Annotated in this window: 85 protein-coding genes and 1 tRNA gene (1 of these 86 running past the window's edge); 35 read left to right on the plus strand and 51 right to left on the minus strand. The window is 47.3% G+C overall.

The window, feature by feature from the left end:
- Positions 1-595: 595 nt before the first annotated feature.
- From H7F15_RS13845 to H7F15_RS13860, 4 genes are read right to left on the minus strand one after another with little or no spacing between them, the layout of a single operon-like run.
- The gene (locus tag H7F15_RS13845; RefSeq protein ID WP_185197590.1) at positions 596-1,879 is read right to left on the minus strand and encodes an adenylosuccinate synthase; all 1,284 of its coding nucleotides are present in this window, start codon (positions 1,877-1,879) and stop codon (positions 596-598) included.
- Between the two features lie 7 nt (positions 1,880-1,886).
- The gene (locus H7F15_RS13850) at positions 1,887-2,237 is read right to left on the minus strand and encodes an STAS domain-containing protein (protein ID WP_185197591.1); all 351 of its coding nucleotides are present in this window, start codon (positions 2,235-2,237) and stop codon (positions 1,887-1,889) included.
- Positions 2,215-2,709, minus strand: a complete 495-nt coding sequence (locus tag H7F15_RS13855; RefSeq protein WP_185197592.1) for a Fur family transcriptional regulator — start codon at positions 2,707-2,709, stop codon at positions 2,215-2,217. Before H7F15_RS13855 ends, H7F15_RS13850 begins: the two co-directional genes overlap by 23 nt.
- A gap of 29 nt (positions 2,710-2,738) precedes the next feature.
- Positions 2,739-4,925, minus strand: a complete 2,187-nt coding sequence (locus H7F15_RS13860) for a bifunctional (p)ppGpp synthetase/guanosine-3',5'-bis(diphosphate) 3'-pyrophosphohydrolase (protein WP_185197593.1) — start codon at positions 4,923-4,925, stop codon at positions 2,739-2,741.
- A gap of 252 nt (positions 4,926-5,177) precedes the next feature.
- On the opposite strand from H7F15_RS13860, the gene H7F15_RS13865 reads away from it, so the two are divergent.
- The 4 genes from H7F15_RS13865 (at position 5,178) to clpX (ending at position 9,033) form a co-directional block, all read left to right on the plus strand.
- A tRNA-Leu gene (locus H7F15_RS13865) sits at positions 5,178-5,259 on the plus strand.
- An 80-nt stretch (positions 5,260-5,339) separates the two neighbouring features.
- Positions 5,340-6,662, plus strand: coding sequence for a trigger factor (tig, locus tag H7F15_RS13870; RefSeq protein ID WP_185197594.1), 1,323 nt, complete (start codon positions 5,340-5,342; stop codon positions 6,660-6,662).
- Between the two features lie 96 nt (positions 6,663-6,758).
- Positions 6,759-7,457, plus strand: coding sequence for a ClpP family protease (locus H7F15_RS13875; RefSeq protein ID WP_255481263.1), 699 nt, complete (start codon positions 6,759-6,761; stop codon positions 7,455-7,457).
- A 352-nt stretch (positions 7,458-7,809) separates the two neighbouring features.
- Positions 7,810-9,033: an ATP-dependent Clp protease ATP-binding subunit ClpX gene (gene clpX / locus H7F15_RS13880; protein ID WP_185197595.1), complete on the plus strand. Its 1,224-nt coding sequence runs from the start codon at positions 7,810-7,812 to the stop codon at positions 9,031-9,033.
- A 495-nt stretch (positions 9,034-9,528) separates the two neighbouring features.
- On the opposite strand, the gene purE is transcribed toward clpX, so the two are convergent.
- Together purE and H7F15_RS13890 are read right to left on the minus strand one after the other, a co-directional pair.
- On the minus strand, positions 9,529-10,056 hold the full coding sequence (gene purE, locus H7F15_RS13885) for a 5-(carboxyamino)imidazole ribonucleotide mutase (RefSeq protein WP_185197596.1): 528 nt from the start codon (positions 10,054-10,056) through the stop codon (positions 9,529-9,531).
- A 3-nt stretch (positions 10,057-10,059) separates the two neighbouring features.
- Positions 10,060-11,190, minus strand: a complete 1,131-nt coding sequence (locus H7F15_RS13890) for a 5-(carboxyamino)imidazole ribonucleotide synthase (RefSeq protein ID WP_185197597.1) — start codon at positions 11,188-11,190, stop codon at positions 10,060-10,062.
- Between the two features lie 156 nt (positions 11,191-11,346).
- On the opposite strand from H7F15_RS13890, the gene H7F15_RS13895 reads away from it, so the two are divergent.
- From H7F15_RS13895 to hemE, 3 genes are all read left to right on the plus strand, one after another.
- Positions 11,347-11,970, plus strand: a complete 624-nt coding sequence (locus tag H7F15_RS13895; RefSeq protein WP_185197598.1) for a MarC family NAAT transporter — start codon at positions 11,347-11,349, stop codon at positions 11,968-11,970.
- Positions 11,971-11,994: 24 nt separating this feature from the next.
- Positions 11,995-12,828, plus strand: a complete 834-nt coding sequence (locus H7F15_RS13900; protein WP_185197599.1) for a hypothetical protein — start codon at positions 11,995-11,997, stop codon at positions 12,826-12,828.
- Positions 12,829-12,957: 129 nt separating this feature from the next.
- Positions 12,958-13,995, plus strand: coding sequence for a uroporphyrinogen decarboxylase (hemE, locus tag H7F15_RS13905; RefSeq protein ID WP_185197600.1), 1,038 nt, complete (start codon positions 12,958-12,960; stop codon positions 13,993-13,995).
- Between the two features lie 149 nt (positions 13,996-14,144).
- Here the strand turns inward: hemE and H7F15_RS13910 are convergent, their stop codons facing one another.
- The 7 genes from H7F15_RS13910 to H7F15_RS13940 form a co-directional block, all read right to left on the minus strand.
- Positions 14,145-15,944 (minus strand): TrkH family potassium uptake protein, encoded by a 1,800-nt coding sequence (locus H7F15_RS13910; protein ID WP_185197601.1) that lies wholly within the window; start codon positions 15,942-15,944, stop codon positions 14,145-14,147.
- 33 nt (positions 15,945-15,977) lie between these two features.
- Positions 15,978-17,777, minus strand: coding sequence for a TrkH family potassium uptake protein (locus tag H7F15_RS13915; protein WP_185197602.1), 1,800 nt, complete (start codon positions 17,775-17,777; stop codon positions 15,978-15,980).
- Positions 17,758-18,777, minus strand: a complete 1,020-nt coding sequence (locus H7F15_RS13920) for a bifunctional heptose 7-phosphate kinase/heptose 1-phosphate adenyltransferase (RefSeq protein ID WP_185197603.1) — start codon at positions 18,775-18,777, stop codon at positions 17,758-17,760. Before H7F15_RS13920 ends, H7F15_RS13915 begins: the two co-directional genes overlap by 20 nt.
- A complete protein-coding gene (locus tag H7F15_RS13925; protein WP_185197604.1) occupies positions 18,777-19,991 on the minus strand; it encodes a pyridoxal phosphate-dependent aminotransferase in 1,215 nt (404 codons plus the stop codon). Before H7F15_RS13925 ends, H7F15_RS13920 begins: the two co-directional genes overlap by 1 nt.
- A 1,124-nt stretch (positions 19,992-21,115) precedes the next feature.
- On the minus strand, positions 21,116-21,730 hold the full coding sequence (recR, locus tag H7F15_RS13930; RefSeq protein ID WP_185197605.1) for a recombination mediator RecR: 615 nt from the start codon (positions 21,728-21,730) through the stop codon (positions 21,116-21,118).
- Between the two features lie 9 nt (positions 21,731-21,739).
- The gene (locus H7F15_RS13935; protein WP_185197606.1) at positions 21,740-22,021 is read right to left on the minus strand and encodes an ATP-dependent Clp protease adaptor ClpS; all 282 of its coding nucleotides are present in this window, start codon (positions 22,019-22,021) and stop codon (positions 21,740-21,742) included.
- Between the two features lie 9 nt (positions 22,022-22,030).
- Positions 22,031-22,177, minus strand: coding sequence for a hypothetical protein (locus H7F15_RS13940; protein WP_185197607.1), 147 nt, complete (start codon positions 22,175-22,177; stop codon positions 22,031-22,033).
- Positions 22,178-22,304: 127 nt separating this feature from the next.
- Here H7F15_RS13940 and H7F15_RS13945 point away from each other — a divergent pair, with 127 nt between their 5' ends.
- Positions 22,305-24,437 carry a S9 family peptidase gene (locus H7F15_RS13945; protein ID WP_255481254.1) on the plus strand — a complete coding sequence of 711 codons (2,133 nt, stop codon included), beginning with the start codon at positions 22,305-22,307 and terminating at the stop codon, positions 24,435-24,437.
- A 141-nt stretch (positions 24,438-24,578) separates the two neighbouring features.
- On the opposite strand, the gene H7F15_RS13950 is transcribed toward H7F15_RS13945, so the two are convergent.
- Entirely contained in the window at positions 24,579-25,844 is a 1,266-nt protein-coding gene (locus H7F15_RS13950) for a thioredoxin fold domain-containing protein (RefSeq protein WP_185197609.1), read from the minus strand.
- Between the two features lie 324 nt (positions 25,845-26,168).
- On the opposite strand from H7F15_RS13950, the gene H7F15_RS13955 reads away from it, so the two are divergent.
- A complete protein-coding gene (locus H7F15_RS13955; RefSeq protein WP_185197610.1) occupies positions 26,169-26,711 on the plus strand; it encodes a hypothetical protein in 543 nt (180 codons plus the stop codon).
- Positions 26,712-27,000: 289 nt separating this feature from the next.
- Positions 27,001-27,171 carry a hypothetical protein gene (locus H7F15_RS13960; protein ID WP_185197611.1) on the plus strand — a complete coding sequence of 57 codons (171 nt, stop codon included), beginning with the start codon at positions 27,001-27,003 and terminating at the stop codon, positions 27,169-27,171.
- A 481-nt stretch (positions 27,172-27,652) separates the two neighbouring features.
- Here H7F15_RS13960 and H7F15_RS13965 read toward each other — a convergent pair whose 3' ends face one another.
- The 4 genes from H7F15_RS13965 to H7F15_RS13980 form a co-directional block, all read right to left on the minus strand.
- On the minus strand, positions 27,653-28,414 hold the full coding sequence (locus H7F15_RS13965) for a DUF6503 family protein (protein WP_185197612.1): 762 nt from the start codon (positions 28,412-28,414) through the stop codon (positions 27,653-27,655).
- A 118-nt stretch (positions 28,415-28,532) separates the two neighbouring features.
- Positions 28,533-29,192 carry a YceI family protein gene (locus H7F15_RS13970; RefSeq protein ID WP_185197613.1) on the minus strand — a complete coding sequence of 220 codons (660 nt, stop codon included), beginning with the start codon at positions 29,190-29,192 and terminating at the stop codon, positions 28,533-28,535.
- A 35-nt stretch (positions 29,193-29,227) separates the two neighbouring features.
- Positions 29,228-29,680: a MarR family winged helix-turn-helix transcriptional regulator gene (locus tag H7F15_RS13975; RefSeq protein WP_185197614.1), complete on the minus strand. Its 453-nt coding sequence runs from the start codon at positions 29,678-29,680 to the stop codon at positions 29,228-29,230.
- A 621-nt stretch (positions 29,681-30,301) separates the two neighbouring features.
- Positions 30,302-31,291, minus strand: a complete 990-nt coding sequence (locus H7F15_RS13980) for an enolase C-terminal domain-like protein (protein WP_185197615.1) — start codon at positions 31,289-31,291, stop codon at positions 30,302-30,304.
- Between the two features lie 258 nt (positions 31,292-31,549).
- Between H7F15_RS13980 and H7F15_RS13985 the strand changes: the two genes are divergently transcribed.
- The 7 genes from H7F15_RS13985 (at position 31,550) to H7F15_RS14015 (ending at position 39,657) form a co-directional block, all read left to right on the plus strand.
- Positions 31,550-32,992: a dicarboxylate/amino acid:cation symporter gene (locus H7F15_RS13985; RefSeq protein WP_185197616.1), complete on the plus strand. Its 1,443-nt coding sequence runs from the start codon at positions 31,550-31,552 to the stop codon at positions 32,990-32,992.
- Positions 32,993-33,191: 199 nt separating this feature from the next.
- Positions 33,192-34,547, plus strand: a complete 1,356-nt coding sequence (locus tag H7F15_RS13990) for a pitrilysin family protein (RefSeq protein ID WP_185197617.1) — start codon at positions 33,192-33,194, stop codon at positions 34,545-34,547.
- 33 nt (positions 34,548-34,580) lie between these two features.
- The gene (locus H7F15_RS13995; RefSeq protein WP_185197618.1) at positions 34,581-36,215 is read left to right on the plus strand and encodes a pitrilysin family protein; all 1,635 of its coding nucleotides are present in this window, start codon (positions 34,581-34,583) and stop codon (positions 36,213-36,215) included.
- A 156-nt stretch (positions 36,216-36,371) separates the two neighbouring features.
- Positions 36,372-37,106: a carboxypeptidase-like regulatory domain-containing protein gene (locus tag H7F15_RS14000; protein ID WP_185197619.1), complete on the plus strand. Its 735-nt coding sequence runs from the start codon at positions 36,372-36,374 to the stop codon at positions 37,104-37,106.
- A 57-nt stretch (positions 37,107-37,163) separates the two neighbouring features.
- Positions 37,164-37,931 (plus strand): carboxypeptidase-like regulatory domain-containing protein, encoded by a 768-nt coding sequence (locus H7F15_RS14005; RefSeq protein ID WP_185197620.1) that lies wholly within the window; start codon positions 37,164-37,166, stop codon positions 37,929-37,931.
- Between the two features lie 203 nt (positions 37,932-38,134).
- Positions 38,135-39,130 carry a c-type cytochrome gene (locus H7F15_RS14010; RefSeq protein ID WP_185197621.1) on the plus strand — a complete coding sequence of 332 codons (996 nt, stop codon included), beginning with the start codon at positions 38,135-38,137 and terminating at the stop codon, positions 39,128-39,130.
- A 122-nt stretch (positions 39,131-39,252) separates the two neighbouring features.
- Positions 39,253-39,657 carry a hypothetical protein gene (locus H7F15_RS14015; protein ID WP_185197622.1) on the plus strand — a complete coding sequence of 135 codons (405 nt, stop codon included), beginning with the start codon at positions 39,253-39,255 and terminating at the stop codon, positions 39,655-39,657.
- A gap of 25 nt (positions 39,658-39,682) precedes the next feature.
- Here H7F15_RS14015 and H7F15_RS14020 read toward each other — a convergent pair whose 3' ends face one another.
- From H7F15_RS14020 to H7F15_RS14040, 5 genes are all read right to left on the minus strand, one after another.
- Complete coding sequence (locus H7F15_RS14020; RefSeq protein ID WP_185197623.1) at positions 39,683-40,231, minus strand: GNAT family N-acetyltransferase; 549 nt, start codon at positions 40,229-40,231, stop codon at positions 39,683-39,685.
- A gap of 45 nt (positions 40,232-40,276) precedes the next feature.
- Positions 40,277-40,834 (minus strand): sugar O-acetyltransferase, encoded by a 558-nt coding sequence (locus tag H7F15_RS14025; RefSeq protein WP_185197624.1) that lies wholly within the window; start codon positions 40,832-40,834, stop codon positions 40,277-40,279.
- 23 nt (positions 40,835-40,857) lie between these two features.
- Entirely contained in the window at positions 40,858-41,952 is a 1,095-nt protein-coding gene (locus tag H7F15_RS14030) for a Fic family protein (RefSeq protein WP_185197625.1), read from the minus strand.
- A gap of 213 nt (positions 41,953-42,165) precedes the next feature.
- Positions 42,166-42,960 carry a hypothetical protein gene (locus H7F15_RS14035; protein WP_185197626.1) on the minus strand — a complete coding sequence of 265 codons (795 nt, stop codon included), beginning with the start codon at positions 42,958-42,960 and terminating at the stop codon, positions 42,166-42,168.
- A 106-nt stretch (positions 42,961-43,066) separates the two neighbouring features.
- Positions 43,067-43,303 carry a maltose acetyltransferase domain-containing protein gene (locus tag H7F15_RS14040; RefSeq protein ID WP_185197627.1) on the minus strand — a complete coding sequence of 79 codons (237 nt, stop codon included), beginning with the start codon at positions 43,301-43,303 and terminating at the stop codon, positions 43,067-43,069.
- A gap of 181 nt (positions 43,304-43,484) precedes the next feature.
- Here H7F15_RS14040 and H7F15_RS14045 point away from each other — a divergent pair, with 181 nt between their 5' ends.
- Together H7F15_RS14045 and H7F15_RS14050 are read left to right on the plus strand one after the other, a co-directional pair.
- Positions 43,485-44,021 (plus strand): DUF2975 domain-containing protein, encoded by a 537-nt coding sequence (locus H7F15_RS14045; protein ID WP_185197628.1) that lies wholly within the window; start codon positions 43,485-43,487, stop codon positions 44,019-44,021.
- 3 nt (positions 44,022-44,024) lie between these two features.
- A complete protein-coding gene (locus tag H7F15_RS14050) occupies positions 44,025-44,231 on the plus strand; it encodes a helix-turn-helix transcriptional regulator (protein WP_185197629.1) in 207 nt (68 codons plus the stop codon).
- A 42-nt stretch (positions 44,232-44,273) separates the two neighbouring features.
- Here H7F15_RS14050 and H7F15_RS14055 read toward each other — a convergent pair whose 3' ends face one another.
- Complete coding sequence (locus H7F15_RS14055; protein ID WP_255481255.1) at positions 44,274-44,990, minus strand: pseudouridylate synthase; 717 nt, start codon at positions 44,988-44,990, stop codon at positions 44,274-44,276.
- A gap of 530 nt (positions 44,991-45,520) precedes the next feature.
- Between H7F15_RS14055 and H7F15_RS14060 the strand changes: the two genes are divergently transcribed.
- Positions 45,521-46,618: a type I restriction endonuclease gene (locus tag H7F15_RS14060; RefSeq protein ID WP_185197630.1), complete on the plus strand. Its 1,098-nt coding sequence runs from the start codon at positions 45,521-45,523 to the stop codon at positions 46,616-46,618.
- Positions 46,619-46,703: 85 nt separating this feature from the next.
- Here the strand turns inward: H7F15_RS14060 and lpxB are convergent, their stop codons facing one another.
- The 4 genes from lpxB to H7F15_RS14080 form a co-directional block, all read right to left on the minus strand.
- On the minus strand, positions 46,704-47,816 hold the full coding sequence (gene lpxB / locus H7F15_RS14065; protein ID WP_185197631.1) for a lipid-A-disaccharide synthase: 1,113 nt from the start codon (positions 47,814-47,816) through the stop codon (positions 46,704-46,706).
- A gap of 208 nt (positions 47,817-48,024) precedes the next feature.
- Positions 48,025-48,441 carry a 6-carboxytetrahydropterin synthase gene (locus H7F15_RS14070; protein ID WP_163914987.1) on the minus strand — a complete coding sequence of 139 codons (417 nt, stop codon included), beginning with the start codon at positions 48,439-48,441 and terminating at the stop codon, positions 48,025-48,027.
- The gene (locus H7F15_RS14075; RefSeq protein WP_185197632.1) at positions 48,442-49,449 is read right to left on the minus strand and encodes an iron ABC transporter permease; all 1,008 of its coding nucleotides are present in this window, start codon (positions 49,447-49,449) and stop codon (positions 48,442-48,444) included.
- The gene (locus tag H7F15_RS14080) at positions 49,446-50,402 is read right to left on the minus strand and encodes an ABC transporter substrate-binding protein (protein ID WP_255481256.1); all 957 of its coding nucleotides are present in this window, start codon (positions 50,400-50,402) and stop codon (positions 49,446-49,448) included. Before H7F15_RS14080 ends, H7F15_RS14075 begins: the two co-directional genes overlap by 4 nt.
- A gap of 22 nt (positions 50,403-50,424) precedes the next feature.
- Between H7F15_RS14080 and rfaD the strand changes: the two genes are divergently transcribed.
- Positions 50,425-51,390: an ADP-glyceromanno-heptose 6-epimerase gene (gene rfaD / locus H7F15_RS14085; RefSeq protein ID WP_185197633.1), complete on the plus strand. Its 966-nt coding sequence runs from the start codon at positions 50,425-50,427 to the stop codon at positions 51,388-51,390.
- 448 nt (positions 51,391-51,838) lie between these two features.
- The gene (locus H7F15_RS14090) at positions 51,839-52,297 is read left to right on the plus strand and encodes a YciI family protein (RefSeq protein ID WP_185197634.1); all 459 of its coding nucleotides are present in this window, start codon (positions 51,839-51,841) and stop codon (positions 52,295-52,297) included.
- A gap of 128 nt (positions 52,298-52,425) precedes the next feature.
- On the opposite strand, the gene H7F15_RS14095 is transcribed toward H7F15_RS14090, so the two are convergent.
- The 18 genes from H7F15_RS14095 to H7F15_RS14180 form a co-directional block, all read right to left on the minus strand.
- Positions 52,426-55,968 (minus strand): hypothetical protein, encoded by a 3,543-nt coding sequence (locus H7F15_RS14095; RefSeq protein ID WP_185197635.1) that lies wholly within the window; start codon positions 55,966-55,968, stop codon positions 52,426-52,428.
- Positions 55,904-59,608 carry a HAMP domain-containing sensor histidine kinase gene (locus tag H7F15_RS14100; protein WP_255481257.1) on the minus strand — a complete coding sequence of 1,235 codons (3,705 nt, stop codon included), beginning with the start codon at positions 59,606-59,608 and terminating at the stop codon, positions 55,904-55,906. The genes H7F15_RS14095 and H7F15_RS14100 overlap by 65 nt, the downstream gene beginning before the upstream one ends.
- A gap of 273 nt (positions 59,609-59,881) precedes the next feature.
- Entirely contained in the window at positions 59,882-60,163 is a 282-nt protein-coding gene (locus tag H7F15_RS14105; protein WP_185197636.1) for a hypothetical protein, read from the minus strand.
- A gap of 31 nt (positions 60,164-60,194) precedes the next feature.
- Positions 60,195-60,752, minus strand: a complete 558-nt coding sequence (locus H7F15_RS14110; protein ID WP_185197637.1) for a DUF420 domain-containing protein — start codon at positions 60,750-60,752, stop codon at positions 60,195-60,197.
- Complete coding sequence (locus H7F15_RS14115; RefSeq protein ID WP_185197638.1) at positions 60,730-61,398, minus strand: SCO family protein; 669 nt, start codon at positions 61,396-61,398, stop codon at positions 60,730-60,732. The genes H7F15_RS14110 and H7F15_RS14115 overlap by 23 nt, the downstream gene beginning before the upstream one ends.
- Positions 61,399-61,409: 11 nt before the next feature.
- Positions 61,410-61,751, minus strand: a complete 342-nt coding sequence (locus tag H7F15_RS14120; protein ID WP_185197639.1) for a cytochrome C oxidase subunit IV family protein — start codon at positions 61,749-61,751, stop codon at positions 61,410-61,412.
- 60 nt (positions 61,752-61,811) lie between these two features.
- Positions 61,812-62,558 (minus strand): cytochrome c oxidase subunit 3, encoded by a 747-nt coding sequence (locus tag H7F15_RS14125; RefSeq protein WP_185197640.1) that lies wholly within the window; start codon positions 62,556-62,558, stop codon positions 61,812-61,814.
- Positions 62,559-62,578: 20 nt separating this feature from the next.
- Positions 62,579-63,157 (minus strand): cytochrome c oxidase subunit 3, encoded by a 579-nt coding sequence (locus tag H7F15_RS14130; protein WP_185197641.1) that lies wholly within the window; start codon positions 63,155-63,157, stop codon positions 62,579-62,581.
- 2 nt (positions 63,158-63,159) lie between these two features.
- Complete coding sequence (gene cyoE, locus H7F15_RS14135; RefSeq protein WP_185197642.1) at positions 63,160-64,062, minus strand: heme o synthase; 903 nt, start codon at positions 64,060-64,062, stop codon at positions 63,160-63,162.
- A 2-nt stretch (positions 64,063-64,064) separates the two neighbouring features.
- Positions 64,065-65,138 (minus strand): heme A synthase, encoded by a 1,074-nt coding sequence (locus H7F15_RS14140; protein ID WP_185197643.1) that lies wholly within the window; start codon positions 65,136-65,138, stop codon positions 64,065-64,067.
- A 6-nt stretch (positions 65,139-65,144) separates the two neighbouring features.
- Entirely contained in the window at positions 65,145-66,974 is a 1,830-nt protein-coding gene (locus H7F15_RS14145) for a cbb3-type cytochrome c oxidase subunit I (RefSeq protein ID WP_185197644.1), read from the minus strand.
- Positions 66,975-67,009: 35 nt separating this feature from the next.
- Complete coding sequence (locus tag H7F15_RS14150) at positions 67,010-68,068, minus strand: cytochrome c oxidase subunit II (protein WP_185197645.1); 1,059 nt, start codon at positions 68,066-68,068, stop codon at positions 67,010-67,012.
- Positions 68,069-68,093: 25 nt separating this feature from the next.
- Positions 68,094-69,347: a quinol:cytochrome C oxidoreductase gene (locus tag H7F15_RS14155; RefSeq protein ID WP_185197646.1), complete on the minus strand. Its 1,254-nt coding sequence runs from the start codon at positions 69,345-69,347 to the stop codon at positions 68,094-68,096.
- A 26-nt stretch (positions 69,348-69,373) separates the two neighbouring features.
- Positions 69,374-70,015, minus strand: a complete 642-nt coding sequence (locus tag H7F15_RS14160; protein ID WP_185197647.1) for a cytochrome c — start codon at positions 70,013-70,015, stop codon at positions 69,374-69,376.
- Positions 70,015-70,539 carry a DUF3341 domain-containing protein gene (locus H7F15_RS14165; protein WP_185197648.1) on the minus strand — a complete coding sequence of 175 codons (525 nt, stop codon included), beginning with the start codon at positions 70,537-70,539 and terminating at the stop codon, positions 70,015-70,017. Before H7F15_RS14165 ends, H7F15_RS14160 begins: the two co-directional genes overlap by 1 nt.
- Positions 70,532-71,968: an NrfD/PsrC family molybdoenzyme membrane anchor subunit gene (nrfD, locus tag H7F15_RS14170; protein ID WP_185197649.1), complete on the minus strand. Its 1,437-nt coding sequence runs from the start codon at positions 71,966-71,968 to the stop codon at positions 70,532-70,534. The genes H7F15_RS14165 and nrfD overlap by 8 nt, the downstream gene beginning before the upstream one ends.
- A 20-nt stretch (positions 71,969-71,988) precedes the next feature.
- On the minus strand, positions 71,989-74,985 hold the full coding sequence (locus H7F15_RS14175) for a TAT-variant-translocated molybdopterin oxidoreductase (protein ID WP_185197650.1): 2,997 nt from the start codon (positions 74,983-74,985) through the stop codon (positions 71,989-71,991).
- Between the two features lie 42 nt (positions 74,986-75,027).
- A complete protein-coding gene (locus H7F15_RS14180; protein ID WP_255481258.1) occupies positions 75,028-76,353 on the minus strand; it encodes a c-type cytochrome in 1,326 nt (441 codons plus the stop codon).
- Positions 76,354-76,842: 489 nt separating this feature from the next.
- Between H7F15_RS14180 and rpsF the strand changes: the two genes are divergently transcribed.
- The 5 genes from rpsF to H7F15_RS14205 all read left to right on the plus strand — a co-directional run bounded on the left by rpsF (position 76,843) and on the right by H7F15_RS14205 (position 81,125).
- Complete coding sequence (gene rpsF / locus H7F15_RS14185; RefSeq protein ID WP_163915235.1) at positions 76,843-77,208, plus strand: 30S ribosomal protein S6; 366 nt, start codon at positions 76,843-76,845, stop codon at positions 77,206-77,208.
- Complete coding sequence (rpsR, locus tag H7F15_RS14190) at positions 77,208-77,459, plus strand: 30S ribosomal protein S18 (protein WP_007652662.1); 252 nt, start codon at positions 77,208-77,210, stop codon at positions 77,457-77,459. Before rpsF ends, rpsR begins: the two co-directional genes overlap by 1 nt.
- Before the next feature lie 14 nt (positions 77,460-77,473).
- Complete coding sequence (gene rplI, locus H7F15_RS14195; protein ID WP_185197651.1) at positions 77,474-77,917, plus strand: 50S ribosomal protein L9; 444 nt, start codon at positions 77,474-77,476, stop codon at positions 77,915-77,917.
- A gap of 112 nt (positions 77,918-78,029) precedes the next feature.
- On the plus strand, positions 78,030-79,013 hold the full coding sequence (locus H7F15_RS14200) for a GSCFA domain-containing protein (protein ID WP_185197652.1): 984 nt from the start codon (positions 78,030-78,032) through the stop codon (positions 79,011-79,013).
- Between the two features lie 54 nt (positions 79,014-79,067).
- The gene (locus H7F15_RS14205; RefSeq protein ID WP_185197653.1) at positions 79,068-81,125 is read left to right on the plus strand and encodes a thioredoxin domain-containing protein; all 2,058 of its coding nucleotides are present in this window, start codon (positions 79,068-79,070) and stop codon (positions 81,123-81,125) included.
- Here H7F15_RS14205 and H7F15_RS14210 read toward each other — a convergent pair whose 3' ends face one another.
- Positions 81,126-81,518 (minus strand): hypothetical protein, encoded by a 393-nt coding sequence (locus H7F15_RS14210; RefSeq protein WP_185197654.1) that lies wholly within the window; start codon positions 81,516-81,518, stop codon positions 81,126-81,128. It abuts the gene before it with no gap.
- Positions 81,519-81,715: 197 nt separating this feature from the next.
- Here H7F15_RS14210 and priA point away from each other — a divergent pair, with 197 nt between their 5' ends.
- Complete coding sequence (priA, locus tag H7F15_RS14215) at positions 81,716-84,247, plus strand: primosomal protein N' (protein WP_185197655.1); 2,532 nt, start codon at positions 81,716-81,718, stop codon at positions 84,245-84,247.
- A 209-nt stretch (positions 84,248-84,456) separates the two neighbouring features.
- On the opposite strand, the gene H7F15_RS14220 is transcribed toward priA, so the two are convergent.
- Positions 84,457-84,630 (minus strand): hypothetical protein, encoded by a 174-nt coding sequence (locus tag H7F15_RS14220; RefSeq protein ID WP_185197656.1) that lies wholly within the window; start codon positions 84,628-84,630, stop codon positions 84,457-84,459.
- Between the two features lie 161 nt (positions 84,631-84,791).
- Positions 84,792-87,350, minus strand: coding sequence for a M14 family metallopeptidase (locus H7F15_RS14225; protein ID WP_185197657.1), 2,559 nt, complete (start codon positions 87,348-87,350; stop codon positions 84,792-84,794).
- Between the two features lie 131 nt (positions 87,351-87,481).
- Here H7F15_RS14225 and H7F15_RS14230 point away from each other — a divergent pair, with 131 nt between their 5' ends.
- On the plus strand, positions 87,482-88,171 hold the full coding sequence (locus H7F15_RS14230) for a TIGR02117 family protein (protein ID WP_185197658.1): 690 nt from the start codon (positions 87,482-87,484) through the stop codon (positions 88,169-88,171).
- 165 nt (positions 88,172-88,336) lie between these two features.
- Here the strand turns inward: H7F15_RS14230 and H7F15_RS14235 are convergent, their stop codons facing one another.
- Positions 88,337-96,316: a T9SS type A sorting domain-containing protein gene (locus H7F15_RS14235; RefSeq protein WP_185197659.1), complete on the minus strand. Its 7,980-nt coding sequence runs from the start codon at positions 96,314-96,316 to the stop codon at positions 88,337-88,339.
- Between the two features lie 808 nt (positions 96,317-97,124).
- Between H7F15_RS14235 and H7F15_RS14240 the strand changes: the two genes are divergently transcribed.
- The 6 genes from H7F15_RS14240 to H7F15_RS14265 all read left to right on the plus strand — a co-directional run bounded on the left by H7F15_RS14240 (position 97,125) and on the right by H7F15_RS14265 (position 113,665).
- Positions 97,125-99,698 (plus strand): M14 metallopeptidase family protein, encoded by a 2,574-nt coding sequence (locus H7F15_RS14240; protein WP_185197660.1) that lies wholly within the window; start codon positions 97,125-97,127, stop codon positions 99,696-99,698.
- Between the two features lie 416 nt (positions 99,699-100,114).
- Positions 100,115-109,474: a gliding motility-associated C-terminal domain-containing protein gene (locus tag H7F15_RS14245; protein ID WP_185197661.1), complete on the plus strand. Its 9,360-nt coding sequence runs from the start codon at positions 100,115-100,117 to the stop codon at positions 109,472-109,474.
- A gap of 8 nt (positions 109,475-109,482) precedes the next feature.
- Positions 109,483-110,487: a type IX secretion system membrane protein PorP/SprF gene (locus tag H7F15_RS14250; protein WP_185197662.1), complete on the plus strand. Its 1,005-nt coding sequence runs from the start codon at positions 109,483-109,485 to the stop codon at positions 110,485-110,487.
- Positions 110,488-111,399: 912 nt separating this feature from the next.
- Complete coding sequence (locus H7F15_RS14255) at positions 111,400-111,936, plus strand: hypothetical protein (protein WP_185197663.1); 537 nt, start codon at positions 111,400-111,402, stop codon at positions 111,934-111,936.
- 18 nt (positions 111,937-111,954) lie between these two features.
- Positions 111,955-112,362 (plus strand): DUF2721 domain-containing protein, encoded by a 408-nt coding sequence (locus H7F15_RS14260; protein ID WP_185197664.1) that lies wholly within the window; start codon positions 111,955-111,957, stop codon positions 112,360-112,362.
- A gap of 85 nt (positions 112,363-112,447) precedes the next feature.
- Entirely contained in the window at positions 112,448-113,665 is a 1,218-nt protein-coding gene (locus H7F15_RS14265; protein ID WP_185197665.1) for an S-adenosylmethionine:tRNA ribosyltransferase-isomerase, read from the plus strand.
- Positions 113,666-114,086: 421 nt separating this feature from the next.
- On the opposite strand, the gene H7F15_RS14270 is transcribed toward H7F15_RS14265, so the two are convergent.
- Positions 114,087-115,343, minus strand: partial view of a M20/M25/M40 family metallo-hydrolase gene (locus H7F15_RS14270; protein ID WP_185197666.1) — the 3' portion only. It continues 144 nt past the right edge of the window; 1,257 of the gene's 1,401 nt are visible here — the last part of the coding sequence; its start codon lies beyond the right edge, outside the window; its stop codon occupies positions 114,087-114,089.

The raw sequence follows: 115,343 nt of genomic DNA on the forward strand, positions 1-115,343 counted from the left end.
ACTTGCAATACCTTTTCAAAAATCTTTTTTTTCTTTTTTCAAGGCCACTGTCGGCGTGTTTCCACCTTCCACAAAGCCCTGAACTGCTTCCGGCTCACTGCTTGAACCGGGTTGCAAAGGTAACACCCTTCAAGGGATGTTTGCAAGCATTTGCAAAAAAGAAATCAGAAAGTTTTTTTTTGGGGAAGATTCGGTTGCTAAAGTGTAGCTACGCTTGCGCCTGAGGGGTTTACACCCATTCGGCTCGACTCTTCTCCTCTCTCACTTTCCTTGCCCTTCCTGCTGAACGGGGAGGCAAAAGTAGGAAGTTTTTCCCTTCCCGCAAGCTCCCGGCCCAAAGTTTTCACCTGACAGAAGCTAAATGACTGAAAACCTGTGGCAAAATTTTACAGCCTGCGTTACCTTTACTTTTAAACCGGCATAATTCAACAGGATACAGCCGTTTCCGAACCTTCGCGCCTGCTCGGTTGGCTTGGCGCAGAGTGGTAACAGTTCAACATTAGGCTATAGTTCCATATGAGATGAACTTTCTTTAAAACCATAAAGGCCCCAGGCTTTATGATGCCTGGGGCCATTATCTATAGTTGATCGTAACTTATACTTTCTCTGCTTCTCTCTTTAATGTGCTCTTTCTATCCGGGCCAACTGAAACTATAGTTATTGGCGCATGCAGATGAGACTCTATAAAGGAAAGGTAATTTTTAAAGGCTTCCGGCAGCTCATCTACCAAATCAATTTTGTTCAGGTCCACTCTCCAGCCTGGCAATTCTTCATAAACCGGTTCCAGTTCTCCTGCTTCCAACGAATGCGGCAACTGGTCGGTAATGTCACCATTAGGCAATCTATAGTGTGTGCAGACTTTTATAGTGTCAAAATCTGTCAGTACATCGGCCTTCATCATATTCAGCTGTGTTACCCCGTTCAGCATAATGCTGTATTTAAGAGTTGGCAAGTCTACCCAGCCGCAACGGCGCGGACGACCTGTTGTTGAGCCAAACTCGCGACCCGCCTGACGAATGGCTTCCCCTTCTTCATTTAATAATTCTGTCGGAAATGGGCCACTGCCTACGCGTGTGCAGTATGCTTTAAAGATACCGTATACTTCACCGATGTATTTCGGAGCAACACCTAAACCTGTACATGCACCAGCTACCATAGTTGTGGAAGAGGTTACGAACGGATATGTTCCGAAATCAATATCCAGCAAAGAGCCTTGTGCGCCTTCGGCCAGTATGCGCTTGCCACTTTGCAGTGCTTCGTTTATCAGATATTCTGTATCGGCCAACTTCAGGGTACGCAGGTATTCAAGGGCAGCAAAGAATTGTTGTTCCTGTTCTGCAATCTCAAGCGTCTGACCATAGAATTCCACCATTTTGCGGTGGCGGTCTACCAGTTTATTATAACGGTCCTTAAAATCAGGAGCCAGTATATCGCCCACGCGCAAACCAACACGGCCAATTTTATCCTGGTATGTAGGGCCTATTCCTTTAAGGGTTGATCCGATCTTGCCGCTCCCCAGCGCTTCTTCCGAAACTCTGTCTAATACCTTATGCGATGGCAGTATAAGCGCCGCCTTTTTGGAGATGAATAGGTTTTTAGCAGCGTCTACGCCACGGTCCTGCAGTTTCTGCATCTCAATCTGGAACACGATCGGGTCGAGCACTACGCCGTTGCCAATAACATTCTGGATATGCGGATGAAAGATACCAGACGGGATCTGGTGCAGTACATGCTTTGTACCTTCAAACTCTAATGTATGTCCTGCATTCGGACCACCCTGGAAACGGGCTACCATGTCATAGGTCGGTGCTAGTACGTCAACGATTTTGCCTTTGCCTTCGTCGCCCCACTGCAGACCTAATAAAATATCAACTGCCATTTAAGTGTTAGTAAATTGATTCCTTTAAGAATTGGGCTGCGTAGTCATCGTTCTCGGCTATAGTAAAAATAGCGTTGAGCTTGGTAACGATGAGCAGCTTGCGGATGTGATCGGATGGTTTGATGAGCACGAGCTCGCCACCCCGGTTCCTGAACTTGGTAAGCAACGACACCAGCACGCCCATACCACTGCTATCCATAAATCTGACATTAGAGAGATCTACAGCGCAAAGCAGCACCTTGCCATCCTGCAGGCCATCTACCTCTTCAATCATCTGCAGCGTGTCGGTGCCGGCTACCAGGTCGCCCTGAAGCCTTACAAACAGCAGATCATCTTTAAGTTCGGTCCTGTACTTCATGTGCTTGCTCCTGTGTCAGTTTTTTAGTGCGGCAATCGCCACAAACACCATATAGGTTCAGAGAATGATGCAAGATATGAAAATTTAACAGTTCGCCCACCATAGTTTGGATCTGATGCACTCTTGGGTCGCAAAACTCAACCACTTTATGGCATTCGGTACAGATCACGTGGTCGTGCTGGCGGTAGCCATACGATTTTTCGTACTGCGCCAGGTTACGGCCAAACTGGTGCTTGCTTACCAGGTCGTTCTCTACCAGCAGGTCCAGGGTATTGTAAACAGTAGCCCGGCTTACCTGGTAGTTCTTGTTTTTCATACTTATATAGAGCGACTCCACATCAAAATGGCCATCGCGGGAATATATCTCTTCCAGGATAGCATAGCGCTCCGGCGTTTTGCGCAGCCCTTTGCTTTCGAGGTAAGCGGTAAATATCTTTTTTACTTCTTCAAATTTTACAGGATCTAATGCCATGTCGTCTGTTTTATAGTTTGGCCTGTGCCTTAATCAAAACGCTCAACGGTTAGTATACCGTTCACTTTGCCCATCCGCTGTATCAGTTTATCCAGGTGGCCGGTGTCGTTCACGAACACCATAATGTTCCCTTCAAATATACCATCGTGCGAGTCTATAGTTATAGAGCGCATATTTACGCGTAAGCTGTTAGAGATAATGCGGGTAAGGTCGTTTACCAAACCAACTCTGTCGGTACCTTTTATGCGGATACCTGCCAGAAACGCCAGCTCTTTCTGCTCTGTCCATTTGGCGCGAACGATACGGTTGCCATAGTTCGACATCAGTTCGATGGCGCGCAGGCAGTTGGTGCGGTGTATCTCAATATCTTCGTCGCCGGTCTCAAAGCCGAACACATCATCGCCGGGGATAGGGTTACAGCATGAGGCCAGCCTATAGTTCATGTTGGAGGTTTTCTCTCCTATCACCAGCATATCCGAGTTCACGCCACGTATCTTCTGCACCTCCCTGTCAAAGCTTTTCGGATCTAAGGTAGAGCTGCCTTTCTCGGCGGCGGCTGTAAAGATCACCTCTTTTATATTCTTCGGGTCGATGTGCCCCATCGCAATCCTATAGTGCAGGTCCTGCACCGACGGCACATTAAAGAAGGCCATCAGTTTGTTTAGGTTTGTCTGATTATCGGATATCTTCAGCTGCGAAAGTCTTTTATCCAGCAGTACCTTGCCTTGCTCGGTTTTATGTTTGCGTTCTTCGCGCAGGGCTTCTTTTATGCGGGCCCTTGCCTTGGAGGTAACAGCATAGTTCAGCCATTCCTCATTAGGCTTCTGCTTCTGCGAGGTCAGGATCTCTACCTGGTCGCCGTTGTATAACCTATAGCTGAGCGGAACCAGCTTCTGGTTTACCTTGGCGCCCAGGCAATGCAACCCGATCTGGCTGTGTATCTCAAAGGCAAAATCCAGGGCAGTGGCTTTGTCCGGCAGTATGATCAGTTCGCCCTTCGGCGTAAATACAAACACTTCCTCCACAAAAAGGTTTTTGCGGAACTCGTCCATAAACTCGAGGGCATTGCCGGTGTTGTTTTCCAGCATATCGCGCACTTTGTTTATCCACTGCTCCAGACCCGATTCGTTGCCAGCACCGTCCTTATACTTCCAGTGGGCCGCGTATCCGCGCTCGGCAATATCATCCATGCGCTGGGTACGTATCTGCACCTCTACCCACTGCCCCGATTTACTCATTACAGTTGTATGTAACGATTCGTAGCCGTTGGCTTTAGGCGTATTTACCCAGTCGCGCAGGCGGTCAGGATTGGGCTGGTAAAAGTCTGTTATAATAGAGTATACCTGCCAGCAGGCGGCTTTCTCACTCTCCAAAGGAACGTCCAGGATAATGCGGATGGCAAACAGGTCGTATACTTCTTCGAACGTGATGTTCTGCTTCTTTATCTTTTTAAGGATAGAGTAGATCGATTTCGGGCGGCCCTTAATGGTAAACTTAAAGCCATGCTTGCGCAGCTCCTCTTCAATCGGGGCTATAAAATCCTTTATAAACTTACTGCGCGCACTACGCGTCTGGCGTATCTTATTCGAGATATCCTTATAGGTAGCCGTGTCAGTGTACTTTAAGTATAAGTCTTCCAGCTCCGATTTGATAGCATACAAACCCAGGCGGTGAGCCAGCGGCGCATACAGGTACATGGTTTCGGAAGCGATCTTGAGCTGCTTGTGGCGCGGCATGCTGTCCAGGGTACGCATGTTGTGCAGGCGGTCGGCCAGCTTTATCAGGATCACCCTTACGTCGTCGCTCAGGGTCAGCAGCATTTTACGGAAGTTCTCGGCCTGCTGCGAAGTACCGTAATCAAACACACCGGAGATCTTGGTCAGTCCTTCTATAATACGCGCCACACTTGGCCCGAAGTCGCGCTCCACATCTTCGATCTCCATTTCGGTGTCTTCCACCACATCGTGCAGCAGGGCGGCAATTATAGATGTAGTGCCCAGGCCAATTTCCTCCACTGCAATCTGGGCCACCGCTATCGGGTGATAGATATAAGGCTCGCCGGATTTACGACGCATGTCCTTATGCGCCTCCACCGATGTATAAAAGGCTTTCTTTATGATCTTGGCATCGTTATCCCTTAAAAAAGGCTTGGCGTGCCGAAGTAATCTTCTGTAAAGTCGTAAGATCTCTTTGCGTTCTGCTTCCGGATCGATCATATCACTTGTAGGGTCTCAAAAAAAGCGGATAACCGCATTATACTGGCTGCCAAAGGATTAGCTATAGTTATAAAACTATGGTAGCCATACTAAGTTTCAAATATACAGGATAAATAACTGCATTCAATAGCCTGTGTTAAAAGCACCTGCGGCATTGGCCCGAAAAAATATTAAGTTTTTTTTGATGCAGCTATTGCAATTAAAAATCTGAGTCGTAATTTTGCATCACTATTACAAACAAGCACACATTATGCGGATGTGGCGAAATTGGTAGACGCACTAGACTTAGGATCTAGCGCTGCGAGGCATGGGGGTTCGAGTCCCTCCATCCGCACAACAAAACAATGAACCCTCAACAGCGATGTTGGGGGTTTGTTATTACTGGATGTATCAAAACTAAAAAATTTTATAGCCTTGAATATTACATTAAACCAAACCGACAGCACGAACGCGCAACTGAAGGTGGTACTGGAAGAAGCAGATTACGCTTCTAAAGTTGACCAGCAGGTAAAAGAATTCAGCAAGAAAGCCCAGATCAAAGGTTTCAGACCGGGTAAGGTGCCTGCCGGACTTGTTAAAAAAATGTACGGCAAGAGCATTCTGGTAGAGCAGATCAACAAACTGCTGCAGGAAGAGATCTCTAAATACATTAAAGAAAATGATGTAAAACTGCTGGGCGAACCACTTCCGGAGCCAAGCCAGGCTGACATTGACTGGGATAACCAGAAAGAGTTTGAATTTACCTACGCTGTAGGTTTACTGCCGGATTTCAACCTTCCGCTGGATAAGAGCGTAGACGGGTACGCTGTTGAACTGGATCAGAAAACGGTTGACGAAGCGTACGAGAACATCAAGCGCCAGTTCGGTAAAACCACTAACCCGGAAACATCGGAAGAAGGCGACTTTATTTATGGCGACCTGAAGCAGGTAGACGGCGAATTTGAGTCGAAGACCCTGATCCCGACCAACCGTGTAGTAGCTGGTAAAGAGCAGTTTGTAGGTGTTAAAGCTGGTGATGTTATCAAATTCGATATCCGTAAGGCGTTCGGAGATGACAATGCTGCCCTTGCCCACGTAACCGGCCTGAGCAAAGAAGTAACTGCTGACCTGAACGGTGAGTTTGAGTTTACAGTAGAGAAGATCAACCGCACAGAAGAAGCTGAGCTAAACCAGGAACTGTTCGACAAACTGTTTGGTAAAGACGAAGTTAAGACAGAAGAAGAGTTTGATGCCAAGATCCGTGAGACGATCAAGGAGAACTATGACCGTGAAGCTGATAACCTGCTGAACCGCAACATCATCGACACACTGGTTGATAATGTAGCTGTTGACATCCCGGCTGATTTCTTTAAGCGTTGGTTACAGGTAACAAACGAAGGCCGCTTAACTACAGAGCAGATCGAGGAGAACTTTGACAAGTATACCAAAGAGCTGAAGTGGTCTATGATCAAGAACAAGGTTGTAGAGGAGAACGAGCTGAAAGTAACGAACGATGAAGTTGTAAGCAGCACGAAGGAGAAGATGATGGCCCAGTTCAACATGCCGGAAATTCCTGAAGAACTGGCTGAAAGCATGAACAACTATGCACAGCAGTATCTGCAGCAGGACAACGGCCGTAACTACATTAACGAGTACGAGCAACTGCTGGCCGAGAAGGTGCTCGCTAAACTAAAAGAAAAGATGACTGTTGTAGAGAAAACAATCTCTGCAGAGGACTTCAGAAACTTATCGTTCTAACTATAGCGCGATATAAATAAGTATATTATCAAAAAAGTCCTTTAGTTTTTAAAGGACTTTTTTATTTTTGACAAAACCGTAACCTAAACAACTATGATGTTTAACAAAGACGAGTTCCGCAAATTCGCTGTAAAAGGCCAGGGCCTGAGCGGCCTGGGCGTAGACCAATATATTCACCACATAGAGGGCAGAGCCATGCACAACATTGAAAGCATGACCCGCTCTGTAATCGAAGAACGCCCTACCAACTTCCGTGAGATCGACGTATTCTCACGCCTGATCATGGACCGCATTATTTTCTTAGGCACGCAGGTAGATGATTTTATCGCCAATATCATCACTGCACAGTTACTGTTCCTGGAGTCGGCGGATGCGAAGAAGGATATCCTGCTGTACATTAACTCACCGGGTGGCTCGGTGTATGCCGGCCTTGGTATTTACGATACCATGCAGTATGTAAACCCTGATGTAGCTACGATCTGTACAGGTCTGGCGGCAAGTATGGGCGCTGTGTTGCTGGCTGGTGGTGCTAAAGACAAGCGCTCTGCCCTGCCTCACTCCCGCATCATGATTCACCAGCCAATGGGTGGCGCACAAGGCCAGGCAACCGATATCGAGATCACAGCCCGCGAAATCCTGAAACTGAAGAAGGAACTATACGAGATCCTGGCGCAGCACTCAGGCAAATCGTACCAGGACATTTACGACAACTCGGAGCGTGACTACTGGATGCGTGCCGAAGAAGCAAAAGAGTTTGGCCTGATCGACGAAGTACTGACACGCAAGAAACAGTAACCTTTTTCAGGTAACTATAGATATAAACCCACTCCGGCTTCGGGGTGGGTTTGTCTTTTTACACCGGTTTGCAAGGGGTTTGCTTACTTAGCGGCCGGGCTATAGCTAAATAGTGAAAGAATACGCAAATATTTATCAACAGGTGGTTGTGGATACCTGTTGAATGTATTCACCTAATTATCAGGCACTTAATTAAAAATAGCGGAATATAAATAATTTAATTCTAAGGGCATTTTTGAGTGTTTTTTTCAGAGAGCCTCAAATATTTTATGTTTTAATAAACTTCCAATTTTGTACCTTTGTTTTGAGCGTGGTATAAAACGCTCCTTATTCCCTGTACCAAACAATACTTATGGCTGAGATTACGTGCTCATTTTGCGGCAAAAACAAGAAAGATGTATCGGTGATGATCTCCGGTATAAACGCGCATATCTGCGACCGATGCATTGGGCAGGCCCAACAGATCCTGAACGAAGAGAACAAGATCAGAGCCAGCAGCCGCAGCCCTAAGTTTAACCTGATGAAGCCACGCGAGATGAAGGAGTACCTTGATCAGTTTGTGGTTGGCCAGGATGAAGCAAAGAAGGTAATGTCGGTGGCGGTGTATAACCACTACAAACGCCTGATGCAGCACAGCGACAACGAGGATGTGGTGATCGAGAAATCGAACATTATCATGGTTGGCGAAACCGGTACAGGTAAAACGTACCTGGCCCGCATGATGGCTGGTATTCTGCAGGTGCCGTTCTGTATTGCCGATGCTACGGTACTGACCGAAGCCGGTTATGTAGGTGAAGACGTAGAAAGCATACTTACCCGTTTGTTGCAGGCCGCCGACTATAATGTAGAAGCAGCCGAACGCGGCATCGTTTATATTGATGAGATCGATAAGATTGCCCGTAAGAGCGATAACCCATCTATTACCCGCGATGTGAGCGGCGAAGGTGTACAGCAGGCCTTACTTAAGTTACTGGAAGGTACTGTAGTAAACGTGCCACCACAAGGCGGACGCAAGCACCCGGAACAGAAAATGATCACGGTAAATACAGAGAACATCCTGTTCATTTGCGGAGGTGCCTTTGTAGGTATCGACAGACTGATCAAGAACCGTTTGAATACCCGCCCAATTGGTTTCTCTAAATCGAAGCAGGACGATAACGAAGAAGGTGAAAACTTCCTGCGTTATTTATCTGCCCAGGACCTGAAGAACTTTGGTCTGATACCAGAACTGATCGGTCGTTTACCAGTACTGACGCACCTGAACCCGCTGGATAAGGAAACGCTGAGACTGATTCTGCTGGAGCCTAAGAACTCTATTGTAAAACAATACAAGCGCCTGTTCGAGATGGAGAACATCAACCTGACGTTTGATGAAAGTGCATTGGATTACATCGTTGAGAAAGCTTCGGAATACAAGTTGGGTGCCCGTGGTCTGCGTTCTATCTGCGAAGGTATTATGACAGACGCCATGTTTGATCTGCCATCGGAAGAAGGAACCAAAGAACTGGTAATTACCGGTGATTATGCCCGTGAGAAGTTCGAGAAATCAAGCTTAAAGCAATTGAAAGTGGCGTAAATTCTACTTACCTATAGTATCAAAAAAATCCCCGGTAGTTAACCTGCCGGGGATTTTTGTTTTGTTTTATAACTATAGTTTCTAACTATAACTTGGTGCCCTGTGCCCTCGCTCGCGTCCCGCGTGTGTGAGGTACAAGCGGACTCTGGCCGCGTCTATAGATTGCTATAGTTGAAACCTGCTAAACTATAGTTATGCATCAGCGTGGCGGGGCGCCATATGATAGCTCACACTCGCGAGACACGAGCGAGAGCGGCAACACTACCGCTCTTTCGGACATCCTTGTCCGAAAGCACTCTGTCAGGGACATCCTTGTCCCCGTGTTGCGCGTAACGCGGACAAAGAAGTCCGGAGCAGCACATATATATTCCTGCTGGCGTGGATCTGCGATCCGTGACTTACTATAATAGTGGATCTGCGATCCACTGGGCGGGACGCCCAACTATAGTTCATCACGAGCGTGGACGCTCGCGCCATAGTCTGACAAACTATAGTTTAATCCAGGTCTCTGTCGCCGCGCTTCAGTTCTTCTACCGAGCGCATTACTTTATCTTTCAGACCAGACTTATACTTCTCCAGTTTGTCCGCTACGGCGGCGTTGGTTGTGCCGATAATCTGTGCGGCCAATATACCTGCGTTCAAGGCACCATCCAAAGCAACAGTAGCAACAGGTACGCCACCCGGCATCTGAAGAATTGATAGTACAGAATCCCAGCCATCAATAGAGTTGCTTGACTTTACCGGCACGCCAATTACCGGCAGTGTCGTTAGCGATGCCACCATGCCTGGTAAGTGTGCAGCGCCACCAGCTCCGGCAATAATCACTTTCAAGCCTTTCTTGCGGGCCTGCTCGGCATACTCGAACATACGATGCGGTGTGCGGTGCGCCGAAACTATAGTTAGTTCGTAAGGCACGCCCAGCGTTTCCAGAATTTCTGCGGCGGCATCCATTACTCTAAGGTCAGACTGGCTGCCCATGATGATGCCCACTAAGGGTTGTGTATGTGTTGTTGCTTCGGCCATAGTTTATGCTTTTACTTTAATTACGTTTCTGATTTGCTCGGCACGCTGCTGCGCTTCTTCTATAGTTTGTCCCAGTACGGTAATGTGTCCCATTTTGCGGGCTGGTCGGGTAAACTTCTTTCCATACAGGTGAATGTAAACTCCTGGCACGGCCAGAGCCTCTTGTAAACCTTCGTATTTAGCTTCGCCATCAAAGCCCGGTTCGCCCAGCAGGTTCAGCATAACAGCTGCGCTTTGTATTTCCGTTGAGCCCAGTGGTAGGTTCAGGATAGCACGTAGGTGTTGCTCGTATTGCGAGGTATAGTTAGCTTTTATAGTATGGTGGCCGCTGTTGTGCGGACGAGGCGCCACTTCGTTTACAAGGATCAAACCGTCTTTTGTCAGGAACAATTCCACAGCCAGTATACCTACCATGTCAAATGCTTCGATTACGCGTGTGGCAATTTCGATGGCGTGGCGTTGTAGCTTGTACGCTACATTTGCCGGTGCGAAAAGCGAATCTACCAGGTTATGCTCCGGGTGGAAGCTCAACTCCACCACCGGAAAAGCAGTTACTTCGCCGTTGGCATTGCGGGCAACTATAACCGATATCTCCTTCTCAAAATCTACCAGTTTTTCCAGCACGCTTGGCTCCTCGAACGCTTTCCCGAAATCTGCTTCTGAAGTTAAACGGCTCACTCCTCTCCCATCGTAGCCCTCGCGACGCAACTTCTGGAAGGCAGGCAAAAAGTTAGTGTTCTGCTCCAGCTCCGTTTTATCTTTCAACACTATAAAGTCGGAAGTCGGGATGTTGTGCTGGCGATAGAACTCTTTCTGCAGGCCTTTATCCTGTATGGTTCTTATCGTTTTGGCATCCGGATAAACTTTCACGCCTTCCTGCTCCAGTCTTTCCAGGGCATCTGCGTTTACGTGCTCAATTTCGATCGTTACAATATCGCACTGCCTGCCAAACTCATATACCGTATCAAAATCGCGGAAGCTACCTACAAAAAACTCGTTGCAGATGTCTTTGCAGGGGGCGTTCTCGTCGGGGTCCAGCACGAGGGTATAGATGTTAAAATCGAGCCCGGCCTGCATCAGCATGCGGCCTAATTGTCCGCCGCCAAGTATACCAAGCTTTACTTCTCCTTTCATAGATGGGTGTTTTGGGTGATCGTTTCTCAAAATTAAGGATTATAGTTAAACCTACCTGCCCTAACTATAGTATTATGCCCCTGTTGTTACATATACTTTGATTTATATACGTAATCCTTTATATTGTTAGCTTACTTTTTCTGAACTATACCTTCAATGGAAATCATCCTTGCCACTTTTTCTGCCTTATTTTCTGTCGTTAACCCCTTTGGCGCCATGCCCGTGTTCCTGACCCTGACCCAGGACGACACCCCGGCACAACGTAACCAGCAGGCCCTGAAAGCCTGTTTATACATGGTCGGTATTCTGGCAGTTTTCTTTCTGGCGGGGCAGTACGTGCTTAACTTTTTCGGTATCCGCATCCACGACCTGCGCATTGCCGGTGGATTAATGATTATGCGTGCAGGCTTTGAGTTACTTAGCCCGGGCGCCAGCAAAAAGAAAATATCTCCGGAAGTAGTTGAAGAAGGGCAGCATAAAGAAGACATTTCGTTCACGCCACTGGCCATGCCCATGCTTTCGGGCCCCGGTGCCATTGCGGTAAGTATTGCCATGTATACCACTTCGCTTTCTTACCTGGATATGGGCCTGATCCTGATCGCTATTGTGTTACTCGCAGCAGTTTCTTACATCATCCTGCGCTTCTCGCACCAGCTTACGCGCTACATGGGCAAATCCGGTTTGTCGGCACTTTCCCGCATCATGGGCTTTATAGTACTTTCCATCGGGGTAAACTTTATAGTTTCGGCAATCTATGCGCTGTTCTTTACGGGGCGGTAAGTGATATTGATGACCTCCATACGTATGCATAAAAACAGGATTTTCAGGCTTGGCATGCTGCTCCTTGTTTTCTGGTTAGCTTCATGTAAAAATGGAGATGCTACTAAATCAGATATAGTTTTGGAGGGAGTTACCGCAGAGGATAGTCAAAGATTTGAAAAATCTTCTGTAAAAGAATTTTCATGGCAGGAAGGGCTATGTGATTATACAGGGTATTACCAATCTGATAAATACTCTGAAAAGCAGATTGATGATACTTACTTCTTGGTATTTGGATACAATAGTGTTACTTCTTCTGATGTTGACGCCACATTAGATAGCCCTGCTAACTATACTGTTGCTTACATTGATAGCTCATTGAAGAAACTTGAGAGCAACTATAGTGAAGCAATCAAAAAGATACAAAGCTTAGAGGTTGTTCCAACTCCATTCTGGCAGGAACATAAAGAATTAACTGTCCTGCAACTCAGAGAACTATGCCAGTTAGAAAAGCTTACGTTAGAAGCACATTTAAACCCAAAATTGCTTGCAGGCACAACTTACTCAGAGAATTGTAAAGATTATGTTAATGCGTTAACCTCCGAAGACACAACAGTACTTCTTGCCACCTGGAGAAAACTAACTGACTATAACAAATCTAAAAACGGCTACCCGGAAATGGTTGAACGCAAATATCAGGAACAGTTAAAGTCTGCCGACAAGTTACTTCTTGCCCGCATTGATTTGATGACTTATGGCTGGTGGAATTGTGCAAACCGACAAAGAAAGTATGTTAAGGGTTTTAACCAGGAAGGGCGAATGACCAGAGAGTTTGAAAAGTTGTTTGATCGTGTAGCAGAATCGAACTGCGAAGAATAACAGCAAAGGCTATAGTTAACTATAGTTCTCCCATACTAAACCACACTTTATAAAACCAAGTAAACACTCCTATAGTTTGGTGATATCGATCACCTTCACATAGTCGGCAAATTAGCTTATCTTTGCGCCATGCAATTGAAGAACGACCTGCTTATTAGAGCTGCCAAAGGAGAACCTGTTGAGCGCACACCGGTATGGCTGATGCGCCAGGCCGGCAGAATTTTACCTGAATACAGAGCCGTACGCGAAAGCCTGAGCGGTTTTAAAGAACTTGTAGAAACTCCTGAGTTTGCTGCCGAAGTAACGATACAACCGGTTGATATACTGGATGTGGACGCGGCCATCATCTTCTCTGATATATTGGTAGTGCCGGAAGCAATGGGCTGCACCTACGAAATGGTAGAAAAGCGCGGACCGTGGTTCCCGAACACCATAAGAACTGAAGCAGACCTTAAAAAGCTTCGTGTAGCCGACCCGCACGAGCACCTGCATTATGTACTGGATGCCATTAAGGTTACCAAAAAAGCATTGAACGGCCGTGTGCCGCTGATCGGTTTTGCCGGAGCTCCCTGGACCATTCTGGCTTACATGGTAGAAGGCAGTGGCTCTAAAACGTTCTCGCATGCGCGTGGCATGTTGTATACCAACCCACAGTTGGCGCACCAGCTGCTCCGCATGATCACGGACACAACTATAGCTTACCTTAAAGCACAGGTAGAGGCAGGCGCAAACCTGATCCAAATCTTCGATTCGTGGGCTGGTATCCTTACACCGGCGCATTACCGCGAATTCTCATTGCCATATATCAGCGAGATCTGTAATGCTATCCGCAATGTGCCGGTAACGGTGTTTGCCAAAGGCGCTTTCTTTGCCTTAGAAGATTTCGCTAAACTAAACTGCGAAACAATCGGTCTGGACTGGAACATGGAGATCGCTAAATCCAGAGCGCAGATCGGCCCGAACAAGACCCTGCAGGGCAACATGGACCCATGCCTGCTGTACAGCCCGTTCGAAACGATCCAGTCAGAAACTATCAAAATGCTGAAGGAGTTCGGACCGCAGCGCCACATTGCCAACTTAGGCCACGGCGTGTACCCGGATACTGACCCTGAGAAAGTAAAATGCTTCGTACAGACCGTAAAAGAATACGGACAGTTTAGAAGTTAGAGAGTTTGGGAGTTTAAGAGTTTAGAAATTAAACCTGACATGAAATTCTTTCACGGATAAAACTATAAAGGCCTGCAAATTTTGCAGGCCTTTATAGTTTTTGCTCTCCAACTTTTTAACTTCCCAACTTTTTAACTTTCTAACTTCTTCTATCCTATCGGCAGTTGGGTTGCCGGGTACTTGTAGGCGGTTGTGGTGGCGCGTGTGCTCAGGGCGAGTGCCAGTGTCAGGGTTCCTACCCTGCCTATGTACATTGATAGGATCAGCACAATTTTACCTACATCCGACAGGCCGGCAGTTATACCCGTACTTAAACCCACCGTGGCAAAAGCCGAAACCTGTTCTATAGCCAGCCGGATAATATCGTATTGCGGATCGGAAATGGTAAGTATAAACAGAAAGGCCATATTCAGCAGCGCTGCAAAGGCAAACACGGTAAATGCTTTATATGCAACTGAATAGGGTACTGTGCGCCGCCCTATCTCGATATCCTTCTTGTTCCGGATAGTAGCCGACATCGCCAGCAGGATCACAACAAATGTAGTGGTCTTGATACCGCCCCCCGTTGAACCCGGCGACGCCCCGATAAACATCAGGAAAATGAACATAAAAAGTGTGGGCGTAGCAAGCTGCGAAATGTCCACACTGTTATACCCTGCCGTACGGGTAGTTACCGACTGGAAAAAAGATGTTATCAGCGCCTCGGCAAAACTTAAACCTGCCAGGGTACCATTATATTCCAGGAAAAAGAAACCCACCATACCCAGCAGGATCAGCGCAGCCGAAGTATAGATGGTGATCCGTGACAGGAGCTTCCAGTTGCGCCAGGGTGTTGCCATACGTGTGCGCATCGCCTTCGGAGAAAGCACATCCAGGATAGTGGGGAAGCCGATACCGCCAAATATGATGAGGAACGCAATGACCAGATGCAGGATATAGGAAAAGCGCACCGGTTCGGTATACAAACTGGCCGGGTACAACGAAAAGCCTGCATTACAGAACGCCGAAACCGAGTGGAAGATAGAGTAGAATATTTTGCTGCCCAGGCTGGTAAATTTCACGTCGGTGCCCCAGGTCATAAAAACGATCACTGCCCCGATGCCTTCTATCAGGAAGGTCAGGTAAACCAGTTTGCGCAGAAGGCCTTTGGATGAGAAGAGGGATTCGCCGTCCAGCAGCTCGTGTATGGCTACGTGTTGTCTTATACCAATGCCCCGGCGCATCATCGAAGCAAAAAAAGTAGCAAAAGTAAGGATGCCAAGCCCTCCCATCTGCACCAGTAACAACAGCACCACCTGCCCCGAAAACGTGAAGTACGTGCCCGGATCTACCACGGCCAGACCGGTTACACAGGCAGCACTGGTAGCCATAAACAAGGCATCCAGAAAAGGCATGTTGCCCGGCACATTTATCATCTTCGGCATCATAAACAACCCGGCACCCACAAAGATCAGGACCACAAAGCTGAGTATGAACGCCACGGAGGGCTTTATCTGCATCGCCCGGATGTGAATGCGCGTTTCCAGGAGCTCGACGGTAAGCAGCACCAGCATATACAACGACACTACCACCCTGTAAAGCTCCACCGACAACGGAATGTCGATGCTCTCGAAGAAATTGTAAACAACAGGCGTGTTAAAGATATAGGTACCTACCTGGTTAACCAGTATGATGAGCATAAGCAGCCCTTCGAACCAGGTGCGCTTCAGAAACTTTTTCCGCTCGAAGGTATACAGAATGCGGAGCAGGTAGATGAAAACAAAAACAGCTAAAATAGCATCTATCGCTATGAACAGAAATTTTATAGTTTCCGGCTTTTCCGCAATACCGTGGGCATAGATCAGCAGACCTACCGAAAGGATGGAGAGCAGGTACGTTGTGCGTCGCATCAGGGTGTAAGCCCCGCGTTTGGTATCGTAAAGCGCTCTGTTTAGTTTTTCTGTATTCATGTAGTGCTATGCTCGCTACCGTATAGTTTGGTTTTAGCCAATGGCCAGGTGAGTACTTGGGTATTTATAAGCTGTTGTGTAAGCTCTTGTACTGATGGCAAGTGCCAGCGTTAAGGTCCCTACCCTGCCTATGTACATCGACAGGATCAGAACACCTTTCCCTACATCAGACATACCGGCGGTTATGCCTGTACTTAAACCTACCGTAGCAAATGCCGATACCTGCTCAAAAGCCAGCCTTAAAATATCAAACTGTGGGTCTGAAATAGAAAGAATGATCAGGAAAAAGACATTGAACACAACGGCAAAGGTAAAAACGGCAAACGCTTTATACGAAACCGCAGGCGGTATAGTACGCCGGCTTATTTCGATGTTCTTTTGTCCACGTATAGTTGCCCACACTGTAAGAATGATCACTGTAAAGGTAGTGGTTTTGATACCGCCACCCATCGACCCCGGCGAAGCACCGATAAACATCAGGATCATCATGATCAGTAAGGCCGGGACAGATACAGCCGACATATCGACGGTATGGAAGCCCGCAGAACGCGTAGTTACCGACTGAAAAAAGGAAGTGACCAGGGTTTCGGTGAAGTTGAGGCCGGTAAGGGTATTAAAAAACTCCAGCGCAAAGAACGTAACAGTGCCAAAAGCCAGCAAAGCCGCCGACGTATACACTGTTACCCGGGTAAGCATTTTCCAGTTGCGCCACGGGGCATGCAGCCGGGCTCGCAGGGCCGATGGCGAAAACAGGTCGATCATGACCGGGAAACCGATGCCTCCAAAAATAACCAGCACTGCTATAGTTAAATGCAGAATATAGGCATCGCGCAGCACATCGGTATAAAGCCCTTCCGGGTAAAGCGAGAAACCGGCATTACAGAACCCCGACACGGCATGAAAGATCGAATAAAAGATCTTTGTCCCTAAATCCGTAAAAACCGCATCCCGGCTCCAGGTCATGAATATGATTACTGTACCGACCGCTTCAATAAAAAGGGTCATGATGATGAGCTTCCTGAGCAGGCCGCGCGTAAACGACAAGGACTCGCTTTCCATGATCTCGTACATGGCCACGTGGTGGCGGATACCAATACCGGCACGCATCAGCATAGCAAAGAAGGTGGCAAAGGTCATAACTCCCAACCCGCCCAGCTGCACCAGTACCAGCAACACCACCTGCCCCGAAAACGAAAGGTAAGTTCCGGGATCTATCACGGCCAGGCCTGTAATGCAGGAGGCACTCGTTGCCATGAAAAGGGCATCAATAAACCGCATGCCGCCCGGCACCACCGACATTTTGGGCAGCATAAACAGCGCTGTGCCAATAGCTATGAGGGCAATAAAGCTAAGCAGGAACGTAACAGCAGGCTTTATCTGCAGCGCTTTGAGGTGTACCTTGGTTTCGAGCAGCTCAATTACAAGCAGCATGAGCATGTACAACGACACCAGCGCCCGGTAAATCTCTACCGAAAGAGGTATACCAATGCTGCCGAAGATGTTGTAAACGATAGGAAAGTCGAGCAGGTAGGTACAGACCTGGTTTACAAAGATAATGGCCATCAGGGTGCCCTCGAACCAGGTGCGCCGCAGAAACTTTACCCGCTCAAAGGTATACAGGATGCGCAGCAGGTAAATGAGCACAAAAATGGCCAGGATACCATCTATAGTATAATACAGATAGCTTAGCGTAACAGGATCTTTTACGACACCATGCGCATACACCAGCAAACCCACCGACAGGATGGTGAGCACATACGTGGTGCGCCGCATCAGGGCATAGGCCCTTAGTTTACTGTCATATAAAAATCTGTTAAGCTGTTCGCTGTTCATGCGCTTCAAATAACCTGATCTGGGTAGCCTCCTGCAACAGGCGTTGCTTATCTACGGGAACCACCCCTACCTGTTCGCAAACCAGCCCGCCGCCCAGGTTGCTCAGCCCGGCCAGAAACTGTACCGATGTGCGCAGCGCCATACACAAAGCCGCTATACTTATGACCGTATCGCCGGCACCAGAAACATCGGAAATAGAACGGCGGTGGGCTTCCATGTAAGTTTTATGGCTGCCGTTTGCAATAAATATGCCGCGCTCCGAAAGCGTCACCAATACCTGTTCTGTCTGCAGGCGTTTCTGTAGTTCCTTTACTGCTTCTTCAAACGCGTGCAGGTTCTCGTCGGCAAAGTCAACCTTCAGGCCTTCTTTCAGCTCTTTCAGGTTTGGCTTGAACAGGGTGCACCCCACAAAGCTAAGGAAGTTCTTCTTTTTAGGATCGACAACGGTAGGAATATTGTGCTCATTGGCCAGTTGGATAAACCGCCTGATGTTGGCCTCAGAGAACACGCCTTTGTCGTAATCTTCCAGCACCACAACATCCGCCGCATCCAGCAATTTTATGTAACGCTCTTCCAGGTGCTGGTTATCATAAGCGGTCAGTTCGGTCTCTATCTCTGCATCAATGCGCAGCAACTGCTGGGCACTGGCAATAATGCGGTGTTTTATAGTTGTAACCCGCTCAGGGCTCTGCACAATCCCTTCCGTCGACAGTCCTTTTTCTTCAAGCAGGCGCAGAAAATCGCCGCCATCCTTGTCGTCTCCTATTACAGAGCAGAGCAGTGGCGTAGCGCCAAGGGCCTGCACATTTAGGGCCACGTTGGCAGCACCGCCCAGGCGTTTCTCGCGTTTTACAACGTTAACTATAGGCACAGGTGCTTCCGGCGAGATGCGCGTCGATTTTCCCCACAAGTAGGAGTCTATCATCACGTCGCCAACTATAAGTACGGTCAGCCCATTAAAGGCTGTAAAAATATCTTCTAAACTATGGATGTGGTTCATTACTGAAGTTTAGCCAGGCTAAGTTTGATGCGGCGCAGGGCCTCGGTCAGTTTTTCGTCGGAGGTGGCATACGAGAAACGAACGCAGTTCGGTGCCCCGAACGCTTCGCCACTTACCACAGCTACCAACGCATCGGTCAGTAAAAACATGCACAGGTCCAGCGCGTTCTGTATGGTGTTGCCCTCGTAGCTCATGCCAAAATAATGGCTTACATCCGGGAAAATATAAAATGCTCCTTCCGGCACATTGGTTTTAAAGCCCGGGATGTCGTTCATCAGTTCCAGCACCAGGTTACGGCGACGCAGGTAAGCTTCCCGCATCTCCAGGGCTGCTTCCTTGCCACCTTGCAGGGCCGCGTAAGCTGCTTTCTGGGCAATGGAGCAGGTACCGGACGTGATCTGGCTCTGCATTTTTTCGCAGGCGGCGGCAATGGTCTTGTGGGCTGCAATATAGCCTACACGCCAGCCCGTCATGGCGTAGCCTTTCGAGAAGCCGTTTACCGTCACAACACGGTCCTTTATAAAGTCGAAGCCGGCCATGCTGGCGTGCTGTCCTTCAAAGTTGATGTACTCGTAAATCTCGTCGGCAATGACATGAATCTGCGGATATTTCTCCAGCACTTTTGCCAGTGCAAGCAACTCTTCTTCGGTAAACACGGAACCCGTCGGGTTGCATGGCGAAGAATACATGATCAGTTTAGTATTGGAAGTAATGGCTGCTTCGAGCTGTGCTGGCGTAACTTTAAAATCGTTTTCCAGTTTGCCCATTACCTGCACCGGCGTGCCCTCTGCCAGCTTCACTATCTCTTCATACGACACCCAGTAAGGTGAAAAAATGATCACTTCATCGCCGGGGTTAACCAGGCACATTACCGCATTGGCAATGCTTTGTTTGGCACCGGTCGAGACCACAATGTTTTCCGGCTTATAGTCCAGGTTGTTGTCGCGCTTAAATTTATCGGCAATGGCCTGGCGTAGTTCCGGGTACCCGGGCACAGGCGTGTAAAAAGTAAATCCGTCGTCGATAGCCTTTTTGGCGGCATCCTTTATGTATTGCGGCGTCTGAAAATCAGGTTCTCCAAAGCTCAGGCTTATTACATCGTGGCCCTGCGCAGCCAGCTCACGGGCTTTTTTTGCCATCGCTATCGTCTGGGGCTCGGCAAGAGCCGTTATTCTATCGGACAGAATGTTGCTTACTTTATCAATGTGCTGCATCTACTTGTCGTTTAAAAGGCCAAAGGTACTTATTCTGTTACACACTTTCCAGAAAGCACGGCTGTAATATGCGGGTACCTCCTGGTTAGCCAGGTAAATTGCCAAATTGTTCTGAACGAAGAAAGAGATCGGTTATAAAATCCGGATTTATAGGTTGGTTGCAGGTGGAATGACTGGATTTTGGTTTAATGGGTATGGTCCTGTAGTTACCTCACCCCAACCCTCTCCTAAGAACAGGAGAGGGAGATTGTTCTGTTGCTATAGTTTGAACTATAGTTAGCATATATGTATCCTATCCCAACCCTCTTGTCTGAATCAGGATTTTCTGGATTACCGGCTTTGTCTATAGTTAGAACAGCTATAGTTACTTTTACTCTTTCGCTGGCGCGGGTTTGCAACCCGTGCCTACCTATAGGGTTGAATTTGTAACTCAACTGACCCGGCAGAGACAGGAAATTCGATGTCTTTAGCTATAGTTCTACATTTACGAGACAATAGACCCCTGCCCCTCTCAAGAGGGGAATTGCTACTGTTGCTATAGTTTGGTTTATAGTTTTATAGTTTGTGTGGTCCAACCACCCCTGCCCCTCCTTATCCAAGGAGGGGAGCTCTGACATTGCTATAGTTTAAGCTATAGTTTTATAGCTCAGACCACGAGCAGGACAGGTCGCGACCTGTCCCTACAGAATTACATCCACGAGAAAACCGATCTGCCACAGCCAAGATCAAGGAAAGTAACTATAGTTTAAGTAGAAGCTATCGAATATGATTTCAGTCTTTGGGTTGAGCGCCTTTGACTTGTTGCAGTGCCGCAGGCAATCCGAGGTACGAGGATAGCAAGAAGGCAGCAGCGCGATGCCCGAAGACGGGGCCTCCCGGCCCCAGAGGGAGCCAAGTAAACTATAGAACAGTAGGTGATTAGAGCTCCCAGGATTAGAAGCAACTATAGAAAGAAGGCTTGGTTCAGATAGTAGGAAAAGCAAACTATAGGACATATAAGATTTCTCGACTACGCTCGAAATGACAATAGAGAAGCTAAAAGTTTTGCTTTCAACAATTGGAAGACAAACAAAAAAAGGGTCGCAACTATAGCTGCGACCCTTTTCCAAAAGGTAATTTAACTCTTAAGCCCTGCCGTAAGCAGTGCGCTCTACAATACTTCTGCCTAAGGTAATCTCATCCGCATACTCCAACTCGCCTCCAACCGGAATACCGCGGGCAATAGATGTGATCTTCAGGTTCTGGTGGTCGCGTAGCTTGCGTGTCAGGTAAAAAGCAGTGGTATCGCCTTCCATGGTCGGGCTGATCGCCATTAACACTTCTTTAACCTCTGTGTTTGGCAGCAGGCGCTCCAGCAAACTGTCGATGTGCAGATCCGATGGGCCTACACCTTCGAGCGGCGAAATAACACCACCCAACACATGGTACAGGCCTTTGTACTGGGCCGTATTTTCAATGGCAATCACATCCCGTATGTCGCTTACCACACACAGCAAGCTGCGGTCGCGAAGCGGGTTGCTGCAAATGCCACACACTTCAGTATCGGAGATGTTATGGCACTGCTTGCAATGTTTTACTTCGGTGCGCATTTTCACCAGGGCTTCGGCCAGCGAGAACGTGTCTTCTGACTCATTCTTAAGCAGGTGTAACGCTAAGCGAAGGGCCGTTTTTTTTCCTACACCGGGCAGCTTGGCCAGCTCTTCCACGGCATTTTCTATCAGCTTCGACGGAAACTCCATTTAACCTCCTTACTGAATATCCGCAGAAAGTGATTTCTGGTGCAGCGCGGTGCACATGCCTTCCAACTCCTCGTAAGACCCCATTTTAACCGTACACTTGCCTTTGTAGTGGATCAGCAGCGTACATTGTTCTGCCTGCTCCGCCGTGTGGCCGCATACTTTAATCAGGGTCTCGATCACGTGGTCGAAGGTATTAACGTCATCATTAAAAACGATCAGCTGGCGCAGGTCGGTATTCTCTTCCAGCACCGCAACATCTTCCTGATGTAAAATTTCTCTCTCCGTATTCATAGCACAAAATTACGAACTAAACAGCACTTTATAAAGCAGCCGGGCAACTATAAATCGCTCTTTTGCTGCTGCATAAAGTATAGTTTTTAACAATCCGGAGCGGCTTATAATTCCTGTAAAACCAATTACCTGAACTATAGTTTTTGTACCTTGCACCGCATATCAGGCGCTATTTTTGCTCTTTAAACAGATTACTGCAATCTTGCAGCTAATTACTCTTTTAACAACCAACCAATCAACTCTGATGATCTTTTCTAACCGATTAAAAGGGCTGGCTTTTACTATGCTTTTGGCTGTAGCAACGTTGCAGGCACAGGCACAGGACAAAATGCTGACCATGGAAGATGCCATTATTAACCCGGCACTTCAACCCGAAAACCTGCGCCAGCTGAACTGGGTAGCGGGTTCCGACGACTTTACTTTTGTAAAAGACAACGCTTTGGTTCGTGGCAACGCGAAATCCACGAAGCACAATACCATACTTACCGTTGATAAGCTGAGTGCGGCCATACAAGCGGCAGGCGGTAAAGAAGTAAAAAGCTTCCCGGCAGTGCAGTGGAAAGATGCCAATACTCTTGTTCTGAACCTGCAGGGCAAGATCTTTAACTATAACCTGAAAGATGGGAAAGCAACTATAGTTACTACATATGCTGCCGATGCCGAGAACGCAGAACTGGACCCAACCAAACAGCGCATCGCTTACACCAAAGGCAACAACCTGTATGTGTCTGCCCCGGGCGCTGCTGATGTGGCTGTTACGAATGAAAAGAATGAAGGGATAGTTAACGGACAGGCGGCGCACCGCTCTGAGTTCGGTATCAGTAAAGGCACTTTCTGGTCGCCGACTGGTAAGCATCTGGCGTTCTACCGCATGGACCAGACCATGGTTACTGATTACCCGCTGGTTGATGTGGCCCCACTTCCAGCTAAATTAAATAACATTAAATACCCGATGGCAGGCGGCAAAAGCCACCATGTAACAGTGGGTGTTTACAACACGGCTACGAAGCAAACTACTTTCCTGAAAACCGGTGAACCGGCTGAGCAATACCTGACCAACATTACCTGGAGCCCGGACGAAAAGCACATTTACATTGCCGTAGTTAACCGCGACCAGAACCACATGAAACTGAACCAGTACGATGCTGCTACCGGTGATTTTGTGAAGACACTGCTGGAAGAAAAACATGCCAAGTATGTGGAGCCTGAAAAGGGCCTGTACTTTGTGCCTGGCAAACCAAACCAGTTTGTAAGAGTAAGCGAGCGCACCGGCTATGATCATTTATACCTGTATGATACCAACGGCAAAGAGATCAGAACCCTGACCAAAGGCGACTGGATGATCACCGATGTGCTTGGTTTCAGTAAGGATGGCAAAAAATTATACTATAGTTCTACTGCCGAAAGCCCGCTGGAGCGCCATTTTTATAGTGTAGACCTTAACAATGGTAAAAACACGCGTCTGTCTCAGGGTAGCGGTACGCACAGCGCCAAACTTAGCCCGAACGGCAACTACATCATCGATACCTATAGCAGCCAGGTAACACCACGTAAGATCTGGGTAGTGAATACAAAAGATGGCAAAGTAGCGCAAACACTGCTTACTTCTAAAAACCCTGTGGCCGATTATGCACTTGGTGAAGTAACTATCTTCCCGATCAAGGCTGACGATGGCACCGACCTGTATACCCGCATGATCACGCCTCCGAATTTTGATAAGAACAAGAAATACCCGGTGGTGGTGTATGTGTATGGTGGTCCGCATTTGCAGTTGGTAACCAACAGCTGGATGGGTGGCGCGAACCTTTGGATGCAGTTAATGGCCCAGAAAGGCTATATCGTTTTCACCTTAGACCCACGTGGAACATCAGCCCGCGGACTGGAATTTGAACAGGCTACTTTCCGCCAGTTAGGCACCGTAGAAATGGCCGACCAGCTGCGTGGCGTAGAGTATTTAAAATCGTTGCCTTATGTAGATGCCAGCCGCATGGGTATCCATGGCTGGAGCTTCGGTGGTTTTATGACCACTACCATGATGCTGAAGTCGCCTGAGACCTTCAAAGTTGGCGTGGCCGGCGGTCCGGTTATCGACTGGAACTACTACGAAGTGATGTACACTGAGCGTTATATGGATTCTCCGGAGCAAAACCCGGAAGGCTACAAAAATGCCAACCTGCTGAACCACGTAAAGAACCTGAAAGGCAAACTGCTGATGATTCACGGCACGGTGGATGATGTAGTAGTGTGGCAACACAGCTTAGCGTTCCTGAAAAAGGCCGTGGACGAAGGCGTGTTACTCGATTACTTCGTGTATCCGGGCCATCCACACAACGTGATCGGGAAAGACCGCGTGCACCTGATGCGAAAAGTAACGCAGTACCTGGATGATAACCTGAAAGCTACTCCACAACAATAACAACTATAAAACAGGCGCTGATGATCTCAGCGCCTGTTTTGTTTCTTAATTGCAACAGCGAAGCTTTTGTATATAAGATGATCAACAGTGAGGCCGTATTGCTAATGGTAGTGCCTAACTATAGTAGTGCCAATAGTAAAATTACCATGTCTTTTCCCCGGCTTTCATCTTCTCAATGATTTCTTCTAAAAACTGGCCTTCAGCTCCTGCAAGCTCGATTGTATGGCTCATTACTTTTATTGCTTCTTCAGTCTTGCCTATCTTGTACAATAAATTGGCATAAGTATACAAATATTTGGGGTTGCCTTTTTCTTTTTGTGTAGCTAACTCCGCCGCCCATTCCAATGCCGTTTTCAGATTTTCCTTATCATCACTAAAAAGGAATAGCTTGTTAGCATGGCTATCGAGTTGTGGGTTGTCAATCTTGTTTTTAACAGACAAAATATAGTTGGTGTATTCGGTCCAGTTTTGGGTCCACTGGAAGTACATTGGCTTGGCAGTCATTATAATTTTATCCTTCAGATCCGGAAACTGCTTTGTCAGCATTCCATCTACTTCATTCCAGTCAACTTGCTCATTAACTATACCGGTATAAGCTACCATGCCACCACCATAGTCCTTCTTTCTCCCATCTACCCTGAGTTTAGGGAGAACAAGTTCATCAAAAATTACCGTTGTAGTAATTTGCTCACTCACTCCTTCCCCAAGCACTGCATTAGCTTTTGCTGAATGGCTTCTCAGGACAGCGAAGCCAGGATCTGTTATCTTTTGCGTGGAGACTGCAATAAGTTTAAGATTCTCTGCACTGGTTAAATCCTTTTGCGTTTTCAGGTAGGCATTTGCAGCTATAGGAATGAGTTCTCTGTCATTCATCAGTTGTGCGGACTTTAATAATTCTGAAAGAAAAGCCGGGTCTTCCACTCCTTTCATAAAATCCCACTTCTGCTTCTGATATCCACTAAGGGCCAGTTCTGACTTCGAGATAAATACTGCCGCAGTAGGAGAAGCTCCGTTTACCCTGTGTACGAGCTCACCCTGCGGATTGAAAAACAGGTAAACAGGATAACTGTCGACGTTATAGGTCCTAACTATAGCCTGCGCATCTTTGTACCACTTTTTTACGTCCTCACTATCTTTCTTCGTAGTATCTGCCTGAACTTTAACACTTACAAAATAGGTGTTAAAAAAATCGCCGACTTCTTTTTTAGGAAAAATATCCCTATCCATTTGTTTGCAAGGCCCACACCAGGTTGTAAATACATCTACAAAAATGTACTTGTTTTCCTTCTTCGCTTTCTTCTGAACCTGTTCCCAACTAAGGCCCTGCTCAAATTTAATGCCTTCTACATTTTGTGCCTGCGCCCCACCTATCATAAAGAGCAGCGCAATTAAAAGTTTGATTTTCATGATCCAGTTTGTTTTGATGAACTATCTTATTGCAAAAACTATAGACGCTGGTCGCCTATAAGTAGAGCGTATTACCAAAAAGTAGGCAGGTAACTCAGTGAGCGGATACAGAAAGCAGATCAACTACGAGTATATCGTAATACTACGAAATATTCGTACATATTCAACCTTTACACCGCAAAATAATTTTGGTTGGATCAGGACTTTTGCTTTGCGTTACTTTGGAGTAGGCTACCACTGTTTACTCCTGGTATTGCAACAACTATAGATTCACTTAAAACGCTGAATTACGTACCTTTGCAGCACCAATACAACTATAGTTTTATGCCTGCACCATCTGCATCCTTCAAGAAAGCCATCAAACAACTCTCAGATAAAGACAAGGAAGCCCTTTTACTGAAAGCAGTGCGCCGCGATGCCGAGCTGTATGACATGTTTTCGTACGAACTGGGCGAACTGACGCTGGAGGAACTGCAGGAACAAAGTCAGGACGTGATACATGAGTTGTTGCTGAATGCGACCGGCCGCAGCCTGACCAAAGCCTTAGCCAAAGCACTGCGCAAAGCTGTAAAAGAGATTGCCCGGTTCAAGCGCATCACCAAGGATAAGAAAGCCGAAGTAGAGCTACACCTGTATACCCTGGACATTATTTTCCGGAACTATACCGGCCAGTTCGACAGCTACTACAAGGTTTTCTATACTTCTACAGCGCGTTTGCTACTCAAAACCATCCAGCTCATCCGCAAAAACCTGCACGAAGATTACCACCTGGAATACAAAGACACTATAGACGATTACCTGCTTCAGATCCGGTACCGAAACAAACCGCTGCCTGTGGAATTGCCTTCGGAGTTTGAAGTGGAGTAATTTGTCTGAATCTTTAAATAGGGCCCCTACCCCAAGGATTTACAGGATTCGAGGATTTAAGGATTGTCTGCTATAGTTGGTAGCTATAGTTTGATGCTTGCCCACTAACCCACCCCTACCCCTCCCTAGAGGGGAATTTTGGCTATAGCTATAAGTGGTTTTCACAGTTCTATAGTTAAGGTTGGTCCAACCACCCCTAACCCCTCCTTATCTAAGGCGGGGAATTTTCTGATACTGCTCTGTTGATAGCTATAGTTTTATAGTTGCTGCTTTAACACCCCTGTGAGCTGTGCTCGCAAGTTTCGAACTCTCGTTCTCACTTGTCCTCAAGGGGACAGTCTGCGTCTTTGCTATAGTTTACAACTATAGTTCTATAGTTACAGACCATGAGCAGGTAGGCGCAGCCTGCCCCCAGAAACTACAGCCACGAGAAAAACAGATCTGTCCTAACCAAGAATGAAAAAGGAAACTATAGCCAGATCATAACCTATCGAGCTTGTTATCAGTCTTTGGGTTGAGCGCCTTGTAGATTTCCGGTGCCTGTAGGGCATTGCGACGTCAGGAGCAAAGGAAATATACACCGCGCGATGCCCGAAGACGGGGCCTCCCGGCCCAGGAGGGAGCCAATTTAACTATAGGACTGTAGGCTTATAGAGTTCCCAGGGTTGGAGGAAACTATAATACAGTGGCTTGTGTCGGATAGTAGGCAAAGTAAATTATAGAAGGTTAGCTCTTGAGCAAAAACTATAGTCTAAGATAGATTTCTCGCTGCACTCGAAATGACAATAGTTACTATAGAACAAATAAGATGTCTCACAGCTACGCTGGCTCTTTTCTACTCACATCTCAAGAATGCTCGACATGATAAGGCAGAAATTTAGATTTTAGGATAAAATCTAAATCAATACAACACATCCATAGTAAACCCTGGTTCAGGAGATTTACTCCGGCAACTCCCTTACTTCTATCTCTTCCAGATTTATATCCGAAACTTTCTTCAGGTTGCCGGCCTCAAAAGCTGTATCGTAATTTTCGATGTTAAGGCCTTTTTCTTCTGAAGTATAGTTGATATAGTCCTGGAAACGGATGCCGCTGATCGTGCGGGGGTTTATGGCTTCGCGGAAGCGGGTGCCTAAACTGCCGTCGTCCTCTTTATAGTTATAGGCCAGGTAATCCATGGTGTGGTGTTGCTTGTGGAACCAGTACACGTACTCGTCTTCGTGGTCCTGGCCGCCGCCTTCCTGGGCAAAGGTTACTTTAATTTTATAGTAAGGCTCTCCCTTTATAGTTACCTCACCCAAATACGCTTTCTGCACGGCCGCATCGTTTAAAAAATAAGGCAGCAGCGCAAAGTATATCACGGAGTTTACCGAGTTGCTGAAGGCCTGCTTCCGCTCTTCGGGTAACTCCACTTCCTTGTTGTCTATAGTTCGGGTAAAGCCGCTGTTGCGCAGCACATCGTGCACATGCTGGCCCGTGGTGTCGGTAAAGGTGCGGCTGTACACAAAGGCGCCGTTATCGCGGAGCGAGCGGTAGAGTTTGTCGCGGAGCCGGAACTGGATGATGCTTTTATCGAATCTTTTACCGCCGTGTGCTTCAATGGCTTTGTCAACTATCTGCTGTGCCGAAGGTGCTTCTGGTTCGCAGCCGGACAATAGCATCAGGAGAGCAACTATAGGTAAGAAAAAATAAAGTGCGCGCATTAATTATAATCCTTGGTTTATATCAAAGGTAACAAACTATAGCTTAGCCCGAAAGAAAACCGCCCCGACACTACAAGGAGCGCCGGGGCGGAATCAAAACCTTAATTATCTACTCCAATTACTGCTTTGCAGTTACATTGAATGATACAGTGAAATCATCCATGATAACGTTATCACCCAGATTATCGAAGAAGCTCTTAGAGCCATACTTCACATCGTACTGAGAACGGTCTACTGTAACATCAGCCTTAGCTGTTACCACACCATTTTTAGTTGTGATAGTAGCCGGGAACTGTACTGGCTTGGTAATGCCTTTGATCGTTAACAGACCATTTACTTTATAGTTTGGCTTACCGGCAGCAGCTTTTGCGATCGGGGCAAGCGACTTGATTTCGAAAGTAGCGGTAGGGTGTTTCTCCACGCCAAAGAAATCGTCAGACTTCAGGTGGCCTACCAGTTTGCCGTTGTACTCAGCGTCTTTAATATCTTCTACAGTGATAGAGTTCATGTCGATCACGAACTTACCGCCAGTTACTTTGTTTTTGTCTACAGTAAGGTTACCGCTCTTCAGGGCAATAGCGCCATAGTGCTCACCACCAATTTTCTTACCGTTCCATTTTACTTCGCTCTTCTCGATTACAGCGTTGTAAACACGGCCTTTAGCAGGAGCTGCTACTTCAGTAGTGGCTACAGCATTTTCAGTTTTGGTTGTATTACCAGCGTAAGCCGTCATCATCAGGGCACCGGCAAGTGAGGCAAGAATTGCTACTTTTTTCATTTTAATTTATGGTTATGTATTGGTTACTATTTTAATTAATCTCTGATTTTATCCAGCATCCGGTTAAGCTCCCGGGTTTCATCTTCTGTCAGGTTATAGATGCCGCCGCTTTTGTTGTCGTTATCCAGGGCATCGAGCTGTTTCAGCAGGTCAAGGCCTTTCTCGGTTATCAGCACATCCACGGTGCGGCGGTCGTTGGGACATTGTTTGCGGGTTACCAGCTCTTTTGCTTCCAGCTTATCCACGATCCGCGATGCGTTAGAGGTCTTATCCAGCATGCGCTCTATCAGCAGGCTAACGGTAGCCGGCTTCGGGTATTGCCCACGCAGAATGCGAAGCACATTGAACTGTGGCGATGTAATGCCAAACGGTTTTAACATACTGCCATGTTCCTGCTGCAGAAAATTAGAAGTATAAAGCAAATTGATGTATGCCTTATGATACTCGTTTCTGAATGCTGTCTGCTTTATTTCTTCTTCTATCTTCATCGTTGATATGAATGATGATGCAAATATATGTACATACATTTAATGTACAAACACAATACACGTTTTTTTTCAGATTAGTTTCAAGAAAACCTAAATTTTCAGAAAAAAACAGCTCAGGCAACTATAGAAGCCGGTTTTTGAAAGGATGTTTTATTATTCATGGAAGACTGGTATGCAAAGTTAAGCGATTCCAGCATCGGGCCTTACATAGGTTATGGGAGATTTGACCGGAAGCAAACTATAGTTTCGGAGCTATAGTTGGGAAGCTATAGTTTATGAGATGCCTTTGCTATAGTTGTGTCTGTAGTGCAGTTACAACTATAGTTGCTATAGTTTGGCCTGGTTAGTTTAGGATTCTACAGTTAATCTTAGATCATTATCTGTTCAGGATTCCGGGCTATAGTTGGCGCAGTGTTGATGAGTAACTTCAGAGCCATTTTAAACTATAGTTATCCGATAGAACTATAGTTCAGACTATAGGTGCAGGTCTTTTGTCCCATGTCAAAAAATCCTTTGTCAAAAATTCAGGGCGTGCCGGCAAGCCGTCGGGTTCTCTTTTTCAGGGAGCAGTAGACAGCTAACAATTCAACAATTTAACTATCAACAATTTAACAATTCAACTTACTTCAGGTACAGAATTCCCTGCTCTTCGCGTACCAGCTTAAAAGGCTCATCGTCCAGGATCAGGAAGCCATCGAGGTCGGCAAAGTCGAAGGCGGCGCTAAGCTGCATGGCGCACCAAATGCCCAGGCTGGTCTCCACCATGCACCCGATCATCGCCATCAGGCCATGTTTGCGCACTTCCTGCAACAGGCGCACGGCATTTAAGTAGCCACCGGCTTTCATCAGCTTTATGTTCACCCCATGAAATTCCTGCTTCAGCATCGAAAAATCCGCATCATCGGTCACAGATTCGTCGGCCACCAACGGAATCGGGCTGAGCGGTTTAAGATGGGCGTAGGCGGCGGCTTCGGAGGCGGGCATAGGCTGCTCTATAAACAAGACCCGTTGCCTGTCGATCGTCTGCAGAAAGCGTAATAGCTCGTCGGGGTCTTTCCAGCTTTCGTTTCCATCCAGCACCACGGGTTTCTCTACCACGTCCAGCACTTCCTGCAGCAGCTCGGCGCCCTGCTCGCTGTTCACTTTTAGCTTTAAACACGGAAAACGCTGCAGGTTATGCTTTTTTATAAACCCGCGCACCTGCCCCACTTCCATGATCGGCAACGAAAAGCAGGTAGCCTGCTGGTGCGGCAAAGGCTGGCCCAATAGCTGGTGTACCGGTACCTGTTTTACCTGGCAGTAGTAGTGCAGGTAGGCGGCTTCCACGGCAAAGCGCAAGGCATTCACGGGCGGGTGCTCGGTAAGCAGCTGCAGCAGCTCCTCCATCGATTTTACACTGGCCAGCCCCGCCATCAGCAATACCTGGTACTGTTGCAGCAGCAGGTCCGGGGTCTCGCCGTAACGAATGTTGGGTGCCGCCTCTCCAAAACCACTATAGGTTCCGTCCGAGACCTGTACCAGGAAGTTCAGTTTCTCGTCGCTGGCATTGCGGGCTATGCGCCAGGTATATTTCAGTTTCAGGTGCAGGGCCTCGATGCGCCAGGTTAGCATATAGCAGAATAATAAGTTTGGATTAGCTGAGGCTAAATATACTGATAAGGCACAACATAAGATGCACCGCCTTAAGGGTTAATGACACTATAAAATTGAGTTTATACTATAACTGTCTTTGGCGTTGCGCTTGATCTGGTTATATTTGCTTAGTTTTAACAGGTGGGTTTATGAGCGTTTACTACGTTATGGGCTGCTTATTACTTACTTAACATCCGGCAACCTGCCGCTGGCGGGTGCTATACTTCACTCATCTTTATGAAGAAATTATCTTTTATTCCTGTAGCTGCGCTGTTAAGTATCACGATAGCAGCTATCCTCACCGTGTTGCAGTACTATAACGTCATTAACCTTCCGGGCGAGGTGCTGATGGCTGTGCGCTGGACCTGTATCGGCTTTTTGCTGGCGTACGGTATCCGGAAAAAGTCACTTACCACCTGGATCCTGATCAGTATGGTTCTGGGTATTGAGATCGGTTACGATTTCCCGGAATTTGCAACCAACCTCAACGTACTCAGCAAGGTCTTCCTGAAGCTGATAAAAACAATTATTGCACCGCTTATTTTTGCCACGCTGGTGGTGGGTATTGCCGGCCACTCTAACCTGAAACAGGTAGGCAGCATGGGCTGGAAAGCGCTGGTTTACTTCGAGGTTGTTACAACTATAGCCCTGTTCATCGGTTTGGCAGCTATCAACATCAGCAAGGCCGGCGAAGGCGTTGACATGAACCTGGCGGAAGTAAATGAAGACATTACGGCCCCGGCCAAACAAACCGCTTCAGATATCATTCTGCACGTTTTCCCAGAGAACATTGCCAAATCCGTAGCCGAAGGGCAGGTATTGCAGATCGTGGTATTCAGTGTGCTGTTTGCCATTGGCCTGGCCATGGTAACCGAGAAAAAGCGCAAGCCAATGCTCGATTTCTGCGAGAGCTTGTCTGAAACTATGTTCAAGTTCACGAACATCATCATGTACTTTGCACCGGTTGGTGTGGGTTCGGCTATCGCTTATACGGTTGGCCACATGGGGCTTGGTATCCTTGTAAACCTGTTCCATTTGCTGGCAACCTTGTATGTGGCGCTGCTTGCCTTTGTGTTGCTGGTGTTATTGCCAATAGCCTTGATCGCCCGTGTTCCTATCATCCGCTTCCTGAAGGCTATCTCCGGCCCGGTGTCTATCGCGTTTGCTACTACCAGCTCCGAGGCTGCCCTGCCACGCGCCATGGAAGAAATGGAAAAACTGGGTGTGCCGCGTAAGATCGTAGCCTTTGTAATGCCGACCGGCTATAGTTTTAACCTTGATGGAACAACCCTGTACTTATCGCTGGCTGCAGTGTTTGTGGCGCAGGCCGCTGGTATTCCGCTTAGCTGGGAACAACAGTTGGTGATGGTGTTTACCCTGATGCTGACCAGTAAAGGCGTGGCCGGCGTACCGAGAGCGTCACTGGTTATCTTATTAGGTACAGTGGCCTCGTTTGATCTTCCGGTATGGCCTGTATTTGCCATTTTAGGGATAGATGAACTGATGGACATGGCCCGTACTTCCATTAATGTAACCGGTAACTGTCTTGCTACTGCCGTAGTTGCCCGCTGGGAAGGCGAGCTGGATATTCAGCCGGAAACTGGTATAATAGCCACTACTAACCCTGAGCTGGCAGACGAACTACCTGCCACAGAAGAAAAGCCAAAAGAACTGGTCTAACTATAGTTCAGAAAATTGCAGAAGCCCCGCCCACAACAGGCGGGGCTTTTTTATGTAGCCGGTCAGCGATAAAACCCGATAGTTGATAGATATAAAAGCGCTTTATAGCCAGTGTTTTGGGCAAAAAAAGCTAAACCGCTATATTTAAACGTAGTATTACCGTACGTACTTACACGATAACACACTAAACCTATAAAACATGAGAAACAAGATAGTAGCGCTGCTGCTGCTCGTGCTATGCACCATTTCGGCGGTGATAGCGCAAACCCAGCAAAGCAGTAAAATTCTGCCCTACCCTATCCACCAGAAAAAGCTTGACAATGGCCTGAACGTAGTAACCGTACCTTACAACAGCCCGGGCATTGCCGCTTTTTATATTGTAGTAAGAGCCGGCTCGCGTGAGGAAGTAGAGAAAGGCAAAACCGGCTTTGCGCACTTTTTTGAGCACATGATGTTCCGGGGAACCGACAAGTACAGCACCGAAGCCTACGGCGACATTATGAAGGAAATGGGCGCTGCCGCCAACGCCAACACCAGCATCGACCGCACCCTGTACCACATGACCGGCAACGCCGACATGCTTGACAAAATGTTCGAGATCGAAGCAGACCGTTTCCAGAACCTGAAATACAGCGTGCACGACTTTAAAACCGAAGCCGGCGCCGTGAAGGGCGAGTATACCAAGAACTCAGCCAGCCCCTACCAGCAACTATACGAAAAACTGGTTAGCACTGCCTTTACCAAGCACACCTACGCGCACACCACCATGGGCTTTTTTGAAGACGTGGTAGACATGCCTAACCAGTACGACTACTCGCTTACCTTCTTCGATCGCTTTTACCGCCCCGAATACACTACCATACTGGTTGTAGGCGATGTAACGCCGGATAAAGTAAACAACCTGGCGCAGCAATATTTTGGCAACTGGAAACGCGGCAACTATAAGCCTGATATTGCAACAGAGCCAAAGCAAACACAAACGCGCTATGCACACGTGCAGCAGCAGGGTTTCCCGCCATATTTAACGCTGGCATTTAAAGGGCCTGCTTTCTCTGATAACAGTAAAGACCTGCCGGCGCTGAGCATCCTGTCCAATATTCTGTTCTCGCAAAACTCAGACCTGTACCGCAAACTGGTAGTGCAGGAACAAAAGGCCCGCTTTATTGGCGGTGGTCCGCAATACTCCCGCGACCCAAACCTTGTTTCTTACTCGGCCTCTGTGGTAAATGCCAACGACATGCAGTATGTAAAAGACGAGATGATGCGCGTGCTGAACGAGGCGAAAACCAAACCGATAGATGCCCAGAAGATTGCGGATACCAAATCGCGCATCAAGTATAGCTTTGCCATGAGCATGGACAGCCCCGATGCCATCGCCAACTCACTCTCGCAGTACATCTGGCTGACCGGCAACCCGGAAGCACTCAACAACATGTATGCGGTGTTCGACACTGTTACGGCCAAAGACCTGATGGATGTAGCCAAAAAGTACTTTACACCAACCACACTCACGGTAGGCACCATTGCCCCGTCGGAGAAATCGCCTGTAAAGTAATTTTATAGTTAACCAGACTTAGAAAGAGAAAAGATGAAAAAAATAGCTGCATATATACTGCCTGTTGCCCTGCTGGCTGCCTCCTGCACCAAACAGCCGCAGGCATCCCAGCAAACCACCGATACAACCACAACCACTGAAACAGCTCCTGTAGCCTTTGATGCCAACACCGCTTTTGGTCCGGGCAAAGTGGTAGAGTTACAGAACCCGCAGTCGAACAAGGTCATCATTAAACTGATGTTCAAGAACGGCTCTATGGCGGATCCGAAAGGCAAGGAAGGCTTAACCTATGCCACAGCTCAGATGATTGCCAATTCCGGTACCCAAGACATGACCGTCACCCAGATCCGTGAAAAAATATATCCATGGGCAGCTGGTTATGGTGCGAGCACTGATAAGGAAGTAACTACTTTTACTTTTATGGTGCACCGCGATTTCCTGAACGATTTTTACCCGATCGTGCGTGGCCTCATGCTGCAGCCTGCTTTTGCTGAAGACGATTTTAAACGTGTAAAATCGAACCAGCAGAACTTTGTAGACCAGGTGATCCGGGCTTCATCAGACGAAGAATACAGCAAAAAGGCATTGGAAGACCTGTTGTTTAGAGGTACCAATTACCAGCACATGGTAGAAGGCACATCTGCCAGCGTACCGAACATTACCCTGGAGGACGTGAAGAAGCATTGGCGCAACATGTTTACCCGCAACAACCTGATGATAGGCGTAGCTGGCAACTATAGCGCTGACTTCCTGAACAAGCTGAAAGCCGACATGGCGCAGTTATCGGATGTGAAACCAACTATACCACTGGCCGGTCAGCCAAACAAGCCGAATGGTGTGCAGGTAGAGATCATTCAGAAAAGTGATGCCTTAGGCTCCGCTATATTTACAGGTACGCCGATGCCTATAACGCGCTCTGCCGATGATTTTGCTGCCCTGATGGTAGCCAACTCGTTTCTGGGGGAGCACCGCAAGAGCTATGGTAAACTATACGACAAGATCCGGACAACCCGCTCCATGAACTATGGCGACTATTCATACATTGAGTGGTACGACCAGGGCGGAAGCTTCCAGTTGCCAAACCCGGGTGTGCCGCGTACATCCAACTACTTTGCCCTCTGGATCCGTCCGGTACAAATTGCGGAAGGTTTGAAGCAGCAGTATGCCGAACTGAAAGACATTAACGTTGGTCATGCCCATTTTGCCCTGCGCCTGGCCATGCGCGAAGTAGATAACCTGATCAAGAATGGCATGACGGAGCAGGAGTTTGAGCTCACACGCAAGTTTCTGAGATCATACATGAAACTATACGCCCAGACCGAAGAGAAACAACTTGGCTTTATGATGGACTCACGCTTTTATGGTCGCGAAGATTACCTGAAAGAGATGGACCAGTTACTGGCTAACCTGACCGTAGAGCAAGTGAACGATGCCGTGAAAAAGTACTGGGATGTGCAGAACATGTACGTAACCATAGTTACCGACGACAGCGAAGCCGAGCCGCTGAAGCAGGCACTGCTCAACAACACGCCGTCGCCGATGAGCTACTCGAACCTGGTAAAAGAAGGCTTGCCAAAAGAAGTACTGGCCGAAGACGACATCATCGCCAACTATACACTGAATGTGAAAGACGTAAAGATTGTAGACAGCAAGGATACCTTTAAATAAAACTATAGTTTATAGTTACGGAAGCCGGAGTCCTGATCTGCAGGGCTCCGGCTTTTTTTGGCACAGTTTTAGATATAAGACAGAAGCTATATATTTTATACAAAATCTTTAATTCTATACATCTACAGTTCAGACCACCATTAATTTCCATAGCACATGAAACAGACTTATACCCTTCTTTTACTGCTTGTTACGCTGCTAACAGCATGCTCCGACCCGGAAGATCAACCGCCAGTATTGCGCGGTACCGTTAGCGGAAAAGTGAACGTTTACAACGAATATAACGAGCCCGAGCCGGCGGAAGGCGTAACGGTGCAGGCGCTGGTTGGTAACACCACCCTGGAAGCCAGTGTTGACGAAAACGGCAATTATACGATAACAAATGTGCCGTATGGCCAGTGGACCTACCTGATCTCGAAACCCGGTTTTAAGCAGCATTATAAAAAGGACTTTAATCTTTCCGAGGAGAAGGCAACGCTGGATTTCTCTATATCGCGGGCGCCATCTTTTTACGTAGACCGGGCCGAATTTTATGTACACAACGATGACCAGATACGCGCCAATGTGTTGCTCAGCGAAGCGGTGCCTGCCGGGAAAGAGTTTACGCTGGTTACCTATGTTGGCAAAACAGCCAATGTCTCTTACGAAGATTATCTGTTTAACAGCATTGCAGGCTTTACATCTACCGGCGAAGAAAATGTGCAGTTGCTTCCTTCTATTTCAGTAGATGACCTGAAAACCAACTATGGCTTTACGTCGGGAGACACGATTTATTTTATGGTTTACCCCGGCGCTGCCCGGCTGTATGGTTACTGGGAGGGCAAAGAATATAAAGTGGAGGCTGGCCTGAACCCCTCGCTGGCCGTTACTTTCACGCTTACCTTACCTTAACAGCTTTTACAGTTACAACATCTCATCAGCATACAGGCATTATAATCTGATTAACCTATGAACTCATTTTTAAGAGCTGCGGCTATAGTTGCGGCAACTATAGCAGGCCTTATCCTAAGCAGCTGCGAGCGCGAACCTGGCTCAGGCCCTAATGCCGAGGGCATAAACGGCGGCGTAAAAGTATACAACGTGTATGGCGAAGAACAGGACCCTTCAGGCATAACCGTTACCATGGAGCAAACAGGCAAAACCACCCTTACCGACCACGAAGGCGGCTATGTATTCCCTTACCTGGAGTCAGGCACCTATAGTTTTAAATTTACCAAAGACGGTTTTCCTGCTACTTACGTACGCGATGTGGAGCATAAGCGCACCAAACATTTCTCAACACCGGCTCCCGTGGCCAGAGTTATAGAACACTCCACCTATTATGTGACCGAGGCCAGCGTTACTGTAAACACCGAAACACAGGGAGGCCCGTATTTTATACTGAAAGGAAAACTGAACAAGCCGGTACCCGCCGGAAAAGAGATACGCCTGAAACTTTACCTTGACGACGAAGAAACGGTCTCGCTCTCAAACTTTGTACACTTTTTTCCTTACAGGGTAACCGGCCAGGAGTTTGAGCTATACTATCCCTACTTTGCCAGCCTGACCAGCAACGGCGAAATGAAACGGGGCGACCGTGTATACATGGTTTTCTTTACCGATGCCATGGTAGAAGACAACTGCACCGGAGAGTACCTGAAACCAGATTGCACGAACAGCACTTCCATAAACACCACCAACCCTATTGTGCTAAACGAAGTGATCCCGCAACTATAGTTTGACCAGCTTTTTTGAAAATTATTGAAAGCCGCAGCTAAACGCCTGCGGTTTTTTTATTTGTGTCTACCAGTTCGGGAGCAACATTTACTAAGTAATATAGAACTTTCGGTATACTATAGTTGCAACATTCATATTTTATACTGAAATTTCACAATTAACTAATACTATAGTTCTATCAATCACCATCATCACCGCACACTATGAGAAAGTTTTTCAGAATTGCCGGCTATGTTGTAGTAGCCATACTGGCAGTTATAGCAGCCGGCGTAATTTACATGCAGTACGCCTTCCCTAACGTAGATGCTGCTCCTACTATTACCGTAAAAGCCACTCCTGCTTTGGTAGAGCGCGGCGAGTACCTGGCCAACCACGTAGCTGTTTGCGTCGACTGCCACTCCCAGCGCGACTGGTCTCGTTTTGCTGGTCCTGTAACACCGGGTACCGAAGGCAAAGGCGGCGACCGCTTCGACCATTCCATGGGGTTTCCGGGCGTATTTTATGCCAGAAACATCACCCCTGATAAAGAGACCGGCATTGGCAACTGGACCGACGGCGAAATTTACCGCGCCATTACAGCCGGCGTAAACAAAGATGGTGACCCGCTTTTCCCGGTAATGCCTTATAAATCGTTCAGCCAGATGCAGGAGCAGGATGTGTACGCCATTATTGCCTACCTGCGCACGCTGCACCCGATCCGGAATGAGATACCTGCTTCTGATGCCGATTTCCCAATGAACCTGATCCTGCGCACTATGCCGGCAACGCCTGCCAATAAGATAAACACGGTGGCCGAAGACCAGCTATCGAGAGGAAAATACCTGGTAACCATTGCCTCCTGCAACGACTGCCACACCCCTGCCGAAAAAGGTACTCCCATAGCGGGCAAAGAACTGGCCGGTGGTTTTGAGTTTAAGCTGCCTTCGGGCACACTGCGCTCCACTAATATTACCCCGGATAAAGAAACCGGCATTGGTAACTGGACCGAACAGGCATTTGTGAACCGCTTTAAGCAGCACCTTGACCCTGCTGTTGCCAACCGGAAACTTGGCCCGAACGACTTTAACACCATTATGCCCTGGGCCATGTATGCCGGCATGAAAGAAGAAGACCTGCGCGCCATTTACCAGTACCTGCGTACCATAGAGCCTAAAAAGAACAAAGTAGAGCGCTTTACACCCGCTCCTGCAAAATCATAACTAAACTATAGCCTTACCCCTATCTGCGGAAAGAGCCTTTTGTTGCTACAAAGGGCTCTTTTTTTTAAATTTATAGTAGACTTAAAATTGGCTGGATGCTATGCCCGCAAATACCCGGACTTATGAAGAAAGCGCTGACAACTATAGTTCTTGTTTTACTACTTGCCCTAAGCTCTAACGCGCAGGCTCCAACCCACGAGCTGCATACCTTTGTAAAGCGATTTGAGTACTTTCTGAAAACCAACACCGCAAAACTGAGCTTGTCGGCTACAGACTCTGCCAATACCATGCCGGTGCCAATGCCAAACGCCCTCGATGCAACCAAAACACGCGTAACAGACCCGAGCACTGGCCTCTGGGTTTACCCCAACATGGGCAAGGTATACGACCCCGAAACCGGCTACTACATTGCCTATGAAGGGCAGTATTACTATCAGTACAAAGCAGATACAGCTTCCGCGAAGATCTACAAAGGAAAAACAGAGATTGAAATAAAAAGGCTGAAGCAGGACGCAGCCAGGCAATGACCCAACTATAGTTCGGACCAATGCGCTATAGTTTACCTGCCTGAAATTGTTCGTAAGCCTCTCGGGTAAGCTGCCAGCGGTTTACTTCCTGTTCAAAATTTATAGTTCCGGGTATAGTTGTGTGCCGCTTTACAAACTCGAAACCTGTTTTAGCCAGTGTTTTATTCGGAGCAGGGTTAAGTGCATAAGGCTCGCAGTAAAGCGTTTTGAGCTGCAGGTTTTCGAAATAGAATGGTAGCGATTTTTTAATCAGTTCGGTTCCAGCGCCTCTTTGCCGGAGCGCCGGTTGCCACAAATGCAGGTGCATGTACGCCGCCTCACCGAACTCGATCCTGTTCACGTTGCTGTGCCCTACCGGCCTGTCATTTTCCAGCCAGATCAGCGCATAGCTCATCCGTTCGTTCACTGGCAAGCCCAGTTGCTGTGTAAGCATGGCAGTCAGGTCTCCGCGTGAAGGTACTTTGGCCAGGTCCACGCCCATACCAACTAGGAAATCAGGTTCAGAGGTCAGCCAGTAATCGGCGATGAGAGGAATGTCTTCAGATTGAAGTTCGCGTACGCTGAGTTGCTGCATAATGCTATAGTTGTCGGCTATAGTTAAGGTAACTATAATTCCGGGTTAATCCAGCTCGCGGATTACTTTACACGGATTTCCGGCAGCAAACACACCGGCCGGAATATCTTTGGCAACCACACTTCCGGCACCTATTACGCTTCTGTCGCCGATGGTTACGCCGGGACAAATCACTACACTGCCGCCTATCCAGACGTCTTCGCCTATCGTTATGGGTTTGGCAGATTCCAGTCCGGTGGCGCGTTCTTTATAATTTAGTGGGTGCGTAGCAGTATAGATCTGCACATTCGGTCCGAAAAGTGTGCGGCTGCCTATAGTTACCGGCATTACATCCAGCACTACGCAGTTAAAGTTAAAAAACACCTTGTCGCCAACTATAATATTGTAGCCATAATCGCAGTAGAAAGGTGGTTGCAGCCACAGGCCTTCGCCGGCGTTGGGTATCAGCTCTTTTAAAATGCGGCTTCGCTCAATGGGGTAATCTTCGCGGGAGTTGTTGAGCTGTTGCAGCAGCAGCCTTGCCTTTATCCGCTCTTCTGATAGTTGTGGGTCGAGCGCATCGTACAACTCACCCGTTAGCATTTTCTCTTTTTCAGTTTGCATGAGGTATTGTACGTGGGATTAGGTTATAGTTGCACTTTAGTTTCAAGCACAGCCATCAATCGCTGGTTCAAGTATAGTTTTTCCTTCCCTACTTTAGTTGATTTCAAAAAGCCTTCTGTTTCGAGTGCTATGAGATAATTCCCTACTGTTTTTGGTGTACCCATATTTGCATCAATTAGAAACTGACGCTTGGTATACGGCAATCTGAACAATATTTCAATTAGCTCTTTTGAATACACTTTCGGGAGTTTTTCTTTGATCTCATCTGCTGTATCCTTCATTACATTTATAATACTTTCTAATTTGTGTAAACCACTTGTTGCGGTTTTCTCAATCATATCCAGCATGTACATTATCCACCCTTCCCAGTCGTGTTCTTCAGTTACAGCTCTTAACCGCTCATAATAATCAACTTTGTGCTGTATTATATATTCACTTAAGAATAATGCAGGTACATGTAATAGGTTTGTCAACTTGAGATACAGCAGCAGTAAAATTCTTCCAGTACGCCCGTTGCCATCTATAAACGGGTGTATGGCCTCAAACTGGTAATGCATAAGCGCCATTTTGATCAGCGGATCTAAAGAGCTGTCCTCATTAATGAACAGCTCCAGATTCGTGAGCTTTTCCCGAATAATATCTTCACCGGCTGGTGGGGTATAAATTATCTCGCCTTTTGCATTAGACAGTGTAGTACCTGGCGTTGACCGAATACTCGATGTGTTCTGCTTTATACATTGCATAATCTCAATGCACAGGTTAGTTGTAATAAAGGGCCGTGACTCTAGTTTCTTAAATCCATACCACAAGGCATCCTTATAACCTATTACTTCTTTGGCTGCGGCATTTTCATATTTCAGATCAGCAACTACCGCTTTATAAAGATCATCATTGGTGGTTATAATATTCTCTATCTCAGAGCTCGCCTTTGCTTCTTGTAGGTGAATTGTATCTAAAAACAGCGTAGGATTGGGCAAGTTGATAATTGCTCCATCTAGCTGAGCGAGTGCTCTGCTGGCGGTTATTGTTTTCCGTAAGACCTCTTTTGTTTCCAACTCTATTTGTGGTGGTAACAGAGGCAAATCATTGTAAGGTTTGTGTCTGTTAAACTGTGGCATATAAGAGTAGCATTTATACTCACGACAAATACAAAGGTAAATATATGTAAATTTTACCCTTATTCACAATTCAGGTGTAATTGTTACACTCTAAGTCAGAAACACAGCTACAGATAATTATTGAGTACGTCGTACAACTATATAGAACTAGCTTTCTAAGAAAATACCTATTTGCGTGCACCTGTCTCTACATATCATAGCAATAAAAACGCACTACTTTTTAGCTTTGATAAACCTCTCTTTATTAGCCTCCCAATAGGTCCTAATTTTACTTATAGTTTGTGCTGATGTTCTAGGATTAAAATAACCAGCTTCATATTGAGTATTAAAATAAAATGAGAAGGTTAGCATCTTTGAATAATCCTTTTCTATATTTAACCCTACTGTTTTTAAACCCACATATTTAGGGAAGCCCCTGCTTACAAGTCGTCTCATTTGATTATCTAATGAAACGATTGCTAAATGATCGAAAAGAACATCTACAGCTTCTCTTTCATCTAGAGGTACCTTGCTAGCATTTTCACCTACTCCTCCTGTAATATACCTTTGCTTTATCTTTTCATTTTCATTCAATGGTTCTGGCATGCAAATATGTATAAGCCCTACTAATGGAAAACCATCATTTATTAGTCCATAAACCTGCTCTTCCCCTATAGAGTTCGCATTTCTCTTAGGATTTCTTCTTGTTGGTCTAACTACTTTAACTTCTATAGCACACGATCTTTCAAAGAATACTTTTTCACCTGAAAATGGTATTATAATAATGTCAAAATCGCCCGGTTTAGTTGTCTTATCAAAACCAAGACTTTCTCTCAAAAGGTGTTTACCAATAAAAAATCCTTTGTACTTATTATATTCATGGTCTCCTACAGGCTGATAAATTAGATTTGAAAAAAGATTATAATTGATTTTATCCTCATGCCCCTCAACAATAAGAGAGTCTATGAGCTCCCTTTCATCAATGTAGGTTTTGATATAATTAAACTCAGGAATTTTCTCAGCTTCCATAGATATATAATGTGCTTATATTCAAGATCATTAATTCACAACTAGCTTTTGGATACCATTTATCAATTAATAAAACAGAGGTAATTATTTTATCTATCCATTAAACTCAGAGGACTATATTAAGTCCCTTGCCATTAAATATAAAAATACTATGCAGACTATAAGCCTTAGCCAGTGTTAGGTAAGGCTCTCTTAAAATGCGGGCACGTTCGATGGGGTAATCTTCGCGGGAGTTGTTGAGTTGTTGTAGGAGCAGCCTTGCCTTCGTTCGCTCTTCTGAAAGTTGTGGGTCGAGTGCATCGTACAACTCACCGGCCAGCATTTTCTGTTTTTCGGTTTTCATCGGGTGTTAATTAGTTTATAGTTAACAACTATAGTATGCAGGTAAATACTCTACTCACTGGCTTAGGTTATGTTGATGTTTAAATCAAATTTTAGATAGTTTGCCATAAATCAAATAATATTTATTGTTTATCAATAAATATTATTTATACTTAGAACATAAACTATAAAACCCGACAACTATGGAAAAGCATACCAAAACCCAGACGCAGACGATCCTGACTATCATGCACGTACTGGCTTGGATTGTGTTTATAGGCCTACTGATAAAAACAGGCGCGCTGCTTTTTACCTACATACTGAGCTACTTCAAACCCATTGCTGCACAAAATTTATATAAGGGCCTGAACTTGTATGACCTTCGCCAGTCGAGTTTCTACAACTATAGTTTACATTATTCATTTATAGTTGCTTTGTCTGCTATGAAAGCCTATATCGCTTACCTGGTTATCCAGACACTGTCTAAGGTTAATTTGCAGAACCCTTTTACAGCTGAAGTGGCAGGCAGAGTAGCAGCCATCAGTTATGTTTTGCTGGGCAGTTGGGTTGTGCTGCAGCTAAGCAGTGCGCACAGCAAATGGCTGGCAAAAAGCACAGGCGAATTGCTGAGCAGCGGCAATGGAGGCGAGTATTTATTTATAGCAGGCCTGGTATTTATAATTGCCCAGATCTTTAAGCGCGGCGTTGAGATTCAGTCCGAAAACGAGCTAACCGTTTAAACCATGCCTATAGTTGTGAACCTGGATGTGATGATGGCTAAACGGAAAATGTCGCTGAACGAGCTGTCGGAGAAAGTGGATATTACGCTCTCAAACCTGTCGATCCTAAAAACCGGTAAAGCCAAAGCGGTGCGTTTCAGTACCCTGGAAGCTATTTGTAAAGCCCTGGATTGCCAACCAGGAGACTTGCTGGAGTTTACGGAAGATTGAGAACCGTAGCGTTCTTCTAATTATTTAGTTTGGGTTTAGGTTTTACGTCGGTTGCAGGTCTGTAACCATATCTTCAAGCATATGCGCCAGTATAGGAGCACATTTTTCCTGGCAGGAAGGGTAAAAATGGCCGTGTTTCCAGGTAGCTGATTTAGGGGATTGCCCCCACCAGAACTCTGCCAAAGCTAAAGGCTGCATCTGGTGCCGGAAAGCATAGTGTAATAGTTTGGGAGCAGCGCATTCACCGGCCCCGGCAGGCGGGTTGTTGTTGAATTGTTTTTGAAAGATCGTGCGCAGGCTTTTTTCTTGCCCAGCCTGGTTCAGGAAATGATATTGGTCAAAAAGTTTAGCCTGTAACGCAACAGATGTCGTTTTACGCAACTGATGAAGCATACCGATCATCTCCTTGTTATCGGCCAGCTCTTCCTGTAGTTCCTTTATCTGCTTGCTTATTTGTGTAAGCTCCTTCATTCCGACGTTTAGAAAGCTGCCTTCTTTAAGGGCATCATATACCGGGGGAACGAACTTTGCATGATGATAACCTCCTGCCAGTTTACCCGAAAAGGCTGCCAGGTATCCGACCTCATGCTGGGCCGTTCTGACGACCAACACCCCAAACATTTTACCAATGATCCTGCCTTCACAGCTATCGTTCAGCCCGAAGTTATGCTCCCACTCCTTCTGCTTACTAAGGTAATCCTGTAGCTCTCTGGATGCCAGTAAGCTGATAGGGTGCGGTTTATAGTTAAAAGGATCCATAAACGTATCAGGTAAAGCAAAACGCTCTATCGATTCTTTAAATGGGGTAAAGAAGCTATTTTGGGGAGGTAAGGAAGGCGGCAAGCTGATACTTTTACTATTAACAGGGTGCAAAAGTAGCAAGAATAGCCAAGAGTTTTCCCGGTTTAGCAGAATTGAATTACATATTCTAACCAACCAGTAAGTATAGGCTTGAAGCTTTTATCAGAAACACGCATTTATTTGTAAAGCATAAGCTTGCCAACTGGAAAACTAGCTGGTGTTTACTGAAGAGTAACCATACCGCCATTTTGAGCGCAGCGGTAACTGGTGGTTGTATTTGGCGGCAGTTTGCAACTGCCAAAACTATAGTTTAAGGTTGATACGCCAGTTACAAACTGGCACCATAGTTAGCCACAAGTTACGCTGGCGCTAAACTGTCGGGATACAACACTTTATTATATTAAAATTCCATTAAAATATTTGATTTTTATTGCGATTACATTTCAAATCCTGTATATTGAATAATTGCTAACTATAATCAAAAGAAAATGGACTTTATAGACATCATCAAAGCGCTATCTGAAAAGGTAGGCCGGCTTCAAAACAGCATTCAGACTGAAGAAGCTACAAAAAATGCATTTATTATGCCCTTCATAGCGGCTTTAGGTTATGATGTCTTTAACCCTCATGAGGTAGTTCCTGAATTCATAGCAGATTTAGGAATTAAGAAAGGTGAGAAGGTTGATTACTGCATCTTCAAGGATGAAAAGCCTGTTATCATAATTGAATGCAAACACTGGAAAGAAGATTTGAATGTTCATAACAGCCAGCTTCACCGCTATTTTCATGTCACTACTTCCAAGTTTGGTATCCTTACCAATGGCATAACCTATAAGTTCTACACTGATTTAATAGAGCCTAATAAAATGGATGATAAGCCATTTTGGGAGTTTAATATCACTGAAATTACTGATGTTACTGTTGCGGAACTGAAAAAGTACCACAAGAACTCTTTCGATATCGACAAGATATTAAATGCCGCCACAGAGTTGAAATACAACAGAGAAATCAAAAAGATAATGTTGGAAGAAATGAATAATCCAACAGATGCTTTTGTCCGCCACTTTGCTAAGCAGATACATTCAGGAGTACTTACTGCAAAGGTAATGGAGCAATTCACTGGTATAGTTAAGAAGGCGCTAAATCAGTATGTAAGTGATTTAATATCTGACAGATTAAAATCAGCTCTTCAAAATGAGGCCCAGCGAGATTTTGCTGATACTGTATCTCCAACGCCTGAAAAAGATGCTTTACTACCTGAAGAAACCACAGAAAACAAGGTTGTTACTACAGAGCTTGAGAAAGAAGCATTTTATATTGTTCGCTCTATTCTTATAACACAGTTAGACGTAAACAGAATCGTTTATCGGGATGCACAAAGTTATTTCAGCGTACTGGTAGATGATAATAACAGAAAGCCAGTTTGCAGACTATTCCTGGAAGGTATTAAGAAAAGTATTGTGTTGTTTGATGAAAACAGAAAAGAAACCAGACACGAATTGACTTCCTTAGATGACATCTACTTACATACAGAGCAGTTAATTGTAACAGCAACAGGTTATGATATTAAGAAGGCTACATCGTAGATCAAACTAACTACACATAGTCAGGCCCACATTATACTATGCATAGTAAAATGTGGGCCTAATTTTTATATCAGGACTATAACCCCTACCCCTTCAAATACTCCACCATCAATTCAGCGGCGCGTTCAGCGGTGCGGTACTCTCCTATTTTCTCGCGTACGAGGGCGTAACCATCTTTTTGCTTTTTGATGAAGGCTTTGTCGAAGAGGATGCTTTTTAGCTCGGCTGTTACCTGCTTACCTGTAAATTCGTCCTGAATCAGTTCGGTAACTACTTGCTTGCCAGCAATCAGGTTTACCAGCGAAATATAAGGCACTTTGATCACCCACTTACCGATGGTGTAAGAGAGTTTGCTAGTCTTGTAGCATACCACCTGCGGCACATTAAACAGGGCTGTTTCTAAAGTGGCTGTGCCGGATGTAACCAAAGCTGCTACCGAATGCGAAAGCAGGTCGTAGGTCTGGTCGTATACTATTTTAATGTTCTTGTCTTTGTTATATTGCTCGTAGTAGTCTTTGCCAAACGTAGACACACCGGCAACTATAAACTGGTAATCACGGAACGACGGAAGTACACTCAGCATTACTTCGAGCATGTTCTCTATTTCCTGGGCACGGCTGCCCGGAAGTATAGCCACGATAGGCTTGGAATTATATAGCTTATTTTTACCTCTGAAATCTGGGTTCGCCACATGGTCAGTTACCGAATCAGAAACCGGGTTACCAATGTAATCCACGTCGTAATCGAAGCGCTTGTAGAAATCCTTCTCAAACGGCATGATCACGAACATGCGGTCCACTACTTTTTTGATTTTGTGCGCGCGGCCCTGGTTCCAGGCCCAGATCTTCGGGGAAATGTAATAGAAAACCTTTAGCCCGCGGCTTTTGGCAAACCTGGCGATGCGCATGTTGAAACCAGCATAATCTACCAGTATCACCACATCAGGTTTATAGTTGGCGATGTCGGCTTTCGCTTCTTTCAGGTAACCGAAAATTTTGCGGAGATTCTTGATCACTTCGGCAAAGCCCATAAAGGCCATGTCCTGGTAATGGCGCACCAGGTCCATGCCGGCGGCCTGCATCATGTCGCCGCCCCAGCCGCGTATCTCCGCGTCCGGGTCTTTCTTCCGAAGCTCCTTTATAAGATTGGAACCATGCAAATCACCTGATCGCTCGCCAGCTATAATGTAGTATTTCATGTAATGCAGAAACGTAATGGGCTACCTGAACAGGTATAAGCGCACTAAAAATTAAAAAGGAATAAGTATAAAAGAAGAATCAGTTTACATTATTTGTCATCCTGAAAGGATCTTGTTGGCAAGTTGCATTAGCTTAACCTCCCTTCTACCAGGTTTCTTACAGAATGACAATTCTCTTTTATACTTTGATTTAATACTGTTATAAAACCTATTCTCCGAAGTACTCCACGTAGTTACGCGGGGTTTCGTAAAGCTTGAGGCTGTGTAGTTTAGCGCTGGATATCTTTTCTATTTGCGGAGCCAGGATATTCCAGAACTCTACAATCAGGTTCTCTGTGCTGGCCAGTTTGCCTTCCATAAACGCCACGTCTAGGTTCAGGTTCTTGTGATCTACCTTCTCGATGATGTGGGTACGGATAAGCGTGCTCAGTTTTTTCAGGTCTATTACAAAGCCAGTGTCAGGGTCCGGCTTGCCTTTTACGGTAACAATAAGCTCGTAATTATGCCCATGCCAGTTGGTATTTGCACACGGCCCGAAAACCTCCTTGTTCTTCGCCATCGACCAATTCGGGTTGTGCAGCTTGTGGGCTGCATTAAAATGCTCTAATCTGCTAACGTAAATCATCTAACTGCTAAACTTGTAATTTTTTCTGGACAGCAAATATACAAAGAAAGGAACACCAAAGAACGATGTAATGATTCCGATTGGCAGCCCGGTTGGCGGATAAATTAATCTGGAAAGTAAATCGCAAAGCAACATGAACAAACCTCCGACAAAAGCACAGAAGAGCAGGTTGCTCCGGCCAGTGGTACCCAGCAGCCCGCGTGTTACATGCGGCACTATCAGCCCCACAAACCCGATAGGCCCCGACGTAGCCACGGCAAAGCCCGTAACTATAGATACTGCCGCCAAAATAGCCCAGCGCGTATGCGACACCTGCACACCCAGCGCCTGTGCCCTTTCGGAGCCCAGCATGAGTATATTCAATTGTTTTTGAAGGAAGGCGAAAAGGATAAGCGCAACTATTAGCGCCACTGCCGGGTAAGGCAGCAAAGTCCAGCTGGCCCGCTCAAAACTGCCCATACTCCAGAAAATAACCGATTTCAGTTTGGATTCTGAATCTGAAAGGAAGGTAAGTAAACCCACCATAGCCGTGCAAAGCGAGCTGATGGCAATACCGGCCAACAGTAACTGCGCCGGAATAAGCTGTCGTTTGCGGTAACCCAATATCACCACTACCAGCGTAACTATAAAAGCGCCCGCCATAGCCAACACCGGCGGCATGTAAAAGCTACCTACTGTTATCTCCACAAAGCCAAAGAACACCAGTACCGCCCCTAAAGATGCGCCCGAAGCAGTGCCAAGCAAATAAGGATCTGCCAGCCCGTTGTTCACCATCGCCTGCATTAAATAGCCGCAAAAAGCCAGCGAAGCACCCACCACCAACGCCAGCAGCAAACGCGGCAAACGCAAGTGCACGATAGCGTAGTGCGTAGTATTGTCGGGGTTATAGTTCAGGAAAGCTTCGGCTATAGTTGAAAGGTCCGACTCAAAAGAACCCACCTGTAAGCCCAGAACTATAACTATGGCTATCAGCAACAGGGCCAGTATAAAGTACAGGCTGCGCATCATGGGTATAGAAATCCTTCCAGTTCTCTGATCGATTCCACAATTCTTGGGCCTGGCCGTTCAATTAAATTTCCGGTTGGCGCGTAGATTCGTCCGTCTTTATAAGCTTTTATCTTGCGCAGTTCCGGATACTGGCTGAAGAAAGTCTGCTCCAGTTTTTCTTTGGTGCCACCCATCAACACATCCGGGTTCAGCTTTAAAATATATTCGCGGGTAAGCGCCGGGTAAGGCTGATCAAATGTTTCCTTCACGGCATTCTCGGCACCTAAAATACGAAGTTTATCAGTCAGCAGCGTGTTTTGGCCATACACATAGATCGGGTCGGTCCAGGTTATCGTCAGCACCTGCAGCGGATTTGGGTGGTTTTTATAGTTGGCTTCGAGTTGCTTTACTTCTTTCCTTAGCGAATCAGCTAAATGATTGGCTACCTGCTCGCGGTCCATAATGTGGCCAATGTCTTCTATGCCTGTCAGTACATCTTCTACGGTTCTGTACTTCTGGTAATAAACAGGTATGCCCAGTTCCTGCAGTCGTGCGGCATCTTCTAACGGCGTCATGCCTTCGCTGGTAAAGATCAGGTCGGGTTTCAGGGCAAGTACCTGTTCCAGGTCTACGGGGTAATTGCTGACGACAGGTTTTGTGTAAACGGCTGCCGGGTAATCACAATCGGGCGTTCGGGCAATGACGTTGGCGGTATCAACTATAGCAAACAGCATTTCGGCCATGGCTGAGGTAAACCCGAAGACGCGCGTTGGTCTTTTAGAAAGATGCAGCTCCCGGCCCAGGTCATCGGTTATAGTTATCCCTTGCTTCTGCTCTGCTTGCTCCTGTTTTTGCTGGCAGCTAACTATAGTTAGCGCTGCAACTATAAAACACAGAAAGTATAAAGTATAAACTATAGTTTTGTTCTTCATCGGGGCAGGACCTGCTCTTGATATTTTCGTAAATTTACGCAAAATCTAACATAGCCCTAATTCTATGATCGTAGTAACCGGTGCTGCCGGGTTTATTGCCAGTTGCCTGGTAAGCCGACTTAATGCAGCAAACTTCAATTACATTGTAGTGGTGGATAATTTCTCTGTCGCTAAAAAAGAAGACAACCTGAAAGGCAAAAAAATAAAGGAGTTTGTTGACCGCGATAACTTTATAGAATGGCTGGACAAGAACTATGAAGAAGTAGAATTCATCTTCCACCTGGGTGCCCGCACCGATACTACTGAGTTCAACAAAGACGTTTTCGACCTGCTGAACCTGAACTACTCCAAAGCTATCTGGAATGCCTGCTGCGAATACCAGATTCCGCTGGTTTATGCTTCTTCGGCAGCCACGTATGGTTCCGGCACATTGGGCTATGATGATGATGAAGCAACTATTCCGCTGCTGAAACCACTGAACCCCTACGGCGAATCCAAGAACGATTTCGATATCTGGGCACTGCAGCAAACAGCAAAACCTTTCTTCTGGGCTGGTCTGAAGTTCTTTAACGTGTATGGCCCTAACGAATACCACAAAGGCAAAATGGCGTCGGTTATTTTCCATGCCTACAACCAGATAAAGGCCCACGGCAGCATGAAACTGTTCCGCTCACACCACCCCGATTTTAAGGATGGTGAACAGATGCGCGACTTTGTGTATGTAAAAGATGTAGTGGAAGTTTGTATGTTCCTGATGCACCACCGCAAGAATTCCGGCATCTACAACTTAGGCTCCGGCCAGGCCCGCACTTTTATGGCGCTTGCGCTAAATACCTTCGATGCCATGGGCGTAACTCCGAACATCGACTTTATGGATACCCCCGAAAACCTGCGCGACAATTACCAATACTTCACCGAAGCCAACATGAGCAAACTCCGCTCTATCGGGTATGATAAACCTTTTTATAGTTTAGAAGAAGGCGTTAAAGACTACGTGCAGCATTATTTGATGGAGGGCAGGTATTATTAATTGTCTGAATCAGGATTTACAGGATTTTAGGATTAGCTGGATTTCTGCTTGAGTCAGGGTTAATGGGCATTTTTAGGGTTGGTCGGCTTCTATTGTAGGGACAGGTCGCGACCTGTCCGTGGGTAAGTTTTAACTATAGGACTATACTTTCAACTATACCAACTGCAGAAATTCCCCTCTCGGGAGGGGCAGGGGTGGGTTAAAAAGTCAACTATAAAACTATAGCCAGCGCCTTTGCAATTCCTGTCCCTGCCGGCCCAGTTGAGTCAGGAGACTCAACACCATAGTAAGTCACGAGTCTGGAGACTCGCGCCAGCAGGCGGGTTTCGGAGCAAGGACGCTCGCGCCAGCAGAAGTTTATTTTTTGATCCTGAAAATCCAATAATCCTGAAAATCCTGATTCAGACTATATTTTACTAACTTGATAGCCACTTCTAAAACTATATTTATGAAATACTTCTTCACCCTTGCTATACTTTGCTGCCTTAGTTTTGCAGCCAGCGCCCAAACACAAAACCCAACCTATAACAAAGCCCTGGCCGACTCGTTGGGGGCCGACAACTATGGCATGAAGCAATATGTGCTGGTTATATTGAAGACCGGTTCCAATACCACCACCGACAAAGAGAAGCTGAACCAGTACTTCAGGGGGCACATGGAAAACATCGGCAGGCTGGCCAAAGAGGGGAAATTGGTAGTTGCCGGTCCGTTTGGCAAAAACGACAAGAACTACCGCGGCATTTTTATACTGGATGCCAAAACTATAGAAGAAGCGCAGAAACTCGTTGAAACCGACCCTGCCGTACAGGCGAAGATCTTTGACGTGGAGCTTTATCCGTGGTATGGTTCAGCGGCCCTGCCTGTATATTTGGATACCCACAGTAAAATTTCAAAAGAGAATCCATAGGTTTGAACCGGAGTTAATTGCACAGACCTCCGAGTGTTTTTAGAACTCGGATCGTCTTATTTACACCGCAGCTGAAGACACTCACAGGAGCTGCGCACACTGTGAGGTCAACAAACGAATCATAGACTTTAGAACAACACTGATACCTGCGTTCGCCCGGTGTGTACGGCATTTATACCATTGGCTTTGCGGCCATCATAGTTTAGTGAGATGTTGAGGCCGTTGCTCAGGCGTTGCTGCAGGTTCAGGCTCCAGGTCAGGTTGTTGCCGGGGCGCAGGGCATTCAGTATCTCATAGCCTACAAAAGAAAACTCATCGCCGGTAAAGCCTATCTTTACATACTTTAGGGTGGCGGTGGCAGCACGTTTGTTTACCTGGCTCAGCCTTGTTTCCAGGCCCAGCTCATGAAAATCGGCTTGTTGCTCGCCATTGTCTGTATTTAGTTCGTTTTCGCGGTGCGAGAACTGGTAGGTGCCTGTAAAGCGCAGGCGGGTATTCGGCTGGAAAGCCAGCTCCGGCATCAACTCCGCCGACCTGATCCTGAAATTCTTGGATTCCAGAAAATTAGACTGGTTCTCGCGTACGCTGGTGCCAATTGTTAGCTTCGAGCTCAGTACTTCGTTCAGGTTAACACGGCCAATTACACTATGGCTGCCCACAATACGTGTTTCGGTACCATTTGCCAGCAACGACTTCTGCTGATTCTGCTGGAAAGTGTACTCCAGGCCATACAGCGGGTTGCTGCGGTTAAAGTAGACCGAGTTGCGCAGCGTGCGGGCCATCGAGATCAGGAACTCATCTTCAATATCCTGGCTGAAAGGATTAAAGCGGTTTTGCAGGTCATCGTCTGTCGTCTTCTTATCGATACTCACAAAAGATAGAATGGCGAACCTGGCAGCAAAGCCTTTTACTCCGTTGGCTGTGCGCCAGCTGCGTGGGGCGTTTGTGTTCAGCCGGTAGGTAAAACGGTTGGTATAGGCATTAATGTACTCGTCAGTCGGCAGGAAAATCTTGATGTAGCGCTGCTGGTCTACGGTCTGGGCTTCCAGGTAATCGTTCAGGTCGTTGGGGTTGCCGCCTTCGCGCAGGTAGTGCGTGCCCTGGCCGGGCAATGTTTCGCGGAACACGAATATCTTTTTCAGTTCACGGCCGGTAGCCACTTCGTACGTCAGTTCGGAGCGCAGGCTACCATCCAGCATCGTGGCATTCCAATCGGCACGGCTTTGTATGGTTTCTTCCAGCTTGCCATCCGACAGTTTTAATTTGCGATACGTAGCCTGCAGCGCCAGGTCGCTTTCTGCTCCTATGGGTGTGCTGAGCGCGGCATTGTACGTTTGCCCTACTTCCGGTGACCCGAATTTGCCGGCTATAGTTGGGCGCTGGTCAGTGCGGTGGCTATAGTCTACCCGGAAGCGGGTACGGGCTGTGTCGCCGCTTTCTATGTAAAACAAGTGCTCATCAAAATACTGAGCCGATCCTACCAAGGAGTCTGTTCCAATTGTTTCGATCCGGTTCTTATCGAAGCGGTATAAATAACCCGGCGAAAAACCTTTAAACTTATACTTTGCGCCCACATCGCCGCGGTACCAAGTAGATCTGTTCTGATTTTGTTCGCTGTTGAGCATAAATAAGTTATTGCGGAGCTCTACGTTACCTATTTGCTTCAGTATATCCAGGTAATGCTGCACGCCCTGCAACTGTTCTTCGCGGTTGCGGCTGCTGATCCTATAGTTAAACAAATTCAGCTGGTCTTTTATAGCTCCCACAGAGAAGTTAAAAATATGATCTTCCGCTTTTGTGTCAGGGTTCTGCAGGCTCCAGTCGCGGTCGAACTCTATGGGGCGGTAACGGTCTATGGGTTCAAAATTCTGATCGGTAAATTCATAGTTCAGGGTGCTGTTCAGCTTGTACTTGCCGAGTATTGCCAGTTCCTTGTCCTGCACCTGGTAGCCCACCCGCAAGGCTTTTCCGTTATCATCAGCCGCATCTAAAGGCGAAAACCGGTTCAGGTCGTTTTGCGAGGCAGCTCCTTCCACAAAAACATTGATACCTTTCTGTAGTTCGTAGCCGGCACCTATGGTTACCAGCTGTTTTTTGCGTGGCGTGGGCACCACCCGCACCGGAGCGTAATTCCCCTGCTGCACATTATTTACCGGGGCTACCCAGCGGTACACACGGCCATTCACTGTTGTATTTGCTACCACATAGTCGCCACGACCCTGCCCTACTTCCGAGAAACGGACGTTAAAATACGCCGAATCAGGGTTGGTAGAGTATACATAGATCTGCCTCGGGAATCCGCCAACTATCGTATCTTTCCGGGCATACAACACCTGGTTCGGGTCAAAAGCCACACTGTCTATACCGGGTATTACGGCGCGGTTCAGGTCATCGCCTATGCTGGCGAGCAATTCCTTATCCTCGTCGCGCAGGTCCAGGTTCAGCAGGTTGTTGGGGTTATCCTGCTCGTTGTAGTAGTTGCCGTATACACTCAGCTTGCCCAGCTGCTGGTAATGGCTGGCATGGTAAATGGCCCGGCTATAGTTTTGGTCCGAGTACTCAAAATCAACTTTAATACGGGAATTACGGGTGATAACATGCTTGGTGGTAAAGGTGATCTCGGCCTGGTTATAGTCGATGGTATAGTCGTAATCGTAGCCACGCAGCAGCAGCCGGCCATCTAAAAATACCCGCTCCGAGTTAGCCAGCACGATAATAAAGCGCTCGTTGTTCGGTCCGCGCAAACGGTAAGGTCCGAGCACACCTTCCTGCGGTTGTATCTCCTGCGAGGTGAACTTCCCCTTTGAGGCCGATGCCGCTATAGTTGTAATACCCTGCCGTTCCGGTGTTTTGCCAAACGTCGTCTCAAAGGCTGCACCCTGTACGTTTTTATAGAACTGCAGAAAGTACGACGGCCTGTTACGCAACACCACATCGCCGGCCGTGAGCTGCCATAGTTTGTGTTTCAGGGTGATGTATACTTTATCGAACTCCTGTAATTGCTGTGTATTTCCTTCCGGCTGAAACGGGATGTTCTGATCCGTAATAGCGGCTGTTATATCTATTTCGTCCGTCAGTTTACCGTCCAGCTGCAGGTTAAGAGCAGAGTTTACAAAAACGTTCTGCGTGTTACCAAACGAAATACCCCGGCTTATGCTACCGGTCTTGTTCAGGCCTGGTGTTTTAAAGATCTCTTCGCGCTGGGTAATATCCTCCTGTAAAAAGCCTTTGTTAAACGAGCTCATGTCCAGTTTGGTAATGTCCCGCCGGAAGGCTGGCCTGGTCAGGTTCAGGGGCAGCACCCGGAAACAGATCAGTACCGAATCCGGCAAGGCGCGCATGGTACCCAACGTATCTATAGCTACAGAATCAGGAGCAGGAAATCTGGTGAATGTAAACTCATTGCGGCTATAGTTGTAATCAAACGCGTACTGGTCTTTTTTTGGCCCGAAAAATTCTATCGTAGATGGCAGCACCGTCATAGAGTCCAGCACGACAGGCTCTGAAGTGACGCGCAGCCATTGGCAACGGCGGTTGCTCAGGGGCGTCTGGGCCAGCAGCGGAAGGCAAACTATAGTCAGTAATACAGCAAGTATAAACGTTTGGCTACGCATGGTTCGCCAGCGGTAACGTAATTTTAAACGTGGTGCCTTTGCCTTCTTCTGTCTCAAACCAGATCCTGCCTCCCGCATTCTCAATGCCGCGTTTGGCTACCGCCAGGCCAATGCCCGAGCCGGTATACTTGGTACTGAAGTTCGGTACAAATACTTTATGCCGGATCTCTTCGGGTATGCCACTGCCGTTATCACTTATCCGGATGTAAACTTCCTGTGCATTCTGGCTCAGCTCTACCCTTATCTGTGGCTTACGGGTGGTAGGCACGGCCTGTATTGCATTCAAAAGCAGGTTATTAAAGGTACGTACCAGCAAGCTTTCATCGGCCATCACCATCACTTCTTCCGCAGGAATATCAGAAACCACATGGGCAGAGGCCGGGTCGTTGTGCAGATCGGCTGCTTTACGCAACGCAGTAGCCACATCCACCAGTTCCGCCTTCGGTTCCGGCATCGATGTAAAGCTGGAAAAAGAGGTAGCAATATCGCTCAGGATGTTGATCTGCGTGATCAGTGTCTGTGAGATCTTGCTGATCAGCTGTTCTGTGTTCGGCCTGTTCTCTTCTATGGCTTTCTGCAGGTATTGCAGCGAAAGCTTCATCGGCGTCAGTGGGTTCTTGATCTCGTGCGCTACCTGCCGGGCCATTTCGCGCCAGGCGGCCTCTTTTTCCTGTATGGCCAGGTCCTGCTTGTTCTGCTCCAGTGTCAGCAACATGCGGTTGTACTCGTTCACCAGCATCCCAATCTCGTCAGCGCCTTCGTAGGCCAGCATTTCATTCTTACCGGTCAGGGAGGTACGTTTCAGTTTGTCGGCCAGCAGGCGTAATGGCACGGTCAGTACCCTCGAGGCAAAGAAGGTAAGCAGCATGAACAGGATGAACATGACAGTAAAAATGTTCATGGTCGTAGTGATCAGCTCGATCAGTTTCATATCCAGCTCTTTCTCCGAGTCGAAGAACGGAATGCCAATGAAACCGGCAATGGAAAATGGATCGTTGTTGACGCGCAAAGGCAGGTAAACGGAATTAAAGGTCAGGTTGCCGGCTTTTTCCTGCAGCAATACCCGCAGCGCCTGCCGTTCCGAGATAGCCGCAAATGCTTCCGGATTTACCAGTTTGGAAAGTAATCCGGCTTCGAATATCAGAGGCTGACTGGTAGTAAGCAGTCTTCCGTTGCGGTCGTACAGGTTTATATCGGTCTCTGAGATGGCAGCTACTTCGGTAATGCGTTGCTGCAGCTCATTCTTATCATAGGTAACGCCTGCGCTCAGCATGTCGCCCAGGGTTTCCTGCACAATTCGTCCGCGCTGCTCGTAGGTCAGCATCAGGTCGCGCTTGTACGAGGCTGTCACCAGGCTGGCAGTAGTAATACTTACCAATAGCAAGGGCAGCAGTATGCCAAAGTTCAGGAAGACCTGGATCTTGGTGCTGAAGTTAGGCCGGAAGTCCCGGATATAGGCCGGCCTGGCCAGCAACACAAGCAACAAAATCAGGATAATGCCCGCCAGGAAGATGAGGAACATGAAAGAGAAGTTGGATAATACTTCCCAGACACTGTATTTCTGTGTAGTTACCACCAGCACCCGGTGCGGCCCGTCCTTCACGCCAAAATGATGGTAGTTGCCCTGGTTATGTCCGTCGCGGTAAAACTCTGAGTGGCCTATGTGCGCGGGATCCAGGTTGGTGGCGTAATCGTACTGTCCCTCACTGAAACTGAGTTTGCGGTCTTCGTAAATGGCATAGCTCAACAGGTCCGTCCGGAATGGCTGCGAAGATTTCTGGTTGCTCAGAAGTTCGGGTACCAGGCTGTGCGGCAAAAGTTTCTGCAAGCTGAGCTGCAATACTATAGTTCCTTCCTGCTGATGGCCAAGCGGTACTTTTATCAGCTTAAAGTATAGCCTGGAATTATACCGGGCAGGGTCTTGCACCAGGAACAGGTTTTTACGCTCTGTCCGGTTTTCCGGCGTGTTATATTTTTTCAACAGTTCCTGCAGAGTAGCAGCCGTGGTGTCGGCGCTTTCCAAGGAGTTTCCTCTGCTATCAAAAAGCAACACATTGGTTTCGTACTTGTCGAAATACTCGTGCAGGTACTGCCTTGTGATCTTCCGCTTTATAAAAGACGCATCTACATACGGTCCTAACATTTTGGAGCGTATCAGCTGATCTGCCGCAATCCGGGCGGCTACTTCATCCAGAAAATATTCGCCTACCACATCGTTACCTTGTATTATGCTGTTCGCAAACGATTGCTTGTACTGCCGCACCTGGCTCTGGTAGTGCCTGTACAGCGCAAAGGCTCCTGTCAGGGCACTCATCATTAGCACCAGAAAAACAAACAGATAGCCCCGGAAAGCAGTATTCACCACCTTCCTGTACTGCGCCGATAATAGGATGACGAGCCAGAAAAGCGTACCGTTCACGATGAGAGCCCAGAACTGTACCGGCCCCAGAAGCGCAGATACCAGCAGCACAACAAAGATCAGCAGCAACAGGCGGTAGGTCCAGCCCAGGTTACGCTTCACCAGAACAATAACTGTAGTTGCCAGCATGTAGGTAAAGCAGCAAAGCGCTATCGTGTGCAGCAGCATAATGCTGTACAGAATAACCTTATACTTCGTAAACTCCAGCGACTGGTTAATGTCCAGAACGAGCGGGGAATTATGGTAAATGCCAAAATAGAACCTAAACAGCACTACCAATAGCAGGTAGAGAGCCACAATACAACAGGCAATTACCAGCCGGGCCTGTTTCTGCGAAAGCGTTTTGAGCTGCTGGGTAATATCGTATTTAAAGTATAGGTAAACGCCGGCACCAGCCACTGCCAGCAGCAGCAACATATTCAGGGCCAGGTCACCGATGGAAGGCGACCAACTGGAGGATGCATATAAGCGGGAATCAAACAGCTCGAGGTCGATGATCGCAAACGGCAGGTTGAATAGCAGCAAAACAATCCGTAGCACAATAAGCGCTACAAGCATAGTAATAACTCCACGGCCATAGTTAGCGCGCCTTACCTGCTGCTGACAATAAACTATAGCCGCTGCTATGTAAAGCACAATTGCCAATAAAAGTAATAGTAGCTGTACTGTCTGCTGCCCGTCGTTTCCGGTTGGGCTTTCCAGGTTAAGGGAGAACAGGTAAGTGCCTGTTGGGGAGTATATTTTCGGTAGCGGCGCCAAGTGGTTCTGCAATACCATTACCGCTGCCTTCCCAAAAATCTCTTCAGATAGCTTCCGGGTAAGGTATTCGTTTTTCACACGGTAGTCAGTCTCCAGCGGGATGTAAACATATACACGATACTCTCTTACCTGGCGCGGCACCACAATAAATCGCCCGAACTCACTCCCCGAAAAAGAGATATGGTCTGTAGCAGGCGTAATATCCAGCTCGGTTATCACGGCATGTTCTGACCAGAAAACCAGCCTGTTGCCTTTGTAAATGTGGGTCGGGTAATGAGCTATGCTCAGTAGTGTAGAGAAGGATAACTGTCCGCTGTTCAATTCATGGGCTAACTGCTCTGCCTGTATTTCCGCTTTGGCTATAGTTTGATTAACCTGCTTTTGGATGGTTTCTGCCTGGTCCTGCTTACCGGCAAGCGCAGCCGGCAACGTGATGATGTTAAAATGAACAGCAGCCGTAACCGCAAAACACAGCAGCGACAGGAACAATAACAGATAAGGGGCAACCTTCCGATTCAAATTTCAGCAGTTTATCACACGAATTTAATTAAAACCACAGAGATGCCCTATTGATTCGGAGTTGAATTATAGTTTGCCGCAACCGAAAGGCGCCTTCTCTTACGTGGTGGCTTTACAAACAGAGTACTATGGTGCCAAACCGACTACAAAAATGATGCTAAAACATAAACCCCGGCAAGCAGCCCGCTATAGTTGCGGATATTGCTGACCGGGGTCTCTTGCTTATAGTTGAAAGCTATAGTTCTGACTTGCATTAACTATAGCTTAACTGAATTACATCTTCTGAGCGGCGTTGCGCTTCTGCATCTTATGACTTCTGTACCACATAAAGCCAATTGTTCCAACCAGGATATACGGGATGGCCATCAGGTAAAGGATACCGGTGTTCAGTCCGGAACCAACCTCATTGCTGTCGCTAGAGCTGCCTGTACCTACGTTAGACTCTACGGTAGCACGGCACATGGCACATTGGCTGTAAGCGGGTGCTGAAAAACTGATTATTAGCCCTGCTACCAGTGCTATAGTTAGGATATGTTTTAACAGTAACTTTTTCATGATACTATAGTTTGCTACTTGTTTTACGAATTTAAGCGTAGTAAGGCGATATTAAAAGATAGACCAGCACTCCTGTAATGGCTACATACAACCAGATCGGGAATGTCCATTTAGAAATGCGGCGGTGGCGCGCCAACTGATTGCTGATACCGAAATACACGGATAATAATACCAATGGAACTATAACTACGGCCAGTACAATATGTGTTAGCAGCACAAAGTAATAAATGTATTTCAGGACTCCATCGCCTCCATATATGGTGCGTTCGCCTAAAAAGTGATAGGTCACATACGATACCAGGAATATCGCCGAAAGTCCGAATGCGGTGAGCATAGCGCCGCGGTGCACTCTTACATTTCCTTTTTTAACATTGATATAGCCTACTACCAGCGCAATTGCAGTCAGAGAATTGAGGATAGCATGCAGCGGTGGCTGAAAAGATACATCAACTGTAGTGTTAGCGGTAGCCTTATCAAAGTAAAAAAGCACGGCCACTGTAACCGGAATTACTATTGAAAGGATGGCAATCAGAAATAGCACGCGTTTGTCACGGGCGCCGGTCAGGTTATTTTCTTTTACTGTATTCATCAATCAACACATTTATTTCCAGTATCAGGCGGTCTACATCTGTTAAATCCGTTCCATCATAGACCCCACGCACCACATTCTCTTTGTCAACCAGCATGATCTGGTTTGTGTGCAGGAAATCTTCTGGTCCGCCCGTTTTCTGTAATGGAATATCAAAGCCTTGCTGGGCCAGCTGGTAAATCGTATTCCGGTCGCCGGTTAAAAAATGCCACTTTGAAGTATCGGCTTTAAAGCTGGTGGCGTACTGTTGTAGTTTCTGTGGCGTGTCTTCTTCCGGCTTAACCGATATCGAAACAAGCGCCACATCCGGATTGTTCTGAAAAGCCTCCTGTACCCGCACTAATTGTGAACTTAATTTATGCCATATGCCCGGGCCATCGGCCATCACAAAATTTACCACATAGATCTTCCCCTGCAGGTTCTGCTGTGAGAAAGGCTTCCCCTGCTGGTCAGTGAGCTTAAAATCCGGGACTTTCCGGAAAAGTGTATCCCCTTCAGCGGTATACACCACACTTCCGCTTTCATCTCTGACAGGGAAATATGACTTAAGGGTGAAGTAGTGCTCCCCGAAAATGTAGATAAATATAAAAACGAAAAGAGGCACTAATAATAGAATCCCTACTATTAGTGCCTTTAGCTTAGTCATTTATAAAAAGCTTATTTAAAGTAATTGGTAATAGAGTCGTAGTAGTAGCTACCTTCTGCAATAAGTGCTACCATCAGCCATACAACCAGTACCAACGGAATCAGGATTGACCAGATCAAAGCTTTAGTTTCGTGCTTTAAGTGCATGAACTCCGCAACAATATAAAATGCTTTGAAAACTGTCAGGATAATAAAGATCGCGTTACGCAGAGTGCTGGACTCCATTGTAAAAGCAAAAAGGAATTCGATTGCCGTTAAACCAACCAGAATAATGAATGTTCTCCAGATGGCTTTAGTCTGTGGTTTCGGAACCTCCCCGGTTGCGCTATAGTCGTGTTCGTGATGCGTTGCCATATTTATAACATTTAAACCTATGCTTTTATGAGCTGCAGGTTGTTGTTTATACTTTGTTTATTAGATCAGGTAGAAGAATGTGAAAACGAATACCCATACAAGGTCTACAAAGTGCCAGTAAAGACCGATCTTCTCTACCATTTCGTAGTGTCCACGCTTATGGTATACCCCGTTTACTGTGCTGATGAAGGCAATTATTAAAAGTGTCCAGCCAATAAATACGTGGAAACCGTGGAAACCTGTAATAAAGAAGAATGCATCAGCAAACAGCACCGGCCCATACTGGTTAGCCAGCAAACTGGCCCCATAAATACGGCTGCCATCAGCCAGCAACATGCCTTCTTCAGTTCCTGCTATAAAGTGAGACCACTCCCAGGCCTGGCAACCAAGGAAGGTAGCACCAAACAGGATAGTCCATAACAGCCATTTCTGCACATCGTTTTTATCCATTCTGTGTCCTGCTTCTACGGCTAACACCATTGTTACAGAGCTCAGGATCAGGATCATTGTCATTAAGGCCACAAACGCCAGCGGCAGATCCATGCCATGTAGTCCAGGGAAAGCGTTGAATACTTTCTCAGGGATAGGCCACCATTCTGTTGAAAATGTAAATGCTTCCGGCTCACCTGTGTATGGCGTGTGCCTGTGACGGGCCAGACCATAAACAATAAGAAAAGCGCCAAATGTAAATGCATCGGACAGCAGGAAAAACCACATCATGAGTTTTCCATAGCTCGCTTTCAATGGCTCATTGCCACCATCCCATGTACCCGAATTAGGTGCTTCCAGCGTAGTTGAAGTAGACATAGTTTATGTATAAAACGTGTTTAGTGATTTACCTGTAAAAAGAAATACAAATATAGCCAAAGTCCGCCTAAAAAGTGCCAGTATATGGTGCATAACTGCAAACGAAGCATATTTTTAGAGTGTACTTTGTATTTAAAGCTCGCCATCAGTACGATAGCCAGAAATATTAACCCTGTGATCAGGTGGAACCCGTGCACACCGGTTAATACATACAGGAACGAGCCTGCCGGGTTGCTTGATGTACCACCAAAGTACACATTATTCTGTACCAGGTTATCCCATGCACTCAGCTGACCGAACAGGAAGCCTGCACCCAGCAGCATGGTTAAGGCCAGCATGATTTTTACCAGACTAAGGTTATCTTTTTTAGCAGCATTATTTGCCCATTGCATTGTAACACTGCTCAGAATGATAAGAACGGTATTAATGATAAACATCTGTGGCAGGTCAAATTCCAGCCAGTTACCTTCTGCCCGTCTTACAATGTAAGCACTGGTAAACGCCCCGAACATCATCACAATACTGAGGATGATAAGCCAGAGCGAAAATTTAAGCGGGTGTATACCGCCTGTAGTATTGTTATCTATATTGGCAACCATAACTATAGGTTAACTTTATCTAAAACAAAAGCGATCTGTACGATCGGTAAATACAAAAACGACCCGAACATGATGTTCATCGCTGCCTTTTTAGAGCAGGTGCGCATCAGATAAAAGGTCTGAGCCAGAAACAGTACCCCACACACCACTGCAATTAAAGCAGAAGTTTTACCAGTCATGCCAAACTGTAATGGCAAAAGACTTAACGGTATCAGTACCAACGTATAGATCATGATCTGGAAAGCTGTTTTAAGATTCTTACCACCCTCAAATGGCAGCATCTTAAAACCAGCCTTTTTATAGTCGTCATCCAGCACCCAGGCAATTGCCCAGAAGTGCGGGAACTGCCATATAAACTGAATCCCGAATAAGATCCAGGCTTCCACGCCCAGTACACCTGTAGCAGCTACCCACCCGATCAGGGGTGGCATGGCTCCCGGTATAGCACCTACAAAAACACAGATAGGGCTGATGCGCTTTAGCGGTGTATAAACAAAGCCATACAGAACAAGCGAAAGTAACGAGAAAGCTGCTGCAAGTATGTTAAATGTATATGCCAGCAACACCAGTCCTGCTACTCCAGTCAGTACACAAAACAAGATAGCTTCCGGAACGCTCAGTGCACCTGTTGGCATTGGCCTTTTAGCAGTGCGCTTCATGAATTTATCATGGTTGCGTTCCAGTATCTGGTTAATTGTGTTGGCTGATCCTGTTACAAGTAAACCACCAATAAAAACCAGAACTATCTCCCAGTAAGGTGCTCCCGGCTTGCCCAGCATAAACCCTATAGCGCTCGAAAAAGCAACTGTAAAGCTTAACCTGAACTTGAGCAGTTTAAAATATGCCAAGGCTTTGTGTCCCACACTTGTTACTGGCAGCAGCGTCTTATTCTCTTCTATCAACATCACTATACAAAAGCTACTGATCTGTTAACCGCCTTTTTAGAGGCGTAATAATAAATTATCAAAATCATGAACTGCACCCCGAACAGCAACGCTGCAAAAGTAAGATGCAATGGCTGTACCACAGGTGGCATGGCAAAATAGCTCAGAATTATCCCGAAGATAACCTCTGCCGCAATCATGGCCAGCATAATGTTGGTCCAGCGGTTTATTCTTGCATCTTTCAGCTTATACAACAAATAAGCAAGGTACAGGTGCATTGCCACTACCACAATCGAGAAAGAACGATGGATATAAAAATCTGTCCCTAAGTTCTCAATCCATTTATCACGCTGGGCGTTTCCCAGGGTAAAGGCAATAATGTCAATTTCTTCCCTTATCTGCGTTCCTAACAGTATCTGACCAAATGTTACAAGCAATACAGCCCATAACATCCACTTTATTTTACTGCTGGCAGGTAAGGTTGCAGTGTTCTGTCGCTCCTCTGCCCTTACTACCGCATACTGCAGTAAAGCTACCAGTACAAGTGCCAATGCCATGTGAATGGTAATGGTAACAGGCAGCAGGTTAGTGGAAACAACTATAGATCCTAACCAGCCTTCAATGCCTACCAGTATAAAACTGATAAAGGACAGGTAGAATACTGCTGGGTCTGATTTCAGGAAAGGAACCGCCTGAAGCACTGTCAGAAATATAAGGATACCGATTGCAACACCAACCAGTCTGTTCAGGTACTCGATCCAGGTCTTTGTTACATTAAACTCTGTTTCGAGGTACTGGCTTGGATGCGAAAAGATATAGGCTGCCACCTTATCAAAGCCGGCAGTTTCTAAATAGCCCGCCAGTTTCTGGTTTTTGGCAATCCGCTTTTCCTTATATACTTCCAGGTAGTCTTCTGGCAGTTGGTTAACATTAGTTGGAGGAACCCAACTTCCGAAGCACTTTGGCCAGTCTGGGCACCCCATTCCTGATCCCGTACTTCTTACGATTCCTCCAACTAAGATTAGAAAGTATACAGCAAATACTGTTAGTACTCCTATTCTTCTAAACTTAACTATTTTAGAAGATTTGTTAACCATGATAAATTATTCTAATACACGCTCCTGAGGCAGATTCGATGACTGCGTCTGAGAGAATGGTACTGTCTGTGGAATAAAGTCTTCAGCAGCACCTGGCTTGCTATAATCGTAAGGCCATCTGTATACTGCCGGAATCTCTCCTGGCCAGTTGCCGTGACCTGGGTTGATTGGCGTAGTCCACTCCAAAGTGTTAGAGTGCCAAGGGTTAAGCGTTGCTCTGCGACCTTTAAAGATGCTATAGATGAAGTTGAACAGGAATATAAACTGTGCAGCAAAACCTAAGATAGCAGCGATACTGATAAAGGTGTTCAGGTCTGTGAAGATGTTGAAAGCTTCAAAACCAGTCCAGTTATAGTATCTTCTTGGGAAACCAGCAATACCTACATAGTGCATTGGCATGAAAACCAGGTATACGGCGATGAATGTTAACCAGAAGTGAACAAAGCCTAGTTTCTCGTCCATCATGCGTCCGAACATTTTAGGGAACCAGTGGTAAACACCGCAGAACATACCGAAGAATGCTGCAGCACCCATTACCAGGTGGAAGTGAGCTACTACAAAGTATGTATCGTGTAACTGAATATCCAGCGCTGAGTTACCAAGGATAATACCAGTAAGACCACCAGAGATAAACAGGGATACGAAACCGATCGCAAACAGCATGGCAGCTGTAAAGCGGATGTTACCTCTCCATAGTGTTGCCAACCAGTTAAACACTTTTACCGCAGAAGGTACTGCAATTATCAAGGTAAGGAACATGAACACCGAACCTAAGAACGGGTTCATACCGGTTACGAACATGTGGTGCGCCCATACAACGAAAGAAAGTACGGCGATACCCAACATAGATCCGATCATGGCTCTGTAACCAAATATCGGTTTACGTGCATTGGTAGCAATTACTTCAGAAACCAAACCGAATGCTGGGAGAATTACGATATATACTTCAGGGTGACCCAGGAACCAGAATAAGTGCTGGAACAGGATAGCGCTACCACCAGTCTGGCTAAGTGCCTCTCCGGCGATATAGATATCTGAAAGGAAGAAGCTTGTACCAAAGCTACGATCGAAGATCAGAAGCAGGGCAGCTGATAAAAGTACAGGGAATGATAACAGACCCAAGATAGCAGTCAGGAAAAACGCCCAGATAGTCAGTGGGAGTTTTGTCATAGACATACCTCTTGTTCTCAGGTTGATAACTGTGGTAATATAGTTAACACCACCTAACAACTGAGATACAATGAACAAGGCCATACTGATCAACCACATTGTCATACCAGTACCAGAACCTTTAATAGCTTGTGGAAGGGCACTTAGTGGCGGATAAATCGTCCAGCCACCAGCTGCAGGACCTGTCTCTAAGAAGATAGAGATGAACATGATCACACTGGCTAAGAAGAATATCCAGAAAGAAAGCATGTTCATGAAACCAGATGCCATATCACGGGCACCGATTTGTAACGGAATCAGGAAGTTACTGAATGTACCACTCAGACCAGCTGTCAGTACGAAGAACACCATGATCGTTCCGTGCATCGTTACCAATGCCAGGTAGAATTCCGGATCCAGTTTACCATTCTGTACCCACTGTCCCAGGATCGGCTCCAGGAACGTGAAAGTAGCTTCCGGCCAACCAAGTTGCAGACGGAACAGAATAGACATGAAACCACCAATAAAAGCCCAGGCGATACCCATGAACAGGTACTGCTTGGCAATTACTTTATGGTCCAGGCTAAAGATGTATTTTTCAAAAAAGTTTTGATCGTGATGATGCTCATGCTCGTCGTGACCATGGTGCATATCCGTTTGGTGAATAGCGATATCTGTACTAGACATTTTCTAAGTATTTAAAATGCTATAATTCTTTTACTCTACTCTGCGGCAACTGGTGCTGGTGCTTCCTCAGTTGCTGGCTTCTGGCCAGCTGCACTGGTGAATTTAGCTACCACGTCAGGATTCTGAACTGCAAAAGCTTGTTGCTTTGCCAACCATGCTTCATAATCTTCAGGCTCATCCACCACCACTACATAACGCATAGCAAAGTGGCCACGGCCGCAGATCTCTGTACAGGCAAGTTCATATTTAAACTCTGAGTTACCTGTCTCGCTCTGCATTTCACTTGTTGTCTTAGTAGGCACGAACCAGAACTTTGTCGGCATACCTGGCACGGCATCCATCTTCTGACGGAAGTGTGGCAGGAACACACTGTGGATCACATCTCTTGAACGTATTTTAAACAATACAGGCTTACCTTTTGGTACGTGAATTTCCAATGGATTCACGATATCATCATGCGAGTTTGGATCAGAAAAATCAATACCGAATTCATTTGTTGCATCAATAAGCGTTGTCTTGGTTACACCCAGCTTGCCATCCGGACCAGGGTATCTTACCATCCAGTTAAACTGCTTACCCATTACCTCCACTACAACGGCATCAGCAGGTGCTGAGCTTGTAATTTTGGTCCAAGTTTTCCAGCCGGCAAACACAAGTAGTGCCATTACCACAGCCGGTATAGTTGTCCAGATGATTTCCAGTTTGTTATTGTGCGGATAATAGTAAGCACGCTTATTTTCTTTATGCTGGAATTTGTATGAGTACCAGAAAAGAAGTATCTGCGTAATTACAAACACAATACCGATAACAATCATTGTTGTCCAGAACAGCTCATCTGTCCACTCACCGTGAACAGAAGCAAGCGGCTGGTTCATATCGTCCCAGGCAGCTGCAAAAGACCATACGAATGCTGCTCCACCTATTATCAGGAACAGCAGTAACATCGTACTGTTAACCTTATTACTTGTCTTTGTTGTACCCGCTGCTTTTTGCGACGATCCTCTGAAGATGGAGGCAAGCGTTCCAATCCTGAAAAGCTGGAAAAGAACTACTAAAAGCAGGAGTATGGATATACCAATAGCGATCGTAATCATTATATTTTGTCTTTAGTAATATCTTTTAAACGTGATGATGAACACTTTCTTCCAGGAATGGATGGTTAACCGGCACAAGAGAAGCTTTTGCAAGTCCTTTTGTAAAGGTAAGCAGGAATACACCCAGGAATACCAGTGTCGAACCTATTTCGATAAAGCCGATTCCAGCATCTCCGCGCATTGTTCCCGGCATCATCATCAGGTAGAAGTCCAACCAGTGGCCAAGCAGGATAGCTATAGTTACGATCTTCAGCATGATCATCTGACGTTTCGCATCTCTTGTCATTAATACAAGGAAAGGGAATGCAAAGTTTACAATCAGGTTAGTGAAGAACACCCACTTGTAATGCTCATCCAGACGAGCCAGGAAGTAAAGAGATTCTTCCGGAATGTTTGCATACCAGATCAGCATGAACTGAGAGAACCAGATGTAGGTCCAGAAAATAGAGAAAGCAAATACAAATTTACCTAAGTCGTGCAGGTGGTTGGCGTTCACCATTTTCAGGTAGCCATTCTGCTTCAGGATGATAACGGTTAGCGTGATTGCTGCAAGACCTGCTACAAACCAGCTGGCAAACACATACCAGCCAAACATAGTAGAGTACCAGTGCGTGTCAATTGACAGTACCCAGTCCCAGGCAGCCATTGAAGAAGACACACCAAAGAAAACCAGGAACATAGCTGAAATTCTGATGCTCTTGTGGTAGTACGCTGTGCCACCCTGCAGGTCCTCATTAACAGAGTTTCTTCTCAGCCAGTTAAAGAAAAGTATCCAAACCGCGAAGAATATGATCATTCTGATCAGGAAGAACCAGAAGTTCAGATAACCTGCTTTACCAGCAATGATCGGGTCATAGCGCTCGTCATTGATGTCATACAGGTATTCGTGTGTCCAGTGGAAAATGTCATGTCCGCCCACCAGGAACAGGATGATCATGATCGCACCGCCTATTGGTAGGAAGTAGCCAAGAGCTTCCGGTATTCTTTTGATAAGCACAGACCAGCCAGCATAGGCCACGTACTGTACCGCCACAAAGAATACGCCGATAATGGCAATACCACTAAAATATACGTTATTTAACCATAAGCTCATGAGTAAGCGCTTTAGCCAGCTTGCAGGCTCGTGCCCTGCTACTTCTCCATGACCTGCTCCATGATCCGCTCCACCACCTGAAGCCATAAAAATGATGCCTGCAATAACCAGCACAACACCTATAGCTATCATCAAGAAAAACTTGTTATTGGTTTTTCGTGGTATAATGAGTCTTTCTTCTGTCATTATTCTTAATAATTAATGCTTCTGTCTTAGTTATTAGGAGTTGCTGTTTCTGCTGTAGCAGTTGTATCACTGGCAGCTTCTGTTCCTGCTGATGTACCTGTCTCTCCTTTTTGCAGCTGCTGCACATACATTACAATCTTCCAGCGTTCATTCGGATCAACCTGCGAACCATGTGGCATCATACGTCCACGACCATTGGTGATCACGTGGTAGATATGTCCGGCTGGTAGTTCAGCAACACGGCCGGCTGTATAGGATGGTACCCCTTTAAACTTCTGACCAACCAGACCCTGACCATCGCCCTGCTCGCCATGGCAAGGAGAACAGAAACGAACGTAAAGGATTTTGCCTTCCGCCAGGTGTTTGTCAGTTCTTTCCAACGGGTTCTGTAGCGCAACGCCAGCTGCCTCAGCATTGTCCTCGGCCAGGTGCATATTGTATCCCTGTTTGCCACGGGCAACAGTACCCGGAGCTGGCTGACGCATGTTCATACCACCCGGATTGTACTTGTTATCCTTTATCTGAGAGTAAGGATCAAGCGGAACTGAGTGATACATGTCCGGAGCATACTCCAGACCCGGATCCTGATCATTGCTGCAGGCAAACAGCACCGCAGAAGAGAAAAGTACAGCAGAGGCTTTTAAGCCGATATTCATGAAATTTTTCATTACTTGATTACCTCCTTCTCGTTTACTTCAATGGCGCCGTTAGAGCGAAGCAGGCTGTTTAAAGCGTTCATATCTGTTACGCCTTCTTTAACTTCAATTGCCATTACAAACTTATCGTCTGTAGAGCGCTTGTCAAAAACATTAACTTTTAGTGATGGTCTCAGACGTTGCACGATAAAGAACGTGATCACCATACCGAAGGCCGCGCAAAGTACCGTTAACTCGAAAGTTACCGGAATAAATGCCGGGATAGCAATGTGTGGCTTACCACCTATAATCATCGGCCAGTCAAAACCCAGCATCCAGATCTGCATCCAAAGCGCGAAAGATGTTCCGAACAGACCGCAGAAAAAAGCAACGATCGGAAGTCTGGAGCGCTTGATACCTAACACATCATCAATACCGTGCACCGGGTATGGCGAGAATACGTCATAAATCTTAGTGCCGGCAGCCCGTACGTTTTCGATGGCTTCTAAAAGCACATCTTCATCATCGTAGATACCTAAAACAAACTTCTTATTCATTGCTATGAGGTGTATTAGTGTTAGATTCTGGTGCAGTGCCATGCATAGATTTTGCATGAGAAGTATGGTGGTGTTTCACTCCTGAAGATGATTTCAGGATCGCTTTTACCTCTGCCATGTTAATAACCGGGAAGAATTTACAGAACAGAAGGAAAAGTGTAAAGAACAATCCGATTGTACCCACATATACTCCGATATCAATAATGGTTGGAGAGAACATCGCCCATGAAGAAGGCAGATAGTCTCTGTGCAGCGAGGTTACGATAATTACGAAACGCTCGAACCACATGCCAATGTTCACGAAGATAGAGATGATGAAGGTCGCTGTCAGGCTTCTTCTGATTTTTCTAACCCAGAACAGCTGAGGCGTGATCACGTTACAGGTCATCATTGACCAGTAAGCCCACCAGTAAGGACCGAAGGCACGGTTGATGAACGCATACTGCTCATATTCCACTCCTGAATACCAGGCGATGAAGAACTCAGTAGTATAAGCGATACCAACGATAGAACCTGTCAGGATAATTACCTTGTTCATGGACTCCACGTGCTCCAGCGTAATGTAGTCCTCTAAGTGGAACACTTTTCTGGTGATGATCATCAGGGTTAACACCATGGCGAAACCAGAGAAGATCGCACCAGCCACGAAGTATGGAGGGAAGATAGTGGTGTGCCAGCCTGGAATTACAGATGTTGCAAAGTCCATGGATACGATGGTGTGTACCGAAAGTACCAGTGGTGTTGCAAGACCGGCAAGGATAAGGGAAACCGTTTCGTAGCGGGACCATGCTTTCGCAGAACCTGTCCAGCCCATTGAAAGAACTGAGTAAGCTCTTCTGGCAATCGGACCAGTTGCTCTGTCACGGATGGTAGCAAAGTCAGGAATAAGACCGATGTACCAGAATACTAAAGAAACAGAGAAATACGTTGAAATAGCGAATACGTCCCAAAGAAGCGGTGAGTTAAAGTTAACCCAAAGCGAACCGAACGTATTTGGCAATGGAAGTACCCAGTATGCTAACCACGGACGCCCCATGTGCAGAACCGGGAACATCGCGGCGCATATTACGGCAAAGATCGTCATCGCCTCTGCTGCACGGTTAATAGAAGTTCTCCACTTCTGACGGAACAGCAAAAGGATGGCGGAGATCAGCGTTCCCGCGTGACCAATACCTACCCACCATACGAAGTTGGTGATATCCCATGCCCAACCTACTGTTTTATTCAGACCCCATTCGCCGATACCATACCATAGTGTGCGGTAAACAGAGTAAATAAATATAGCGAGGCCTACCAGGGCTACAGCAAGAGCAGCAGCCCAACGTATGTTAGGCTTTGCTTCAACTTGTCTGCAGACATCTTCGGTGATGTCGTGGTATGTTTTCCCCCCTGTTACAAGAGGCTCTCTTATCGGAGATACATGCTGCATAACTCTCTCGAATTTTATTTTTAAGCTAAGTTTCTAATTTTAGTCAGGTAAGTCACGTTTGGCTGAACGTTTAGCTCTTCCAGTACGTGGAAGGCGCGCTCGCCATGCTCACGTGCCAGTATTTTAGAGATACGGCTTTCTTTATCAAGCATATCACCAAACACGATCGCATCTGTAGGGCAAGACTGAGCACAGGCCGTAACGATTTCTCCGTCTTTCGGTCTTCTGTTCTCACGTTTCGCCTCTAACTTACCAAGCTGCACACGCTGCACGCAGAAAGAGCATTTCTCCATCACACCACGTCCACGAACAGTAACATCCGGGTTCAGTACGAACTTAGCCAGGTCGTTATTCATGGTGTAGTCGAACTTGTCGTTGTTAGCGTAAGCGAACCAGTTGAAGCGGCGTACTTTGTAAGGGCAGTTGTTAGCGCAGTAACGAGTACCTACGCAACGGTTATAAGCCATCTGGTTGATACCTTCAGAGCTGTGCATGGTAGCAGCAACAGGGCAAACAGTCTCGCAAGGAGCGTGGTTACAGTGCTGGCACATCATCGGCTGGAAGATAACAGAAGGGTTTTCTGCCGGGTCTTCCATTGTTGCGTAATCCTTCGGCTCGTGCTCTACTGCACTATAGTATCTGTCGATACGCATCCAGTGCATTTCACGGCGCATTAAAACTTCAGCTTTACCTACTACCGGAATGTTGTTCTCGGCCTGGCAGCTTATTGTACAAGCACCGCAACCAATACAGGAGTTAAGGTCTACAACCATACCCCAATGGTGGTTCTTGTACTCGTAGTCATCCCAAAGCGAGATAGTAGACGGTTTTGCAGGGCCATCGTGTGTGGCGATGCGAACGTACTCTGTTACCTCTTTCGGATTTTTGATATAGTTAACAAGTGTGTTCTCCTGAACAACCAGACGGTCCATAATGGTATGGTGTGTCTGCATCTGGGCAATTTCAGAAGTTGCACCCGTTTTTTCAATTTTAACCGGGCTGGTATAGCTGATGCTGTTATTTACTACAGTAGCGATCGGGAAGGCATTTGCGCCAATTCCTTTAGCAACCGGCATCGAATCTAGGTTACGGCCGTAACCCATCGCAATACTTACTGTACCCTGTGCCTGACCTGGCTGAACCAGAACCGGCAACTCGATAGCAGTACCGTTAGCCATAGTTACCTTCACTACATCATTCTGAGCAAGGCCCATCTCTTCTGCCATCTTGCGTGGCATGGCTACATAGTTACCCCATGTTGCTTTTGAAATCGGGTCTGCCATTTCCTGCAGCCAAGGGTTGTTTGCTTCTACACCGCTACCAATACTTACTTTTTCGTAAAGCACTGCTTCAATAGCGCCTGATGCTGGTTTGGCCAGACCTGAAGCAGCTATAGTTGCAGGAGCAAAAGTGTTAGTTACCGTCAGCATGCTGCTGCCGTTCTGCAGTATACCATCGTGTACTGCCTGCTCCCAACCTTTATTAAAGTCGCCGGTAATAACTTTTCTCCAGTTATTGCGGATGTATTCGTAGTAGCTTGTAGTGTTACCGCTCCAGGTAAGCAGGCTGTCCTGCATCTGGCGGGTTGTGAAGATCGGCGAAAGAACCGGCTGCGCCAGGCTCAGGTAACCTTTCTTCGGTTCATAGTCGTTCCACGACTCCAGGAAGTTGTTGTCAGGAGCAACGATATCAGCTAATGCTGCCGTCTCATCAATACGTTCTGCGAAAGATACTTTCAGCGCAACTTTCTTCAGACCGCTTACAACTTTATCAGCCAGCGGATGATCGTAAGCCGGGTTAGCATTATAGAAGAACACAGCACCAACAGAGCCATTGTTCATATCATTGATCAGGCGGATCATCTGTGCATCGTTACCTTGCTTCACAAAGTAAGGAGATGCAGCATCTATAGTTGTACCATTTGCACCAAGTGCATTGTTAATGGCAGCAACCATTGCCTGAACAGACGGATCGTTAGAACCAGAAACTACCAGTGCTTTACCAGCATTAGCTTTCAGGTCTTTTACAGCATTGGCAAGTGCTTTCTCATCGATGTTAGCCACTTTACCAGCTGCACCACCTCCAACTATAGCACTGTGTAATGCAGAAACTATAGCAAATTCATCTGAAGGCTTGATCGGAACACGGATATCAGCGTTTGCACCAGTCAACGACATGATCGTTTCGAACTGGTAGTGGCGCGACATATCTTTCTTCTCAGCAGAAAGCTTACGGTTTATAATGTATTGCTTAGCAAAGATAACCGGCGCTAACCAGGTACCTAAGAAATCAGCATTAACGCCTACAATAATGTTCGCTTTGCTGAAGTCGTAGCCAGGAACTGTACCATTGTTGGCTGCAAGCAGTGCTGAAGAAGAGTTGGCATCGTATACTACGTGCTCAAAGTTCCCGAAACGAGAACCGAACTCATTGATCAGTTGCTTGGTAGATGGGGAAATTACAGTTGACGATACAAATGCAACTTTACCGCTTACTGAGCCTAAACGGGAAGTGATCTCTTTATCCACCTGCTCCCATTTCGCTTCTTTACCTTTCAGTAAAGGTGTGCGCAGTCTGTTGTTATCATATACGCTCAGAACCGCCGCCTGTGCTCTCGAGCTTGTACCAAGTGGTGTAAGCGCCGAAGAAGGGTTAGGCTCGATTTTGATCGGACGTGCCTCACGGGTCTTAACAAGGATGCTGTTGTAATCACCGTTCAGGTAATAAGTTGTAGCATACCAGTTAGCTGTACCCGGTTCTACATCAACAGGCTTGTTCAGATAAGGAATAGCTTTTCTTACCGGCGCCTCGCACGAAGCCAGCGACACGGCAGCTACACTAAAACCAAGCAGTTTAAGAAAGTCTCTGCGGTGTGTTTTGCCACCTTCTGAAGGCTTCTCGCCGCTGCCTTCACCAATAGGCAGGAATTCTGGAAACTCATTATGAGCGAGCTTAGCGAACTCCGGAGTATTTTCTAACTCCTCAATTCCTTTCCAGTATTTTATTCTGTCTTGCATAATATATTTAGAAAACTCGAATATCAGATAATATTTGACTGCTTAGTAATGGCATTTAGAGCACTCGGTACCGCCGTTTGAAGCAACAGTAAAGGCACCTTTAGAAGACTGCTCGTGCAGTTTCACCAGGTTGTCGTAGTACTGGTTGCCTTGTGTGTTAAGCGGAGTTTCGCGGTGGCAGTCGATGCACCAGCCCATTGTCAGCGGAGAGTATTGGTAAACAACATCCATTTCCTGGATAGGGCCGTGGCAGGTCTGGCATTCTACACCACCAACCTGCGTGTGCTGCGAGTGGTTAAAGTAAGACAGATCCGGCAGGTTGTGGATACGAACCCACTCAATTGGCTTATTGCGCTCAATGGCTTTGTAAATCTTCTGTATCTCCGGAGACTCTTTCTTGATCTGGCTGTGGCAGTTCATACAGATATTGGCCGAAGGAATGCTGGCACTCTTGCTTTCGTAAACAGTAGTGTGGCAGTAGTTACAGTCGATCTGGTGTTCGCCGGCGTGCAGTTTGTGCGAGAAAGCTATTGGTTGCTTAGGCGCATATCCCTGCTGTATACCGATACCCATTGTTTTATCTATAGCCAGATCCAGCAACACTACTGCAAAGATCAGCACCACCAGGGTACGTACGGCTTTTGATTTGTAAATCTTAGAGAAATCGAAACGCTGGTTAACAACCTCTTTATCGGTCTCGTCAAGCTCGCGGTTCTTGTTCAGGTAGTTCTTAAGCAGTGAGGTGATCAGCAATAATGTGATAACCAGCACGATAAGCACAATGATCAGCACTACCAGCACTATATCCAGATAGCCACCTACAGCACCGATTGCATCGGTACCCACGTTCTGGCCTGGTACAGCTCCTTCAGGGCCTGCCACCGTAGTTGGCGTAGCAGCGGCTACATTTGCCTGCGCATCGATATAAGCCAGAATAGACTTGATCTCGTCGTCAGAGAAAGCAAATGACGGCATGGCCTGCTTGTTATACTCATTATAGATAGCAACAGCATGCTCATCTCCAGACTGAATCAGGGCCTGCGAGTTTTTGATCCAGCTGATCAGCCAGCTCTCGCTTCTTTGGCTGGTCACCCCTTTCAGGCCAGGACCAACGATCACATCGCTGCCGGCCGAGTGGCACACCGCACAGTTATTTTTAAATAAGGCAGCACCGGCATCAATTATGGCTGGGTCTGCAGTTCCTGTCTCAGCGCCTTCGGTAGAACCTGGCTCTACTCCTTTTGCAGCTACATCTGCCTGCTCGCTTGCTTGCTGTGCCTGCGCCCCGAAGGTTACAGTCAGTGCCAGTAAGAAGGCAAGAAAAATTTTGTGTGTAGGTTTAAGTATACAGCTAATCATAGCCATCATCCCTTGTGAGTTTAGTATAATGGTGAATTTACTTTTCGGGCACAAATCTACTACTCGTATTCCATTATTCAAATACATACTTTTTATTTTTGGAACCATACCTGAGCCTTAGGAGTTTGTAGATGGCAAATGCGCAAAAACTGGTCTGAAATTCATTTTTGGCCTATTTTATTTAGAATGATTATAAATTAAGAACACCTTCAGTTATAATTTATCCTGCTTTGATATACTAAATAAACTATAGCAAAAGTACAAACATTTTCAGGTATACTCCCCTACTTACCGAATAGTTTTTAATGCAAATTTTTTTTGCCTTTTGTACCATTCTCCCGCAGGTTCCGGTTTTCAGGTTTTAAAGGCAATTCAATTTCCGGCCTATAGTTTATCGGGCGTTGTCTGCGGCCCTTGTTTTTATTCCGGTAATACTTTGTTTTTCAAAATACTTACCCGTATATTTGCGGGCTAAAATCAAAAAAATTCTACAACAGAATGGAATTAAAAAATTACGAAACGGTCTTCATCCTGACGCCTCTATTGAACGAGACGCAGATGCAAGAAACGGTCGAGAAGTTCAGACAGGTGCTTAAGGAAAATAGCGCCGACATTATCCACGAAGAGAACTGGGGTCTGCGTAAGCTTGCTTACCCAATCCAGAAGAAATCAACCGGTTTCTATCATCTCATCGAGTTTAAAGCTCCAGGCACCATTGTAGACCAGTTAGAGCTGGCTTACCGTCGTGACGAGAAAGTTGTTCGCTTCTTGACTACTGCACTGGATAAGCACGCAGTTGCTTATAACGAGCGCAGAAGAAATGGCGAGTTTAAACAAGCTAAAAAAGAGGAGGTTAAAGGATAATGAGCTTAGTTAACGAAAGAGTGCACAAGCAGGAGAATCGCCAGAAATACTGCCGATTCAAGAAAAGCGGCATTAAGTACATCGACTATAAAGATGGTAACTTCCTGCTGAAGTTTGTAAATGAGCAAGGCAAAATCCTTCCAAGAAGATTGACAGGTACAAGCCTTAAGTTCCAGCGTAAAGTATCTCAGGCCGTTGCAAGAGCACGTCACCTGGCTATTTTACCTTATGTAACAGATTCTTTAAAATAAGGAGGGACTAAGAGATGGAAGTAATACTTAAAGATGACGTTAAAGGCTTAGGCTACAAGAACGATATCGTAACAGTAAAAGCAGGTTACGGCCTGAACTACCTGATCCCACAGGGTTTTGCTGTTATCGCTGATAAATCAAACAAAAAAATCGTAGCTGAGAACATCCGTCAGGCTGCTCACAAAGCTGAGAAAATCAAAGCTGATGCACAGGCACTGGCTGACAACATCGGTGATCTGACACTGGAAATCCCTGCTAAAGTAGGTGAGACTGGTAAGATCTTCGGTTCTGTTACTACAAACCAGCTTGCTGAAGCACTTAAAGCAAAAGGATTTGATGTAGATCGTAAGCGTATCTCTTTCGACCAGGATGTAAAAACTGCCGGCGAGTACACAGCTACAATCAACCTGCACAAAGAAGTGAAGCACACTGTTAAATTTAACGTGGTAGCTGAGTAATCAGTTGAATGCTTACAGAAAGGGCTCCGGGGAAATCCGGAGCCCTTTTTTATTTATCCTGTTCCGTAAACTATAACTTTGTAGTTAAACCCGTAACCAGCAACTATAGCCTATGTTCCGCACCGAAGTAGATGTTACTCCCACAACACTTCAACTTGCCCTGACTGACAAAGTGGTAACTATAGGCTCGTGTTTTGCCGAGGTCATTGGCCACAAACTGCAGGATTACAAAGCCGATGTACTGGTAAATCCGTTTGGAACTATATTCAACCCGGTCTCGGTAAGTAAGTTGTTACGGGCCGTAGCCGGACAGGACCTGGCGGTTGAAGAAAGCCTGGTGCAGCGCGACGGCATCTGGTATAGTTACGACCTGCATTCCTCCCTTTCTTCGCCTGACAAGGAGGAACTACTGCAATTGATCAGGGAACGGATAGCGCAGACATGCCGGCATTTGCAGGAGGCCAGACTGCTGATCATTACCTTAGGCACGGCGGTATCCTATACAGTAGCAGACACCGGAACTGTAGTTGCCAATTGCCATAAGTTGCCGGCACGCCAGTTTACCCGCGAACTGTTAACTATAGACGAGATCACGAAAAGCTTAAACTATAGTTACGAAGCGCTGAAACAATTAAACCCCGGGCTGCAGATCGTACTTACGGTTAGCCCGGTGCGCCACGTAAAGGAAACGCTCCAGGTAAACAGCGTAAGTAAATCTATCCTCCGGGTGGCTGCACATTACCTGACCCGTCAACTTCAGGACGTACTCTACTTTCCGGCTTACGAAATTATGCTGGACGATCTGCGCGACTACCGTTTTTATGGCCCCGATATGCTGCACCCAACCCCTGTTGCGGAAGATTATATCTGGCAGAAATTTGCAAAAACCTACCTGCACCCCACCTACCAGCAGTTTATACCCGAGTGGGACAAGATCAGGAGAGCTGTAGCGCACCGGCCTTTTCATGCCAGCTCAGCAGCACACCAGGCTTTTATCCGGAGTACGTTGACACAGTTGCAGCAACTTACCGCAAAATACCAGATAGAGGCAAATTCGGAGTTACGGGCACTTCAGGAACAGCAATTGCCGTCTTGAACTATACCTGACAACGCCTGCCAGCCGTAGAACAGTTGTAAACACACGCTATTTATGGCCGACAGGAAACCAAACAAGCTGATACAGGAAAGCAGCCCCTACCTGCTGCAGCATGCCTACAACCCCGTAAACTGGTACCCTTGGGGCGAAGAAGCCCTGCAACTTGCCAGGCAACAAAATAAACCGATCCTGGTAAGCATTGGCTACGCTGCCTGCCACTGGTGCCACGTTATGGAGCGCCAGAGCTTTGAAAACGAGCAGGTAGCCACCCTGATGAACAGCCATTTTGTCTGCATAAAAGTAGACCGCGAAGAACGCCCCGATGTAGATGCCATTTACATGGATGCCGTACAAACCATGGGGATACAGGGAGGCTGGCCACTAAATGTTTTCCTGAACCCGGAAGCCAAACCATTTTACGGCGGTACCTACTTTCCTCCCAAGCAATGGATGCAGCTGTTGCAAACTATAGCTGAAGCCTACCAGCAAAACCAGCAGGAACTGGATGAGACGGCTGAAGAACTTGCCTCGCACCTGCGCCTCAGCGACCTGGAAAAGTATAGGCTGGCCCCGGGCAGCATCGAACTCAGCGAAAGTGAATTCAAGCAACTATACCAACACCTGAGCAAACGCTTCGACAGGGAATATGGCGGACTGGCCCCGGCTCCTAAGTTTGCAATGCCTACCACTTACCTGTTTCTGCTGCGCTACTACAACCACACTCACGACGAAACAGCCCTGGCACAGATAAACCTGACACTCCGCCAAATGGCGTATGGTGGCATTTACGACCAGATAGGCGGCGGCTTTGCACGCTACTCCGTTGATGCACGCTGGCTGGTGCCCCACTTCGAAAAAATGCTGTACGACAATGCGCAGCTCATCACACTTTACTCGGAAGCTTACCAGGTTACAAAAGACCCGCTTTTCAGGCAGGTAGTCTATGAGACGGTCCGGTTTGTGGAACGCGAGCTGATGAGTGAGCAAAATGGTTTTTACTCGTCGCTGGATGCAGATACCGAAGGCATGGAAGGCAAATATTACACCTTTACCAAGGATGAGCTGCATCGTATTCTGAAGGACGAAGAGCCACTTTTTTCGAAGTATTATAACGCTACTGCCTCTGGTAATTTTGAACATGGCCGCAATATACTGCACCGCCAGCTGAGCAACGAGGTCTTTGCCCGCGAAAACGAACTGAAGCCGGAAGTACTGCAGGAAATGATAGTTGGCTGGAAAAAAACACTCTTAAAGGCACGCGAAAAACGCCTGAAGCCAGCCTTAGACGATAAGATGCTCTGCTCCTGGAATGCCCTGATGCTGAAAGCGCTGGCCGATGCGTATTATGTATTCGGGGAAAAACGTTTCCTGGACTTGGCACTCCGGAATGCTGATTTCCTGTTCGAGGAGCTACGCGAAGGAGATAAACTATGCCACACCTATAAGAACGGTAAAGCAACTATAGATGGCTTCCTGGAAGATTATGCCCTGCTAATCTCGGCCCTGATACGGTTGTACGAAGTGACATTTAACGAAACCTGGCTGCACCACGCCCGCCGCTTCGCGGCGTATACCCTCTCGCATTTCTACGACCCGGAAGAAAAGCTTTTCTTTTTTACAGATAAGGATTCCGAGAAACTGATAGCCCGCAAAAAAGAGCTGCTTGACAACGTTATTCCCTCGTCAAATGCGGTCATGGCCGTTAACCTGCACCTGCTGGGCTTATATTTTGATGACGCTAAGTACCAGGAAATAGCAAATGCTATGTTACAGGCCGTGAAATCGCTTTTATTAAAAGAGCCATCGCACCTGAGCCACTGGGCCATTTTGTACCATAACCTGCTTACACCAACCGCCGAAGTAGCTATAGTTGGTAAACAGGTACCCAAAATGCGCGAAGAGCTTAGCTCCTTTTACCTCCCGAACATGGTACTGATGGGAAGCGACCACAAAAGCTCATTGCCTTTGCTATCAGATAAGCTGCCCGTAGATGGCAAAACCACCATTTATGTGTGCTATAACAAAACCTGCCAGTTGCCGGTAACCACGCCCGGCGAAGCATTGAAACAACTGAAGGGCTGGCAACAGGAATCCAAATTCCCGGCACTGTGATCAGGCTTTAGAAACCAGCAGTTGCAGGTAATAAGCTCTGTAGTGATATAACAGTAAAGCCAGTAGTATTACTACAACTATACCGTTCAGCAACAGGCCCGGGTCGGCAAACACATGAAAAAGAAAGATATTAAGGCCAATGGGCACCAGCATAAGCAGCGCCAGCGGTACAAACCTGTTCGACAGCAGCATTACCCCGGCTAAGAGCTCAGTTGCCTTTAGCGGAATAATAACATACGGTGTGGCAACCAGCACCTGCATAAAAGGCACATGCAACGAGGTAGGTCCAACCGGCTCTACACCGAACAGCAGCAAAAAACCGTTAAAACCGGCAAAAGCGAATATGGCCCCTAACAGCAAGCGGGCAACAGTAACTATAACAGGATATCTCATTGGCTGACAGATAAATGGTTAAAGAACTATAGCTTTGCACCTGTAAATGTGGTACATTATAGTTGTATCGCAAAATACAGGCAGCAATTTTAAACTATAGCTATAGGTAGGGGCCCGCTCAATTCTGTAGGTAGCCTTTAGCAATTCGCTCCTTTTTTTCCGACATTTGTATAGTACATCACGTATCGATCTCGCCCTTGTCTGAGCTACTGAACTTTAATTACCCGCCCGAGCCGGCCGTGGACCGCGTTACGCTTTTCGCCGACGTGATCCTGCCCTTGCCGTTGCCCAAGCTGTATACTTACCGCATTCCGTTCGAAATGAACGACGATGTGCTGGTAGGTGCGCGGGTAATTGTACAGTTTGGGGCAAAGCGGGTGTTAAGCTGTATTGTGGCCGACATTCACGAGCAGGCTCCGGCAGATTACCAGGCAAAGTATATTTTAGATGTGCTGGACGATACGCCTATAGTTACCGCACCGCAGCTAAAGCTTTTTAAGTGGATTGCGGACTATTATATGTGCACCCTGGGCGAAGTGATCAATGCAGCGCTGCCATCAGCTTTAAAACTGAGCAGCGAATCGCGCATACAGCTGCACCCGCACTTCAATCCCGAAGAAGACGACATTCCGCTCAGCACGCAGGAAGCGAAGATCATTTATGCCCTGCAGCAAAACCAGCACCTGACCTTTACCGATGTAGCAAACGTGCTTCAGGTCAAAAGCTATCACAAATACATTAAATCGCTGATTCAGAAAGAGGCGATCATCATATTTGAGCAGGTAAGCGACAAATTCTCGCCCAAAGTGGTGAAAAAAGTGCGCCTGAGCGAGCATTTTGTGCAGGAAGAGGGCATGCTGGAAGAGCTTTTCGAGCAGCTTACACCTAAGACCAAGCAACTCGACATCCTGCTGAATTATCTGCAACAGGTGCCGGTGCACCAGGATGTAAACCTGAACTATAAGGGACTTGAGAAATCGGTACTCACCAATAACCCGCATCTGTCCAAATCATCTATTGATTCGCTGATAAAGAAAGGCGTGCTGGAGCAGTTCGACCAGATCATTTCCCGTTTTCCGGTAGATGACTCGCCACGTTTGCTGCCGATGACGCTTTCGGAGCACCAATTGCAGGCGAAAGATGAGATTCTGGGTTTATTCAAAGAGAAAGACACAGTGCTGCTGCATGGCGTGACAGGCAGTGGTAAAACCGAAGTATACATCGACCTGATAAAACACGCGCTGGAAGGTGGCGGGCAGGTTCTTTACTTACTCCCTGAAATTGCCCTTACTGCTCAGATCGTAACGCGCCTGATGAAGGTGTTTGGCGAAAAGCTGGGCGTTTACCATTCCAAGTTCTCGGATAACGAGCGGGCCGAAGTGTGGCAGGGCGTGCTTTCGGGCAGGTTCCAGGTAGTGGTGGGTGTGCGTTCGGCGGTTTTCCTGCCGTTCCATAACCTGTCGCTGATTATAGTGGACGAAGAGCACGAAGCCAGTTATAAGCAGTACGATCCGGCTCCGCGCTACAATGCCCGCGAAACAGCCCTGATGATGGCGCACTTGCAGGGTGCGAAAACATTGTTAGGCTCTGCCACGCCAGCTATTGAAACGTACTATAACTGCCAGACCGGCCGCTGGGGATTGGTTAGCATGACCAAACGTTTTGGCGAAGCGCAGTTGCCGGATGTAGAACTGATAAACACCCGCGAAGAGCAGCACCGCAAAAACATGCACAGCCACTTTTCCGGGAAACTTTTAACAGCTATAGAGGAACGCCTGCACCGCCACGAACAAGTGATCCTGTTTCAGAACCGCCGTGGTTATGCGCCTTTTATTGCCTGCGACGAATGCTCCTGGATTCCGAAGTGCCGTAACTGCGCTGTAAGTTTGTCTTATCACAAATTCAGTAACGAGCTGCGTTGCCATTATTGTGGCTACCACGAGCGTATGCCATCCGACTGCCCTGCCTGTGGCGCTACTACACTCAAGAGCATGGGCTTTGGTACCGAAAAGATCGAGGACGAACTGAAACTGATGCTGCCAAAAGCCGAGGTGCAGCGCATGGACCTGGACACGACCAAGAAAAAGAACAGTTACCAGCAGATCATTGCTGATTTTGAGAACGGCAAGACCAATATCCTGGTAGGGACGCAAATGGTAACCAAAGGCCTGGACTTTGAGAACGTAAGTTTAGTGGGCATCCTGAACGCCGACAGCATCATCCATTTCCCCGACTTTCGGGCGCATGAGCGGGCGTTTCAGTTATTTGTGCAGGTGAGCGGGCGCGCCGGGCGTAAAGGCAAACCGGGTACCGTTTTTATCCAGACCCGCGACCCGATGCAGGCTATTTTCCGAAAAGTGAAAAGTGTGGACTATGAAGCCCTGTATGCCCATGAGATAGAAGAGCGGATGCGTTTTGCTTATCCGCCGTTCGTGCGTATGATCCGTGTTACGGTAAAACACGCCGATGAACGCACCTCAGAAAACGCAGCTATAGTTCTGGCAAAGGATCTGACTGACAGGTTGGGCAAACAACAGGTGTTAGGGCCGGAGATTCCATACATCTTCCGCATCCGGAACCTGTTCCTGAACGAGATACACATTAAGCTTCCACGTGAAAACGTGAACCTGCGCCAGGCAAAAGGCCAGATCGCACAAGCCATACAGCAATTATACCTGCTACCCGACTTTAAAGGGGTAAAAGTGGTGGCCGACGTGGACCCGATGTAAAATATTAAAAAAATATTTTCGGGTTAAAAAGGGCTTGTAATTGCCGTAAAGTGGGTTTTCAGGGAAAAGCAGAAAATAATTTAAGTTTTTTTCTGAAACGCTGTAACTCCCGTAACACAGCCCCGTATATATGGGTACCTTTGGCTAAAAGTTGAAAACCTGAAAATCTTGAATTTGAAAGAATTTGTAGATTTTCAGGTTTTTCCTTTTTATATCCCCTTCCGGATGCGGTAAACGTACATGAAGCCGGCCAGCAGAAACAGCACTCCCAATATAATATCCACCGTATCGTGCTCGCCTTTGTACACGCGGTAAGCATTTAGGCCGGCAGCCAGAAAGCAGGCTACAGCCAGTAATATTTTAAAGATCCTGTTATTCCCCATTGGTTATAGTTTGTGGTAAAGTTATGCTAAGATAGAAGTTATCGCCGAATTAACCACATTCCGGCCAATCAGCACTTCCTAATACCTTTCTAACTTCCTAATACCTTTCTAACTTCCTAATACCTTTCTAACTTCCTAACTTCCAACCTTTCTAACTATAGTTACTGTCCTACTACAAACACGGCGTTCCCGAACATCAGTTTGCCGCTGTGCCAGAACCCTCGGAACAACGGGTTATCGGCCATGTAGATCACTTCCCCTTTGCCCAGTGGTTGTGTGCCCAGTATAAGAGCATCCTGTAGTTTCTGTTTGGCCGCGGAGCCTACAAAGCCTGCCGTATAGTTGTCTTTCTTCAAAACACCCACATTCCAGCCATTTTCAAGGTACTTAAAAGCATTTGCCGAACGGATAAGTGCAAAATAAGTATCGCCGTAGCCAAAAGCCAGCGGGTGCGTTTTGTCCAGGTTTACCCGGAACACGCTGCCCTGCACTTCTCCGGCCAAGGCCTCGCGCTCCTGGTCTGCGTAGGTTTTCAGCAGATCGTACGGGTTCTCATCTTTCTTACTTTTAGCCTTGTCGTCTTCTGCTTTTTCGTCTTCTTTCTTCTTCAAATCAAACTCCTTCTTACCAGCCAGCCAGGTTGCCGCTTCTTCCATAGCTATTAATTTACCGCCGGTTTTTACCCAGTTCTTCACCAACTCCAGGGTCTGTTCGTCCAGCACACGGCTATAGTTACCCGATGGCAGTATAAGCACATCAAACTCATGCAGGGGCACACTTTTAAAATAAGATGTATGGATGGCTGTCACCGGATAGTTGATCTGCTGCTCAAAGTAATGCCATACTTCGCCAAAAGCGTAAGGCGATACCCCGTCGCCGGTCATCAGAGCAACTTTTGGCATTTTCAGGTTGCGTACATAACCGGAGCCAAAATCGGCGCCGCTGCTCACAAAGCCGGTACCGGTTGCACCAAGTGCAATGCCATGCTTTTGAGCCACATCCCGAACTATAGCATCAAACTTATCGCCTAAGCGCTCGTTGCCTGTTCTGGTGATGATCAGTGTACCCGGAGCATATTGCTGCTTTTCGGTTTCGAATGCTTTGCCGGCCATGCGTACTTTAATGCCCTGCTTCATCAGCTCCGTCAGAAACTTCAGGTCGTTCAGGCTGTTCCAGCGGGCCAGGTAAGCGTAAGGCTTTGCTATAGTTGGCTGCGCTATTGCTTGTGCTGCTATCGTTTTGTGCTGCGGGTCAAGGCGTTTTTTCAGGGCATAGGCCTGTACGCCAAACGCATACGGCATCGCCCAGGACGTAATATCATAGGTCAGCGAGTCTTCGAGTGCCGAGCTTGGCTCGAACAGCACTTTTACCAGCGTAGATTTTGGCTGATACATACTGATCACTACATCCTCAGCTCCTATTTTTACATTTTCCTCTTTACCGGTAGCATAGTTAAAACCGCGCCCGGACGTGCTTTTGCCTGCATAGCCATACTGTATCTGTTGCCGCTCCAGGTAATCTGTCAGGGCTTTCAGATTTCCGGCACTGGCAGCGTCGTTCTTTATCACAAAGGCTTTATAGGTGCCGGCAGGGCGGTTCAGGTTATTGTCGTGATATTTTTTGAATTCCTGTTTCAGTTGGTCGGCTTTGTCTGAAGTTGCCTGCATGGTGGCCATACTGGCTGCAACGTGGTGCGCAATCCGGTCTGTAAGGGTAAGCGTATCGCCGTTCTGGGTTTTGATAGCCAGGCCAGCCCTGCCAGATCCGCCCTGCTCGTAGGTCATGCCAATGGCACCGTTGTAGGTAGGCCATGTATCGCCGTAGCTCGGGTAAAACAGGTCGAAGCTCTCACGGGTAAAGTACAGCCAGTTGTTCTTGTCAAAATATGCACGGTTATAGTCGCCGATGGTATTCTGGAACTGGCGCTGCCATGGCGTGATGCTCTCATGGAAAGGTTTAGCTGCCGGCGAGAAATAATACGGCGACTCCACTCCCATTTCATGAAAATCGGCATGGACCTGCGGAAGCCAGTTGTTATAAACCTCCAGGCGTTTTTTCGATTCTATCTGTGTCTGCCAGGCCCAGTCGCGGTTCAGGTCGAAGTAGTAGTGGTTTGGTCTGCCGCCCGGCCATGGTTCGTAGTGTTCCCAGGCGTACGGCGATGCGTTTCCGCCTTGCGCGGCTGCTTGTTTGTACCACTGCACATAGCGCTCGCGGCCATCGGGGTTCACACAAGGGTCTAGTATTACTACCGTATTTTTCAGCCAGTTCCGGGTCTGGGTATTTGCAGGATCAGCCAGTTCGTAGAGCACCTGCAGCACTGCCTCTGAGCTCACTGCTTCGTTGCCATGCACGTTGTAGCTCATCCAAACTATAGCCGGCTGGTTGCCCTGCACCTGGCCCTGTTTTATCCCTGCCAGTTTCAGGTTATTTTCGCGTATCTCGTCCAGGCGCGCCAAATTATCTTCGGATGCCACATAAGCCAGCACCAGCGGCCGGCCTTCGTACGTTTTGCCATACTCCTGTATTTTTATGTGGGCAGGTACCTGTGCTGCCAGGTACGTTACATAGTCCAGGATGCGGTTATGGGTGGTGAATTGCTGCCCCAGTTCGTAGCCTAAAAACTGCGCCGGTGTCTGGATACGCTGCTGCGCCCAGGCAGCCGGTATACATAGCCAGAAAAGCACAAATACAAAAAGTTTTGGTATAGGGTATCGCATGTTATAAACTATAGGATGGCACGTATAAACTATAGCCGTAAAGTTACAGTTTCTGAGCAGTTATCAAGCGGTATACTCTATTTCGCTGAACTGGTTTCTGCGCCTGGCTGTTGCTATCGTACATAAGAGGTATGCCGGCAAAACCAACTATAACACAGCTGCTGCGGCGCATACTTCGTGCCACCGGAATTGCCATGTTATTAACTATAGTTACTGCCTTTATCCTGAGCTTTGTACCTGTAAACACAGCTGTTCCGCCAGTGCCTGCGCAGGATTCCGTACAGATCTACCTCACTTCCAACGGCATCCATACCGACCTGGTGCTGCCTGTTAAAACACCCTACATAGACTGGCGCGGAAAGATACCGTTAGAGCATTTTGCCGGCGCCGACAGTAGCTTCACACATATTGGTTTTGGCTGGGGCGACCGTGCTTTTTACATGCAAACCCCCGAATGGAGCGACCTGACTATAGAAGTAGCTCTTGATGCCGTGTTCTGGCCTTCACCTTCTGCCATGCACGTGGAGTATATCCGCCGTCCGCTACGACCAACCAAGCACCAGCGCCCTATCAACCTCTCGCAGAAGCAGTACCAGCAACTGGTAACGTATATCTATAGTTCTTTCCAAAGCCAAAACGGCCATTTTATGCTGATCCCCGGCAAAGGCTATAGTGCAACCGACAATTTTTACGAAGCCAACGAGAAATTCTACTTCCCGAAGACCTGCAACTACTGGGTAAACAACGGTCTCAAAGCCGCTGACCTTAAAGCCGCTTTTTTTGCTCCTTTCCCCTACGCCGTTATGCGCCACTACCGGTAAATGTAAATTTCTGAGATTAACCTGTTAAACAAGGTGGCTTCAGAACCTGAAACTATAGCAACTATAGGCAGGCCCTCTGATCATTACTCTTTCAGTTCAAAAAGGCTTTAACGTAAAAAAGACGGGTAAAATACCCGTCCCTTTCTGCTTTAAACCCTAATAAGTTTACTGTTTAAATAATTTGAAGCTGTTAGTTGTTCCGTTATACCGCGTGGTGATGATGTACACACCGGCAGGCAGATCGGCCCCCAGATCGAGGGTAGTGGTGTTCTTGCCCTGCTCTACATTTATGTGTTTAACCAGCAGTTGTCGGCCCATAATGTTGGTTAGCGTTACCTCCATGGTAGTTGATTTCTCGGCATCCACTTCCAGTTTCACTTCCCGCTCAAATGGGTTCGGATACACCAGCACCTTGTTCACCGCTTCTCCGAAGGCCACGGCCACCGGTCCGTAGTAGGTGTATTTGCCATCCAGATCGAGCTGGCGCAGGCGGTAATGCCGCGTACCATGCTTGCCGTTCTCCTTATCCACGAACTCGTATTTCTGTTTTAAAGAAGACGTTCCGTTTTTAGAAGGCACAAACTGTAGTTGTCTGTAGCTCTTACCATCCTGCGACACCTGCACCTCAAAGCCTTTGTTGTCTTTCTCCGAAGCAGTCTCCCAGGTCAGTACCACCGCAGTGCCGCTACGCACCGCTTTGAAGTAGGTGAGTTCTACAGGGAGTGGGGTGATTGGTTCATCTGTGAAGAACTGGGTGAAGGAGTAACATGCCTCCAATGCCGTTGTAACTACAACTTTTACATCAAATACTGCATCTGTAGTTGGAGTCATAGTATAGCTATTGCCTTGGGTTGTTGCCACAGATTCACCCCATTCGTTAGTAGCAAGGCTACCTATGTACCAGGTATAAAATCTGATGTCAGCTGTTGGTATATCAGTTGTGGTTACAAAAGTTACTGGTTCATTAACCTTAATTGGATTTGTTTCACTGATAGGGCCATTTGCATTTTCAGCTTTTACAACCCCCGTAGCTACTTGTGTTGGTGTAATTGTAACGGTACCTGATCCTGATGCACTGGCACAACCCCTTGCATCGGTGACAACAACAGTATAGGTGCCCCCTACCGAAGTCTGGAAGCTTGCTGTTGTTGGTAGTGGTCCGGTCCAACCGGAAGGAACTGTCCAGGTATAGTTATAAGGTCCTGCTCCTCCATCTACAGTTGCTGCTACAGTAATGGTTGAGCCCTGGCATGTAGTCGGGCTATTTACAGTTACTGTTGGAAGTGGATTCACTGTTACTGTACTTGTAGCAGCAGCACTGCTTACACAAGATTTACTATCAGTAACACGGACTGTATACGTACCCGGAACTAAAGTCTGGAAGCTGGCAGTAGTTGGCACTGATCCTGTCCATTCAGCTGGTACAGTCCATGTGTAAGTATAAGGGCCTGTGCCACCGGCAGGAGTTGCTGTAACAGTTGCTGTTTGCCCTGCACATACAGTTGGGCTGTTTACTGTAACTGTTGGTAGTGCATTCTGTTTGATAACCGCGCTTCCACTCATGTTTGTGCTACACGCAGGTGTAGTGGCATACGCTGCAACTACAGTATAGGTAGTTGCCACTTTTGGAACTGTAAAGGTTAAAGGAGATCCTGTACCAGCTATAGTCTGCACGGTAGTAGCTCCATTCATTAAGGTATAGTTAACACCTGCCTGTGAGCCCGACAAAATCAGCGGGAATGTACCTGTAGCACCTGCACAATATTCAGCATTTCCAGTTAAATTAAATACTGTAAGTGCTGGTTTAACTGTTAGTGTACCGAGCGGTAGGGTTGTAGTTGTTTCGCAGGAGTTTGCTACAACTACACTTACCGGATAGGTACCTGCTGTTGCTGTACGTGGAGCACTTACTGTTAACGTCGGCACTGTGGTAGTATAGGTCATGCCGCCTACGTTCCAGGTGTAGTTTACCGTAGTTGGACCTGTTGTTGTAACAGGAGCATTAAACGTTGCAGAACCATTTAAACATATTGTCTGACTTTGATCAGTTGGAGTACCCGCTACTATATCGTTTACATTTACGATAACAGAGTTTGCTGAAGGCCCCTCGATACAGTTGCTCGAAGGAAGGTAACCTGTGATATTTGAAGTGAACTTCACTTCCACACGGTCACCATTTATAAAACCGCCAACAGATGCTGCATCCGTGGTAAACGTGAAAGTATTACCTGTGTATCCTGAAGAGTATAGCACGGTATTAGTGCGTATTAACACTACCTGCAGTTGCAGATTGGCTATAGCCCAGGGGAAGCCGGCACCAAGTGTTCCTGTAAATGTAACAGCACCACCCTGGCAAATCGGGTTCGGAGATGCGGTTATGTTTATAACATAGTTATCCAGTACAGCACTATACATTCTGTTGGATTCAATGCTTACAGGCCCGCACAGGTTACTGGATCTTACTTCTACTTCATAATAGTCCTGCGAGGAAAGGCCAGCATCACTTATAATATAAGCATCATTTTTCCTGTTTACTTCATCGTTCTTACCCCACTGGTATGTAAATGACCCAGGAGCTATTTTCCTTGCTTCCAGCGCAGGGCTAACAATTGGCTGGAAGAACCTGTAAGCCATTTCCTTTATTGACTGCGGTGTATTAGCCGGGAATGGGTAAGCCATGTTAGGCACAGGATAGCTACCACCACCTTTTGGTATTGGGTTACCGGCAGCATCTACCGGATTACCATCTGCATCAACCAGGTACGGATAGATTATTTCCCCTGGCTGCACATCTCTATATATTGCGGCAGTATAGGTTGTACCACCACCACCACGGCAGAACGGATGTGGGTTAGCTGTAATAACTGCTCTGTAAGTAGATTGGCGGACTGTTACAGTCTTAGAGACAACCGTAGTACATGATCCCTGGGTTCTGGTATATGTGATGGTATGCGTACCAGGTCCTATCGTGCAAGGGTTAAAGGATGTTGCAGTTGCTCCGTTTATTCTGAAGGTGCCACCGCTCGGAGTACCTGCAAGAGGCAGAGCCGCTTGTCCTGTATAAACATCCGCAAATTTACCGTCTCCGTCGCTGTCATTATCAGTACCTAACGAGAAGCTGGTTATAGTTGGTTTTGGATTAACTACAACTGGAACAGTCTGTGTGTTGGAGCACCCGTTCGCCGTTACAGTATATACATAGTTAACTGTTATAGCTGAATTAGTAGTGTTTACCAAAGTCTCACTAATACTTCCCGTTCCGGTAGCCGCAGGATTGCTTATACCTGCAATAGCAGCCCGGCTCCACGATGTAGTTGCTCCGGAAGGAGACACTGCAGGGCTATAGTTAAACACTGATTCACTACAGATCTGCGGAGCATTTGAAGGAATGTTGGTAAGCCTTGGTGTTGGATTTACTGTTATTGTAAAAGTACTTACAGTTCCAGCACATTCACCTGCAGTTGCAGTTACTCTTACAGTTGTGCTTATAGGAGCACCACTTGTATTAGTGGCAGTAAATGCTGGTATGTTACCAGTACCACTTGTTCCGAAACCTACGTTTGTAGATGAAGTCCAGGAGTATGTGGCACCTTCTATATCGCTTCTGAGGGTTGTTGCTGGAACAGCCGTGCCATTACAGTACGTTTGATTACTAATTGCACTTACTACCGGTCTTGGTTTAACAGTATATGTAACCTCATCTGAAGTGGAACATCCATTCGTGGTAACGGTCATGGTAAGTGTTACACTTCCAATACCTGTTATATCAACACGTTGTTTGTATTGCCAGTCATAACCGATAGAAACTGCAGTTATACCAGCATCTCTGCTTTTCTCGGTCCATTTTACATCTAGTGTTTGATCTGTGCCTCCACCACTACCACTGCCATCTCTCGTAAAGAAAGTTACTCCTGAAGCCGCTTGACATTGTTCTTGATCTGCCCCTGCGTTAGCAATTGGCATAGGATATATAGTTAATGTAACGTCTCTGCTTGCTGTGTTACAACTTGCTACTGTACTGCTTGATGACAAGCGCATAGTAACTGTACCAACCCCCGAAACGGTTACCTGCGTGCTGGTTGTATTAGGACTGCTAATATTACTAACTGTAGCACTTCCTGTAGTTCCGGCTACTGTCCATAAAGGATTACCATTGGTAACAGCACCTGTTAAATCAAAAACTGTCAGGTTGTTTGTTCCTACACATTTGGCAGCGGGGCTCGCAGAAGCAGCTGTTACAACTGGCTGCGGATTAACAGTAACAACTGTGGCCGCCGCTGTTCTGAACTCACATTGAGTTATGTTATCTGTTACACGAACAGTATAGCTGCCCGCTGTTGAGGCTGTATATTGCTGGTTAGTCGCGCCGCCAATTGCAGTTGTTCCATTAAACCATTGATAAGAATAGTTGCCCTGTGGCGCACTAAGAACTACTGAACCACCTTGGCAGAAAGTAGTAGGACTACCAGCCGTTATAGTAGCACTTGGCCGCGGATTTACAGTTAAAGTAATGGTACTATTGGCTGTAGTACACGCTGAAGCAGCATTTGTAGTTCGCAAAGTTATAGTAGCAGTACCTGTACCTGTTGCAACTATAGTTGCAGATGCTTGCCCAGAAGATGTGTCATAAACCGGATTCTGAATCTGGAAACTTGTATTAGAAGATATCCATTGTGCTGTTCCACCCGAGAATGTACCGCTTACAGAGAAGGATGTAGTATTTCCGGCTCCGATACATTTTGCCTGATTATCACCTGTGATAGATGCTACTGGCTGAGGAAGTACTGTAACACTTGTGGCCGAAGAAGTTTCAGTAAAACAACCTGTTGCGCTATTTGTCACTTCCACAGTGTAATTACCTGTTTCAGTAGCTGTATACTGCTGACCTGTACCTACTTCTTCTGTACCATTTAACCATCTATAAGTATACCCAGTACCCTGCGGAGCACTTAGCACAACTGAGCTACCTTTACAAAAAGTGGTAGGACCGCCAGCAGTTATAGTAGCGCTCGGCAGTGGATTTACAGTTAATGCAACAGTGCTATTGGCAGTAGTACAGCTTGTAGCGCTGTTAGTGGTACGTAATGTAATGTTACTGGTACCAGATCCTGTTGCTGTAACAGTTGCAGTAGCTTTGCCTGTAGTTGCATCATAAACAGGGTTACTGATCACAAAAGCAGGATTAGAACTCAGCCATTGCGCCGTGCCACCTGAAAAATCTCCTGTAACTGAGAATGTAGTCGTATTTCCGGCGCCTATACATTTCTGTTCGCTACTGCTGGTTATAGTTGCAACTGGTTGTGGCAATACTGTTATCTTAACCTTAGCAGAAAGTTTAGAACAATCTTCAACCAGGTTAGTTACCTCAACTTGATAATCACCACTTTCATTTGCAATGTATGTTTCACTGGTTTCATTAGGAATTTCTACATCATTCTTAAACCACTTATAAGTATAAGGGTTCTCAGAATCTGGTGATTTATTGGCACTTAGTTTTACATTGCCCCCCTGACAGAAAGTACTTGTACCTGTTAATGTGATATTCGCCTCGGTAGGTAATTCTGCTACAATTACAGTTAGTGTTTCAGAAGTTTGCTGGCAACCGTTCTGGTTTGTAACTACCAGATAATAATCTCCTGATGTTGTAGCTACATAATCTCTATCTGTAGATACTTCAGAATTATTGGCCGCATCAAACCACTGATATGTAAATGTATCTGTGTTAGGCAGCGCAGTAGGCACAAGCACAACCGAATTGCCTTCGCAGAACTGCAACGGACCTGTAGGAGTTATACTAACTGTTGGTAATGGATTTACTGTAACTGAAACAGGGTCTGAAGGGGCGCTTGTACAGCTGTTACCATCTGTTACCTGCACACTATAGTTACCACCGGCATTCACTACTATCGATTGTGTGGTAGCGCCATTGCTCCAAAGCCAGGAAGTTCCTCCCTGGGCTGTAAGCGTTACGGTGCCGCCTTCGCAGAAAGTGGTTGGACCACCAGCTTGTATAGAAGCTACTGGTAATGGGTTAACAGTAACATTTACAGGTACAGATTCAACACTGGAACAACCGTTAGCATCCGTAACTACCACCGTAAACGTACCGCTCTCATTTACTGAAATAGATTGTGTAGTAGCGCCATTACTCCACAGCCACGAAGCCCCGGCACTTGCTGTCAGGGTAACTGAGCCGCCCTGGCAAAAAGTGGTAGGCCCATTTGGGGTAATAGTTGCTACAGGTTTCGGATTTTCGGTTACTGTAACAGGTGCAGACGGAGCGCTGGTACAGCTATTGGCATCTGTTACCTGTACAGTATAAGTACCACTGGCATCTACAGTAATTGATTTGTTAGTTGAGCCATTACTCCATAAGAAAGAAGTACCGCCTTCAGCTGTTAACGTAACCTGGCCACCTTCACAAAAAGTTGTAGGTCCGCTGGTGGTTATAGTGGCTGTTGGCAAGGGGTTTACCTTTATCTCAACAGGGTCAGATGTGCGCGGGCAGTTGTTTTGGCCTGTAACTGTTACAGTATATACCCCGGCAGTAGTAACTGTCAGGGTCGGGCTGTTGGTACCAACCGGGGAAGTAGCGCCTCCTACGGTTGTACCTCTAAACCACTGATAGGTATAAACATCGCCTGCCGGAGCAGTCGCAACGCTTAATACCTGGCTGGAACCTTCGCAAATGGCCGGAGAATCATAAGCAATAACTGCTATAGGTGTAGGTAATACAGTGACATCAAAAGAAGCTGTACTTCTTGCGTTACAGGCGTTAGATGCAGCAACCGAAATAGTAACTTTACCTGAAGCAGGTACTTCAGGCTCAAATCTGACAATGGCTGGGTTTGCTGTTGGGGTTAATACCCCTGCCCCCTGCGTCACACTCCAGCTATAGTTCGTAAAACCTGATGGCGCTTCATAAATCACATCCTTACCTGCACATACCTGTCTTTCGCCAACTATTGTGGCTGCGCTCATAGCAGGATTAACAACAAGTGTTTGAGAGTTTGATATATTGTTTGATGGCGGTGCCGGGTTAAGTACTGTAATGATACGGTTACCGGCGAGCACCAAATCTGACGCAGGTATAGCTACCTGTAGTTGTGTAGAGCTTATATAAGTTGTAGTTCTGCTGGCACCATCTACGCGTACAACAGAACCTCTCTCAAAATTTGTACCTGTAACTGTTAAAGTAAAACCATTAGCGCCTTGTGTAACGCAATTGGCAGGCAGAGCCGCCAAGGTTGGTGTTTTGCTGTTAATATTAAAAGCATTACTGGTAGCAGACGTTAAACCACTACCAGACGCTGTTAGAGTATAACCCGTACCAGCTGCATCTATTCTGTAGCCCGAGAAAGTAACAACACCATTCGCAGTTGTTGCAGTACCCCCTGTAAGAGAACCCGAAACAGGATTATTGCCAATAGCAAGCGCTACCGTATTGTTAGCAGTCGTAACTCTAGTCCCAAACTGATCTTGTATGGCTGCTTGAAAAGATGGAATAGGTGTGTCAGTATCTGTATTTGAGGGTTGTGAAATAAAGGCCAGCTTTCGTGGTGCACCAACTACTTGGGATATAGTTTGGGACAAGACAGTTGGAAGGCCACTTACTACAGCACCATTTGCAACACCTATCATTATACTGCCTGTTGCAGGTAAGTTAGCTCCATCAAGCGCCTGAATAGCTACCCCCTCAATATCTATTCTCTCCTTTTTATTAGTATTGTTTACACTTAATGGAATTGTTATAGTTGTTCCGTTCGGGCCAAATGTAGCATTGCCCGTTGATATATTGGGAGTACCAGTATCATTATTTAGAGTGACCGGCGCATTGACTGCTGAAGTCCGGAATCGCCAACCGGCAGGTGCAATTAGAACTATGTTTCCACTACTGGCAAAATCGTTTGCATTAGCTTCAGCAATAGTGATAATTCCAACAGAGGTATAAGTTGGGGTAGTTAACGTAGCGTTAGCTGCTAAATCAGCTGATATGGACATGGTGCTATTTCCTGTAGTAGTAACACCAACAGCCGCCTTCAGATAAGCTGCCGAAATTATGATAAGAAACAGTGTGGCGATTCCGACCGTGAACCGGTTCGTGTTACGGATTTCAGAAATCAGATGCGTAAAACTTTTTTTCATGGGGTTAAAGACTTTGGGATTAAAGCGATGTTTGGGTTTGGATGGGCGTGACTCCCGGGTTGGGCTGAGGCGGTGTGGTAGCAAAAAGGCAATACAAAGCCAGCCACCCTTATAAAAGGTGGCTCTCATGTGGTCTATAGCTGGCAACTACAGTCCGGAAATATTACATAAAGGGCTTATCTGGTGGCTGAAAACAGGAGTCCTTCGGACGCTCGATCACATACCTACAAATTTGTATAAAAGCTTCAAAGTATAAGTGCATCATATTTTATCATCAACTAAAGTTCTAAATATTATAGCTATAGTACATAATAAACATAGTTTTGTTGCATTTTTATATAAATTTTTAAAGCTTATATTTTAATTAGCGAACTATTGTGCAATTAATATTGTATTATACATCTATATATAACTATATTAATACAAAACAGATGTATACAATTTATTCGGGCAGATCAATAACAGATTGGATATATATGATAAATTATATTTTATCTATTCTAAAAACATAGAATAATGAACTGAATCCTGATCAGGCGCTCCTATAGTTACAGAAGTCGATTTTTCAGTGTGGGGCAAGCCTTGACAGGTAACGCTATAGTTCGGGATCTGAGAACAAAGATCAGCTGGACTCGCAACTATAGCTTATAAAAAAACGGTGCAAAAACGGGCATCACGAAACAGGCCTTCAGCACAGACACCCCTGGAGAACAAGCTAATACCGATGCAAACAGTTATTTGCAAAAGCCTGCATAAAACAGCAAATTGCAGTAACTTAAAAACTAACCTTTACTTTCTTAACTCACCCATGAAGAAACTGTACACACTCGCTGTTACAGCACTCCTCGTTTGCAGCCAATGGGCACAGGCACAGACGCCGCTCTCGTATTACCTGCCCCAGGATGTAACCTACAATAAAAACGTACCTACTCCCCGGCAGCTACTTGGCTACGATGTAGGCGAATGGCATGTGAGCCACGACCAGCTTGTAACTTACATGCAGCGCATAGACCAGGCTTCGGACAGAATCACGATGACGGAGTATGGCCGCTCTCACGAAAACCGCCCGCTCTACCTGCTTACCATCACCTCGCCGGAAAATCACCAGAACATAGAGCAGCTGAAAGCACAGCACAGGCAACTGACCGACCCAGCCAACTCCGGCAAACTGGATATTAAAAACATGCCGGCGGTAGTGTGGATGGGCTATAGTGTGCATGGCAACGAGCCAAGCGGAAGCAATGCCGCCCTGCTGGCTGTTTACCACCTGGCCGCTGCACAAGGACCGGAAATTGATAAACTGCTGAAAGAAACCATTATCCTGGTTGACCCTGCCATTAACCCCGATGGCCTGAACCGTTTTGCGAGCTGGGTAAACACCAACCGCGGCAAAAATCTGGTAACCGACCCAAACAGCTCCGAATTTAACGAAGTGTGGCCGCGTGGCCGAACCAACCACTACTGGTTCGACCTTAACCGCGACTGGCTGCCGTTGCAGCACCCGGAGTCGCGGGGTAGGCTGGCCAAGTTCCACGAGTGGAAACCGAATGTGCTAACCGACCACCACGAAATGGGTACCAACTCCACATTCTTCTTCCAGCCGGGTATACCCAGCCGAAATAACCCGCTTACACCCGAAAACAACTTTAAGCTCACACAAAAAATAGGCACCTACCACGCCAAAGCACTGGATAAAATAGGCTCGCTGTACTATAGCGAAGAGAGCTTCGATGACTTTTATTATGGCAAGGGCTCTACTTACCCAGATGTGAATGGCGCTGTGGGCATCCTGTTCGAGCAGGCAAGCTCCCGTGGCCATGCGCAGGAAAGCATCAACGGTGTACTTACTTTCCCGTTCACTATCCGTAACCAGTTTGCTACCACGCTTTCTACCCTGGAAGCTTCTCTGGCTATGCGCGAAGAACTGCTGGCCCACCAGCGTGATTTCTACAAACAGTCACTTAACGAAGCCAAGAAAGCGGGTACCAAGGCTTACATTTTTGGCTCTGAAAAAGATCCTGCACGCGCTTACCACCTGGCAGACATCATCCGTCAGCACCAGATCGAGATCTACCAGCCTAAGGAAACTATAAAAGTAGGCAACACCAATTATAGCCCTGGCAATGCATACATAGTACCACTGGAGCAGCCACAGTACAAGCTAATAGAGGCGATGTTTGAGAAACGCACCAAATTTCAGGACAGCCTGTTTTATGATATTTCGGCATGGACCTTTCCGCTTGCCTTTGACCTGGAGTACAGTGCGCTTACCAGCAAAAACTATAGACCAAACCAGTTAGGCGAACGGGTTACCAACCCACAGCTGCCAACCGGCAAAATTACCGGCGGCCAGAGCACGTATGCCTATGCTTTTGAGTGGAAAGATTACTATGCTCCGCGTGCCCTGAATACCCTGCTGAACCGTGGCATACTGGCAAAAGTGGCAACCGATAAATTTACCGGCAACGGCAAGGCCTTCAACTATGGCACTATCCTGATACCAGTGGCCGGCCAGCCTGTTTCGGGGGCAGAGCTTTACAAATTGCTGGAACAGACCGCTGCGGCAAACGGCATAGAAATACACGCCATGGCTACCGGCCTGAGCAGCGAAGGCATAAAACTGGGCAGCCCGATGATGCTGAACCTGCGCAGACCAAATATTATGCTGCTGACCGGCGACGGCGTTAACAGTAACGATGCCGGCGAAGCATGGCACCTGCTCGATAACCGTTTCGATATAAAGACCACCCTGATGACGGCCGACAACTTTAACCGCGTTAACCTGAGCCGTTACAACGTGCTGGTGATGGCCGATGGCACTTATAACGATATATCGAAGGACAAGCTACGCAGCTGGGTACAACAGGGCGGCACTGTTATAGGCATGGGCGATGCCATAAAATGGCTGGCCAGCAACGGCATCAGCAACGCAACTATAAAAGAGAGCAAAGACACGCCGGCAGCCACACGTAAGTCCTATGCCGACCTGAGCAACGAGACCGGAGCCCAGGTTATTGGCGGCGCTATTTTTGAGACTACCCTGGACCTGACGCACCCGCTGGCTTATGGTTACACCGATAAGCAGTTACCGATCTTCCGCAGCAATACCTTGTTCCTGGAGCCATCCAAGAATCCGTATGCCAACCCGGTTATGTATACTGCTAAGCCTCTTATGGCTGGTTACATTTCGAAGCAAAACCTGGAGCAGGCTAAGAACTCTGCCGCAGTAGCTGTAACTGCCATCGGTTCCGGTAAAGTGATTGCCATGCCGGATAACCCGAACTTCAGAGCATTCTGGTACGGCACTAACAAGCTATTTCTGAACAGCATTTTCTTCGGCAACATTATCAACGGCAGCTCGGCACGCGCCGACGAGGAATAACTATAGTTTTACCTGAAACAGAAAGCCCGGGCCGCAATGCCCGGGCTTTTGTTTTGTGCTATAGTTGCCGGTTTTGGTCCATGCCACAAAATGCAATTCCGCACTTCTTACATACCACCAAATTCATATAAACATAGTCCTAATTACTAATCTAACCTTTTATTCCTTTTAATTCTAAATCTTATATATTAAGATTAGCTTATCTATTAATTATCAGCACACTATCACAATAAAATATACTTCTACTGAAACTATATTTTAGTATTATTGCTTTCTGATTCAACTTTAAATTTCAAGATATTATACAAATTAGGTTATTGACACATCAAACATAACAGTTCCTGATGGGGCCAATAATTAATACCCTTATTGTGCAATTTTGAAAATAAACTGAAAAGCCATTCCACTTTTAGCTTATGAGAATACTTTTACTGCTGCTGTTAACATTTTGGTTCATCGGTTTTTCCCCCTCTGCATTTTCGCAGGGGCAGGCCTGCCAGACCCCGGAAGTAACGTTGCCCGGACCGCAACGCTATTGTGGCCCCACCACTATAAACTTCAGTGCTACCAACCCAAAGCACCAACCTGTTTATACTGCCAATGGTGGAGCACAAGCCGACCTTAGGTATAGCTGGCGCCTGAACGGGGTTGAAGTATCTGTACTGCCCTACCCGAGCATTAACTTTCCTACACCGGGTCCGCAAACTATAACCGTTACAATAAGCAAACTGTGCGGTGAGTCGGCTACGGCAAGCCAGGTAATAACAATAGAAAAAGTACCGGATGCCCCTAACGTGGAAAGTATAGCGGTGTGTACGGGCAGCAATGCAACGCTCTGGGTAAATAACCCGAATCCTAACCTGATCTACACCTGGTACGACAGCAACAATAACTACCTGGTTTCGGGTACGTCGTATACCAAAACCAATGTAACAAACGCTACAGTGTACATCGAGGCCTCTACGGCTTCGGGCTGTAAATCTCCCCGCACTACAGCAACTATAACCTCTACCCTAACAAACGGTAACGCCACCGTTCTGAACGGGAACCAGGAAATATGCGCCGGTACCAAACCTGCCACTATAACTGGCAATGCACCGCAGAACATGACGTTCCAGTGGTTGCAGAGCACGACCGGCCCTAACAGCGGTTACAGCCCGATCTCCTCAGCTACGGATAAGGATTATTCTCCCCCGCCACTTTATGTTACTACCTGGTACAAAAGAATTGCTTATAACGTAGGTTGCGGCGAAGAGACCAACCCGGTTAAGGTAACCGTAACACCGATGCCGCCTACCCCTATCGTAATGGACGCATTGGTTTGCTATGGCAGCAGAGCAACCTTTACTGTTACCAATAACGATGGCAACACCGTTTATAACTGGTATGGCTCGCCAACCAGCACACAGCTTTTAGGCTCCGGACCTACCTTTGTAACACCAACTATAGTTACAGGGCCCGTTTCATATTATGTCGAAGCCACCACTACCGCTCAAACCAACTGCTTCAGCAGCCAGCGGGTAGAAGTAAAGGCTAACTCCACGCCACCTATCACCAACAACACCATTGGCAGCAACCAGGCACTGTGCACCGGCGGTAAGCCAGAGCCACTTACAGGCTCTACCCCGGCTGGCGGCGGCGGCGCCTATATTTACCAGTGGCAGCGCAGCACCGACGGCACCACCTATACCGATATACCGGGAGCCAATGCGCAGGAGTACGCCCCATCATCCCTGACTACTACAACCTGGTACAGAAGAATGGTGAAAGGTGCCAGCACCTGCCCTGCTACCTATAGCAACGTGGTGCTGATAACGGTTACACCCATGCCGGCATCTATAGATGTGGCAGAGCCGATGATCTGTTATGGCTCAACGGCTACCATGACCGTTCTGAATCCTGATCCGGGCTTTACCTATAGTTGGTATGATGTGGAAGCAGGCGGAACAGTGCTTGCAACCGGTACATCCTATACCACTGTTGCGCTTACTACCAGCAAAACCTACTATGTAGAAGCTACTGCTGTGTCGGGATGCTACTCTACGCGCCGCGCCGTTAATGTAACGGTAACGCCATTGCCGGCGGCTCCTACAGCAGCTAATGTTACGGTTTGCGAAGGCAACAGCGCTACCCTGGCCGTTAACCCTACCGATGCCACTATCTTCTACAGATGGTACGACAGCAACCAAAAGCTACTGGCCACCGGCATCAACTATAGCACTGGCCCGCTTACTGCAAATGCTACGTATTATGTAGAAGCCGTTACCAAAGCATCGCCGGGATGCGCCAGCCCTAAAACTATAGTTCAGGTAACTGTAACACCGGCTATCACCAACAACTCACTTACTTCGGATCAGTCTATCTGTAGTGGTGCTACTCCTGCAGCCTTACAGGGTTCGTTACCGGCCGGCGGCGGTGGTGGCTTTACGTACCAGTGGGCATCTTCCGAAGATGGCAGTCTGTTCCAGAACATTGCAGGTGCTACCGGTAAAGACTATGGCCCTGGGGCGCTCACAAAAACTACCTGGTATCGCAGAACGGTATTTGCTTCGGGTAACTGCACGCCTTCGGTAAGTAACGCGGTAAAGATCACCGTAAATCCATTGCCTGCGGCACCAACTGCCCAGAGCCGCAACATCTGCACCGGCACAGCTACCACCTTAGAGATCAATGCTCCGAATGTCAACTATAGCTATAAATGGTACAGCACTCCAACCGGCGGAACAGCCCTAAGCACCGGTACCAGCTATAACACCGGCATCCTGACATCGAACAAAACCTATTACGTTGAAGCTATTTCGGAGTCGGGTTGCGTGAGTACTGCGCGTGGATCGGTTACAGTTACCGTTACGCCATTGCCAGCCATACCGGAAGCCGATAATGCCGCAATCTGTGCCGGAAGTACAACCGTATTAGCTGTTCTGGGCCCGGATGCTAACCTGACGTACCGTTGGTATGATGCTGAAACGGACGGCACCCTGCTGGCCACCGGCACCAACTATACCACCGAGATCTTAACAGAAAACAAAACTTATTACTTAGAGGCAGCAACTATAGGCGGTTGCACCAGCCCCGACAGAAAAGCAGTTTATGTTACCGTAACGCCACTACCAGCCACTCCGGAAGTTGATAACACCACCGTGTGCGCAGGCGATGCTGCTGTATTGTTTGTAAAGAACCCTGACCCGACAGCAACATATAACTGGTATTCTGGCGGAACGCTTTTATCATCAGGAGTTACATTTACAACACCAATTCTGGGAAGCAGCACTACGTTCCAGGTGGAAGCTGTAGCCAACACCAGCACAGCCTGCACCAGCCCGTCGCAAAGAACAGTTATAGTTACCGTAACACCTAACATCGGCAACAACAGCATTTCTACTAACCAAACGATCTGCAGCGGTGGCACGCCCGGTACTTTAACCGGAACCACCCCAACGGGCGGCAGCGGAACCTATACTTACCAATGGGAGCGCAGCGAAGACGGCACCAACTTCTCAGCTATAGCCGGCGCCAACAATGCAGCGTATACACCCGCTTCGTTAACAATAAGCACCTGGTATCGCCGCAAAGTAAAATCAGCAACCGGTTCGTGCCCGGAGCATGTGAGTAATGTGGTGAAGGTGACGGTTTCTCCGCTTCCGGCAACACCTATAGTTGCCAGCACTACTATCTGCGCCGGCGAATCTACGAAGTTAACTATAACATCTCCGGATGCAGCCTTAACTTACAAGTGGTATACTTCAGCGACCAGTGCCACTCCTATTGGCGTAGGCCCTACGTTAACCACCGAAACATTAACAGCTACCACTACCTATTATGTAGATGCGACAAGCAGCGCAGGTTGTGTGAGCGGCAGAAGAGCGGTTACGGTAACAGTTAAGCCTCAGCCAGCCACACCACAGGCACAGGACAGAACAATATGTGCTGGTCAGAAAACCACGCTTTCAGTTACAGCTCCGGACCCAACCATGACCTACCGCTGGTACAACGTAAACGGCGACCTGCTGACAACCGGAACAACTTACACGACCGAGATTTTAACAAACAGCACCACCTACTTTGTAGAAGCATCCACAGTTACTAGCCCGGTTTGCACCAGCACACGCAAGGCCGTTATAGTTACCGTTAGCCCTGTACCAACGGCTCCGGTTGCCTCGGATGCTACCATCTGCACCGGCACAGCAACCGACTTAGCGGTGCAGTCGCCGGATGTGAACCTGGTGTACAACTGGTATACTTCGCCAACGGGTGGATCGCCAATCGCAACAGGGACTACCTTTAACACCGGCACGCTTACATCAAACAGAATTTATTACCTGGAAGCAGCCACTACTGCAGGTTGTGTTAGTCCGCGTGTGCAGGTTACCGTAACAGTTACGCCACTGCCAGCCACCCCAACTGCCGAAAGTACTACGGTTTGTGCTGGTTCGCCTGCTACGTTAGCGGTTAAAGACCCGGATGCAACACTTACCTACAGATGGTACACCGCAGCCTCAGGCGGCACCTTACTGGCAACCGGAAAAACATACGCTATCAACTCAGTTACTACGTCTACCACGTTTTATGTAGAAGCCGTGACGGAAGGCGGTTGCGCCAGCACGTCGCGCAGTGCGGTAAGCGTACAGGTTACGCCATTGCCAGCTACGCCAGATGCCGACAACGCCATTATTTGTGCCGGCGACAATGCCACACTTTGGGTGAAGAATCCGCAGCCGGGCATTATTTACCGCTGGTACGAAGGTGGCGTTATAGTTGCCACCGGTATCTCATTTACAACAGACATCTTGGGTTACAGCCAGACCTACCAACTGGAAGCGGTTACCAATACAGCCACAGCCTGTGTTAGCCCTTCCCGCAGAACAGTATCGGTTACGGTTACGCCACCAATTACCAACAACAGCATCTCTGCAAACCAGACCATCTGCAGTGGCGGCACTCCGGCACAAATTAACGGCACCCTGCCAGCAGCCAACGGCAGCGACTTTGCTTACCAGTGGGAACGCAGCGAGAACGGCACCAACTTTACAACTATAGCCAACGCCACCGGTCAGCACTTTGCACCGGGTGTGCTTACAGCTACTACCTGGTACCGCAGAAAAGTAAAAACAGCCAGCGGCACCTGCCCTGAACACTATAGCAATGTGGTGCAGATAACTATAGAGCCGATACCAGCTACACCACTTGCCGATAACAGAAACATTTGTGAAGGAACTACCGCAACACTGAACGTAACGGCACCGGATGCCAACCTGACTTACCGCTGGTACAATGTAGCCACAGGCGGAAGCAGCATTGCTACCGGAGCATCTTACACCACAGCTATACTTACCAGCTCCGCTACTTATTATGTAGAAGCAGTTAGCTCAAATGGTTGCTCCAGCGCACGTAAGGCTGTTACAGTTACCGTTTCGCCGATGCCGGCTTTAGCGCAGGTAGATGACAAAACGATCTGTGCAGGCAGCTCAACTACCTTAACTATAGTTTCTCCAACCCTGAGCTATACTTACAGATGGTATGATTCCGGTGGACTATTACTGGCAACAGGCACATCGTTCACCACACCGGTACTTAACAGCAATGCGATCTACTATGTAGAGGCTACCACAGGCGGCACACCAGCCTGCGCCGGTCCACGTAAAGCCGTGGCTGTTAATGTTACGCCGCTTCCGGCTGTGCCAGTAGCCAACAATGTTACGGTTTGCTCGGGTACACCTGCTACCTTAACTATAAGCGCTGTTGCTTCTGATGTTACCTACAATTGGTACACGGTAGCCACAGGCGGCTCTCCGGTTGCCACAGGCAGCAGCTACACCACCAGCTCGCTTACATCCAACAGAACTTATTATGTAGAAGCTGTATCGACTTACGGTTGTGTGAGCCCGTCGCGCAGGGCCGTTACGGTTACGGTTACGCCGCAGCCAGCCATGCCGGTAGCGCAGGACCTGACCATCTGTGCCGGTGAGCACATCACCCTATCAGTTTCTAACCCTGATGCAACGCTAAACTATAGATGGTTTGATAAGAATGGCGCGCCACTGGCCACAGGTATCAGCTACCAGCCAACCGAAGCCATTACTGCAAACACTACATATTACGTGGAAGCCGCCACGCAAACATCGCCGAGCTGCACCAGCCCGCGCGAAGCCGTAAATGTGACGGTTACGCCGTTGCCGGCTGCTCCGGTTGCCAGTGATGTGAGAGTTTGTGCCGGCAGCACCGCTACCCTGTATGTACAGAACGCCACGCCAACTATAGTTTACAACTGGTACGACGACAGCGAAACCTTGGTAGCAACCGGATCAACCTATACAACGCCAGCTCTTTCAACTGATGCTGTATATTACATCGAAGCAGTTACCGCATCAGGTTGCGTGAACCCGGCCAGAACTATAGTTACCGCTTATGTTACCCAACAGATCTCGAACAACACGCTTGTATCAGGCAACCAGATGATCTGCAGCGGCGATACGCCGGCGCTTATAATTGGATCGTCGGCGATGAGCGGCAGCGGTACCCTAACCTACCAGTGGGAAAGCAGCGAAGACGGTATCAACTATAACCAGATACCAAACGCTACCGGCCGCGATTACCAGCCGGGCGCACTTTACGTGCCAACCTGGTTTAGAAGAGTAGCATCCGTACCGAACGGAACCTGCCCAGCCCAGCGCACGAACATCATAAAAGTAACAACCTTATCTGCTCCAACTACACCACAGGCCAGCAACACTACCATTTGCGCCGGTTCTAAAGCAACATTGTCTATCACATCTCCGGAGCCGGGCATGACCTATCGCTGGTTCAGTGTAGCAAGTGGCGGCAACAGCCTGCAAAGCGGTCAGTTCTTTACGGTGGATGGCTTAACAACAGAAACAACTTACTATGTTGAAGCCGTGAACGGTGGCGGTTGCGTGAGCCCGCGTAAGGCAGTAACAGTATTTGTTACACCATTACCAACTACTCCGCAAGCTGCCGACAGAGTGATCTGCTCCGGCGAGCGCACTACCTTAACCGTAACCAACCCGGATCTGAAACTGAACTATAGATGGTTTGACGGAAACGGCGTGCTGGTAGGAAATAACTCATCGTTCCAGACGCCAGCCCTTACCCAGAACACCGTTTATTATGTAGAAGCATACACCACTACTGCCCAAAGCTGCACCAGCCAGCGCAAGGCCGTTACGGTAAGTGTGCAGCAGCTGCCAGCAGCACCGGAAGTAGATAATGCTATAGTTTGCGCCGGAAGCGGTATTACCCTAACTATAAACCAGGCCAGCGCTGAGTTTACTTACAAATGGTACATTGCTGCAACCGGCGGAATTCCTGTACACAGCGGCACTGCTTATGACACAGGCATCCTTACTTCAGACAGAACTTACTTTGTAGAGGCGATCAACACGGCATCTGGTTGTGTGAGTGCCCGAACAGCTGTTACAGTACGTGTAGCTGCATTACCGGAAACCCCGATGGCAGCCAACGTAGCTATCTGTGCCGGCCAGACGGCTGTAGTGCAGGTTACGCAGCCTGATGAAACCTATAGTTACAGATGGTACAACAGCGCAGGTCAGCTGCAGGCAACCGGCGACAGCTATACAATAAAAGGCCTGACAGAAAGTGCGACCTATTATGTAGAAGCAGTAACGGGTGCAGGTTGCGCCAGCCCGAGCCGTAAAGCAGTTGTGGTTAGTGTTACACAGTTACCAGCTGTACCGGCCGTATCCAACGCTTCCATCTGCTCCGGCGAAACAGCAACCCTCTTTGTAAAGAACCCTGATCCGGCGCTTCAATACAGATGGTACAGCGACGCTGCCGGCACTGTTTCTATCGGCTCCGGTATCTCGTTCACTACAGAGGCCTTGTATTCCAGCAAATCCTACTACGTAGAAGCAGTAAACAGCTCAGGCTGTACCAGCACCACCCGGGTGCAGGCAAATGTGCTGGTAGTAAGCAAACCGGGTCTTCCGGTAGCAGATGACGCCACGATATGCGCAGGCAGCACAGCCACGCTGAAAGTTATCGCCCCGGACCCTGAACTGATTTACAGATGGACAGATGCCAATGGTTACTTGTTAGAGACCGGTACATCGTACACCACACTTCCGTTATCATCTAAAGCCGTATTCTATGTAACTGCTTACAGAGCCATCCCGGAATCAGCTGGTCAGTATTGCGCCGGCCCATCCGAAGCGGTAACAGTTAACATTACAACGGCCATCTCGAACAACACTGTAACCGGTGCGCAAACCATTTGTAGCGGCACAACACCAACACAGATACAGGGTTCTTTGCCGGCTGGTATAGGCGCTGCCACACCTGCTTACCAGTGGGAGCGCTCTAACGACGGTGTAAACTTTGTGAGTATTGTAGGAGCCTACGCACAGAACTATACCGAGAATGCACCGCTTACCCAGGATACCTGGTACCGAAGAAGAGTAAGAGTGGCAGGACCTTGCGGCGAAAGTGTAAGTAATGCAGTAAGAGTAACTGTAACACCACTGCCAGCCACACCGGTTGCCGAGAATGTAACGATCTGTGCCGGAACAACGGCTACCTTACGGGTTACTGATCCATCTACAAGTGCTTCAGGTGTAACGTACCAGTGGTTCTACACCGCATCAGGCGGAAGACCTATTGCTACCGGAATCAGCTTTGCGACACAGCCACTTTACACAAGCACTACTTACTATGTAGAAGCTATGAACGGTACAGGCTGTGCCAGCAGCACCCGCCGTGCGGTAACGGTAACGGTAAATCAGCTGGTAACCGACAACACCATCAGTGCACCGCAAACGATCTGTAGTGGTAGCACACCGGCAGCGCTTACCGGTTCTGTAGCCTTCGAAGCTGGTGAGCCTTATACCTACCAGTGGCAGCAAAGTGTGGATGGCGGTAACTTCACCAACATCTCCGGGGCAACCGGCCAGCACTACGCTCCTACCGAGAAACTGACAAGAGCTGTTTGGTACCGTCGTGTGGTTCGCTCTTCAGGCCCTTGCGCCGATCATATCAGTAATGCCGTGAAAATGGATGTAGTGCCATTACCAATCGTGCCAAGTATCGCTTCGGCATCTATTTGCCCGGGTGCTACAGCTACCCTGCAGGCAACAGGCCTGATGCCTGGCACACGACTGGAGTGGTACGATGCACCGAAAGGTGGTACTTACTTAGGCGAAGGTACTACCTTCAGAGCGACACCATACAGCACGACATCTTACTGGGTGCAGGCCGTGAACAGCAACAACTGCGAAAGCGCCGCCCGCTACGAGGTAAAAGTAACAGTTGTGGAGCCGCAGGCTAATGTTAGCGGAGATGTAACGATAAGAGAGGGACGTTCTACCAAGTTGGTGGCAACCGGTGGCACTACCTATAGTTGGTCGCCAGCCATTGGCCTTACCGACCCAACCAGCGCCACGCCATTGGCTAACCCGGAGAAAACCACCACCTACACAGTAACCATCGCCACTCCGGAAGGCTGCCAGGCTACGGCATCGGTAACGGTAACGGTTGTGCCGGCTATCGTTCCGATGAACGCCATGACACCAAACGGCGATGGTATAAACGATGTGTTCCATGTGGAGAACCTGGATAAGTACCCGGATTGCAGAGTGGAGATATTCACCCGTTGGGGCGAGAAGATCTACGAAAGCAAAGGCTACTCCGAGCCATGGAACGGTACCCGCAACGGTAAACAATTACCATTGGGCGCTTACTACTACATCATTTACCTGTCGAAAGACGAAGCACCAATTTCAGGAAGTATCACCATCATTAAATAATGCCAGCTATGAAACGTATTTTAACTATAGTAGTGGCACTGGTTGCCGCAGCAGGCACCACACTGGCGCAGCAGCGCCCCCAGTACACGCAGTATGCGCTAAACAATTTCCTGACAAACCCGGCAGTGGGTGGTATCGAAAGTTATGCCGACCTGCGCACGAGTTACCGTGGCCAGTGGGCTGGGGTGGAAGGTGCTCCAGAAACGTTTTATGTTACCTTTCATGGCTCCATCGGCAACCCCGATAATGCCAAGACTTCTCCTAAGTCCAGGAAGTCGAACAAGTATGGCTTCTCAAGTCGCAACAGCTATAAAAAGGCGGTGCCGCACCATGGAGTAGGCGCTGTAGTACAGGTAGATCAGGCGGGCTTACTAAAAACCTCCACGTTTAATGCGACCTACGCGTATCACCAGCCGCTTACCCGCTACATTACACTGTCAAGCGGCTTGGCAGGCGGCTTAACGCAGTACAACGTGGATGTAAACCGCGCGCAGGTACTCGACCCAAGCGACCCCTACCTGGTAGGCGGCAACTTATCGGCTACGAAAGTGGATGTAGGTGTTGGTTTATGGTTGTACAGCCCTGACTTCTATGTGGGTTTGTCGGGCATGCAACTGCTGAAGAGCAAGCAGGAAATTGTTGCTTCTGATGATCCGGCCATGAACCTGGAGCCACACTTTTACGGCACCGCCGGTTTACGTTTCCAGACGTCTCCTGATCTGGCAGTCGTTCCATCCATCATGGTTAAGGCAACCGGCAACACGACGCCCGCCATCGATCTGAACCTGCGGGCCTTGTATGCACAGTATGTTTGGGGTGGCGTTTCGTACCGCCACAACGATGCCTGGGCAGTAATGGCCGGCGTAAACCTGAACCACCTGTTTGATGTGGGTTATTCTTATGAAGTTGCTACCTCCAGCATGAGCCGCGTAAGCGCCGGTAGCCACGAAGTTGTAGTCGGTTTTAAGCTGAACAACGCCGCCAAAGTGCTGTGTCCGCAGTGGGTATGGTAGGTTTGCAGGTGATCTTATAGTTTAAAACTCCCGGTAACTGTATAGTTGCCGGGAGTTTTTGCTTTGTCTGGATCAGGATTTACAGGATTGAAGGATTTTCAGGATTTGGGCTGTTGCTATAGTTTAGGCTATAGTTCTATAGTTGAGAAATAACCCACCCCTACCCCTCCCAAGAGGGGAATTACTGCCTCTCCTAAAGTTACCACTATAGTTTTATAGATAAGTTTGGTCCAACCACCCCTGCCCCCTTCAAAGGGGGACTTTCTGCCTTTGCTAAAGTTTAAGCTATAGTTTTATAGTTACGGTTGGTCCAACCACCCCTGCCCCTCCTTATCCAAGGAGGGGAACTCTGATGCTGCTATAGTTTAAACTATAGTTCTATAGTTACAGACCAAGAGCAGGACAGGTTTACCTGTCCCTACGGAACTATAGCCATGAGAAAAACCGATCTGCTCTAGCCAAGAGCAATTCAGAAACTATAGTTAAGGCAGCAGCTATCGAATATGATCTCAGTCTTTGGGTTGAGCGCCTTGTAGATTTCCGGTGCTGAAAGCATTGCGAGGCACGAGCAAAGGAAATGTACACCGCGCGATGCCCGAAGACGGGGCCTCCCGGCCAAGGAGGGTGCCAAGCTAAATATAAAACTATAGGTTCATAGAGCTGCCAGGAATAAAAGAAGCTATGAAATAAACGGCTTGTGTCGAGTTGTAGGCAAAGTCAACTATAGCACCAGACACTAGCAGGAGCTGCGCACCCTGCTAGGTCTTTACAAACTATAAGCTGTGATAGATTTCTCATTTCATACCAAACTTTACTACAAACCAACTGATCATCAGAAATAAAAGAACCATTTTGGCGTAAACTATGATTTAAACCGAAACTACTACCTTTGCAAACTATAAACCATGAACTATGAGCGCCAGAAACCTACAGCTATTACTTGAAACCGCCTATGACACCGAGAACCCGCAGGTTTTTGAAGAAGGTGCTACCAATGTGTATCAGAAGTTTGAAGCCGAATACCGCAACTACACGAAAACACAAAAACCAACGCAGGAACTCAATTTCCTGTTTGAGCGCGTACGGCTGGGGGTTGCGATTGCCTTTGTAAAAGCCTATACCCGGCTGGCCGATAACGAAACCAGCGTAGAGGCGCTGCAGGTACTCCAGGATGCCATTAGAGCCAAAAGCTCCAAGGAGATCGACAAGATCGTGCAGAAAAAGATTGCGGTATTTGATAACCTGTACCACGAAATATTTGTGAATGAAGAGCGTCAGCAGATACTCGCCCTGTTTGAAGCCACACTGGATGCAGGTGCCAAAGAAGAACTGGACGAACTGATGATCGAAGGTCTGGAACTGCTGACAGCTATAGATTTTGAGCACCATGCCCAGCAGGACGATGATGACGAGCCGCTGGATGAGGACTTTCTGAAAAGCATACAGTAGCACAACTATAGCTTGCCCATGGAAATCACCCTGACTACTCCTGCCCTGCTGTTTCCGGCTATTTCGTTGTTGCTGCTGGCGTATACCAACCGTTTTCTGGCCCTCGCTGGCCTGATCAGGAGTTTAAAGCAGCGGTATGCCACCACACAAAGCCATATCGTTTACGGGCAGATAGAAAACCTCAGAACACGGCTGTTACTGATCCGCAACATGCAGGCATTTGGCATAGCCAGTATATTCGGCTGTGTGTTCTGTATGTTTGTCTTATTTGCAGGCTACGAGACCATAGGAAAATATGTATTCGGGCTAAGCCTTTTGCTTTTACTGATATCATTGGCGTTAGCGCTCCGCGAAATTCAGATATCCGTAAACGCCCTGACCCTGGAACTGAACGACCTGGAAGAAAGCGCTGAAAACAGCCGGTAATCAGTTAAGAGTTAAAGGTGAACAGTTAACTAAACATGACTCCACACAACTCTTAACTCATAACTCTAAACTCTTAACTATAAAAATGTCCGATCCTAAAAAGCTGGCGATAAAAGATTTTGTGTACGAGCTGCCAGACGACCGAATTGCCAAATTCCCGCTACCTGAGCGCGACCAATCTAAGCTACTGTACTATAAAAGCGGAACTATAGCTGACCATACCTTTACTGATTTACCGGACCTTTTGCCTGCCGATACCTTACTGGTTTTTAACGATACCAAGGTGGTGCAGGCGCGATTGCTTTTTCAGAAAGAGACAGGTGGTATAGTTGAGATTTTTTGCCTGGAGCCTGTAAAACCACACGCCGAAGTGCAGTTGGCCATGCAGCAAACAGAAGGCTGTACCTGGAAGTGTTTAGTTGGAAATAACAAGCGCTGGAAAAGCGGCAAACTATACGTGCACTTTGATGGCGGAACTATAACAGCGGAGCGTGAGGCACAACAGGACGGACATTTCCTTATAAACTTTGCCTGGGAGCCAGCCAATTTAACCTTTGCAGAAGTGTTGGAACGCTGTGGCAAACTGCCCCTGCCTCCATACTTAAACCGCGACCTCACCCCCGACGACCGTACCCGTTACCAGACCATTTATGCCAATCAGGAAGGCGCCGTAGCTGCCCCAACTGCCGGCCTGCACTTTACCGACAGGGTAATGGCAACTATAAAAGCCAAAGGCATCACTACCGCTTACTTAACACTGCACGTTGGCGCGGGCACCTTTAAGCCAGTTAAGGCTGATGTAATGGAAGCGCACGAGATGCACGCCGAACAACTATACCTGACCAAAGATTTTATAGTTCAGCTCCTGCATCAGGTGGAGCAAGGCAAACCAGTTATTCCGGTGGGTACTACCAGTATGCGTTCTCTGGAGAGTTTGTATTGGCTGGGTGTCAAAGTATACCAGCAACCAGACCTGCCAAAAGATCAGCTGCACATTACCCAGTGGTTTGCTTATGAAAAGAGTGATCTGCCCACTCCAGCCGAAGCTTTAACCGCTCTTCTGAACTACATGACTAACTATAACACAAACCACCTGCACGCCAGCACCCAGATCATCATTGCGCCCGGCTATAGTTTCAGGATCTGCAGTGGATTGGTTACCAATTTCCACCAGCCGGAAAGTACGCTGTTACTGTTAGTTTCAGCGTTGATTGGCGAGAATTGGAGAAAGATTTACCAACACGCGTTGGATAACAACTATAGATTTCTGAGCTACGGCGATAGTTCGCTACTGCTACCGTAGTATGAAATTAGATATATTTTATTGAAAAAGCATAGGCTGCCACTGGCGCGAGCTTGTAGCTCGTGCTTTAATTACACAATTAAAACAGTACGAGCTACAAGCTCGCACTAGCGGAGGATTAATGGGAATTTTATGGAATGTAGAGACGCAATACCTTGCGTCTCCGCTATGAAACTTACAGGTTTGGACCGGATTAACTTTACAATGCAACTATAGCCCAGCAAGTCTAGAGACTCGCACCCACTGGGTGGCACCAGCTGGATACTGGCCCCAGGAAACAGTAAAAACTCATCCTGTAGATCCTAAAATCCTGTAAATCCTGATTCAGACAAAAAAAATGCCTGCCTTGGATAACCAAAACAGGCATTTTCTATAGCTCGGAGATCCATCTTCAAATCTCCAAATTCTCAAATCTCCAAATCTACAAACCGTACTGCGAGATCAGGTAAACCAGCGATGCCATGGAGGCAGCACCTAACTGCATTTCGCGGCGGTTTACGGTTTCAAAGGTGTCGATATCGGTGTGGTGGTAATCGAAGTAACGTTGTGAATCGGGTTTAAAACCGATAAGGGCTACGGTACCCTGTCCTTTCAGCGGGCCAATGTCAGCGCCACCGTGTCCGGCACCGATCTCGTGCAGGCCGTAAGGAGTCAGCAATGGTTTCCAGGTCAGTGCTTTCTGTATCTGGGCTGGAGTGGCCTCCATTCCGAAACCGCGTGGGGTAAATCCACCGGCATCCGACTCAATGGCTGCAATATGGTTCTCGCCTTTTGCTTTGGCTTCTTCAGCGTACTTACGACCACCGCGTAAACCGTTCTCTTCGTTCATATACAGCACAGCACGTATAGTTCTTTTTGGCTTGATACCAAGATCCTTAAACAGACGCAGCACTTCCATGGATTGCACAACACCAGTTCCATCGTCGTGCGCGCCTTCGCCCAGATCCCATGAATCCAGGTGGCCGCCAACAACTATAATTTCATCCGGTTTTTCAGTGCCTTTCAGTTCCCCGATCACATTGTAAGACAGCACTTCCGGCAGGTTCTCGCAGGTCATGCGCATGTAAAACTTCAGGTTCGGATCGTTCTTAAGTTGTTTGCTCAGCAGTTCAGCGCCTTTTGTACTGATAGCTGCAGCCGGAATTTTATCAACGCCATCCTGGTAACGCGTGTTGCCTGTGTGGGGTACCTCCTGAATCTCGTTGGCCATAGATCGAACTATAACCGCTACAGCACCCAGTTTTGCAGCAGCCACCGGGCCACCGCCACGCTGATCAACTGCGCCACTATAGGCCGCCATCGTCTGTACGTGGGTGTTATCGAAAGCACGGTTAAAGAAAACGATCTTGCCCTTTACTTTTTTCTTGCCCAGTTTCTCCAGTTCTTCAAAGTTGTGTACTTCCACTACTTCGGCAGTAAGGCCGCTTTCGCCGGTGCCTATTGAAGAGCCAAGCGCTGCAATATTTACATCCGTAGAGCCAACCTGTCCGCTCAGGATGCGGCCAATCTCTTTATCGCCGCGCACCCAATGTGGCACCATTACTTCCTGTAGATACACCCTGTCGAGGCCCATCTTGTTCATTACCTGTCTGCCCCACTCTACGGCAGCGGCAGCTTGCGGCGAGCCACTCAGGCGCGCGCCAATGTTCTTGGTAAGGTAACGCAGGTCTTCGTAGCT

Origin of the sequence: Pontibacter sp. Tf4 (genome assembly GCF_014212495.1) — a bacterium.
GTDB lineage: Bacteria > Bacteroidota > Bacteroidia > Cytophagales > Hymenobacteraceae > Pontibacter.

What these genes read in the sequence shown, in the direction of transcription:
- H7F15_RS13845 (WP_185197590.1), bottom strand. Translation starts at nt 1,879, where the DNA reads ATGGCAGTTGATATTTTATTAGGTCTGCAGTGGGGCGACGAAGGCAAA.
- H7F15_RS13850 (WP_185197591.1), bottom strand. Translation starts at nt 2,237, where the DNA reads ATGAAGTACAGGACCGAACTTAAAGATGATCTGCTGTTTGTAAGGCTT.
- H7F15_RS13855 (WP_185197592.1), bottom strand. Translation starts at nt 2,709, where the DNA reads ATGGCATTAGATCCTGTAAAATTTGAAGAAGTAAAAAAGATATTTACC.
- H7F15_RS13860 (WP_185197593.1), bottom strand. Translation starts at nt 4,925, where the DNA reads ATGATCGATCCGGAAGCAGAACGCAAAGAGATCTTACGACTTTACAGA.
- H7F15_RS13875 (WP_255481263.1), top strand. Translation starts at nt 6,759, where the DNA reads ATGTTTAACAAAGACGAGTTCCGCAAATTCGCTGTAAAAGGCCAGGGC.
- clpX (WP_185197595.1), top strand. Translation starts at nt 7,810, where the DNA reads ATGGCTGAGATTACGTGCTCATTTTGCGGCAAAAACAAGAAAGATGTA.
- purE (WP_185197596.1), bottom strand. Translation starts at nt 10,056, where the DNA reads ATGGCCGAAGCAACAACACATACACAACCCTTAGTGGGCATCATCATG.
- H7F15_RS13890 (WP_185197597.1), bottom strand. Translation starts at nt 11,190, where the DNA reads ATGAAAGGAGAAGTAAAGCTTGGTATACTTGGCGGCGGACAATTAGGC.
- H7F15_RS13895 (WP_185197598.1), top strand. Translation starts at nt 11,347, where the DNA reads ATGGAAATCATCCTTGCCACTTTTTCTGCCTTATTTTCTGTCGTTAAC.
- H7F15_RS13900 (WP_185197599.1), top strand. Translation starts at nt 11,995, where the DNA reads ATGCATAAAAACAGGATTTTCAGGCTTGGCATGCTGCTCCTTGTTTTC.
- hemE (WP_185197600.1), top strand. Translation starts at nt 12,958, where the DNA reads ATGCAATTGAAGAACGACCTGCTTATTAGAGCTGCCAAAGGAGAACCT.
- H7F15_RS13910 (WP_185197601.1), bottom strand. Translation starts at nt 15,944, where the DNA reads ATGAATACAGAAAAACTAAACAGAGCGCTTTACGATACCAAACGCGGG.
- H7F15_RS13915 (WP_185197602.1), bottom strand. Translation starts at nt 17,777, where the DNA reads ATGAACAGCGAACAGCTTAACAGATTTTTATATGACAGTAAACTAAGG.
- H7F15_RS13920 (WP_185197603.1), bottom strand. Translation starts at nt 18,777, where the DNA reads ATGAACCACATCCATAGTTTAGAAGATATTTTTACAGCCTTTAATGGG.
- H7F15_RS13925 (WP_185197604.1), bottom strand. Translation starts at nt 19,991, where the DNA reads ATGCAGCACATTGATAAAGTAAGCAACATTCTGTCCGATAGAATAACG.
- recR (WP_185197605.1), bottom strand. Translation starts at nt 21,730, where the DNA reads ATGGAGTTTCCGTCGAAGCTGATAGAAAATGCCGTGGAAGAGCTGGCC.
- H7F15_RS13935 (WP_185197606.1), bottom strand. Translation starts at nt 22,021, where the DNA reads ATGAATACGGAGAGAGAAATTTTACATCAGGAAGATGTTGCGGTGCTG.
- H7F15_RS13945 (WP_255481254.1), top strand. Translation starts at nt 22,305, where the DNA reads ATGCTTTTGGCTGTAGCAACGTTGCAGGCACAGGCACAGGACAAAATG.
- H7F15_RS13950 (WP_185197609.1), bottom strand. Translation starts at nt 25,844, where the DNA reads ATGAAAATCAAACTTTTAATTGCGCTGCTCTTTATGATAGGTGGGGCG.
- H7F15_RS13955 (WP_185197610.1), top strand. Translation starts at nt 26,169, where the DNA reads ATGCCTGCACCATCTGCATCCTTCAAGAAAGCCATCAAACAACTCTCA.
- H7F15_RS13965 (WP_185197612.1), bottom strand. Translation starts at nt 28,414, where the DNA reads ATGCGCGCACTTTATTTTTTCTTACCTATAGTTGCTCTCCTGATGCTA.
- H7F15_RS13970 (WP_185197613.1), bottom strand. Translation starts at nt 29,192, where the DNA reads ATGAAAAAAGTAGCAATTCTTGCCTCACTTGCCGGTGCCCTGATGATG.
- H7F15_RS13975 (WP_185197614.1), bottom strand. Translation starts at nt 29,680, where the DNA reads ATGAAGATAGAAGAAGAAATAAAGCAGACAGCATTCAGAAACGAGTAT.
- H7F15_RS13980 (WP_185197615.1), bottom strand. Translation starts at nt 31,291, where the DNA reads ATGCTAACCTGGCGCATCGAGGCCCTGCACCTGAAACTGAAATATACC.
- H7F15_RS13985 (WP_185197616.1), top strand. Translation starts at nt 31,550, where the DNA reads ATGAAGAAATTATCTTTTATTCCTGTAGCTGCGCTGTTAAGTATCACG.
- H7F15_RS13990 (WP_185197617.1), top strand. Translation starts at nt 33,192, where the DNA reads ATGAGAAACAAGATAGTAGCGCTGCTGCTGCTCGTGCTATGCACCATT.
- H7F15_RS13995 (WP_185197618.1), top strand. Translation starts at nt 34,581, where the DNA reads ATGAAAAAAATAGCTGCATATATACTGCCTGTTGCCCTGCTGGCTGCC.
- H7F15_RS14000 (WP_185197619.1), top strand. Translation starts at nt 36,372, where the DNA reads ATGAAACAGACTTATACCCTTCTTTTACTGCTTGTTACGCTGCTAACA.
- H7F15_RS14005 (WP_185197620.1), top strand. Translation starts at nt 37,164, where the DNA reads ATGAACTCATTTTTAAGAGCTGCGGCTATAGTTGCGGCAACTATAGCA.
- H7F15_RS14010 (WP_185197621.1), top strand. Translation starts at nt 38,135, where the DNA reads ATGAGAAAGTTTTTCAGAATTGCCGGCTATGTTGTAGTAGCCATACTG.
- H7F15_RS14015 (WP_185197622.1), top strand. Translation starts at nt 39,253, where the DNA reads ATGAAGAAAGCGCTGACAACTATAGTTCTTGTTTTACTACTTGCCCTA.
- H7F15_RS14020 (WP_185197623.1), bottom strand. Translation starts at nt 40,231, where the DNA reads ATGCAGCAACTCAGCGTACGCGAACTTCAATCTGAAGACATTCCTCTC.
- H7F15_RS14025 (WP_185197624.1), bottom strand. Translation starts at nt 40,834, where the DNA reads ATGCAAACTGAAAAAGAGAAAATGCTAACGGGTGAGTTGTACGATGCG.
- H7F15_RS14030 (WP_185197625.1), bottom strand. Translation starts at nt 41,952, where the DNA reads ATGCCACAGTTTAACAGACACAAACCTTACAATGATTTGCCTCTGTTA.
- H7F15_RS14035 (WP_185197626.1), bottom strand. Translation starts at nt 42,960, where the DNA reads ATGGAAGCTGAGAAAATTCCTGAGTTTAATTATATCAAAACCTACATT.
- H7F15_RS14040 (WP_185197627.1), bottom strand. Translation starts at nt 43,303, where the DNA reads ATGAAAACCGAAAAACAGAAAATGCTGGCCGGTGAGTTGTACGATGCA.
- H7F15_RS14045 (WP_185197628.1), top strand. Translation starts at nt 43,485, where the DNA reads ATGGAAAAGCATACCAAAACCCAGACGCAGACGATCCTGACTATCATG.
- H7F15_RS14050 (WP_185197629.1), top strand. Translation starts at nt 44,025, where the DNA reads ATGCCTATAGTTGTGAACCTGGATGTGATGATGGCTAAACGGAAAATG.
- H7F15_RS14055 (WP_255481255.1), bottom strand. Translation starts at nt 44,990, where the DNA reads ATGGATCCTTTTAACTATAAACCGCACCCTATCAGCTTACTGGCATCC.
- H7F15_RS14060 (WP_185197630.1), top strand. Translation starts at nt 45,521, where the DNA reads ATGGACTTTATAGACATCATCAAAGCGCTATCTGAAAAGGTAGGCCGG.
- lpxB (WP_185197631.1), bottom strand. Translation starts at nt 47,816, where the DNA reads ATGAAATACTACATTATAGCTGGCGAGCGATCAGGTGATTTGCATGGT.
- H7F15_RS14070 (WP_163914987.1), bottom strand. Translation starts at nt 48,441, where the DNA reads ATGATTTACGTTAGCAGATTAGAGCATTTTAATGCAGCCCACAAGCTG.
- H7F15_RS14075 (WP_185197632.1), bottom strand. Translation starts at nt 49,449, where the DNA reads ATGATGCGCAGCCTGTACTTTATACTGGCCCTGTTGCTGATAGCCATA.
- rfaD (WP_185197633.1), top strand. Translation starts at nt 50,425, where the DNA reads ATGATCGTAGTAACCGGTGCTGCCGGGTTTATTGCCAGTTGCCTGGTA.
- H7F15_RS14090 (WP_185197634.1), top strand. Translation starts at nt 51,839, where the DNA reads ATGAAATACTTCTTCACCCTTGCTATACTTTGCTGCCTTAGTTTTGCA.
- H7F15_RS14105 (WP_185197636.1), bottom strand. Translation starts at nt 60,163, where the DNA reads ATGAAAAAGTTACTGTTAAAACATATCCTAACTATAGCACTGGTAGCA.
- H7F15_RS14110 (WP_185197637.1), bottom strand. Translation starts at nt 60,752, where the DNA reads ATGAATACAGTAAAAGAAAATAACCTGACCGGCGCCCGTGACAAACGC.
- H7F15_RS14115 (WP_185197638.1), bottom strand. Translation starts at nt 61,398, where the DNA reads ATGACTAAGCTAAAGGCACTAATAGTAGGGATTCTATTATTAGTGCCT.
- H7F15_RS14120 (WP_185197639.1), bottom strand. Translation starts at nt 61,751, where the DNA reads ATGGCAACGCATCACGAACACGACTATAGCGCAACCGGGGAGGTTCCG.
- H7F15_RS14125 (WP_185197640.1), bottom strand. Translation starts at nt 62,558, where the DNA reads ATGTCTACTTCAACTACGCTGGAAGCACCTAATTCGGGTACATGGGAT.
- H7F15_RS14130 (WP_185197641.1), bottom strand. Translation starts at nt 63,157, where the DNA reads ATGGTTGCCAATATAGATAACAATACTACAGGCGGTATACACCCGCTT.
- cyoE (WP_185197642.1), bottom strand. Translation starts at nt 64,062, where the DNA reads ATGTTGATAGAAGAGAATAAGACGCTGCTGCCAGTAACAAGTGTGGGA.
- H7F15_RS14140 (WP_185197643.1), bottom strand. Translation starts at nt 65,138, where the DNA reads ATGGTTAACAAATCTTCTAAAATAGTTAAGTTTAGAAGAATAGGAGTA.
- H7F15_RS14145 (WP_185197644.1), bottom strand. Translation starts at nt 66,974, where the DNA reads ATGTCTAGTACAGATATCGCTATTCACCAAACGGATATGCACCATGGT.
- H7F15_RS14150 (WP_185197645.1), bottom strand. Translation starts at nt 68,068, where the DNA reads ATGATTACGATCGCTATTGGTATATCCATACTCCTGCTTTTAGTAGTT.
- H7F15_RS14155 (WP_185197646.1), bottom strand. Translation starts at nt 69,347, where the DNA reads ATGACAGAAGAAAGACTCATTATACCACGAAAAACCAATAACAAGTTT.
- H7F15_RS14160 (WP_185197647.1), bottom strand. Translation starts at nt 70,015, where the DNA reads ATGAAAAATTTCATGAATATCGGCTTAAAAGCCTCTGCTGTACTTTTC.
- H7F15_RS14165 (WP_185197648.1), bottom strand. Translation starts at nt 70,539, where the DNA reads ATGAATAAGAAGTTTGTTTTAGGTATCTACGATGATGAAGATGTGCTT.
- nrfD (WP_185197649.1), bottom strand. Translation starts at nt 71,968, where the DNA reads ATGCAGCATGTATCTCCGATAAGAGAGCCTCTTGTAACAGGGGGGAAA.
- H7F15_RS14175 (WP_185197650.1), bottom strand. Translation starts at nt 74,985, where the DNA reads ATGCAAGACAGAATAAAATACTGGAAAGGAATTGAGGAGTTAGAAAAT.
- H7F15_RS14180 (WP_255481258.1), bottom strand. Translation starts at nt 76,353, where the DNA reads ATGATGGCTATGATTAGCTGTATACTTAAACCTACACACAAAATTTTT.
- rpsF (WP_163915235.1), top strand. Translation starts at nt 76,843, where the DNA reads ATGGAATTAAAAAATTACGAAACGGTCTTCATCCTGACGCCTCTATTG.
- rpsR (WP_007652662.1), top strand. Translation starts at nt 77,208, where the DNA reads ATGAGCTTAGTTAACGAAAGAGTGCACAAGCAGGAGAATCGCCAGAAA.
- rplI (WP_185197651.1), top strand. Translation starts at nt 77,474, where the DNA reads ATGGAAGTAATACTTAAAGATGACGTTAAAGGCTTAGGCTACAAGAAC.
- H7F15_RS14200 (WP_185197652.1), top strand. Translation starts at nt 78,030, where the DNA reads ATGTTCCGCACCGAAGTAGATGTTACTCCCACAACACTTCAACTTGCC.
- H7F15_RS14205 (WP_185197653.1), top strand. Translation starts at nt 79,068, where the DNA reads ATGGCCGACAGGAAACCAAACAAGCTGATACAGGAAAGCAGCCCCTAC.
- H7F15_RS14210 (WP_185197654.1), bottom strand. Translation starts at nt 81,518, where the DNA reads ATGAGATATCCTGTTATAGTTACTGTTGCCCGCTTGCTGTTAGGGGCC.
- H7F15_RS14220 (WP_185197656.1), bottom strand. Translation starts at nt 84,630, where the DNA reads ATGGGGAATAACAGGATCTTTAAAATATTACTGGCTGTAGCCTGCTTT.
- H7F15_RS14225 (WP_185197657.1), bottom strand. Translation starts at nt 87,350, where the DNA reads ATGCGATACCCTATACCAAAACTTTTTGTATTTGTGCTTTTCTGGCTA.
- H7F15_RS14230 (WP_185197658.1), top strand. Translation starts at nt 87,482, where the DNA reads ATGCCGGCAAAACCAACTATAACACAGCTGCTGCGGCGCATACTTCGT.
- H7F15_RS14235 (WP_185197659.1), bottom strand. Translation starts at nt 96,316, where the DNA reads ATGAAAAAAAGTTTTACGCATCTGATTTCTGAAATCCGTAACACGAAC.
- H7F15_RS14240 (WP_185197660.1), top strand. Translation starts at nt 97,125, where the DNA reads ATGAAGAAACTGTACACACTCGCTGTTACAGCACTCCTCGTTTGCAGC.
- H7F15_RS14245 (WP_185197661.1), top strand. Translation starts at nt 100,115, where the DNA reads ATGAGAATACTTTTACTGCTGCTGTTAACATTTTGGTTCATCGGTTTT.
- H7F15_RS14250 (WP_185197662.1), top strand. Translation starts at nt 109,483, where the DNA reads ATGAAACGTATTTTAACTATAGTAGTGGCACTGGTTGCCGCAGCAGGC.
- H7F15_RS14255 (WP_185197663.1), top strand. Translation starts at nt 111,400, where the DNA reads ATGAGCGCCAGAAACCTACAGCTATTACTTGAAACCGCCTATGACACC.
- H7F15_RS14260 (WP_185197664.1), top strand. Translation starts at nt 111,955, where the DNA reads ATGGAAATCACCCTGACTACTCCTGCCCTGCTGTTTCCGGCTATTTCG.
- H7F15_RS14265 (WP_185197665.1), top strand. Translation starts at nt 112,448, where the DNA reads ATGTCCGATCCTAAAAAGCTGGCGATAAAAGATTTTGTGTACGAGCTG.